Origin of the sequence: Dolichospermum sp. FACHB-1250 (genome assembly GCF_014696335.1) — a bacterium.
Classification (GTDB): Bacteria; Cyanobacteriota; Cyanobacteriia; order Cyanobacteriales; family Nostocaceae; genus Dolichospermum; species Dolichospermum planctonicum.
Map to the genome: position 1 here is coordinate 1 of NZ_JACJPZ010000002.1, position 115,343 is coordinate 115,343.

A 115,343-nucleotide genomic window follows, 5' to 3' on the forward strand; every position below is an offset into this window, starting at 1 on the left:
CTCTCATTTCTTGCTTTCTGAATAATAAATTTTTTAATCATCTTGAATTCGGACTCCTTAGGAAACTTTACTTTCTCACACCACCCCCCTTTTAATGATATGTATTCTCATTAAGCTTATTTCTCTTTAATTGATCGTTAGTTATTATGTACTACTATCTCTGCTTTTTTGATCTGTGACAGTTCAGGGTGCGGAATGTGGGTTTTAGCAGTAAAAGCAGAAGACTCTAGCTAACAACTGGCAACCAAAAATTAGAATTTCACAAAAATTTCACAAAAATTTAACAATGTCTACAAAAATTTGATAAATTAATACATAATTCGCAACAATTAGGGAAACATTACCTTGAGTTATCATCCAGAAGCAAATGCCCCCCACGGTGGAGAGTTAATTAACCGAGTTGCTTCGGCAGCACAAAGAGAAATATTTCTGGCCAAAGCTGACTTTTTACCCCGTGTGGAACTTGATGAACGAGCAGTTTCTGATTTAGAAATGATTGCTATTGGTGGTTTTAGTCCGTTGACTGGTTTTATGAACCAAGCAGACTACAATCGAGTAGTTACAGAAATGCGGTTAGCTAACGATATTGTTTGGTCAATTCCCATTACATTATCTGTAACCCCAGCAGTGGCAGACCGTTTAGAAATAGGTAATTTGGTGCGTCTGGATAACCCCAGCGGGCAGTTTATTGGGGTGTTGGCATTAACCGAAAAATATGCTTACGACAAACAACGGGAAGCTATTAATGTTTATCGCACTGACGACCGTAAACATCCCGGCGTGCAGGTAGTATATAATCAGGGTTCTATTAACTTGGCTGGTGATATCTGGTTATTACAACGGGACTCTCATCCCCATTTTCCTAGCTACCAAATTGATCCTGCTGCTGCACGGGAAATGTTTAGAAACAAAGGATGGAAAACAATTGTCGGTTTCCAAACTCGTAATCCTATCCACCGGGCCCATGAGTATATTCAAAAGTGCGCTTTAGAGACTGTTGATGGTCTATTCCTACACCCACTGGTAGGAGCAACTAAGGAAGATGATATTGCTGCTGATGTGCGGATGCGTTGTTATGAAATTCTGCTAGAACACTATTATCCCCTAGATAGAGTAATTTTAGCAATTAATCCCGCAGCAATGCGTTATGCAGGTCCGAGAGAAGCAATTTTTCATGCCTTAGTTCGCAAGAATTACGGATGTACACATTTTATTGTCGGACGGGATCATGCTGGTGTAGGTGATTATTACGGCACTTATGACGCTCAGTATATATTCGATGAATTCGCGCCAGAAGAGTTGGGAATTGTGCCAATGAAGTTTGAACACGCTTTTTACTGCACACGCACCAAACAAATGGCTACAACTAAAACCAGCCCCAGCAGACCAGAAGAACGGGTTCATCTGTCTGGAACAAAGGTGCGGGAAATGTTACGTCGGGGTGAATTACCACCACCAGAATTTTCTCGTCCAGAAGTAGCTGCTGAATTAACACGGGCTATGCAAATTTCGCCTGTATTAGTTTAGATTAAGACTAGAAACTTGACTCTATGGACTTCAGCCTTTAAGCTATTACTGACGGGCTGGGGTCTGATGGTTAATTATGAAACGGCGTAAGTTTTTACAAGAAATTAGCTGCGCCTTAGCAGCATTAGGACTAGCACAAGAAGAGTGGTTAAGTTTAGGCAATCCTTATTACCAGGCTTTAGCACAATCCAAATCTCGCAAGTTAGCATTCTTGATAGGTATTAATCAATATTCACAAAGTCCTGCCCTGGCTGGTTGTGTCACTGATGTGGAATTGCAAACAGAACTGTTAATTAATCGCTTTGGTTTTGCAGCAGCAGATATTCTGAATTTAACAGACAAACAAGCAACTAAAGACCTAATTACAGCGGCTTTTGTAGATCATTTGGGTAAGCAAGTCAAACCTGAAGATGTGGTGATTTTCCATTTTTCAGGTTATGGTACTCGCGTGAAGACAAATGATCAAATCCCTGACTTCTTCAAGAATTCGGGGATCTACAGCACGGGAATATTACAAAATGCTATACTTCCCGTTGATGAAAATAATTTAGGAGATGGAAAATCTGTAAACTATTTACTAGAAGAAACTCTCTTACTATTATTGCGATCTCTACCTACAAATCAAGTTACAGCAGTATTTGATACTAGTTACTATCATTCCAGTGAATTAAAATCCACAGGTTTGCAAATTCGTACTCGTCCAGAATTATCATCTCTGACTTTGGCAACGGAAGAATTAGAGTTTTTATCACAACTCAAAAATCAAAAATCACCTATTAATAATGCCCTGATTCTTAAAGCCACTTCAGAACCAAATCAACAAGCAGGAGAATTACTTTTTCCTAGTTGGAGTGCGGGATTATTTACTTATGCGTTAACTCAATATTTGTGGGAAACTACTCCCCAAAAAACAATACAAGTTCTTCTCTCTCATCTGGGTAGTTCTATATATAAGCTAGGTGGTAAACAACAACCAAGCCTATTAAGTGCGCGGAAAAATCCTGAAAATGCTGTAATTGCTGATTATTTCCCGATTGATAACTTTAGGGGTGTAGGTATAGTTAAAGCCACAGAAGATGATGGTAAAACAATCAAATTATGGTTAGGAGGATTACCTCCCCTGGTTCTAGCAAATTATGGCGTAAATTCTCGTTTAACTCTGGAGACTGGAGAAGAGTTAATTATTAAATCCCGAACTGGTTTAATAGCTAAAGCCCAAGTAGATAAAGAAATTATCAAATTAGCACTTGGACAAATAGTACAAGAAGCTGTTCGCGTATTACCCAGAAATATTCATGTGAATATTGCCTTAGATCAGGGTTTAGAAAGAATTGAACGGGTAGATGCTACCAGCGCCTTTTCAGGAATTAGCAATGTGGCTAATATTGTCACCAGCACAGAAACCGCTGATTATGTCTTTGGTAAAGTTTCCCAAATACCCAGCCGTTATGGTGTTTTTTCCCTGGGTGGTGAACTAATTACCAATACCGTAGGGGAAATTGATGAAGCTGTAAAAGTAGCAGTGCAACGATTAACACCAAAATTTTCTACCCTGTTAGCATCAAAATTATGGCAACTTACGGAAAATGAGGGTACTTCCCGTTTACCAGTTAGGGCAACTTTAGAGGTTGTTAATAACATTTTACCTCGTATTCTCATGGTTAGGGAAACCGTAGAAACTGCTAATAGCGATAAAACCTATCCCAGACCCAGTTATTCCCCCACCGCTATTCCCACAATTTCTGTAGGTAGTCTGGTGCAATATAAAATTGAAAATTTGAGCGATCGCCCTGTATACTTGATTCTAGTAGCTTTAAATAATAACCAAAGTGCCTTTGCCTTTTATCCTTGGCAAGTTTTTCCACCAAACAACATTTCTCCTCACAAACCCCAATTAACAGAAATCCTCATTCCTCCGGGCAAAACCGTCAAAATTCCAGATAATCAACCTATACCCGGTTGGTTAGTTCCGACACTTTCTACCTTTTGTCAACACCAAATTATTCTCAGCACAAACCCCTTTAAGGAAACTCTCACAGCCTTAGCCACTGCCAAATATCCTACCACAGATCAACAAGCCATTAGTCCTTTAGTTAATCCTTTAAAAGTTGCCCAAGCTCTATTGCAAGACTTACATCACAGCAGTAAAGTTAAAGATGATATTAACCCTACTACCACTGATGCTTATATTTTAGATGTCAATAATTGGGCAAGTTTAAACTTTAGTTTTCAAGTTGTTTAAGTAGCATTTGCTGGTAATTTGGGTGATCAGTGCCATAAAAATTTTTGGTGATGAATTATAGTTAATACTAAGGATAGTAACTTATCAAAATCAAACCTATGGCTTTAACCGCACAAGAAATAGAAGCATTAATGCCAGATTGCACGGAACTACTCAGCGACGAACCAGAAATGGAAAGCTCCTTACATTATACACAACTATTAATATTAGTAACTTGCTTAGAATGGTTATGGCGCGATCAAGAAGATTTCTTCATTGGTGCAAATCTCAGCATCTACTATAGTCGACAACAGTTAAAAAATCGAGACTTTAGAGGTCCAGACTTTTTCCTAGTCAAAAACACGGAAAAACGTCCCCGTGCTTCCTGGGTAATATGGGAAGAGGACGGTAAATATCCGAATTTGATTATTGAATTACTTTCTGATTCTACAGCCAAAGTAGACAGAGGATTAAAAAAAGAATTGTATCAAACTCGATTTAGGACTCCTGAGTATTTTTGGTTTTCCCCGAATACCTTAGAATTGGTAGGCTGGAGATTAGTAGGAAATGAATACGAAAGTATTAGTCCTTCAGAAAATGGTTGGTATTGGAGTCAGGAATTAGGATTATATTTAGGAGTGCTGGAAAATAGGTTAAGGTATTTTACCGTTGAGGGTAGATTAATACTTACGCCAGAAGAAGCAAATTTAGAAGAAATTAGAAAAGCTGAAGCTGAACGTCAAAAAGCTGAAGCTGAACGTCAAAAAGCTGAAGCTGAACGTCAAAAAGCTGAAGCTGAACGTCAAAAAGCTGAAGCTGAACGTCAAAAAGCTGAAGCTGAACGTCAAAAAGCTGAAGCTGAACGTCAAAAAGCTGAAGCTGAACGTCAAAAAGCTGAAGCTGAACGTCAAAAAGCTGAAACTGAACAGCGAAGGGCTGATGAGGCAGAGATTAAAGTAGCAATTTTAACTCAACGGTTGAAGGAATTAGGTATTGAACCCGATGGTTTATAACTAAGAGTATTCCCATGCAAAAATACCCAATTGTCATGGTAAATGAAGCCCAAGACGAATTAAACAATATAAATTTGTTGCGATTACTAGGCTACACTTACATTCGGTTGTAATATCATTGATTGATTTTAAAACTCTAATGAGGATGCTTGGAAAGTCAAAAAGGATAGAGGTTTTGAAACCCCCATCCCAGTAACAAAAGTTTTTCCTTTTCCCTCTCCTAAAAGGAGAGGGTTAGGGGGAGTTAGGGAGGTTAGGTTTTTTAGGTGTATTTGTGTCTTATAAGACTTTCAAACAAAACATCCTCTCAGGCAAAATATTCCTTACAAATACTTCTCTAACAATAACCGCAGTTTTTCCTTAGTTGCTGTCGGTGCTTTGTCCAGATTCGTTAAAATAGCATACTTTAAAGCTGAATGAGCATCACTAATAGGATAAATCTCGCTTAATCTCCTTACAGTTTCTTGAATTACCCTTTGAGCATTTATCGCGTTTTTATGTAAATTACTAATCACCATTTCCACCGTCACACTATCATGATCAGTATGCCAACAATCATAATCTGTCACCAGTGCCAATGTTGCATAAGCAATTTCCGCTTCCCTAGCTAACTTTGCTTCTGGTAAATTTGTCATACCAATCACTGTAGCATTCCAACTGCGATAAAAATGAGATTCCGCTTGAGTGGAAAAAGCTGGTCCCTCCATACATACGTAAGTACCGCCATGATGTAAGGTAACATCTGGTAGATTTAAAGCAGCGATCGCATCCGCTAAAATACCAGATAACTTTTTACAAATTGGCTCACCAAAAGCGATATGAGCAACAATACCTTCACCAAAAAATGTAGAAATTCGATTTCTGGTTCTATCAATAAACTGATCAGGAATTACCATATCTAGGGGTTTAGCTTCAACCTTCAAAGAACCCACAGCGCTCGCAGATATTAAATATTCTACCCCTAATTGCTTCATAGCGTAAATATTAGCCCGAAATGGCAACTCAGAAGGTAATAGAGTATGATCACGACCATGACGTGCTAGAAAAGCTACCCTTGTCTCCTCTAAAGTTCCGAGAATAATCGCGTCAGACGGAGAACCAAAAGGTGTAGAAATTTCTACCTCCTCCACATCTTTAAGCGCGTCCATTTTGTACAAACCGCTACCACCAATAATTCCAATTCTAGCTACTGTCATATTATCAAACCTGTGATTAATTGGTCTAAAAAGTAATTTTACGGGAAATATTACAACTATTTCCCATCATGGTTAGAAACAATTTATGGGAGTTAAGATATGATGCTTTTTTTCAAAATCCAGAATTCAGTCACTCCCCAATTTTCTCACCATATATACCATTTCCTCCTCCACAAAGGTAGAGATTCATCTGCGTTGATCTGTGTTTATATGCGGTGAATTTCCTATTATTGTACCTGGAAAAGAATGGGAATGTTATAAACACAATCATCTCAACAAATTTCCTACTTAATTATCAATTTAATAAAACAACCTTACCTAAAACAGAACCATTTTCAATTAAAGTATGTGCTTGTGCTGCTTGAGATAAAGGAAAAGTTTGACTAACTTTAATCTTTAACTTACCTTCATCTATCCAATTAGCGCACTGTTGTAAAATATCTCCATGATGTTCTAATGCTTCCACAATTCCTGATAACATTGGTGTCAGCATTAATTCCAAACCAATTCGCAGATTTCTATTTCTAGCCACCTTCCAAACAGTATTAGCTTTAGGTTCGAGAATAGTGACAATATCACCATAAATGCGTACTGCGGGAAAAGACTTTTCAAAAATATCACCACCAACAGTATCAAAAACTAAATCCACACCTGCACCATCAGTCCAGTCTAATACAGAATTGACAAAATCAGTTTCTCGATAAAAAATCACTTGATCAGCGCCAATTTCAGTAACTAAACTAGCCTTTTCTAAAGAACTAACCGTAGTTGCTACCCTTGCACCTTTTAGTTTAGCCAATTGAATAGCTACATGACCAACACCACCAGCCCCAGCATGAATTAATACACTTTCTCCCGGTTCAAGTCTTCCCCGTTCATATAAAGCTTCCCAAGCAGTAATTAAAACCAGGGGTGCGGCTGCTGCTTCCGCAAAAGAAACAGACTTGGGTTTAAAAGCGACAAATCTTTCATCAATAGTAGTATATTCAGCGTAATTTCCCTGATGTGATCCCAAACCACCATAACAAAAATATACTTCATCACCAACCCGAAACCTTTGCACATCAGCACCCACAGCTTCCACTATACCAGCGCCATCACATCCTAAAATAGCCGACTTATGCTCAGGATAAAATGTACCTCGTTGACGTAATTTAGTATCAATAGGGTTAACACCAGCCGCTAAGATACGAACTAGAATTTCTGTATTTGTTGGTACGGGTTGAGGTACTTCCTGTAATTGCAAAACATCCGGCTTACCCGCTGCTGTCATTAATATTGCTTTCATGCTTTTCCCCCCAATGTACTTGTTTAACTCAAATTAAAAATTACAAACAAATGACAAAAATGAATAACCACTAATTCAGAAATCTCTTTATTCCGTTATTCCCTATTCCCACTTCCCACCCCCCTAATTTTTGAGAGACCATCTTTATTAATTAAAGAAATAGGCTACACTCATGTTAGGGGCGAACTCATGGAGTGCGTCACAAGACTTCTTGGAAGATATCCCTATCGCAGGAAGTGGGTTGAAGCCCACTTTTTTTTATTGAATTCTCTCATGACTCATCCTTTAATACCACAAATTATTGATTTGGCGACACCAGTAGCAACAGAATTAGGATTGGAAATTGTTAATGTAGTTTTTCATACAAATCAAAGTCCTCCAATCCTACGGGTAGACATATTTAATCCTCTACAGGACATTGGCCTGGATGATTGTGAAAGGATGAGCCGTGCCTTAGAAGCGTCATTAGATGCGACAGAGATCATACCAGACGCTTATATATTGGAAGTATCTAGTCCTGGTATTTCAAGACAACTGGTAACAGACAGGGAATTTATTTCCTTCAAAGGATTTCCTGTAATTATTTCCACTTCCCCACCCTACGAACAAAAGCAAGAGTGGATAGGTCTATTGATTCGCCGGGACGAAACTACAGTTTACCTTAACCAAAAAGGTCGTGTAGTGGAAATTCCCCGTGACCTCATCACCAGAGTACAAATAGATGAGCGTAGGTAATCAATATTAGATTTTAGACATTGGATGGGAGACCGGGAAAAAGGTAATTGGTGCGGAGTAATTGGTCATGGAGAAACAATTACCCATCACCCATTATCTCATTGTGCTGACTTTACATAAAATTTTAGGAGACTGCGTATGTCAATGGTGACTTTATCGGGATTAAAAGAGCTAATTGAAAGTATTAGCCAAGAACGCAACTTACCGCGTTTAGCTGTACAAGCAGCCATTAGAGAAGCATTACTCAAGGGTTACGAACGTTATCGTCGCGCCCAAAATTTAGAACGTAAACAATTTGATGAGGAGTATTTTAAGAATTTTGAAGTAGAATTAGATATAGAGAGCGAAGGATTTCGTGTTCTTTCTACCAAAAACATTGTTGAAACAGTTAGTAACACAGACCATCAAATTTCCCTAGACGAAGTACAGCAAGTAGCCCCAGAAGCCCAACTGGGAGATTCTGTAGTCTTGGATGTCACCCCAGACCAAGGAGAATTTGGGCGCATGGCCGCCATGCAAACTAAACAAGTATTAGCGCAAAAATTGCGAGATCAACAACGCCAAATGGTGCAAGAAGAGTTTCAAGACTTAGAAGGCACAGTTTTACAAGCTAGAGTCTTACGATTTGAACGCCAATCTGTAGTTTTAGCAGTTAGTAGCGGCTTCGGACAATCAGAAGTAGAAGCAGAATTACCAAAGCGAGAACAGCTACCCAACGATAACTATCGAGCTAATGCTACCTTTAAGGTATATCTAAAAAAAGTTTCCCAAGGACAGCAAAGGGGTCCACAATTGATGGTATCCCGTGCTGATGCCGGTTTAGTCGTTTATTTATTCGCCAACGAAGTCCCAGAAATTGAAGATGAAGTAGTGCGAATTGTCGCCGTAGCCCGAGAAGCCAATCCCCCTTCTCGTTACGTTGGACCTCGGACAAAAATTGCCGTTGATACCCTAGATCGAGATGTAGACCCCGTTGGTGCTTGTATTGGTGCCAGGGGATCAAGAATCCAAGTCGTAGTTAATGAATTACGGGGAGAAAAAATTGATGTCATTCGCTGGTCACCAGACCCAGCCACCTATATTGCCAATGCGTTGAGTCCAGCAAAGGTAGATGAAGTCAGGCTCATGGACCCAGAAAGTCGCCAAACCCACGTTTTAGTAGCAGAAGATCAACTGAGTTTAGCCATTGGCAAAGAAGGGCAAAATGTGCGATTAGCAGCCCGTCTCACTGGTTGGAAAATTGATATTAAAGATCAAGCTAAGTATGATTATGAAGCCGAAAATACTAAATTTGCAGCAGTAAGAGCGCAATATCAATCACAAAATTATGAAGATGAGAGGACAGATAGAGAAGATGAAATCGCAGAAGAATTAGAATCAGAAGAAGATTAACATACCAGGAAAGACAATATCCGGGGAAGATGATTTTTTCTACTGACCACTGACCACTGATGAAACCCAACTATCGGCGTTGTATTAGTTGTCGCCAAGTCAACTTGAAGCAAGAGTTTTGGCGGATTGTCCGCGTCTTTCCATCGGGAAAGGTACAATTAGATCAGGGCATGGGGCGTTCTGCCTACATTTGTCCTCAGGAGACTTGCCTCCAAGTAGCTCAGAAAAAAAATAGATTAGGGAAATCGCTGCGAGGGGCAGTGCCAGATGCAGTGTATCAAACATTGTGGCAACGTCTAAATCACAGCAATCCCCAAGATATTATTTAATGGTGACAACAAAAATTGCGATAATCTCTAAAGAGATGATGACAAAAGCTGAACTATTAGTGATCTAATCCTCACCTTTAGTATCGCTCAAGTTGGTGCCAAAATGGTAAATGGGTGTAAACAGCTTTTTCGATCTCTCTTTCCTGGGAGGCCGCAGGGCATTACTCCCAAAAAGTTTTTCTGGATTGTGTTGTAGAAAACGCATAAAGAAAGCAAAACAAAAAAATCAAAAATGGCAACCTGGTAGCGCCAAAGCGCAGTTGGGCATTAACCATCACCTCCGCGATGATCAATCGCGTCAGGAAAATTAAATGGTGGCAAAGCCAGCATGAAACCGAAACATCTCTCTTTCCTAACTGGAGGCACCGGCAATATCACCAAGGGCAACCGAAAAAACAGTGATCAAAGGGTGGAGATGTCACAAACCAGGCAACCATCCGTTAAAACTGTAAATTAAAGGGGAAAGAGTGGATGAACAACGGCAAAGTTAGAATCTATGACTTATCAAAGGAATTGAATTTGGACAATAAAGAGCTATTAGCAATTTGCGACCAGCTCGACATTGCAGTCAAAAGCCATAGCAGCACGATTTCTGAATCAGAAGCTGAACAAATTCGTACCGCAGCCCAAAAGCTCATTGCCGCCAATTTAGCTGCTAAAAAGGCTGCTAAAAAGGAACAAGGTACAAATGGCCATAGACCAAATTCATTCCCAAACCACAAGAGCACCAATCACAAACAGCAAATTCTGGAAATTCGCAAACCGAAAATATTGAGAAACACCACCACCAACACACCAGATGCTTCAGTAGCGACTGCTGCTGCTGACGCTAATCATCCTTCACCTCCACGGACTTTCGCTACACCAGTGTCACCCATGAAGCCGACGGCACCAACTCGACCAGTACCCAGGAATCAATCTGAAACTCCGCACAAGCCTAATATCACCCCACCGGAACAGGTATCTAATCCTCAACCAGCAGGGGAAAAGGTAACGGCGGAAAAACCAGAAAAAATATCTGTTCCCAGACCGAAACCAGAAAAACCCCAAAAACCCCCATTGGTTTCTCCTCCCGCCAGAGTAGATGGGACAAAACCACCAGAAACACAATCTGTAGGAGTTTCCGAAAAACCCGTCCTCAAACGCGATCGCCAACAACGTGCTGAAGAGAATCCCCATCCGATTCGAGGTAAAGCTAATAAACCTTCATCGGATCAAAGTTCATCCCCAGCACCGTCAAAACCCAGTCGTGCTACTTCAGCCCCGACAAAACCAGAACAGCGAATTGGTAAACCATCAGTGGGTGGTGACAGCCAACGCCCTCGACCAGCACGCTCCAGTGAACCAGTGGCCGCCATGCCCATTGCCACTCCACCCCGGCATAATGTGGGAGGGGGGAAGAAGGAAGTATTAGATAATACACTAATAGTTCCCGATATCCTGGATTTAAAACGTCCCACACCTCCACGTCTAAACAAAGGTGGGAAAAAATGGCAAGAAGAAGAAATCATTGACGAAATCAAAGAAAAGGCTAAGATTGGACCAAAGGGCAAACGGGTCAAACCAGTCTTAGAAGATGATTTACTCGATGAAGAGGATTTACTTGATGAAGGTCTGGGTGAAATTTCCGCAGCAGTCCAAGTCAGTCTTTCCATTGCCCGTCCTCCCAAACCTAAAGGGACTCGCCCCGGTGCGCCAACGGTAGCGGTTGTAGCTGCTCCCACCACTAGAGGTAAAAAATCTAGTTATTCCCGCGAGCAACATCGTCGTCAAGAAATTGTAGAACAAAAACCAGACCGTCCAGCCACACTGGCTGTCACCGGTCCATTAACAGTCCAAGAATTGGCGGATGCCTTGGTAATTGCCGATACAGAGATTGTCAAAATCCTGTTTATGAAAGGCATGGCCGTCAGTATCACCCAAAACCTGGATATTCCGACTATTACCCTAGTAGCCAAAGAACTAGAGGTAGAAGTCGAAATCGTGGAACGGGAGGCCGAAGCTCGCAAGATCACAGAAATGATTGACGTGGAAGACTTGGATCACCTGATTCGTCGTCCTCCAGTGGTCACCATTATGGGTCACGTAGACCACGGTAAAACCACCCTCCTCGACTCTATTCGCAAAACTAAAGTTGCGGCTGGAGAAGCTGGCGGTATTACCCAACATATCGGCGCGTATCATGTTGATATAGTACATGAAGGCAAACCACAGCAGATTGTCTTCCTAGATACTCCCGGACACGAAGCCTTCACAGCTATGCGTGCCAGAGGTGCTAGGGTGACAGATATAGCCGTTTTGGTCGTCGCTGCTGATGACGGTGTTCGTCCCCAAACCATCGAAGCTATTAGCCACGCTAAAGCCGCAGATGTTCCCATTGTTGTCGCTATCAACAAGATTGATAAAGAAGGCGCACAACCAGAGCGAGTTAAACAAGAACTGACTAATTACGGTCTCACCGCTGAAGACTGGGGTGGTGAAACTATTATGGTTCCCGTCAGTGCTATCAGGGGCGAAAACCTCGATACTCTCCTAGAAATGATTATGCTGGTATCGGAAGTGGCCGAACTATCCGCTAATCCAGATCGGGCTGCTAAGGGAACAGTCATTGAGGCTCATTTGGATAAAGCTAAGGGTGCTGTTGCTACCTTGCTGATTCAAAATGGTACTCTCCACGTTGGGGATATGCTTGTAGCTGGTTCGGCCTTTGGTAAAGTCCGCGCCATGGTTAATGATCGAGGCCGGCGTGTAGACGTTGCTAGTCCATCCTTTGCTGTCGAAGTATTGGGTTTAAGTGATGTCCCCGCTGCTGGTGATGATTTCGAGGTCTATGAAAACGAGAAAGAAGCTCGTTCTATAGCAAGCGATCGCGCGGACAAACAAAGACAATCCCGCTTGTTGCAAGGTCGTGTCACTCTCACAACCCTGTCAGCACAAGCACAAGAAGGCGAGTTGAAAGAACTCAACTTGATCCTCAAGGGCGACGTGCAAGGTTCTGTGGAAGCCATTATTGGCTCTCTACGCCAAATTCCTCAAAACGAAGTCCAAATTCGGATGCTCCTGGCTACGGCTGGAGAAATCACCGAAACAGACATAGACTTAGCTGCGGCTAGTAACGCTGTCATTATTGGCTTTAATACCACTTACGCCAGTGGTGCTAGACAAGCAGCGGATGAAGCAGGTGTAGATGTTCGAGAATATAACATCATCTATAAACTCTTGGAAGACATCCAAGGGGCTTTAGAAGGTCTCCTCGAACCAGAATTGGTGGAAGAACCCTTGGGACAAACAGAAGTCCGTGCTGTCTTCCCCGTTGGCCGGGGTGCAGTTGCCGGTTGTTATGTTCAATCTGGTAAACTGGTTCGCAACTGTAAAGTGCGCGTCCGTCGTCATAATAAGGTGGTTTATGAAGGTGTTCTCGATTCCCTCAAACGGATGAAAGAAGATGCCCGCGAGGTCAACGCAGGTTATGAATGTGGTATCGGCATTGATAAGTTCCATGACTGGGTGGAAAATGACATCATTGAAGCCTATCAAATGGTAACTAAACGTCGTACCCTAACCATGACGAAATAGTTCCGTGATCAGAACGTTGAGTGCTGAGTTGATGAGTGTTGAATTAAGATTATTTAGAGTTCAACACTCAAATAAGATAAACTCAGCACTCCGTAATTCACGACTAATAACGTTGATCAAAATTCTCTTTTTCATGAAAAACAAGTTTTTTGCAAATTTTTGACAGCAAATTCCGCTTTTAGTGATTAACGAGACAGAATTTATAGGGGTAAAACCATTATTTTAGGAAAAGTTTAAGCAAAATTTGATAATTTTAGGTCTGGGTGACTAGATTTACGTCTTTCCCCTTGAGTTTGCAATAAATAGACATCTAAAATCCCAAATCTCAAATTTTCTGGGAAGTGAAAAATCAGGAATGAGAAATTATGACTCAATTTCCAACTTCTAGCGATTACGCGCATCAACAGGACAACAAAGGCTATGGCAGTAGTGAGCCTAGAGATATCCAATTATCTGCTAACAAACTACTCTGGCAGGAACTAAAATATGTTATATCTGGTAGTTCCGGTTTTAAACGGTGGCAACTAGAATGTAATGCTCAATTACAAAGTTTACGCCTAGATCAACAAGTGCAAATGTATTTACGAGAGACTTTAGACACTTTAGCTTATTAATCATTTGGCCAATACTTACCACCTGCTTTTAGCAGAAGACTTGAGGATAAGAAATCTTATCCTCAATTTTTATGTATATCAGGGAACAAGAAAGAGCAGATCAGAGTCAAAAACCGCAGAAACTGAACTATTCAAATATTTTTACCCCCAAAAATTTTCAGTTTCCGGCTTAAAACCCACCCCAAAATTCAACAACAAATTCAACAACAAATTCAACAACAAATTCAACAACAAATTCAACAACGGAGGTTCTGTCCAATAACGGTAATTGAAAGGTTCAGTTACGTGTTTTTTTTAATCATAATTTTAGTTAAAAAATTGCCAATCATCGGGTATAGTTTGTCTTATGTTGTTACAGAATTCAATCTGTCACCTGAGACTCTTGTGAAAGTACCATCATTAAACACACAATTCAGTAAGAAAATGAAAAATCAGGGTTTCCATATTTCTAGTTTATCCTTGCAAGCCAGCCTTACAGCTTTGTTATTAATTGCTGGTAGTTCTACTCTGGTATCTAATCAGGTTAAGGCTAGTGCTACCCCAATTTTAACAGCCCAAGCCTCAGCCACAGCCACCATAATTTACGTTAACTCAGCTACAGGACAAGATACCGCTGGTGCTGGAACCGTAGCAGCACCTTATAAAACAATTACCTTTGCCCTCTCCAAGGCTCAACCAGGAACAGTAGTTCAAGTCGCCCCTGGTACTTATAGTAAAGATACTGGGGAAACATTTCCCCTAGTCCTTAACTCAGGCGTGACACTTCAAGGTGATGAGGGTAACAAAGGTCAAGGTATCTTAATTAGTGGTGGTGGTGTTTACACCAGTCGCACCTGGGCAAAACAGGATATTACACTGTTAGCTAACGATAATAGTATTATTACAGGTTTAACTTTTACCAATTCTAATTCACGCGGGACTGCTGTATGGGTAGAATCAAGTAACCCTGTGATCAAAAATAGTACCTTTACTAACAGCAATAGAGATGGTATTTATCTTACTGGTACTGCTAATCCCCAAATTGAAAGTAACATCTTTTTGAAAAACGGGGGTCAGGGCATTTCCGTAACTAAATCGGCACAAGGTTCGATTCGTGGCAACTTATTTCAGAATACTGGTTTCGGTGTAGCAATTGGTGGTAGTTCCACACCTTTATTAGAGGCTAATAACATCACTCAAAATAAGAGTGGTTTGTATATTTCGGAAACAGCAAAACCCATACTCCGTAAAAACGCAATTCGCAATAATACACAGGATGGTATAGTCGCTACCATTAATGCTGCCCCTGACCTCGGTACTAGCAGCAATCCTGGTGGTAATCTCATCCGTGATAACGCTCGTTATGATCTGAACAATTCCACTAGGGGCAAGATTACGGCAATTGGCAACGATATTAACCAGAAGAAGATCTCCGGTCCTGTTGATTTTATTGCTGCTACAGTGACTGCACCTCCTGATGGTAATACTGCTTTTAAAGATGTGCAAACAGGTTATTGGGCAAAAGCTTACATTGAAGCTTTAGCTTCTCAAGGTATTATCGCTGGTTTTCCAGATCGCAGTTTCAAACCCAATGAACCCGTAACTCGCGCGCAATTCGCTGCCATTATCAACAAAGCCTTTAAACCCTCAGCAACTCGCAAAGCCATTACCTTTAAAGATGTAAAAAGTAATTATTGGGGTTATGGTGCTATTCAAGCCGCTTCTAGTAGTCCATTCCTGAGCGGCTATCCTGACTTAACCTTTAAACCAGAACAACAAATTCCCAGAGTCCAGGCAATAGTGGCCTTAGCTAACGGTTTGGGTTTAACTGCCAGTGATCAGAATGCAATCAAATTCTACACTGATGCTGGTCAAATTCCCAGTTATGCAGCAGGTCCTGTGGCCGCAGCAACTTCACGGCAATTAGTCATTAACTATCCAAACGTGAAAGAGCTTGCTCCTAAGCGTCAAGCAACTAGAGCCGATATTGCGGCATTTGTCTATCAAGCTTTGGTTAGTGCTGGTCGTGTTCAACCTATTGCTTCTCAATATCTTGTAACTACTAAGTAGTTAGCAACAGGGCAGAGGAGAAATATGATCTTCTCTTCTCCCTCTTGTCTGTTATTTATCCCCTCTATTTTCCCATTTCCACAGAAACACCATTAGCCCAATTACTCCCATCTGGATTGCAAAATTAGGCAATGCTCGTTCAATATCGCGCCCTGCTAGGAGTTGGAAAAAGAAGACAAAGGCACCAATAAAACCCGAAGCACCCACGCTGATATAGATAAATTGCCTTAACCCCCGATAGGGTGCGGCTACTTCCGCTTTTAAACGTTCATATTGTTGCGGTTTGAGATTATTTGGAGAATTTGGTTCTATCATCAATAAATTATGTTATAATGTTTGACTGTGTAGGCCGATGTGGCTCAGGGGTAGAGCAACTGATTCGTAATCAGTAGGTCGTGGGTTCAAATCCCATCATCGGCTTTAAGTGTACATTCGCAGATTATATTATATGTTGCGGTTCGCAAATTAATGTCGCGGTTGCTGTTTTTTGCAGTCAATGTTTATTCCCCATAGTAACCGAAAACTGCTATTGTCAAACAAAGGAAAATATTTTTTTGTGGATGTTACAACTTGACAACACGTTCTCATTATTGGCAACTTTTACCCTATATCCGCACCCAATGGCCAACTATTATTAAGGGTTTTGTGGGCATTTTAGGCTATGTGCTGGCAACATTAACCCTAATTAATGTCGCAGGGAAGTTAGCAGTTCCCTTTGGTAATGGTAATGTATTAGCGATCGCTCAATTAGCCGCAATCAGTGCTGCTATTTTTCTGGTCAGGGGCTTTTTTCAGTCCGTGCAAGACTTATACATGGCCAAGGCCGCTTTAAGGGTAGCTTTTGATCTCCGACAACAGGTTTATACCCATTTACAAAAACTCAATCTCAGCTTTTTTGAAACTGCTAAAGCTGGAGATTTATCTTATCGTCTCACGGAGGATATTGACCGGGTTGGAGAAGTAATTAATAAGCTTTTCCATGATTTTACTCCCTGTGCTTTACAGTTAATTGCTATTCCCATTTACATGATTTATTTAAACTGGCAACTGACTTTAGCCACGGTAATTGTTGCCCCAATTATGGGAATTTTAATTGGTTGGTTTGGGGAACGTTTACGAAAATATTCCCTCAAAAGTCAAAGTCGTATTTCTGATTTATCTGCTATTTTAACAGAGGTTTTTAGCGGTATTCGCTTAATTCAAGCTTTTGCAGCGGAAAAATACGAAATTGATAGGTTTAGTTTTGAAGCAGAACGCAGTTTTAAAGCTAAATATTCTGTAGAAAGATTAAAGGCTATTCAAATTCCCATTGTCGGGTTTTTAGAAGCTGTCAGTGCCTTATCTTTATTAATGGTAGGAACTTGGCAAATATCTCAACGTAATTTAACCGTCGGTGAATTTTTTAGTTATTTAACAGCAGCAGCTTTGTTAATTGACCCAATTGGACATACTACTAATAATTATAATGAATTTAAACAAGGTGAGGCATCAATTGATCGGGTTTTTGAGTTATTAGCAATTCAACCAACGGTATTAGAAAAACCTGATGCTATTAATTTACCTGCTGTTAATGGTAAAGTCGAATATTCCAATATTACTTTTGCCTATCAATCGGGAGAAACGGTTTTAAAAAATATTAGCTTATTAATAATGCCCGGTCAGGCTGTTGCTTTAGTTGGTGCTTCCGGTGCTGGTAAAACTACTTTTGTGAACCTGTTACCTCGATTTTATGATGCGGAATTTGGAGAGATTTTTATAGATGATATCAATATCCGAAATGTGACTTTAAATAGTTTAAGAAAACAAATTGGCATCGTTCCCCAAGAAACAATTATGTTTTCGGGAACTATTGCCCAAAATATCGCCTTTGGACAGAATGATTTTGATATTCAAGCTGTTGAAAAAGCCGCAAAAATCGCCAATGCTCATCAATTTATTCAGCAATTACCGGCAGGTTATCATACTTGGGTGGGAGAGCGAGGTGTGAATTTATCAGGGGGACAAAGACAAAGAATAGCTATTGCTCGCGCAGTCCTGCTTAACCCGCAAATTTTGATACTTGATGAAGCTACGTCTGCTTTAGATTCTGAGTCAGAAGCTTTGGTACAAGAAGCTTTAGAGAGATTGATGAAAAACCGCACTGTATTAATTATTGCTCATAAATTGTCAACTGTCAGAAAATGCGATCGCATTTTAGTATTAGAGAAAGGACAAATTGTCGAATCAGGAAATCATCAGCAATTGTTAGAATTAGCAGGGAAATATGCGCGGTACTATGCTCAACAGTTTTCCTAAAGTTACTCACTGCATGAAATGATAAGGTTACATTATACATTATCAATAATACTTTTAATATTCAAATCTAGCTGCAATTCTATGTAACATTTTCTTAACAATTAATTGAGAATTATTTTTATTTAGCAACGAGCTTGCAATACTTTCCGCGATTTGCTAGAATTATTGAGAATTTCATAATTGGGTTGCTATTATCAATTTTGTACCCTGCTCAAAAGATGATCTTTAAAAGTCTTTATTTACAGTCGTTTCAGAGATCAATTTTCAAAAAAATACAAAACTTTACAAATTAGCAGTAGTTTTCAAGGGTAAATTGGGGAAAAATTATTCAACAAATAATGTACTTTGACTGATAGTACAAATATACTATTGACAAATAGAGTAACTTATGGTATGTAGGGTGTGTTAGCGACAGCGTAACGCACCATGTTATCAAATAAATCGTTTAAATTTTCTAATGTGCGGTTATTAATAATTGAATCGTGATCATATCGCATCAATCATAAGGATGATGTAGAGACATTTCATGAAACATCTCTACAATGTGGTTTCCCTAAAGGATACCAGTATTGTAGGTTGGGTTGAGAAACGAAACCCAACAACCCTGACTATCACACCGCTAATATTGGGTTTGAAACTGTTTCACTTCATGCCCCTCAGGATCTTGCTACAACCCAACCTCCAAAAATTACAGAACTTACGCAACTGGCACATTGGTAGAGTGTGTCAGATATCAACAATCTGTTTATTTGCAGGATTTACAGCAGTTCCCGATATTATGAAGTACAGATATTAATAATCAAACTCTTGTGGTGCGGGCATCTTGCCCGCACAAGGTGTACCTCACTCAAAGCTACTTGCTGTATGCAATAGCAAAGCACCCTACAACACAAGTATCGGGTAGATAAGCCATGATTAAAATTCTATTTCTTTAGCTGGTAATAGTTCATCTCAATAAGATTCAAAGATAATATTTTCTGCTATACCTTAATGCTGTATAATTATTTCTGGACAAGCAGTAGGTTTAGTTTGTAAGAAGGTCTTGGGGTGTTTCAGAAAGTTATATTTTACCGTTTTTATAGATTCCTTGAATGGTTTGCAACATAGATTTTTTTCATGATTACATTGCCAAATAGTCATCGGCATTTCTAACATTTTTCATAAAGCTTGTTTTAATTTATGGATTTTTTGTAAAATATCTTTGCGTAGTTCACATAAGCCGAACCACTCAAAAAAATCCATTTCATCTCCTAAATTTCCTGAGTTAAATTGTTCTAAAAATTGTTCAGAAGCGAGTTGATATTTTTTCTCAAATTTATCTATATCTAAATTATAAATAGCGAGTTTTTGACCATAACGGGTTAAAATTACATTTAAAAGTTGTCCAATAATTCTATCTAATTCTGTGTTGTCGCTACAGTTTTCACTCAACAATTCTAATTTTTCCAATGTATTCATAATTATATATGCCCTTAGTGAATTTTTTCTTGATTATACACTATTTCAGGCAATAAATACCATATAGCGGTTATCGGTCGGATGCAATGGCGGGTTTGTTAGCCTTTCGCTCAAGCCTCTAGCTCAAGCCTCTCGCTCACCATCATGAAATAATATGATAAGCTTGAATTATATACAGCAGTTTTCATCTATTTAAACCAGATTTTGATTACCTTCTCCCTTTGCGCCTTCCTTACTTTGCGCCTACCCTTCGGGATCTCTAAGAGAGATTGCGCGAAACAAAAACCGTGGTTCATTTACCTGAAATTCGCTGTAAAATCAATAATACTTTTGATATTTATAACTTTTAGCAGCCCTTAGATTTTCTTAATAATTAATTAAGAATCTTTTCTATTTACAAACGAGGTTGCTATACTTTCAGCGATTTGCTATTATTCCAGATAATTTCATAATTAGGTGACTATTGTCAATTTTGGATCTTTCAAAAGATGTTAGTCTCAAACCCTTTATTGACAGTAGTTTTAGAAATTAATTTCTCCGGCTGATATAAAACTTTACAAAATTAATAGCTATTCCTTCAACAATTTTAGCCATAAATTTGCTCAAAAATGATCTAAAATGATCTAATTTGAGCGATCGCCAAAATTCCCTATTGACTTGACAAAAAAGTGATATCTAACGTTTCTAGTTCTTTTAGTCATCAAAAGACAACTTCTGCTATGAGACTGGGAATTAATTCCCAGTTGGGTTATGGGTTTTACGTTAAGTTGACACCAATTATCACTGCTAAACCCTTACATATCCCATCAATAACAAGAATAATGTAGAGACGTTTCATGAAACATCTCTACAAAGTGGTTTACCTCAAGAATACCAGAAGCTACACTAAGGTAGTAATAAAGTTACTGATTCCTAAAGTACCAGTTAAACCTGTCACCTCAATGATAGCATCTGTAGTGGCACTAAATCCTGCGGTAGCATCATTAATAGCGACAAAGGTACGAGTACCAAAAGTAAATTGAGCAGCAGAGTTAACTGTAAACACAGCAGGAGTTAACCTAGCTGCAATTCCGGTTGCATCAAGTGTTGTCACAGGTGTGGTAACATTATTGAACCCGCTGCGGGCAGTGGTAACGAGGAATAAATCATTGCCAACACTAGCATTGAGTCCGGTAATGATATCAAAGTTACTGAAAACAGAATCAGTTAAAACGCGGTAGTCAAAACGGTCTACTCCCAACTCTCCAATTAAAGTATCTTTTCCAACTCCTCCGGTGAGGGTGTCATTACCAGCACCACCATTAAGGGTGTCATTACCAGCACCACCATTGAGGGTATTATTAGCAGTGTTACCTGTGATGACGTTATTAGCAGCGTTACCTGTACCGTTAATTGCTGCTGTTCCTGTCAGAGTTAGGTTTTCCACGTTAGCAAGAGCAAGAGTCGCAATCGTGTAAGTAACACTAGATTGAATGGTGTCTGTACCACCGCTGGCATTTTCGGTAATAGTATCAGTGGCGCTATCTACAACGTAAATATCGTTGCCTAAACCACCAATTAAGGTATCTGTACCAGCACCACCATCAAGGATGTTATTAGCACTGTTACCAGTGATGACGTTATTACCTGCGTTACCAGTACCGTTAATGGCTGCTGTTCCCGTTAGGGTCAGATTTTCGACGTTGGTAGCAAGAGTTAAGGTGGCGCTAGATTGAATGGTGTCTGTACCTCCATTAGCAAGTTCCGTAATGATGTCAGTAGTGCTATCTACGACGTAAATATCGTTGCCTAAACCACCAATTAGAGTATCTGTACCAGCACCACCATTAAGGGTGTTATTACCAGCATTACCAGTAATAACGTTATTACCTGCGTTACCTGTACCGTTAATGGCTGCTGTTCCTGTCAGTGTCAGGTTTTCCACGTTAGCAAGAGCAAGAGTCGCAATCGTGTAAGTAACACTAGATTGAATGGTGTCTGTACCACCGCTGGCATTTTCGGTAATGGTGTCAGTGGTGCTATCTACAACGTAAATATCGTTGCCTAAACCACCAATTAGAGTATCTGTACCAGCACCACCATCAAGGGTGTTATTAGCACCGTTACCAGTGATGACGTTATTACCTGCGTTACCTGTACCGTTAATGGCTGCTGTTCCCGTTAGGGTCAGATTTTCGACGTTGGTAGCAAGGGTTAAGGTGACACTAGATTGAATAGTATCTGTACCCTCGTTGGCATTTTCGGTAATCGTGTCAGTGGTGGTATCTACAATGTAGATATCATCACCTGTACCACCAATTAAGGTATCTGTACCAGCACCACCATCAAGGATGTTATTAGCAGCGTTACCTGTAATGACGTTATTGAGTTCGTTACCTGTACCGTTAATTACTGCTGTTCCCGTTAGGGTCAGATTTTCGACGTTGGTAGCAAGGGTTAAGGTGACACTAGATTGAATAGTATCTGTACCCTCGTTGACATTTTCAGTAATCGTGTCAGTGGTGGTATCTACAATGTAGATATCATCACCTGTACCACCAATTAAGGTATCTGTACCAGCACCACCATCAAGGATGTTATTAGCACTGTTACCAGTGATGACGTTATTGAGTTCGTTACCTGTACCGTTAATGGCTGCTGTTCCTGTTATAGTCAGGTTTTCAACGTTGGTAGCAAGAGTTAAGGTGACACTAGATTGAATAGTATCTATACCCTCGTTGACATTTTCAGTAATTGTGTCAGTGGTGGTATCTACAATGTAGATATCATCACCTAAACCACCAATTAGGGTATCTATACCAGCACCACCATCAAGGATGTTATTAGCAGCGTTACCTGTAATGACGTTATTGAGTTCGTTACCTGTACCGTTAATTACTGCTGTTCCTGTCAGGGTCAGGTTTTCCACGTTGGTAGCAAGAGTGAAGGTGACACTAGATTGAATAGTATCTGTACCCTCGTTGACATTTTCAGTAATCGTGTCAGTGGTGGTATCTACAATGTAGATATCATCACCTGTACCACCAATTAAGGTATCTGTACCAGCACCACCATCAAGGATGTTATTAGCACTGTTACCAGTGATGACGTTATTGAGTTCGTTACCTGTACCGTTAATGGCTGCTGTTCCTGTTATAGTCAGGTTTTCAACGTTGGTAGCAAGAGTTAAGGTGACACTAGATTGAATAGTATCTATACCCTCGTTGACATTTTCAGTAATTGTGTCAGTGGTGGTATCTACAATGTAGATATCATCACCTGTACCGCCTATGAGGATGTCACTGGCTACAATAATAGATGCTCCATTAGTCAAAGTACCATTATTGCCTTTGGCTAAGTCGGTAATTGTCGAGCCAGAAACGTTGTCAAAATTCCAGTAACCAGCTAAGTTAGCTTCATTTCCAGCTAGAGTTTGGTTCAGGTTTGCCTGAATTTCTTGCTGAGTCCTGGCTTTATTCCAAATACGAACTTCGTCAATGTCGCCGTTGAAGAATCGTTCTGTTCCATTTCCTCTGGCACCAATTGCCCAGTTTTCATTAACCAATAATGCTCCTACGCTGGCAGCAGTAGAATTAACAAGTATACCATTGCGGTAGAGTTGCCATGCCTGAGCTTGACTATTATACACTCCAGCCAGATGAACCCAATTGCCAATATCTGCGCTGGGTATGGCAAAGGTAGCCATGTAATCTCTACCATTCCAAGAGGCAATTTGATATTGACCATTGTAAACCCTGAGATATACTTCACCATTGGGATTGTTAGTATGCCCGTGAGCGACAATATTCCGCAGTCCATCTGTAGCTTTTACTTTCACCCAAGCTTCTATGGTAATCTCTCCTGTGAAATTCAGGTGAGATGGATTGTTGAGATTCACATAGTCATTGACACCATCTAAAGACAGTAAAGAATCCCTACTACCACCATTAAGAGTGTCGTTACCTGCACCACCATCAAGGGTGTTATTACCAGCATTACCAGTGATGACGTTATTACCTGCGTTACCTGTACCGTTAATTGCTGCTGTTCCCGTTAGGGTCAGATTTTCGACGTTGGTAGCAAGAGTTAAGGTGACACTAGATTGAATGGTATCTATACCCTCGTTGGCATTTTCGGTAATGGTGTCAGTGGTGCTATCTACGATGTAGATATCATCACCAGCACCACCATTGAAGGTATCTGTACCTGAACGTCCCTCAAAAACGTCATCATATTGTGTGCCAGTGATATTGTAGTTTTCTACATTAGAGACATTGACTAAAATCTGACCATTAACACGATTCCAGATATGATTTGTATTTTGGTATCCTAAATGAATACCAGCATTATCTGTTTTGCTGGTATAATCTACTTGCAGTAGGTCATTACCATCGCCACCATCAACCGTATCAGTGGAGTATTGGCTATAACCTGGGTTAAGAATATCATCACCTGCACCACCATTGAGAATATCATTACCAGCACCACCATTGAAGGTATCATTACCTGAACGTCCCTCAAAAACGTCATCATATTGTGTACCAGTGATATCAAAACGTTCAATGTTGGAAAACTTAACTAACTCATAATTATCACCATTAGTTCCAGCACGATGGTAGATGACATTATTGTTTTGAAATCCTAAATGAATACCTACACTAGCACTAGTCTTGTTACTGTAATTTACTTGCAGTAGGTCATTACCATCGCCACCATCAACCGTATCAGTGGAGTATTGGCTATAACCAGGGTTAAGAATATCATCACCTGCACCACCTTTGAGGATATCGCTACCCGCACCACCAATTAAGGTATCATTGCCATCTTCGCCATCAATGACATCCCGATATTGACTGCCTACAAGACTGTCATTTCCTGCCCTACCCTCTAAATTTATGGGTAATCCGTCATCTGGGGCAACTTGTAAGTCACTGTAATTGATAGTATCGTTGTAGACAGTACCTGTAACTGATTCAACGGTTTTGAAGTTGGTACTATTACTACTGGTGATAGAAATTCCTACCGCATTCTGTGAATAATTAACCTGGTCATATCCTGCACCACCATCAATAGTGTCATTCACTCCACCGGGTACAATGAAATCATCCCCATCTCCACCATATATTTCGTTACTGCCATTATTACCACCTCCCGCCAGAATATCATCACCAGCATTACCGTATATTTTGACAGAGCCGACAGTGGGGTTATTTTGAGCAACATAGATATAATCCCCAGCCATAGTTCCAGTGTAGCTTGCACCACTAACTGCTACTTTACTAGAATCATTAAGGGTCTTACCGATAACACTATTGGCTGAATTGTTAACTAACAAGCTTTGGATAAATTGCGCTAAACCAATATTCTGACCATTTACAAGTCCCTGAAGAGTTGAAGCAATGTTAATTTTCAAAAAAGGTATAGACGCATTGGTTCCGTTGTAAAGTGCAACTAATACCGCATTTTGATTACCCGCCGCTAAAGTAAAGGTGTAGTTCTGATTGCCAGTTAGCTTGGGTAAGGTTATGGTGTCTATCCCTGGTTCAAAATCCAGAATCTCCACCAAAGAACGGCTTTGGGTGATGTTAACGGTTCCCCAGCCATTTGCTCCTTGACCATCAAAGAAGTTACCGAGTTGATTTAACTTGGCATTAGTTTCTTTGATGTCTAAAAAGTAGTTTGCTGCTATATTCGCTATAGTATTAGCTCCCTTAGCAGCAGCAGCAGCAGCACTAATAAAACCATTCCCTATGCCTGTAATATTTATTCCTTGTGTCACTCCCGAAGCAATATCTATACCTGCTTGAATTGAGGCATGAGCCATATTCGCAATTCTACGTTCATTCTTAATATCCCAGTTGGGTGTTACTATCGTTGTGGCTAGATCTTTGAGTTTACCTGCATTGAAATCTAGCCCAACTATCCCAGATGAGCCTTCAAGAGAGATATTAAATATATCACCGCCTTGCCCACCGGAAACCTGTTGAGATGTAGTTAAGCCGTCGTAGGATCTGAGTTGGAAAATATCAGGACCAAAACCGCCGATAACACTAATGGTAAATTTTTCGGGTTTAGCTAAACTGAAAAACTGAGATTGAGGATTACCCCCCACTGCACCATACTGATTGATTTCAATGATGCCTCTTTGAGACCAGGTACTGGGGTAATCATTCCATTTACCAGCCCCACCCCAATTCATCCCCGCATAATCTTCATTCCGGAGATTATTTGGTTCACCAGTATTCCAATTCCAGTTAGTATTAGTATAAGTATAGGTTTCACCGCTAGCCCACCTGAACTGGCCTTCTGTCACCTCATCTGTCAACCCAATCCACAGTAATTCACTACCACCAAAGGTACTGACTAACCAATCCTGCTCGGCCTGATTGTTGACGGTGACAAGATTTCCGCCTAAACTCCGTGCCTGATCTTGAGCTTGTTTCCATGTTCCAGGACCTGTTAAGAGATACTTACTGCCGTTATACTCGTAAAACTTGTTTTCAATAATGCCTCTGAGTTGACCTGTACCTAAATCATCCCACCGTCCCGGAGAAAGATAATTAATATACACATAATCTTGAACATGGCCTGCACTATCAGATGGTTCATTTGTAGCCCAGTTACGGTAGGTAGATGTTTCACCACTCGCCCACTTGTATTGGCCTGCTGTCTCCTCATCTGTCAAGCCAATCCATAGCCGTTCCGTAGGACCAAAGGTAGTAACTAACCAATCCTGCTCGGCTTGATTGTTGACGGTGACAAGATTTCCTCCTAAACTCTGTGCCTGAAGTTGAGCTTGTTGCCATGTTCCAGCGGTAGTGAGGCGATAGATAGACCCGTTATACTCATAGGCATTAGTGAGGAAGGAGACAGCATTGATTGTACCGTAGGTATCACTGTAGTTTGTGCCAATGGCTTGGGCTGTAGCTCCATTGACGAAAATATTTGCAGCAACACCTTGACCATTATTTGCACCAGTACCACCTGTGGCTGAGTTGCCAGTAAAAACGCTATTTAGTAGGGTTAAACTCGCGCCAGAGTTAACGAAAATCGCACCACCTAAACCAGCACCACCGCCGCCGCGACTGCCTGATCTGTTATCACCACCGGCTCCACCGTTTCCATTTCCACCGAACTGACCGCCGGCTCCTTCTGCTCCACCGCTTCCATAATCATTACTACTCCAGTAATCATAATCATAGCCGCCGCCGCCGCCGCCGCCGCCGCCACCACCAAAGCCAGCGTTTCCACCGTTTCCACCATTACCACCACCATCGCTAGGATCATACCAAAAACCGCCTTCATAAGCACCGCCGCCGCCGCCGCCACCACCACCACCTGCACCAAAGCTACCTGACCCGCCGTTTCCACCAGGACGGCCAGTATCATAATCGTAAATACCAGCACCACCACCTGATCCGCCACTGGTAGTAGAATTAAATCCCCCACCACTACCTCCACCTGAGCCATTAGACCCAGTACCACCACCAGAACCAGCATTACCATTGGCATTACCGCCAACTGCCCTGTTACCGCTAAAAGTGACATTATTCAGGGTGACATTACCTGCATTAATAAACAGTGCCCCCCCAGCGCCTAAACCACCGCCACCACCATTATTACCATCGCCTCCTCTGGCTAAACCGTTAACAAAGCTAAGTCTAGAGAAGGTAACACTAGCACCATTTACCGCAAGAATTTGATAGGCATTTTGACCACTAATGGTGGTGTTACCATCATCAACAAAATTGATATCGTTACCTGTATTCAGATTGCCGAGAGAACTGTTGAGATTAATTGTGCCGCTGACGCTGGTGAGATCAATAGTATCTACTCCAACCACATTACCCGCATCAATGATGGCTTGACGCAAAGAACCTGCGCCACTGTCGTTATTGTTGGTGACTGTAAATCTTGCCATGAAGATAACCCTCTATCTGATTACATGATGTTTCTGAACTGTGCTAGGAAAAATCTTTTCCACTCAAATATTTTATTCCACTGCTAAGTGACTTCCGTACTGAGAAAAACTGACTTCATCTGACTTCATCTGACTTGAGAGCTAATTTTGACACCAAAAAACAAAACAACCATTGTCATCTATCTTTAGATAGATTTACATGACGCACTGATTATGAGAAGATATCACTCATAACATCTGAAATTTAGTCAAATCTGCCTGAAAAAGTGGATTATTGCTGTCTCTATGTAAATTATTTATAATATGCGAAAGTCAATTAAAGTAAGCAATGACCGTATTCAACAGGTTAATATGGCACTTGGAGTTAATGGCTACCCCAGCCAAAGATCTTTAGCTTATGACACAGGATTATCCCTATCTACAATTAGTAATTTTCTGACTGGTAAACCTGTTAGTTATACAAGCTTTGAAGAACTGTGTCGTAAATTAAATCTAGATTGGCAAGAAATTACTACCAGTGTTCAAGTAATATCTACCACTCCCACATACGCACAAATACGCAAAAAAAAACCAAATGCAAATCAATTTCTAGACTGGGGAACTGCAATTGATATTTCAGAATTTTACGGATATAGCCAAGAACTGACACAATTACAGTCATGGATTTTACAAGATGGTTGTCGTGTACTGGGATTATTCGGTATGGTTGGAGTTGGAAAAACAACCTTAGCTACTCAACTAGCAAAACAAATTCAAAATCAATTTGATTACGTTTTTTGGCGTTATGTGCCTAATGTCCTGTCTTTTGATGAGATGATTACTGATATGCTATCCTTGGTGTCCAATTACAAGGAAAGTAAACCCAATATTCATCGAATTATCCATTATTTGCGTGCTTATCGTTGTCTGATTATCTTGGATGACATCAAAATAGTTGTAGACGAGTTTGATAGCGAATATAATCATATTATCCAAGTAATTGCGAAAACCAATCATCAAAGCTGTCTAATTTTCACCTGTCGAAATCAACCTGACCAAATTAGTTTACTGGAAAACTGGTCATCCTCAGTGCGTTCTTTGAGATTGTTTGGTTCTTTTAAAACAGCGTTTTCCTTAATACAATCAAAACAACTATTGGGGACAGAACAACAAAAATATGAATTATGCGATTTATATGGTAATAATCCTTTAAAAATTCAAATAGCTATTAATGCTATCATCAAATTATTTAATGGTGATATTAGCAAATTTCTAGCACAGAATACCCTATTAGTCAGTTATCATCTTCACAGGTTGCTAGAACAACAGTTAAATTGTCTCTGTGATCTAGAAAAGCAAATCATCTATTATTTGGCAATTAACTGGCAATTAACAACAATTACTGATTTAGAAAATATATTACCTCATATTTCTAGATCCCATTTTTGGCAAGCAATAGAAAGGCTACATTCACGCTCTTTAATTCAGGAAAAAGCAGGTAAATATACTTTGCAACCTGTAGTTATGGAGTACGTTATGGAACAATTTAAACCAAAACCTGTATGAGAATTAGTGAATAAAAATATGGGTTCGTAAACAATAACTTGACCATTGTTTGTAGGTTTGGTTGAACGCAGTCAAACCCAACAAATGGGCCGAAATGTTGTAAATAGGGTAGAATGTCGGGTTTCGTTTCTCAGCATTTTCTGAAATGGCAAACATCTTTTACAGCAGTTCCCGATCTTATGAAGTACAAATATCAATAATAAAACTCTTGTGGTGCGGGCATCTTGCCCGCACAAGGTGTATCTCACTCAAAGCTACTTGCTGTAAAAGCGATCGCTCTGGTAAAATCATAAAGTCAAGTTAGAATAGAGGAAATTCTGGCTACAGATTTTTACAAAGCATAGAATATAAAATATACATGAGCAACAAAACATTTAGATGAGAACTCAAAAATGTTGGGTTTCGTTCCTCAACCCAACCTACGAATATATTTGAGTTTTGAACGGGATTTTTTTACGTTTGCGGAGGGTGTCATTAGCTATATAATTTAATTATATTAATAATATTACCAAATTAACCCACTAAGTAGGAGAACGGAAAAAAAACCGACATAAGTAACGAAAAGTAAAGTTGCCCAAAACCGTTCGGCTGACGCTCACGGCGAAGCCTCTTCCCTGTTCCCTGTTCCCAGTTAAGAGTTCCCTGTTCCCAGTTAAGAGTTCCCTGTTCCCAGTTAAGAGTTCCCTGTTCCCTTGTCATAACGACAATTTTTAACGCCAACCTACTTACCCATGACAAAAAAAATATTAACTGGAATCAGTTCAACAGCTTACGAACACCCTTTTGATCGAAAAGCTTTGGCTTCTTTACAAAATATGCCCGGTATTTCTCCTTTACTGAAAAAAGTCAACGAATATGGTATTGATCGTTTACTGAGATTACAAAGTATTGCTAGTGAAATCAGAGTTACACCCCGGAATTTTCCTCAATTATATCAACCATTGCTAGAAGCTTGCCAAATTCTGGATGTGACAACCATTCCTGAATTGTATTTGTTTCGAGGCACAGGACATATTCAAACCTATATTATTGGCGTAGAAAAACCTATTATTGGGATTAATATTGAAGCAATGGAATGGTTAAACTATGATGAATTACTATTTATTTTTGGATACGAAATTGCTAGAATTAAAAGTCAACATATGATTTATCATCAAATATCAATTGTCATGCCGGCATTGAAAGTATGGTTAAGTAGTACCACATTAGGATTAGGAGGATTGATCGCTAGTGGTGTGGAATTAGCGTTATATAATTGGGTAATGATGGCAAAATTTACAGCAGACCGTGCAGGTTTATTAGCTTGTCAAAATATTCATGTTGCAACTACCGCATTAATGAAACTTGCGGGTTTACCAGAAGAGTATTTAACCCCTAATGTCATCGAAGATTTCCTAATTCAATCCCGCGAATTTACTGCTAATAGTGTTGATAATCTAGATCAAGTTACGAAAATATTAAGTTATTCAGAATCTCATCTTTCTTGGTTAGTCATGCGAACTGGTGAATTATTAAAATGGGTTGATTCGGGAGCATATAATCGTTTAATTCAAGATGAAAATATCAACACACCAGTAACAGAAGAAATACCCGAAACAGGAGAAAAAGAAGGATGGAATTTTTTAAATTCTTGGTAATTTAACTGGGTATTGCTGTTAGAGATTTCCCAATAAAAATATCCCCAAATAAATTCACCAGTCTTCATCTGTGTTAATCTGCGTTAATCTGCGGTTAATTATCCTTCAAATCTTCATCTAACCACAGATACCACTCTAGAACCCACGAAAAAGAACTAAACCAGAATAGATTTAAATTTGCTAACCTGGAAGTAGTACCAATATTGCTGATAGTAGTGTGGTTCTCTATGAAAACGTTTATTTGAGCAAGAATTATGACAGAACTTAATTCTCATACCCTGCGTTCCTATACTCAAGAGGATGTACAGCAAATCCTACAATTAGCAATTTCTCGTCAAGTCAATGACAATAATCAAGAATTTTCCTATCAACAGATATTGGAAATTGCTAAAGAGTTACAAATATCACCTGATAATCTCCAACAAGCGGAACGAGATTGGTTGGTTAAACAAAGCGAAGTCGAGCAACGTCAAGCTTTTAACCTTTATCGTCGCAGTAAATTTAAAAAACGTCTCGGAAATTACGCAATTATTAACATTTTTTTCCTAGCCATGGATTCCCTAAGTGGCGGTATTTCTTGGTCACTTTATATCTTAGTCGCTTCTGCATTAGCCATATCTTTAGATATTTGGAATACTTTTCAAACTAAAGGGGAAGATTACGAAATCGCTTTTCAAAGATGGAATCGCAACCATCAAATTAAACAAACAATTAATACAGTTTTAAATAAGTGGTTTAAGGTATTTAGTCCTTAAACCTGAGAACAGTTAACTATCTATTTTTCCTGTTTCCTGTGATAATTAACTACTAGAACCGGAGGCGGCTAATTCTGCTAACCGTTCTTGTTGGTCTTGAGATATACAAGATTGGATCACCGTTTCTATATCACCCTCCAAGACAGGATTAAGGGTAAAATTTTGACCTAAACGGTGGTCAGTCACCCGACTATCCTTATAGTTGTAGGTGCGAATCTTTTCCGAACGAGAACCCGTACCAACTTGGGATCTCCGCATGGAAGTGACAGCATCCTGTTGTTCTCGCAGTTTTAATTCATACAATTTAGCCCGGAGAATTTGCATCGCCCGTTCTTTATTCTGTAACTGACTACGTTCTTCTGTACAGAAAATCCGAATACCTGTAGGTTTGTGAAATAAGTCAGCGGCTGTTTCCACCTTATTCACGTTTTGTCCACCCGCACCACCAGAACGGGCTGTACTCATTTCAATATCTTTCGGATCAATATGGACTTCCACTTCATCCACTTCCGGCATAATCGCTATAGTAGCGGTAGAAGTGTGAACCCTTCCCCCAGATTCCGTTGCTGGTACGCGCTGTACACGATGTACACCAGATTCAAACTTGAGTTTACTATAAACACTATCACCTTGAACTTCTAGAATTACCTCTTTAAAACCGCCCATTTCCCCAGGGGACTCGCTGACTAACTTCACCTTCCAACCTTGGTTATCAGCATACCGGGAATACATTCGCAGTAAATCTCCTGCCCAGATACTTGCTTCATCACCACCTGTACCAGCGCGGATTTCCAACATAATGTTTTTATCATCGTTGGGGTCACGGGGTAACAGCAATACCTTTAAGCGACTTTCTAAATATTCTAGCTTTTCTTCTAGTTCGCTAACTTCCAATGCGGCCATCTCATGCAACTCTAGGTCGCTATTAGACTCTTTGAGTATTTGACGCGCCCCTACCAATTCATCCTGGGCTGTTTTCCAAGTTTCATAGGTATTAACTACCTCTTCCAAAGAAGAACGAGACTTAGCAATTTTTTGATACTCATCAGGATTACTAGCGGTATCAGGATCAGCTAAACGGCGTGTTAATTCATTAAAGGTTTGTTCAACGGATTTAAGTTTCTCCAGTAAGTATAATTCTGCCATGATGACTATAAATGCTCCTAAAAAATAACAAGTTGGCTCAAGCATAAAATGAGAAGCGACCCAGCGCAGTGCGGGGTCGTCTATGGCTTCCGCCATGCACTCGCTTAAATAGCTATAGCCAACCCGCTACTTTTGATTATCGTCAGCAGTTTGAGCGCTGGACATACCATATTTACGGAGAAAGCGTTCTACACGGCCTTCAGTATCAATCATTTTCTGAGTACCAGTGTAAAAGGGGTGATTTCCAGACCAAACATCTACGTGGAGTTCGGGCTTGGTAGCGCCAATGGTCATCACTACTTGACCATTACAGTAGACCTTAGCGTCTGGATACCATTTAGGGTGAATATCAGGTTTAGCCATTGTTTTTTGTGTTGTGAATGTATATAAATTTTGACACTTTAGATTTTAGATTTTGAGATAAATCTCTATGGCTTAGGCCATGCTTTGCTATTATATATCTCTATCGTCCCTCAGAGACAATACATATTGCTGCGCTGGTGGAGAAAAACCCCAAATCCAAAATCCAAAAGTGATTAACGTTTGGAGTATTGAGGTGCTTTGCGGGCTTTATGTAAACCGTATTTCTTCCGTTCTTTAGCTCGTGGGTCACGAGTTAAATACCCTTCGGTTTTCAAAGGTGAACGGTTATCCGGGTCAAGCTCACATAAAGCGCGGGCTACTCCTAGACGGATAGAATCAGCTTGTCCAGTTAAGCCACCACCTTCAGCTTTCACAACGATGTCGTATTCGTTTTCCAAACCCAATGTTTCTAAAGGTGCTTTAATAGCTCCTAAATAGTTGGGATTGAATTGGAAATACAATTCTCCATCTTTACCGTTAACAGTCATTTTACCCGCACCAGGAACTAGGCGAACTCTGGCCACTGAGCATTTACGACGACCAGTACCCCAGTAAACGGCACGACCGCTATTAATTTCTGCTACCTGCATTAATTTTCTCCAGGAATTGTACTAATGGTGATTTCTTTAGGTTGTTGTGCTGCATGAGGGTGGGTAGGTCCTGCATAGACTTTTAGTTTGGTAAATAGTTGTTTACCCAAACTGTTTTTAGGTAACATACCCTTAATGGCGTGTTCGAGGATTCTTTCTGGTAAGCGCTGTTGCAACTTAGCGAAGGTTTCTGTTTTCATGCCACCGGGACGGCCAGAATGACGACGGTAAAGTTTTTGGGTGCGCTTTTTACCTGTAACTGCTACTTTCTCAGCATTGATAATAATCACAAAATCCCCTGTATCTAAATGGGGAGTATATTCGGCTTTTCTCTTCCCTCTGAGAATCATAGCGACTTCGCTGGCCAGTCTTCCCAGACGCTTATCTGTAGCGTCTACTAAGTACCAATCACGCTCAAGAGATGCTTGAGGGGGAAGGTAGGTTTTACTACTCATTTTTTGTCCTTTGTCCTTTGTCCTTTGTCAGTTGTCAGTTGTCATTATTCATGACTAAGTATGGTTGGGTGTCATACCATATTTTTGGTGGAAAGGGAAAATCGGGATAACCGACTCTCAATAAGCATAGTCCGTGAGCAGGTGCAGAATATTTCACTTCTTCTCGCCGTTCTTGTTGCCAGATTTCGGTGAAATTCTCTACTGTCCGTTGTCTAGAACCCACTTCTACTATCATGCCTATTAACAGCCTTACCATGCCATATAAAAATCCATTAGCTTGAATTTCAATATGGATAAAAGCTCCGCTGCGACGACATTCTACTGCTTGTATTTCTACCCAGGAATGCGATCGCACTGACCCAGCCCGCTCAAAAGCAGATAAATGGTGTTTTCCCAGCAGTGGTTTGAGGGCAGATGTCATTAAGGATTCATCTAAGGCTGCATAATAATAATGCCAACTGAAGGGTTTTACGAATAAATTCGGTAATTCTTCGGTGTATATAGTGTAACGATATCGTCGGTAAACAGCGCTAAAACGAGCGTGCCAACTTTCACTTACACCTGCTGATGCCCTGATCAATACATCTGGGGGCAAATAGCTGTTGAGAACTTTTGCCCACTTATGTGCGGGAATTAAACCTGTAGCCTGAAAATGAGCGACTTGAGCGGCAGCATGGACTCCAGAATCAGTTCTACCTGCGCCGTGGAGTGCTACATGATACCCCAAAACCGTGGCTATAGCTGTTTCTATCTCCTCTTGGACGGTGCGCTGTCCTTTTTGTCTTTGCCAGCCGTGAAAATGAGTACCTAGATACTGAATAACTAAAGCTACTCGCTGAGTGGGATAATGCTGGCCGCTTTCTAACATAGTTGTTTGTCAGTTGTCAGTTGTCAGTTGTCAATTGTCAGTTGTCAGTGGTTTTTCTTGACTACTGACTAATGACCAATGACCCATGACAATAACCAATAACTTTAAACTAGTTCAATAATCGCCATTTCAGCATGATCACCGCGACGGGGTACGGTATGGAGAATCCGAGTATAGCCCCCTTGACGGTTAGCATACCGAGTAGGAGCTTGCTCAAATAGTGCATGAACTAGGGTTTTGTCGTAGATATAACCTAAAGCTTCACGACGGGCTGCTAGAGAGCCATCCTTTGCTAGAGTAATCATTTTATCTACCTTACTGCGAACAACTTTAGCTCTGATTAAAGTTGTAGTAATTCGACCATGACGTACCAACTCTGTTGTCAAAGCTCTGAGGAGAGCGCGACGTTGGTCTGCTGGTTTACTAAGTTGTTTGACTCGGCAACGATGACGCATAACAATGCACTAATGAAGTTTTATTTATTAGGTTTTGCTTTAGCTGCTTTTGGAGCTTCTTTCTGGAGCTAAGGTAATACCCAAGCGCCGCTGTAAAGCTTCCACTACTTCTTCCGCTGACTTTTGACCAAAGTTTTTGATTTCTAAAAGGTCTTCTTGGGTATAATCCAATAAGTCCGCTACAGAGTTGACTTGGGCGCGTTTGAGACAGTTATAAGCTCTTACAGACAACTGTAACTCTTCAATTGGGATTTGGGCTGTGGGGTCATCTGGGTAGTCTGAACCTATATCCGTTAGTTCTAAGGAGATATCTTTCAAAGGGTTGAATAAATCTACCAAAATTCCAGCGGCCGATGATAGTGCCTCTTGGGGAGAGATGCTACCATTAGTCCATACCTCCAACAGGAGTCGGTCTTTCAAAGAACCATCGCCACGAGCTTCTTCCACACTATAGTTGACTTTCCGTACAGGCATAAATACTGAGTCAATTTGCAGAAAATCCAAAGATGTGGCTTCTTCTCTGCCTCGTTCTACAGTGCGGTAACCTTTGCCTCTCTCAATGCGAAATTCCATTTCCAGTTTGCCACCTTCAGCGACGGTGGCGATATACTGAGTTGGGTCAATCACTTCTACTTCGCTGGGTAAGTCAAAATGTGCCACCGTTACCGTAGCAGGTCCATTCACGACTAAGCGACCAATTTGGGGTTGAGCAGAATAACTCTTGAGAATCACATCCTTCATGCGCATGAGGATTTCCAGTACATCTTCCCGCACACCCGGAACCGTTGCAAACTCATGACTAACACCAGCAATTCTCACTGCTGTTACTGATGTTCCTTCTAAATTAGAAAGTAACACCCGCCGCAACGCATTACCAACAGTTGTTCCTTGTCCTCGCTCTAGAGGTTCGAGAACAAACTTGCTGTAATAGCTCCGACTTTCCTCAGCATTAGATTCTACACATTCAATTTGAAACTGCGCCATGGAGTAGCCTCCCTTTTTAAGGTGCTGCTAGAAGGTAAATTAATTGCCTCGTTTTCCAGTTGACAATTGACAGTTGGCAATTATCGCCTAAATTTGATATCTTAATTTAGCCTACAGGTATTGTTTTTTTGGTTTCCACAAAGTTGATCAACCTGGGGGAAAAGCTGATTATCGCTTTGTGACGCGAACTTATTTACCCCATGGGTCTAAATTGGATAGGTACTCCCTTGGGGAAAATAGTTCAAAATTACCAGCCACACAGGGCATTGCTGATTATTTTCCCGAGCTTCAACCTACCGGCTTGGGTGCCAAAATAGTTTTGTTTAAACTCGACGGCGCTTGGGTGGACGGCAACCGTTGTGGGGAATTGGGGTAATATCCCGAATGAGTGTAATTTCCAGTCCTGCACCTTGGAGCGCCCGAATCGCAGTTTCTCTGCCGGCACCAGGGCCACTAACCATGACTTCGATTTGCCGCATTCCTTGGTCTGTGGCTCGTCTAGCCGCGCTTTCAGCAGCGGTTTGTGCCGCAAAGGGAGTTCCTTTTTTTGCCCCTTTAAATCCACTAGAACCAGCACTTGCCCAGGAGATGACATCTCCTTTTTGATCGGTAATCGTGACAATGCTATTGTTGAAAGTAGATTGAATGTAGGCAATGCCGTTGGGAACGTTCCGTTTCTGTTTTTTGCTCCCGGTTTTTTTGGTTGGTTGTCTGGCCATATTTGTTGAGTAAATTTAAGGTACAACTTGCCCATTGCCGCAAGTTTAGAAAAATTATTTACCGGGAGCTTTTTTCTTCCCAGCCACCGTCTGTCTTCTACCACGTCTGGTTCTGGCGTTGGTACGAGTTCTTTGTCCCCGCACAGGTAGGCCCATGCGGTGTCTACGACCTCTGTAACAGCCAATATCAACTAGACGCTTAATATTTAGCCCTTCTAAACGACGTAAATCCCCTTCAACTTGATAGTTGCTTTCGATTTCGCCTCTGAGGGCTGTGACATCAGCATCACTTAGGTCTTTGACGCGGGTATCTGGATTTACACCAGTAGCCGCGAGAATTTGATGTGATCTAGTTAAGCCAATTCCGTAAATGTATGTTAGACCGATTTCAACGCGCTTATCGCGGGGAAGGTCTACTCCGGCAATCCGTGCCACAATGAATTTCTCCCTATTGTTTTCGTAATTGCAGTTAGTAAAACGTGATCTGGCCTCAAGCCTTTAGTCCCGTTCTTAACTTTGATAGATTTGAATCTATCCCTGACGTTGTTTGTGTTTGGGATTTTCACAAATCACCATAACGCGACCACGACGCTTGATCACGCTACATTTCTCACAAATCTTCTTAACCGAGGCTCTGACTTTCATGCCTTTTAAAATTGACTCCAAATAGTAGATTATAGCATTTATAGAAGAAATATTTCAGTTATGTAACTAGAAAAAAACCAATTGATTTATGGTAGAATTCTCTACATAGATTTATTTCTTCCGCAGACGATAGGTGATTCTACCTTTGGTTAAGTCGTAGGGTGTTAATTCAACTTTGACGCGATCGCCAGGTAAGATCTTAATGTAATTACGGCGAATTTTTCCAGAGATGTGTGCTAGGACATTAAAGCCGTTATCTAAGTCAACACGAAACATTGCATTAGGCAAAGATTCGGTGACAGTCCCTTCCATTTCAATTAGATCTTGCTTAGACAAGTTTTTTCCTCAACTCAACAATCTCCTATTATTCTTGTACACTTGTCATGCATAAAGAACACAATTAGAGAAATATCTCAACAGTTTATGAATATATCTTAGCTAAAATTGACTTGTGCCTGGGCGAGAAAGTAGGGTACAGGTAATAGGCCATCATGAAATCAGTTTTTTCCTTCTACCTACATAGAATACTGTCCCTATTTCTTTTAAGCAGCTATGATATTTTGCAAAGCAGTAAAAACTTCTTCTTGGGACTGATTACCGTTGACTGTGAGGAGTTTTTCGCGCTGGCTGTAATAACTAATCAAGGGTGCAGTATCATCACGATAAACCTCCAGGCGGCGACGAATCACCTCCTGAGTATCATCTTTGCGTCCGCGTCCGAGTAAGCGACTAACAACAGTTTCATCTGGCGCATCCAGATTGACTACTTTTTCACCACCCTGTCCTAAATTTTCGAGTAATTTTGCCAAAAACTCTGCCTGTGTAACTTTACGGGGAAAGCCGTCTAAAATCCAACCTGATTTAGCATCTGATTTTTTCAGACGTTCCTCAACCATATCCTCTACTAATTTATCGGGGACTAATTCGCCTTTATCCATATAAGCTTGGGCTTGGATACCCAAATCTGTTTTCTCCTGAATAGCCTGACGTAGAATGTCACCTGTAGAAATATGGGGAATCTGTAAAAATTCAGCCAATATTTTAGCTTGAGTTCCTTTACCTGCTCCCGGTGGTCCCAAGAAGATTAATCGCGTCACTATTGTTTCACCATTCCTTCATATCGCTGAGATATAACATAAGTTTGGATTTGTTTAGCCGTATCAATTGCCACACCAACCAAGATTAACAAAGATGTTGCACCTAGCCCCTTAAAAGTTGGCACTTTCAAAGCACTTTCCACTGCGGTAGGAATAATTGCCACCAAACCCAAAAAGATAGCACCTAAAAAAGTGAGGCGATTTGTCACCCGTTCAATATACTCACTAGTAGCCTTACCGGGACGAATACCCGGAATACTAGAACCCATTTTTTTCAAATTCTGAGCCACATCTACAGGGTTGAGAATCAACGAAGAATAGAAGTAACTAAAGAAAACAATGGAAATTAAGTAAACGAGGGCATATACCCAAGGTGCAGAACCACCAGGACTCAGGTAAGTATTAACAATGTTTGCTAATTCGGGATTTTTAGTAAAATTGGCGACTAAAAGCGGCAAACTCAGGATGGCCGCTGCGAAAATAATCGGCATTACCCCCCCAGAATTAAGACGTAGGGGTAAATAACTCCGCTGTTCTGCTAAAACCTTTCTACCCACTTGACGACGGGCAGAAATAATAGGGATGCGGCGCATTCCCTCTTGTACGAACACAATACCCACAATAGTGAGCATAAAAACTAGTACAAGAACAATGACACGACCGACAATTTCCCGTCCACCCACCTGTACCAAGTCAATGGTATCACCCAGAGCCTTGGGTAAAGAAGCAACAATGTTGACAAAAATCAGCAAAGATGCACCATTACCAATACCCCGTTCCGTAATTAGTTCTGATGCCCACATCACGAACATTGAACCAGCAGTGAGAGCAATTGCGGTTTCTGCCACAAATATCGGACCTGGGTTGAGGGCAAATTGTTGGAGGAATAATGCCGAAAAAGCCACGCTTTGAATAATTGCCCAACCTACAGTCACATAGCGGGTAATTTGTGATATTTTCCGCCGACCTGCTTCCCCTTCATTTTTCTGTAAATTTTCTAAAGAGGGCAGAGCGGCGGTGAGCAATTGGATGATAATGGAAGCATTAATAAAGGGCAAAATCCCCAAAGCAAAGATCCCCAAAGTAGAGAGTCCTCGTCCAGAGAATATATCCAACAAGCCAAAGATGGAATTATTGCCCGATATAGCTTCAGCAAACTTAGGTCTATCAATTCCTGGTACAGGTAAAAAGATGCCCAAACGAACTAAAATTAAAATACCTACGGTAACAAGCAGCCTACCTCTCAGTCCGGCTGCTTGCGCCATTTGCATAAAAGTTTCTTGAGCCGTTGGGGCTTTGTCTCGACTGATCATAGAGTTTTACCTTTTAAGTATGAGGTGTGAAGTATGAGGTGTGAAGTTTCCAGTGCTTGATCTTTTATCCTTCATCCCGCATCCTTCATCTTTTATGCAGCTGTGGCTGTAGGCCGCGCTACGCTATCACAACTCCCACCAGCAGCCTCAATTTTGATACGAGCTTGACCCGTGAAAGCAGCGGCCTTTACCCGGAGAGGAACATTTAATTCCCCATTTCCCAAAATTTTCAATGGCCCCTTAGCAGCGGTTAAAATACCAGCCTCTTTTAAAGATTCCAGAGTTACTTCTGAGTTAGCAGGTAAATCATTTAACTTCTCTACATTAATGATCGTGTAAATTTTCCGATTAACGAGAGGGAATCCCTTGAGTTTAGGTATCCGGCGGTACAATGGCTGTTGACCACCTTCAAAACCTGGTCTTGTCCCACTACCAGAACGGGATTTTTGACCACGCATCCCTAGACCAGCACTAGCGCCTTGTCCAGCAGAAATACCTCTACCTACGCGCTTACGGCGTTTTTTCGAGCCTTTTTGAGGCTTAACATCGTTGAGTCTCATTTTGATTGGGGATTTTAGATTTTAGATTTTGGATTTGAGATTGAGAATCTGATACAAAGGGCGACTAAATATAGAGTTTCTCAATGGCGATACCGCGATCTTCAGCAACTTCACTTAATGTCCGCAGGGTTGATAGAGCGTTAACTGCGGCTCTAGCGTTGTTTAAAGGATTGTTTGAACCTAATTGTTTAGCCAGGATATTACGTATTCCTGCTAACTCTAATACAGTCCGTACAGCACCCCCGGCAATTACGCCTGTACCTGGTGCAGCTGGACGCATCATGACCTTAGCTCCACCACCAATACCATCAATGGGGTGAGGAATAGAATTGGATTTAGTGATAGGGATGTCAATTAGATGTTTTTTACCATCAGCGACACCCTTTTTAACTGCACCAATTACATCTGAGGCCTTGCCAACTCCGACTCCAACTTGTCCACGTTCATTACCGACGACGACAATGGCGCGGAAGCTAAGTTTTTTACCACCTTTGACGACTTTACTCACCCGGCGGATTTGGATAACTCGCTCTTGCCAGTTGGTTTCTTCTTTTTTCGCACGACTTGCTTTACGACGACCGGTTACCATAATCAATGTTCTCTTTTAGTTGTCAGTTGTCAGTTGTCAGTTGTCAGTTGCTACTGACCACTGACGGACTTAGAAATCTAAACCAGCCTCCCGTGCTGCCTCGGCTAGGGCTTTAATGCGACCATGATAGAGGTTGCCACCCCGGTCAAAAACTACCTTGGTGATGCCTTTTTCTAGAGCGCGTACTGCTACCAATTTACCAACTTGCACTGATGCTTCACAGTTAGCACCAGAAGCGATATTGGATTTTAATTCTGGTTCTACGGTTGATGCCGCTACTATAGTTTCCTGTTTGGTATCATCAATCACTTGAGCGTAAATATGCTCATTAGATCGGAATATAGCCAGACGGGGACGTTCGGCCGAACCGTTAACTTTACCACGAACGCGCCGATGACGACGCTGTTTTGATTCTCTACGAGTAAGTTTCATATTTACTTCTTACCACCCTTACCAGTCTTACCAGCTTTACGTCTGACCACTTCACCGGCATAGCGAATACCTTTACCTTTGTAAGGTTCAGGGGGACGAACGGCGCGAATTTTCGCGGCTGTGTTGCCGACAATTTCCTTGTCATAGCCACTGACTATGACATTAGTAGTACCTTCTACCGCAAATTGAATTCCCTCTGGTGGTTCAATTTGCACTTGATGGCTATAACCCATGTTTAAAACTAGGTTACGCCCTTGAATTTGAGCGCGATAACCGACCCCTTGGATTTCCAAGCGACGTTGAAAACCTTGGGATACTCCCTCTACCATGTTGGCCACTAGTGTGCGGCTCAAACCGTGCATTTGTCTAGAGGTCCGGGTTTCATCACGACGGGTAACTAGCAATGTTTCTCCGTCTTGGGAGACGATAACATTGTTAGGTAGTTGTCGGGAAAGTTCACCTTTAGGACCCTTTACCACTACTTTGACACCATCAATCGCCACTTGAACTTTGGCGGGGATGGTAATTGGACGTTTACCAATACGAGACATGATTTTTTGTTCTTTGTCTATTGTCAGTTGTTAGTTGTCACTTGTCAGTTGTTCGTTGTTTTGCCACTGACCAATGACCAATGACCAATGACGATTACCAAACGTGGCAAAGCACTTCACCGCCTAGATTTTGGCGGCGTGCTTCGCGGTCAGTCATAATCCCACTGGATGTAGAAATAATGGCAATACCGATACCGCCTAGCACTCTTGGTAATTCTTTTTTGTTGGAGTAAACTCGTAAACCGGGTTTACTGACTCGCTTGAGGGCAGTAATTAAAGGTTGGCGATTTTTACCTTTGTATTTCAGGGAAATAACTAGGTTACGCTTTACTCCTTCTCCTGCTTCTTCAACTTCCGCAATAAAGCCTTCTTCCCGCAATACCTTGGCAATACTCCGAGTCATCTTTGTAGCTGGTACTTGCGTAGTTTGATGTTTCGCCATATTGGCATTGCGGATGCGCGTCAGCATATCTGCAATTGTGTCGTTAGCCGCCATCGTTCCCTCTTTAGATGAACTTATTGATCACGAAAGGGCATTCCCATTTCCTTTAATAAGGCGCGGCCCTCTTCGTCTGTTTTTGCCGTGGTGATAATAGAAATATCTAAACCTCGGACTTGGTCAATTTTGTCGTATTCCACTTCTGGAAAAATTAGCTGTTCCCGCACACCTAGAGTGTAGTTGCCACGTCCGTCAAAGCTTTTGGGGCTGACACCGCGAAAGTCTCTGATTCTAGGTAGTGTCAGGTTAATCAGACGATCTAAGAAGGCGTACATCCGTTCGCCTCTGAGTGTCACCATAATCCCTACAGGCATACCTTGACGAATTTTAAAACCTGCGATCGCCTTTTTAGCCCGTGTTACTACTGGTTTTTGTCCAGTGATCAGGGCAATTTCGCTCAGGGATGCCTCCAGGGATTTAGCATTTTGAGCAGCTTCTCCCAAACCTCTGTTGACAGATACTTTGATCACCTTCGGCACTTGATGCACGTTGGTGTATTCAAACTGAGTAATCAATTTTGGGACAATTGTCTCTTGATATACAGTTTTTAGTCGTGTTATGGCCATAGTGTTTCTCCTTATATCCCCTGGGCTTGGTCAGGGAATTTTAGATTTTGGATTTTGGATTTTGGATTTGAGATTTTGGTGGAAAATCTAAAATCTCATCCTCATTCACCAGTTTATTTATCTAAAATCTCACCTGTTTTTTTGAGCATTCTCACTTTCTTACCCTCGGCAGTGAAAGTGTAGCAGACGCGACTAGCAACGTTTTGTTTGGTAGAATAGAGCATCACATTAGAGCTATGAATGGGGTACTCAGTCGTGACTATTTGCCCTGATTCCCCTTCTTGCTGGGGTTTCACGTGCTTGGTTTTCATATTGACACCTTTGACCACAACTTTGCTCAGTTGTGGTAGTGCTTTAATCACTTCACCAACTTTACCTTTATCTTTGCCGGCGATGACTTGCACAGTGTCACCGGTTTTGACGTGCATTTTATAAAAAACTTTGGGTTGTGGCTGCTTTGCCATTACAGCACCTCCGGAGCCAGAGAAACAATTTTAGTAAAGTTTTTATCGCGCAGTTCTCGAGCTACCGGACCAAATACCCGTGTACCTCTAGGATTACCTTCCTTGTTGATGATAACTGCCGCGTTATCATCGAAACGGATGGTCATACCGCTATCACGACTAATAGCCTTACGAGTACGCACAATTACTGCTTCTACAACATCAGACTTTTTGACAGCCATGTTGGGTGAAGACTCTTTGACAACGGCGATAATTCTATCACCTACGCCACCATAACGGCGGTTACCTGCACCTAATACGCGGATGCACATTAGTTTTTTAGCACCGCTATTATCTGCGACATTCAGATAAGATTGGGGTTGAATCACAACTGGTCTCTCTTTTGGGTTTGTTGTAGCTTATGTTACAACAGTTTACGCTGTAGCTTTGGTGTTCAGGATTTCTGTAACTTGCCAACGCTTAGTTTTGCTCAGGGGTCTGGTTTCTTGAATCCGCACGCGATCGCCTATTTTGCACGTATTTTCTTCGTCGTGAACTTTATAGCGGCGGGTTTTAACTACGATTTTGCCGTACTTGGGGTGAGGAGCGCGGTTTTCTATGGCTACTACCACAGTTTTTTGCATTTTATCGCTCACTACCAAGCCAACTCGTTCTTTGACTGCCATAATCTTCTACTTTTGCTCTTGGTCTGAAAGACTTGCTGCCCGTTTCCGTTCTCCTTCTACTGTCAGCAATTGGGAGAGTCGGTGGCGTGCGTGTTTGAACTGGTGAGGCTTTTCTAGTTGTCTTGTGGCTTTTTGCAAGCGCAACTGGAATAGTTGTCTTTTAACTGCAACAATTTCCTCAGCCAGACGTTCGTCATTTAATTCTCTAGCTTCCGCAATCTTGGGAAGAGGCATAAGCTACTCCTGCTCCTGTGGTTGAGAGCGCACAATAAATTTGGTCTTAATTGGCAACTTAGCGTCGGCCAATCGCATAGCTTCGCGGGCAATTTCTTCAGCAACGCCGCCAATTTCAAACATAATCCGGCCTGGTTTGACTACGGCTACCCAAAATTCTGGATTACCTTTACCAGAACCCATCCGGGTTTCAGCAGGACGCATGGTGATTGGTTTGTCTGGGAAAATGCGAATCCAGATCTTACCACCCCGGCGAATATAACGAGTCATTGCCCGACGGGAGGCCTCGATTTGCCGTGAAGTAATCCAAGATGGTTCTTGGGCTTGGAGTCCAAAGTCCCCAAAGTTGAGGGTACTGCCACGGCTGGCCAGACCTTCCATACGTCCGCGTTGTTGTTTGCGGAATTTAGTTCTTCTAGGACTTAACATGATTTGTCAGTTGTCGGTTGTCAGTAGGGGCAAACCCCCCGTGGTTGTCCGTTGTCCGTTGTCAGTTTTTTTTGCCACTGACTATTGAGCATTGACTAGGCTTCATTGGAGCGGTCTTCAAACTGTTGACGGCGACGTTGTTGTTGCCGGCGACGGGGTTCGCGTTCACGGTCTCCACGGTCACGGTCACGGTCACGGTCACGTTCTCTGGCTGGTTGGGTGGGAGCCTGTTCTTGACCAGGAATAATTTCTCCTTTAAATACCCAAACTTTAATACCGAGAATCCCGTAAATTGTCTTAGCTGTGCAGCCAGAGTAGTCAATATCAGCACGCAAGGTATGGAGAGGAACTCTGCCTTCACGGGTCCACTCTGTCCGGGCAATTTCTGCACCGTTGAGCCGACCACCGATTTGGATTTTAATTCCTTGTACTCCTGCCCTTTGCGCCCGTTGAATTGCTTGACGGACAACTCGACGGAAGGAAACACGACGTTCTAATTGTTGAGCAATGTATTCAGCAATTAGATAGGCATCAGCATCAACTCGTTGGATTTCGACTACATTAATGCGAATTTGGCGATTACCACCCAATGCCCCTTGCAGTCCCAACCGTAATGATTCAATACCTTGACCACCACGACCTACAACCACACCTGGTCTGGCTGTACGTACTTCTAGGTCAATTTGATCGGCTTTGCGCTCGATTCTCACTTCGGAAATCCCGGCGTTATTTTGCGCGTATCTACCTAGTTTTTGTTCAATGTATTGACGGAGTTTGTAATCTTCTTGTAGAAGTTCTGGATAACGGTCAGGTTCTGCAAACCAACGGGATTGGTGTTCTTGTGTTATACCCAGTCGAAAGCCGACTGGATGAATTTTCTGTCCCACAAATGCTTCCTCTAAAATTTCTGACTGTACGCAATTTTCTTGTGCCTATAAAGCTGTTTACTCAGCAGTAGCGCCGGCGGAAACCGCAACAGTTATATGACACGTTGGCTTGCGAATTTGGTAAGCTCGACCTTGCGCTCTGGGCTGAAACCGTTTTAGCACTGGACCTTGATCAGCGTAGGCTTGACTAATTACCAAGTCACCCCGGTCTAGTCCAGCATTATGCTCGGCATTAGCTGCGGCACTTCTGAGAACCTTTAATATTGGTTCACAAGCACCATAGGGCATAAATTCGAGAATGATTAGTGCTTCTCGGTAGGAACGCCCGCGAATTTGATCAAGTACACGGCGCACTTTATAGGGAGAAATGCGTATATAACGGGCGATCGCTTTTACTTCAGTAGTAGTATCAGTTGCCATAAGTTAATTGTAGATTGCGATTATCTCCCTGATTTTTTGTCACTTTTGCCATGACCTCTGTAGGTACGAGTAGGAGCAAATTCTCCCAATTTATGACCTACCATTTGTTCATTGACAAATACAGGAACGTGCTGCCGTCCATTGTGAACAGCGATAGTATGACCTACCATCAAGGGTAAAATTGTCGAAGCTCTCGACCAGGTTTTAACCACTTGTTTTTCATTTTTTGCATTCAACTTCTCAATTTTCTTGAGGAGATGGTCAGCAATAAACGGACCTTTTTTTAAAGAACGACCCATAGTGCAATTTTCGATTTTGGATTTTGGATTTTCAATTTCTGAATTTTGGATTTTGGATAACTAAGCTGTCCCATATTAGGCCTCAAAAACTTTGAAAGCTTAAAAATAGACCCAATCTAAAATCCAAAATTTAAAATCTCAAATTCTAGGACTGACGGCCACCACGTCCACGTTTAGAGGATTTGCGCCGACGACGGATAATTAATTTAGTGCTTGCTTTCTTGCGCTTACGGGTCTTAGCACCCAATGTAGGTTTACCCCAAGGTGTTACAGGACCGGATCTACCGATAGGCGCTCTTCCCTCACCACCACCATGGGGGTGATCCACAGGGTTCATGACGCTACCTCTAACCTTGGGACGACGGCCTTTCCAGCGATTCCGTCCAGCTTTACCAGCACTCAGGTTTCTCGCGTCTGTATTACCGACTTGGCCAATGGTGGCGTAGCAATCACGGCGAATCAAGCGGACTTCACCTGAAGGTAATTTTAAAGTTACATAGTTGCCTTCTTTAGCGACAACTTGGGCAGTTGCACCAGCAGCACGGACGATTTGACCGCCCTTACCTGGAGTCATTTCCACGTTGTGAACATTACTACCCAGGGGGATATTTGACAGTGGCAAAGCATTACCATCTTCAATGGGAGAATCAGGTCCTGCAATCACCTTTGTGCCTACAGTCATGCCATTGGGTTGCAAAATGTAACGTTTTTCGCCATCTTCGTACAATAACAAAGCGATCCGCGCATTCCGGTTAGGATCGTATTCAATGGCTGTAACTGTTGCCCAGACATTCCGCTTATCTCGCTTAAAGTCAATAATGCGGTAAAGTTGTTTGTGTCCGCCACCCCGACGACGGCTGGTTATCCGCCCTTGATTGTTCCGACCTTTGGGACGATGAACTGATTCAGTTAATGATTTTTCTGGCTCAGTTTTGGTAATTTCAGCAAAGTCGGAGATTGTAACTTGGCGAGTACTGGGGGTATAAGGGCGATAAGAACGAGTACCCATAGTTGAATTTTGAATTTTGGATTAATCAATTTTGGATTTTAGATTTTAGATTTTAGATTGTTTCTGATCTCAAATCTCTCATCTAAAATTTCTAGACTTCTGGGAAGAGAACTTTTCTAATTTTTTCTTCGTCCCCAGGAGCAACGGTGACAATAGCTCGCTTATATTGGGGCTTATAACCAATAAATCTACCTACACGTTTTTGTTTCCGTGGTGGGTTAGCGGTATTGATTTTGACGACCTTAACTGCAAATAGGTCTTCAATGGCGGCTCTGATTTGTGGTTTAGTGGCTTTAGGAGTTACTTCAAATGTATATTTGTTTTGCTCCATGAGCATGGTCGCTTTTTCGGTGAGAATGGGGCGACGCACTAAATCGGGTAGGTCACGGGTGGCAACTAGTTTAGACACTGTAGACCTCCTGAATCTTCTCTATAGTTGATGATGTGACAACAATTTTGTCAGCATGGAGCAGGTCGTAAACGTTTAACTGGTTAGCAGGAATCAGTTTTAAGTTTTCAATGTTCCGGGCTGATAAAAGCACGTTTTCTGCAATTTCCGACAAAATCAACAGTGTTTTTTGTTCCGGTGCAGCACCCCATCTAGCTAATGCGGCCACGAGTTCCTTTGTTTTAGGACGTTGTAACTCGTTGCTAAATTCCTCAACAATTATTAAGTCTTCAGCACGACTAATAAAGGCTGTTCGCAATGCCAAACGGCGTTCTTTGCGGTTCATTTGTAGGTTAAAATCTCTGGGCTTAGGTCCAAAGATCACACCACCACCACGCCATAATGGTGAACGAATAGAACCTGCACGGGCGCGACCTGTGCCTTTTTGCCGCCAAGGTTTACGACCACCACCACGAACTTCGGCACGAGTTTTAGTGCTGGCAGTTCCCTGGCGAGAATTGGTCATTTGTCTGACTAGGGCGCGGTGTACGATATGCGCCGCTGTTGTTTCTTTGGCAACTCGTAAGTCAAAGCTGGTTTCCCCAACTTGCTCTCCTTGCCAATTTTTAATTACACTCTCTACCATCTTTGTGTCCTTTGTCAGTTGTCAGTTGTCTTTTTTTGCCAATGACCAATGACTATTTTTTACCAACTTTCTTTGCCGGGAGAACGTTAACTAAAGCTCCTGGTTTACCAGGAATAGCTCCCTTAATGATGATTAAGTTACGTTCTGTATCTACTCTTACTACTGTCAGTTTGCGAATTGTGACACGAGTACCGCCTAAACGTCCTGCCATCCTTTTCCCGGGATAAACACGACCTGGGGTTGTACCAGCCCCAATAGAACCTGGCGCTCTGTGGTTTTTAGAACCGTGGGACATAGGTCCACGACCGAAGTTGTTACGCTTCTGGTTGCCGGCAAAACCGCGACCGATACTTGTGCCAACTACATCTACAATTTCACCAGCACTAAAAATGTCTGCTTTAATTTCTTGACCTAAAGCATAATCTCCAGCACTATCGGTGCGATATTCATTCAAATGACGGACAGCCGGGGCAGATGATTTAGCCAAATGTCCCAACAATGGTCTGTTTAGTGCCTTGGGTTTAACTTCACCATAACCAACTTGAATGGCTGCATAACCGTCGGTCTGTTTTGTTTTAACTTGTGTAACGGTGCATGGACCTGCTTGGATGACTGTGACAGGAATAGATACTCCTTCTTCATCAAAGATTTGGGTCATGCCCAGCTTGGTGCCGAGAATACCTACAGACACAGTTACTGGTTCTCCTTCCTAATTTGACTAATGGAAATCGAATTGGCAGTTTTGTCACGGTTGCTTGCAGGTAAACTATACCTTCAGAAATTTGGACTGGTGTTAATCAGTACAAAATCTTGGCAACGCAACAATTCTTGCTCTTTCTGTTTTAGTGAATTTGTTTATTTTCACTTACCTAATCTAATCACCATCACAAGAATAGTTTCCTACCCTATTGAGAAGGTGTTACTTCTACTTAATGCGAGGCTTGATTGCTTTGCGCTGTGTGCAGCAATGCTTTCGTCCAAGCAGTTGCTTTGGCACTCTACCGTTGTAGTGGGACTTAAGTGGTTATTAACCCTCAGTATCCGTTTCCTGACCATTAACATAATGCCATAAAACCAACATTATTGATCTGGAACTACTTCTCTTAATTAATAGTTTAAACTATTGTTTGAGGTCTGGCCTAATTTTTTTAGGATTTACGGGAGTGATTTGCTGTGGGAGCCTACATAAGATTTTGGCTCTCGGTTTGTGTCCTAGCTTTTTTAGTTTAGCAGTCTCTTGTCTAGATAAGCTAATTTATTCTTCTGGGGGAACTAACTAGAATATCAGATGCTAGGACTGGCTGATAACTCTAAAATAAGATGGCTATCTAATTTACTATTCGGTCACAATCTAACATTGTAAACCATTCATTAATTTTTGTCTAGTATTTTTTTAGATATTTTTAGATATATTATTGGGATGCTGATAGGGGGGTGATTTTGCCTAGATTTTAGCTTGAGATTCTCAAGGTTGATGAAAATATGCAGCTTCATTTAACTTAATCTACTAGCAGAGAGTGAATAATAGAGATATCTGAGATGGGATAGGAAGAAAATCTATGGCCTTAATTACCACTGGTAACGGTTTCATCCGCAATTTGGAGAAGTTTGGTGCGTTGGGTGTTTATGTTCCTCTGGAAGGGGGCTATGAAGGTCGCTATTTGCGCCGTTTGCGGGCTGCTGGCTATGTTGGCCTCCATATTACTGCTAGAGGATTAGGTGACGTGGCTGCATATCTGACTCAGGTTCATGGTGTGAGACCGCCACATTTGGGTAAAAAAAGCACTGGTAGTGGTGCTGCGGTGGGTGATGTATATTATTTACCACCCATACTCGATTCTCATTTAGCACAATTACCTCCTAAGTCGAAGGGGTTAGTATTGTGGATAATTGAGGGACATATTTTGTCTGATCAGGAAGTTGAGTATTTAATGGATTTACCCAAATTAGAACCAAGGGTTAAAGTAGTAATTGAGAGAGGTGGAGATCGCACTTTCCGCTGGAAACCTCTAGAAAAGACTCTGTTAGCTAGTTAGGGGATTTCCTGCCGTTCGCCCGTACAATGGTCAGTGGTCAGTTGTCGTTTGACTGACTGCTGGCTGTGGTTGTGACATCGAAACAATATCAAAACAATATAGTGAATCAGGGAAAATCAACCAATTCCTTCTAATTTGGCGTGAAGGTAATAAAGCGAAAATGAGACGTAAATCTTCTAACAATAGACCGACTAATACCCCTAAAGCCTCTATTTTCCAATCTCCGATTTTTAACTTCGCCAGCATTGCCATTTTTGGGGGGGTGCTGATTTTGGGAATTGGAATTGGGATTGCATTTAGTTCTACAACTACATTGAGTTCATCAAATGTGGCTTCCCGGGAGTTCATTGACACTAAAGCGCCAAATCCTGAGATTTGCGTCCAGTATGGAGCTAGTGCAATGGTGATGGATGCTAGATTATTTGTCACTCTTAATCCTTTTAATGTTTATGTTGCCCAGCCTAATATCCGTCCTGGATGTGTAATTCGTCAAAATAACTGGGCAATTTTGGAAAATAAAAAACTTGTGACTTCAGATCAGGTCAGGGAATGTAAAAATCGTTTGAATACCTTTGGCTTTACAGGGGACTTAGACAGCGAAAAGCCGGATATTAGATGTATATATCAAAATGAATCGGCTCAAAATTTCTTTTTATCTCAACCTGGGGCTGTGGGAACTCCTCAAGATACGGAAAGATTTTAAATATATAGGACTTACGCGAGTGTCACACAAAATAATATTTTTGTGTTTTTCGTGGAGGCTTTAGCCCTGATTATTTTCCTGTAGCATCTTGAAGAGAGGTCTAAAGTTCTGACTACAATAAGACTTACCCGCAGGTTACGGAATAATCAACCACGAAGGAGCGAAGATCACGAAGGAAAGAGGCTTTGAAAGATATTTTGCGTAAGTCCTGATTATATGTAGGATATTATGCCTGTTGCGTAGGTGCTGATAGTCTGGGTGGCGTAGCCTGTCTAAAATTTTTGTATGGGTAGGGGTTGACCAAATTCGATAATGGGAATTTCTGTAGGGTTGTTTGGGGAATTATTTTTGTTGACTGTAGGCTTAGGAAACATTGCTGAAGGGATGGGTGAATTGGGGACTGATGCGGGATTTTGAGAATTTAGAGGTGGTACAGTGACAAAAGGTTGTTGGGGGTTGGTAATCAAGTTTGTGGATGGTGGTAGGGTGGTGGAGAGATTTTGGGCGGGGGAAAAGGTAATATGGGGACTAAAGACCCAGCGCGTGGGTTTTTGTGGGGAAAGGGGCAAAAGTTGTATTTGATTGGATTGTAACTGAGTTCCTGGCGCTAAATCAAGAACTATGCGGGTGACGTTTTCGTTCATTTGAGAAATGCGAATTTTCTGAATTGCACCTGAGTATTCTTTTTGGGTGGGGACTTGACCGAGTTTGGTGTTAGGCAAATCAAGCACTAAACGTGGTGGTTCGGGAAGGTAAAAATATTGAGGTTTTACGGTAGCTGAGAGGTTAATTTTTAATTGCTGTGCTTTGGGGTTAAATTGCCAATTATCCAATTGTGCGACTGCTTGGGCAAAACTGATACTAGGGCTGAGAATAATTAGGGCAAATAAGCTCACCCTCATCGCTGGCAGAATTTGATTATTGCTAATTTTCATGACTTGATTATTTGGGGTTGGGATGTTTAGCACAGTGTACCGACTATCAAAAGTTAGGAATTGGGAATTGTTTCTTGGGTGTTAATTGCTGGTAACAGGGAGGTCAGGTGTGAGGTAATTTGACTGTAACGACGGGTAATAAGTAGAGAAGAACGACATTGAATGGCGAGTTGATCTGTGTATCTTCCTAGTGTTTGACGTTCAATTCCCCAGAGACGACTAGTACCAACAATAGTTAAATCAACATTTTCTGAAGCAGTAATTACTGTTCGCATTGGGTCTGGAGTGGTGACGGTGTTGATCTGAATCCGATCGCGGACACTCTTAGGTAATTGCCCCATCATGGCATTAAGTTCATAACTTAGTTCGTCTGAGGTGTGATGTCCTTTAAATACCTGTAAAACTTGCAACATACAAGTATCATGGTTAATGAGCATTCTCAAAGCGATGATTAGTGCTAAATCGTCATGAATGTTGGCGGAGTAGGGAACTAATAAACTTTCACTAGCGTCGCCACCTTTATCTACAAATACGGCCACGTCTACTGGTGTAGTGCTAAGAATTTGTCCAACTCTTCCCCCCAAACGATTGTTACTAAAAGCGGGACGATGCCAGCCAACAAGAACTAAATCTGACATGACAATTTTGGCGGCTATTTGTGCTGTTTCTCTGGCGACATTGCTAGATATCCGAACTATGGGATGGATATAGGAGCGTGTTTCTGGTGGTTCTAGGGTAGCGATTAATTCTTCTAGTTTTTGACGACGTTCGGCTATGAGTCTATCGGCTTCGTTGGGGCTACTCTCAAAGCTATAGTCTTCTTCGAGTTCAATGAAACTGAGGGGATAAACTACGGCGGGTTGTCGGTTGTTGATGGCGATCGCTGCTGCTAATTGTAACAAACCTTTTTGGGTGTCGGGATTAGCTACTGGAACTAAAATCCGATATTGTGATGAATAGGGTTCACTAATTTCTGGTGGGGTTTCTGGTGGAATTTCTGCTTCTGGTTCAACAATATCTAATCTAATCAGGCGTTTAGGATATGTCCATTCTAGTAATGGTGAGGTCATGAATGTTGTCACCAAGGCCATAATTACTAACATGGTGAAAAGCAAGGGTGTAATTACTTTTAATTCTAACCCGATATTCAAGACGATTAACTCGGTTAAACCACGAGTATTCATTAACCAACCCAGGGCGGAAGATTCTCGTTTGTCAATGCCGCTGAACCTAGCTGCTACATAAGCACCAATATATTTACCGCCAATTGCCACTAATAAAATCAAGGCAGACAATAGCCATAACTTAGGACTGTTGAGTAAACCAATTTGTGTTTTTAAACCACTGTAGGCGAAGAATATTGGTAATAGAAAGATGAGGACAAAATCTTCAGTTTTGATGGCCAATTCTCTGACTAATTCCTCATCTTTGGGCATGACTGCGCCTAACAGGAATGCGCCAAAAATCAGATGAATACCGATAAATTCCGTAATTAAAGCGGAGGAAACAACCCCCATATAAATTACAGCCAGGAGGAATTGACTCAAGCGCCCAGCCCGACGATGATGTTTACTCAAACGTTTGAGAAACCAACGTCCAACTGTGAACATGAAGCCAATATAAACAATACTTTCAATAATAGTGAGAACGGCCTGTTGATCAATGCTACCATGACGAGCAACGGCGATCGCTACGGCCAAAATACACCAAGCTGTGACATCATCCACTGCGGCGCAAGTCAAAGCTAATGTGCCTAAACGAGTTCCCTGTAAGTTGTTTTCGGTAATAATTCGCGCCAAAACAGGAAAGGCAGTAATTGACATTGCTGCCCCTAAAAATAAAGCAAAAGGAGCAAAATTGACATTACTACTGGAAACTAAAGGATACAGTACGAAAGATAATACAAATGCAGAAGCGAAAGGAACAATAATACTGAGATTGGAAATGAGAATGGCAGTTTTTAAGTTACCACTCAGATATTTGGGATTTAATTCTAACCCAATCAAAAACATGAAAAATATTAGCCCTATTTGCGATAAAACGTTCAAATAAGGCATTGTTTCTGATGGAAAGAGATGATGTGCTAGATCAGGAGCAATTAAACCAAATAATGATGGACCAAGCATAATGCCGGCGAATATCTCACCAATTACCAATGGTTGTTTAATTGCTTTAAATCCCAGTCCTACAAGTCTTGAGAGTCCAATAACAATTAGCACTTGAACTAGAACGAGAACAACTGTGTGCATAGTTTCCCCACTAACGATTACCAGATTTGACGCAGATAATTTTTGATAACTGTGAATATTGTCAATATGATTAGATACATCTGGAGACCATTTTTATTGGTTTGAGATGTTAGTCATGGTTACTTTACCATCTTAATGGTTAATGCTAAAAATAACTAACTATCAATTTGGCGATTAAACTAGAAATAATTTGACAATCAGCAATAATAAAACAAATCAAAGAGAATCTAGGATTTATAACTGTTGATCAAGAAATTATTTAATCCAAAAAGTTAATCATATAGAATTTACGCAAAAAATCAGGAAACCGGGGGTAATTAATGAATTACCCATAAGCAATAATCAGGTTTATGGCTAGGCCACAACTGCTATCAATAATATTTTCGATATTTATCATGTCATAAATGCTGTCAGTTACGTGAGTATTGGTCACCAGAATCAAGTCAAAATATGGACTTTGATAGTGATTTCCCAGTAAATGTACCACATATCTGGGAGGAGCAGCTAGAATTTCGGCGATCAAGCCAGAGAATATAGTTCAAAAATGACGAAAACTGGCATTAGTCGGGGATTCTCAAGGAGAAAATTTATTTTTATAGTCAAAAAACTTGTAAATATTGCGTTAATTTTTGTTAAGATTGAATACGGCGTTAGTTTTGCCCCTTTTCCTACCCAAGAGACACTTCATGCTGCGACTAGAACATATCAGTAAAATTTATCCTACAGGCGAAGTTCTTAAAGATATCAACTGGGAAGTCAAACCAGGAGATCGTATTGGTTTAGTTGGTGTTAATGGTGCGGGAAAATCTACCCAACTGAAAATTATCTCTGGGGAGATTGAACCGACTGCTGGGGAAATTATTCGTCCGGCTAGTTTACATATAGCTTATCTTAACCAAGAGTTTGAGGTTGACCCCACTCGCACAGTCAGAGAGGAGTTTTGGACTGTATTTAAAGAAGCTAACGAGGTACAGTTAGCTTTGTCTCACATACCTCGTGAGATGGAAACTGCCTCTCCAGAAGAGTTAGATGAATTAATTCACAAACTAGACAGGTTGCAGCGGCAATTTGAAGCTTTAGACGGATATAACTTAGACTCCCGCATTGGTAAAATATTACCAGAAATGGGATTTCAATTGGAAGATAGTGATCGCCTAGTGAGTGCTTTTTCTGGCGGTTGGCAAATGCGAATGAGTTTAGGTAAAATCCTCCTCCAAAAACCCGATTTATTACTATTGGACGAGCCGACAAACCACTTAGATTTAGAAACTATTGAGTGGTTAGAAAATTACCTCAGAGGTTTAATTACCCCGATGGTGATAGTTTCCCATGACCGGGAATTTCTGGATCGTCTTTGTAACCAAATTGTAGAAACTGAACGGGGTGTTTCTAGTTCTTACCTGGGTAATTACTCATCATACCTACAACAAAAAGCAGAAAATCAATCGGCACAGTTGAACGCTTATGAACGTCAACAAAAAGAACTAGAAAAACAACAAGCATTTGTAGATAAATTCCGCGCTAGTGCTACCCGCAGTACCCAGGCAAAAAGTAGAGAAAAGCAACTAGACAAAATTGAACGCATCGAAGCACCTGTAGGCGGAGTCAGAACCCTACATTTCCGTTTTCCTGATGCTAGTCGTAGCGGTAGAGAGGTAGTAGAAATTAAGGACTTAACCCATATTTATGGAGATAAAATTCTATTTTTATCCGCAAATCTGTTAGTAGAAAGAGGAGACAGAATTGCGTTTCTAGGTCCTAATGGTGCGGGTAAATCCACACTTTTGAAAATGATTATGGGTGTGGAAAAACCCACAGAAGGGATTGTTAAATTAGGAGATCACAACGTTATTGCTGGTTACTTTGAACAAAACCAAGCGGAAGCGTTAGATCTAAATAAAACTGTCATGGAAACCATTCATGATGAAGTTCCCGAATGGACAAATGAAGAAGTTCGCACACTGTTAGGAAGATTCTTATTTACTGGTGATACCGTATTTAAGAAAGTTGGGGCATTAAGTGGAGGTGAAAAAGCTCGGTTAGCGTTGGCGAAAATGCTATTGCGTCCAGCGAATTTAATCATTTTGGATGAGCCTACCAATCACTTAGATATTCCAGCGAAGGAAATGATGGAAGAGGCCTTACAAAATTATGATGGTACAGCCCTTGTAGTTTCCCATGATCGTTATTTTATTTCCCAAGTAGCTAATAAAATAGTAGAAATTCGTGATGGTGAATTTCGGGTTTACTTAGGAGATTATCACTATTATCTGGATAAGAAAGCCGAAGAAAAAGAATTAGCAGAATTGGCAGCAGCAGAAGCGGAAAAAGCCGCAAAAAAAGCTGCCAAAGCTGCCAAAGCTGGAGCAAAACGAAAGTAGGTAATATCGGCAAATGGGTGACTGATTGTGATTCTGGCTTTCTGTCACCTGTTTTTTAAGCAGCAATTTACATCTCCCGGTTCGCCCATTTTTTAAGGAGTTAGGAAACAGCTTTACGGTACTTATCCTTGTATAACCCGATTTTATTTATTGGCAGGTGCTGAAATCCAAACTTGTAAGCAGCCGAGTCGGACTTTAGTTGCAAGAGATCATCATCTGGGACTACAAAGCTGACATCGTTCTTAATTAAATTTCCCTCGATAGTAATAGTCTTGTCGGTCAGTTTGTTCTTTAACTTTAACCAGCCGTCACCAAAATAGACGTTACGTATAATTTTATTGCCTTTGGGAACGCCATATTCATCTTCTAAAATTTTCACCAATTGAGGGTAGCGGATACTGTAGGGCGGATGTTTATAGTTCATATCTTCCAGCTTTTCCACCATTCTCCAATTACCTCCGCGAGCAGCACTGGCTTTTGCCCAGCCTAAAATACGTGCATCTACAGATATTGAAATCTTATTTTTAACAAAGATGTTGTTCTCTACTGTGTTATCACGTCCGCCACCGATTAACACGCCCTGCTGCACTTTATAGAATAGGTTACCATAGATTGTTGTACCGCTAGTACCGTCGTCAAGGTACACTGCCATAACAAGAGTAGAGTGAGTAGAGTTGTTTTGCTTTTGAAGTCCGTACAGGTGGTGAAAATAGTTATAGCGGATGATGTTCCCTTGCTGGGTGTAGTCTCCACCCATATAAAATGCCCCAGCATCATTAGTTTCTAAGCAAACGTGGTGGATATTGTTGAACTCAATGATGTGATCGTTGCCGCTAAGAAGAATAGCATTGTGGGGCGCGTCATGAATCAAATTATGTGAGATCAGATTACCAACACCTTGAATAGAAATGCCTGCTCGGTACGTCTTCACCCACCTAGCATAATTATGAATGTGATTATTGATAGCATAGTGCTTTGCTGGTGTCAGGGTTTTGCGATCGCCTCCATTCAAGACTATACCCGTTTCACCAATGTTATATACATCGCTGCTAATGACACCGTGGCGGATTCCTCCCTTAATTTCCACCCCATTTGTACCAAGGTTACGAATTTGACAGCCTGCAACCAAGACGTTCTCCCCCTTAACTATCCTAAGGGCTGCACCTCTGGAATCTTCAAATATCAGACCACTCAGGGTAATATAAGATGCAGCATTTAGGGAAACCAGTGGCTCTTTCATCATAGAAACAATAGCCCGGTTGTTTTCCACAGGTGTTGGTGGCCAAAAATAGAGAATGCCAGTTTGACGATGCAAATAATATTCACCGGGGGTGTCCAATTCTTCTAGGAGGTTAAGGACGTAATAACGCTTGCCCTTTGTGTAGCCATAGACCCCGTGGGGCGGCTCAGTAGCAATTTCGTGAGTCTGTGTGTTGATCAGCTTGACTTTTTCATAGGAGTCTGCCCAATCCCAAGTCCAGTAGCCGTGTAACCAAATATCCCGCTTATTATTCCATAGCTGAGGGCGATTGCCGTCATAAGTGAACCTACCACCATTCTTTCCCGCCGGCACATCGGCGATTTTTAGATCACCCTGGTTAGGCCAACGTGCTATGTGCATGGGTTGGTCTGCAAAAAACAGTTCTAAGGGAGAAGGATGATCGGGTCTTCCGAAGCCGCGTGGTGAGAGTTGTCCGTAATCAGTAATCCCCTGTGCTTTCAGATCGACTTGTAGGATCTTGCCACGGGCGACAGGTTGCATCTGCTTGAGGATACTGTGATCATTAACAGGGTAGAAATCCCGGATCTCCTTTCCCCCAGAGAGACGAACTTGCTCATTTAAGTAGGGACGGTAAACAATGGGCGAATCCTTTGTGCCGCTATCTTCTGCATTCAGGATAAATGGTACCTTACGTTCATAAATGCCCCCACGTAGGTAGACAGTAATGCCGCCTTTAGGGAATTTACGCCCCTTTTTCAGAGTACGGATCTGATCACGCACCCGCTCAAGTGTCTGGAATGGTCCATCGGTCTTCTCTGAATTAGGTGCCGCAATCTCACCTGACCAGGTATCGTTTCCTAGAGGAGAAACGTATAGGTTTACTGGTGTCGAACTGGCATTTGCTCCTAATATAGTGCAGCAAATAACAAGTATCAGACCAATACAGAAATACCATAGAGTTTGCAACCTTATACTGATGTACATTTGGTATCTGTTCCTGAAAGCTAATCCAAAATTAATTATACACGTGAGGTGTATATATATAAGGTGGATTGACTCTTTTATTCTTGGAGAGGTTTCCCGTTTCCAATAGATAAGTTATCTACTATTAAAAAAATAAAGTGAAATCCTGATGAGACAAGAATTTTAAAAAGCTGACTGGTAAATGCTGACCGGGGACTGGGATAAGATCAACAGAATTTAACTTCCATAAATGATTAGCAATGGTATCATTCAAGTATTACAAAAAGTAAAGGGCGATTTTACTATGACCAAAGCACCTGTTGCTCCTGTGGTGCTAGTCATTCTAGATGGATGGGGCTACTGTGAGGAAAAGCGAGGAAACGCTATTATTGCTGCCAAAACTCCCGTCATGGACAGTTTATGGGCAGCCTATCCCCACACCCTCATTCGCACATCAGGAAAAGCCGTAGGGTTGCCAGAAGGTCAAATGGGCAACTCGGAAGTTGGTCATTTGAACATTGGCGCTGGTCGGGTCGTACCGCAAGAACTGGTACGGATCTCAGATGCTGTAGAAGACGGTTCTTTAAGGGTAAACCCAGCCCTGGTGAAAATTTGCCAGGAAGTCCGTTCCACTAATGGCAAGTTACATCTAGTGGGGCTTTGTTCTGATGGGGGGGTGCATTCCCATATTACCCATCTATTGGGACTACTTGACTTAGCCAAGGAACAGCAAGTTTCACAAGTTTGTATCCATGGGATTACTGATGGCCGTGACACGAAACCAAAAGATGGAATCAGGTTCATCCAGCAGCTAGAAGAATACATAGAGGATATTGGTATTGGTGAAATTACCACTATTAGTGGTCGCTATTATGCCATGGATCGTGATCACCGCTGGGATCGAGTCCAACGGGCTTACGATGTAATGACAACAGACGGTGCAGGCAATGGACTCTCGGCTGTAGAGATATTGCAAGCATCCTACGCTGAAGGTATTACTGATGAGTTTATTCTCCCCGTCCGTTTGCAACCAGGTGCCGTAGAATCGGGTGATGGGGTAATATTTTTTAATTTCCGTCCTGACCGTGCTAGAGAACTAACTCAAGCTTTTGTCAGTAAAACTTTTAACGGTTTTGAAAGATGGCAAATTGTGCCGCTTTCTTTTGTAACTTTTACCCAATATGATCCAGAATTACCCGTTTCTGTGGCTTTCGAGCCTCAAAACCTGACTAATATTCTGGGTGAAGTTATCGCTAACCGTGGTTTAAAACAGTTTAGAACTGCGGAAACGGAAAAATACGCTCATGTCACCTATTTCTTTAATGGGGGAATGGAAGAGGCTTGTGTGGGAGAAGACCGGGAATTGGTCAGTAGTCCCATGGTAGCGACCTATGATCAAGCCCCAGCGATGTCAGCACAAGCTGTGACGGATGTGGCGATCGCTGCTATTAAAAAAGGCATCTACTCCCTAGTAGTGATGAACTATGCTAACCCTGATATGGTAGGGCATACGGGACAAATACCGGCTACAGTAACAGCTATTGAAACGGTAGATCTTTGTTTGGGTCGTCTGATTGATACAATTGGTAAAGCTGGTGGTACGGCAATTATTACTGCTGATCACGGCAATGCTGAGTATATGCTAGATGATGGCGGTAATCCTTGGACAGCGCATACTACCAACCCAGTTCCCTTAATTTTGGTAGAGGGTGAAAAAGCCAAAATACCAGGATATGGAACAAATGTGGAATTAAGAAATGATGGCAAATTAGCCGACATTGCCCCAACTATTCTGGATATTTTACAAATATCCCAACCCCAGGAAATGACCGGGCGATCATTACTCAAAGCCGCAGAATATGATTTACAATTAACTCGTACTCCTGTACAGGTGGGCTTGTAAAATTGTAAAATGTTAGGGGTTTAGTCCTGGTGACTGGAAGTCGCAGCTACACAATCAAAGTCCGCCGGCGCGGACTCAAGAAAAATCAAGATTTTGAAACCTACGCTGGTGGGTTTTGCCTGTGTAGACGCGGTTTCTAACCGCCAATTTAGCTAAATCCCTTATTGTTTGATGACTTCTTATAACCAACATTTCTAATATGACAATTACTAACATCGTACAAGGTATTTGGGCATTTTCTGCTCTTGGTTTAATTGTTCTGGTTTTGTTACATAGTCCTAAAGGTGACGGAATTGGTGCTATTGGTGGACAAGCACAATTGTTCACAAGTACCAAAAGTGCCGAAAATACTTTAAATAGAGTTACTTGGGCGTTAACGGTGGTTTTTATGGGTTTGACTGTGGTTTTAAGTGCTAATTGGTTGCCCAAGTAGTTGCGAATGAAAATGGGCAAAATGGGGAAAATTACCCAAAATCAACGATTTTGGCGACGGTTAATGGCAGTTCTGATTTTAGCAATAAGTACAGGACTGTTAGTTATTTTTACTAGTTTTCCAGTTAATGCTGTTTTTAGCGAACAGGAGAGAAATTTTCAATTATCTAATTCTCTATCTGTTCTGAAAAAGCACCATTCTTTACCACCAAATCTGGTAAAATGGCACGATAAAACAAATAGTGGTGATTATTTTGATCAAATCAAATCTACTAAAGTTGGTTATTTAATTTGGTCAAACTTTCCGGCAAAGGTGAATATAGAAATACCAAAAGATATTAGTGAAAAACAATCACAAATATGGGTTGGCAATGTTTTAAAAGCAGTTGAAGAATGGAGTATTTATTTACCTTTACAGGTAGTAGAAAAATCCGATATTGCTGATATTAAAATTATTCGTAAAGTTCCACCTTTACAACTTGAACCTAATAGTAAAATACCTCGTGCGCGTTCGGCTTTAACTACTTATGATTTATATACTGCAAATAATATTCTATCTCACAGGTTTACAATTCTGTTGAGTCCCAGTCAAACTGGTGAATATGTACTATCGGCAGCGCGTCATGAACTTGGCCATGCTTTAGGTATTTGGGGTCATAGTTTGTTACCAACTGATACCATGTATTTTTCTCAAGTTCGCAAACCACCGTTTATTTCTGTTAGAGATGTAAATACTTTAAAACGGGTTTATGAACAACCTACAGGTTTGGGGTGGTCTGTTTTAGGGAAGGATTAAATTTTCCCGACGGAAAATATGATATTTTAAGATATTTTAAGATAAACGCAACCAGTTTTTGTCTAAAATCTGACCTAAAGTGTAGGGACAGAGTTCTGGTAAGTTAGTTAATTTTCTTTTGATTTTAACATAATCTAAAGCATTACTGTAAATCAGATTAGTATTTTATACTAAATCGTTGCGTAAGTTAGTGGTTAATTCTTGATGATTTGGTGACTTAGCTTAATATTTTATTAATTACGCTTATACATGGAAGATAGTTCTTCCTCGTCTCTTACATCATAACAAACTTTTCGCCCAGTGTCAATACCTTATACTTTATAATTTGCCAGTTTGGAGGCTGTTAAAACGGTTTGATGCCAACTTTATTGTTAACAGCCTCTTGATTTGATTAAACTCGACGCAGGTTCATGAGTTCTTGAGGAGATGCCAGCATATCAATAGCTACAAAAAATATTTTTCCTTCAGGATTGATCAAAAACCGCCAAGAAATATTCATACCGACAGTAACACCAAACCAAGGAGTTTGGACGATTCCTGTAATTTTCAGTTGCTTAGAACCGTCTGGTTGAACTTCACAGATACCTTGTTGCGGCATCATGTTAAGTCCTTGTGCTTCTTCGCGCATATATTTAGCGATCGCTTCCCGTCCCACAATTGGCTTTTGGAATGGTGGTTGTAGCGCACCGTCAGTAGTGAATAGCGCAATAGCAGCATCAAAATTATCTGCATTCATGGCTTCAATATAGCCTAACACAGCGGGTTCTGTAATGCCGTCAATTTTCACCGAGGAAATCACTGGAGTTGTGCGTTGGAAAGCAGGTTCTGTAGCTGCTTTGGGATAACTACTAGGACCGAGGTCAGAAGTATCAAATCCCATATCTACTACAGTATTTCGCAATACGGTAATTTGCTGACCTGGATCAAGTTTTTGTGTAGTTTCTAATACAAATTTTACACCAGGGGACATTTGATAACCAACGGGGATAGGGGTAATAACTCCCTGTTTCATCAATTCTCCTAACTCGTACCAGAACGCTAGTTTAGTATTTACACTGAAGAAACCATAGGCACGGCTAATAGGAGTATCAGCGCGACTGGCTAAATCCCGCATGACTTTTGTTTGTTCTTCACTGGACATTTGCTTAATTTGATTAAGCAAACCCTCGGCTAATTGTAAGCGTGCCGCTCCTGGTGCAGCAGGAGTAATGGTTTTACCCATTTCAGTATAAGCGTACCAAAGATAAGCTAATTGATCATCAACGTTAAGTTGATCGAACAAGGCTATAGTTGCGGGAATTGGACTAGGAACTTGAGTATTAGAAAAAATAGTTTGAGCAGACTGGATAGTTAATGCCACAATTGGAATCTCCAAGATTATGTGTTTATTAGTCGCTATGAAAACTTAAGTTAAAAATGTTTATGATGAACTTAGGTTTTATGTAAAGTAATGTAACGGAAATCTTAATTTTTGTAAAGCCATGGAAATTACGACTTGACAAAATAGATTAAATGTGGTCATTCATCATAAATGAATAAATAATAAATATCTTCCTCCTCCAGAAGTAGCTAGAGGTAAGTGCATTTTTTTATAACCATTGTAGAGACGTTTCATGAAACGTCTCTGCTAGAGGTGTTTATTGATTGTCAAGAAGAAACGATGAAATTACCTAAACACCCCAACTCAGTGTTAAAGGCCGCTGTACGACGACTTGATGATAAAGCTCTTCTAATTGGGTGATGTTATCATTCAGGGTATAGCGTTCCAATACCCGTTTTCTGGCTTTTTGTCCTAACAATGTTGTTAGTTCTGGATGATCTTGAAATAGTGGTAAGAGGGTTCTTAACTGCGATCGCACGCTTCTAGTATTAATTGCTACACCTGCACCCCGTTCTAAAACTTCTCCGTCAGCACCGACATCAGTAGCTAAACAGGCTAAACCACAGGACATTGCTTCTAATAGGGATAGGGATAGACCTTCTACCAAAGAAGGCAAAATAAATACATCAGACCCACGTAAAATTTCGATGCGGCGATTTTCGTCAGCAATAAATCCTAACCAGATGATCCCATGTTCTCGCCCATAAAAGGATTCTAAAGAAGGTTTTAATGGACCATCACCGACAATAAGTAATTTTGTATTAATTCCCATATCTGATTGTTTCCAAGCACGCAAGAGAGATTCAACGTTTTTCTCCTGAGCGATTCTTCCTTGGTACACAAATAAACGTTCAGCGCCAAATTCTGTTTTGATTTGGGAATATCCGGGAGAATACTTAATAGGATCTACACCATTAGGAATTACAGCAATTTTGTTTTCCCGCACCCCCATATTTGAGAGTAATTCTCTCTGAATTTGGGAAAAAATAATTACGCGGTCATAATGATCTAAAAAAGGGGCATAAAGTTGATAAGCTAAGAGTTGGGTACTAGATAATAATTTTGCTCCTTTACCTGCAAATGGAGTGTGAAAAGTTGCAATTAGAGGTAAATTTAATTCTTCGCAAATTTCTGGTAAAACGAAGTCAAGAGTTGATAAAGTCAGAGAAGCGTGGACTATATCTGGTTTAATTTCTCTGAGGGAATCTTTCAAAACTTTAGTTGCTTTAAAAGAGGGAATAGTGTAAACCTGGGACTTGTAGATAAATGGTAGGGGAACTTCTTGAAAATTCGGCCAGTTGTCCGTGGTGGCTTCTTCCTGAGCGAAGTGTAGAAAACTAACCTCATGTCCTCTATCTAATAAGCCGTTGGTAATTTCTCGACTGTAGGTGACGTTACCACAAAAGGGCGTTTTTTTTCCAATCCAAGCTATACGCATTCTTTGGTTATCTATAAAAAAGGCGGGTGTCAACTATACTGTTTTAATTATGCAGTTGTGATAACAGAATTTTCGTTGATGATAAAAATTCAGTTACAGGTAATTGAAAAACTAAATAATCTTGGTAATTAAAAATTCAATAAATAACTTTATTGATGATAAATATTAAAAAGTTATGAAATATTTACTTAATCACAACTTAATATACTGATTATTTAGTTTGTTTCCAGCCAAGGCTATTTTCCATCTGACTGGATTAAGTTTAGCATGAAATTCATGATTTTGATGCAGTTGTTGATGATTTAGCATCCTCAGATGCACCAGTATTGTACCAGGTAAAGAGACCGCCGCATAAGACGATGACGGCTAGGGTAAAAAATACTGCTTTTAAGCCGATAAAAGTTTCTGCTATACCTGCTAAAGCCAAGGGGAGGGAGAGAGCAATATTAATCACATTATTTTGCAGTCCAAATACCTTACCGCGCATAGCTGGGGGTGTTTCAGTTTGAATTGCGGTTTGCATGGGTATACCGACCAAAGCGCCAAATACGCCCACTAAGGCTATAAATAAGAGTACAGGTAAGAGTTGGGTTGTAAATAATGATAAACCAATTAAAGAGGCTGTCATGCCGATACAACCGCAAAAACTGAGTTGTTTGTAGGAAAAACGTTGACCAAATTGGCCGAGAATTGTCGCCCCCACAGCAACACCGACACCTGCGGAGGCTAGTAAAAAGCCGAATTGAGAGGCTTTCATATTAGGAATAATTTCCGCCATGCGCACAGCCAGAACAGTGAGGGCTGCAAAGACAGAAAATAAGATAATTAGTTGTAATAAAGCATTACGGATGCGATGATTTTCTTGGAGATAACGTAACCCGTCGCGCAGGTCTGAGAAAACATGGGGAAATTCTGTTTCTGGGGGGTGAGGTTTTTCGTTAGTTTGGAGTAAGAATAATATTAACCCAGCGATCGCATAACTACCACCGACCAAAATTTCTTTTCCCAATCCACCACTACCACCTAATTGTATCCACAGTTTATCTGCTAATGCTAAAACTGGTTCTCCGACTGCAAAACCAACAATTACGGAAGCCATCATTGTTGTTGTATAAAGAGAATTAGCGGAAAGCAAATCTTGTTCTTTTACTATTAAAGGAATGGCGGCTTGTTCGGCTGGTGCAAAAAATTGTGTTAGGGTAGAAACCAGAAAAGTCACACCTAAAATAATCAAGAAACCCACTGGTAAAACTCCCACAGGCTGCCAATTATGAGTGAACCATAATAAAGCAGGAATGAGTAAAACCAGAATACCGCGCCAAATATTTGATGCTACCAAAACAACTTTTTTTGACCAACGATCTACAAACACTCCAGCAAGAGAACCAAATAATACTGCGGGAATTGTAAAGGCCATCATTAAAGCGGAAACCCAACCGCTAATACTTTGATCACTAGCTTGAAACTGGCTATTAATCAAAGCGATCATTAATACTAAATAAACTTTATCAGCTAATTGACAAAAAACTTGACCTGCCCAAAGAGCCAGGAAATTCTGATTTTTTAATACAGGTAAAAAACCCGCTCGTTGATGATTTTCTGAATCTTGACCTCCCGAACCACTATCCATTATTGGTGGAGTTTCTGGTATTATTTCCGTTGCTACTGAGTCCTGATCCTGATCACAATTAATTTTGCCATTTATCTGGGTAATTTCTAGTGGTTTAGGGATATTAGTCAAGGGAATTTCTGACGTAAAACTTCCAGATTCAGAAATATTATTGAGTGATATTTCTGAACTATGAATATGACTTAGTTTAGGTGAAGAAGCAACATTATGATCTGATGATCTATGGTTTTTTTTAGCTTCGCTAGGTGAGTGAGTTCGGCTTTTTCTATCTAAATCAGACGATTGCATCATGGTTAGTGGCAAAATAAGAGTCAATCAAAGTGGCAGAGTGAATTGGTCGTTCTAAATGATACTGGACGTACTGGCGTAAAACTTGCTCAACAGCTAACCATCCAGAATAGTCGGCTGCATCTATTTGTATTATCTCTATTTCCGACAGATGTTGAAGCATAAACAGTTCTTTTCCGTTCAACAGGTAAGAAACAACTGGTAACTCCTGCTGATAAAAAACCGTTTTATCACTAGGGTCAGAGGCCAAGGATTGGGTATTGGTAACATTTGTCTTTGTTTTTCCGTTCATTTTCCGATGTTCCCATTTTCCCTGCTGTATTTGCTGTTGCAAATTTTTCCAGGCCTCTAAACAAATTATCCCACCAGAGGGAATACTAAATCCAACTTGCCAATGGGGATTTTTCCAGTCTGGAGTTAAAAACCGCTGTGTTAAGCAACAAAATTCTACTTGTGGTTTTAGACCCGCTAAATTTAAAAGCTGAAATACACCTTGAACTAAACAAGCGACTACAGCTTTTATTTCTGTTCCAGGTATATATTCTATACGCTGAATATGTTTATTAAATAATTCATAAATTTCTATTTGGGGTTGTTCGCTTAAAAATTGACATAAGACTATTTCAGCTAAATATTGACTAGCAGCTAATTTACCCAAATTCCTAGATAAACCCGGATAATTTTTAATAGTTTCAGCCTCAATAATTATATTGAGATTTTTGCCGGGAGAAATTAGTAATTCATTAATCACAAACATCCCCATTTTACCGCCCAGACTGGAATTTTGTTTACGCGCCCCAGTCGCCACTGCCCGAATTAAACCAAATTCCTGGGTAAGAATTGTGACTATTTTATCCGATTCGCCCAGGGGCTGAGTTTTGAGATTGATACCAGTTGCTTTGTAGGTTTTAGTCATTAGTTACTAGTAAAAAATTTTCATATTATCTATTCCCCGACCGGGTTATTACGTTGACGAAGTAAATCTACACCACGGGATGTGCCTAATCGAGTCGCACCAGCTATAATTAGATCTAAGGCTTCATTGTGTGTACGAATACCCCCTGATGCTTTGATTCCTACCCGATCTTTTGCGATTTCCTTTAACAGCTTAATATCTGCTACAGTTGCCCCACCATTCCAACCTGTACTGGTTTTTAAGAATGCTGCACCAGCATCCATAGCCAATTCTGCTGCTATTTTTTTCTCAGTATCAGTAAGAAGACTAGTTTCTAAAACTACCTTAACAGGCTGTCCGGCTTCTTCGCAAATTGTGGCAATTTCCTGGTGAACTTCGTCTGTTTTCCCGGCTTTTAACCAGCCTAAATTAATAACTACATCTAACTCAGTAGCGCCATTATCTACTGCTTCTTTAGCTTCATATAATTTCACGGCTGAGGTATTTGCACCATTGGGAAAGCCAATGACCGTACAAATTCGAGGATTTTTTTTATATAATAGTTCTGCTGCTTGCTTGACATAGCAGGGATTTACACAAACGGAAGCAAAGTTATATCTATATGCTTCATCGCACCATTGACTTATCTGTTCTGGGGTGGCAATTGGTAATAGCAGAGAGTGGTCAATAAATGGTGCAATATCAATGTTTGGATAGTCTAATGCCATCGTTTTTATTTTGGTGTAGAGTTTATTAAACTTGATGAAAATTAAAGTATTTCTTATATATTAAACCACAGATCAGGAGAAGTCAGAAATTAGTAGTATAGAGCGTGCGACTATTCTGGCAAACCACTGTTTAAAAAGTCAAGAATAGTTTGTGCTAATGATTTTGCTGCTAAGTATGGTACACCATTGCCAACAGTTTTAAACATATTCGTAAGTGACATATTTCCTGGGAGTGAAAAATTAGCGGGTAAAGATTGAATTGCTAAAGCTTCTGCTACAGAAATACGCCTAATTTTGTAAGGATGTAAATGGACTTCATTATTACCATTGAATTAAAAAATTAAAAATTATTAGTATTTCCGCTAAAATCAACATCTGAAGACAGTAAAAGACAGCAAAGCAGGAGAAACCAGACGTGCCTACACTCGGTGTAAATATTGATCATATAGCTACTATCCGTCAAGCTCGGCGTACAGTAGAACCAGATCCCATAGCAGCAGCATTACTAGCGGAATTAGCAGGTGCAGATGGCATTACTGCCCATTTACGCGAAGATAGAAGACATATTCAAGATCGAGACGTGCGACTATTGCGGCAAACCGTCAGAACTCATCTAAACTTAGAAATGGCTGCGACCGAGGAAATGTTAGCTATAGCCCTAGACATCAAACCTGATTATGTTACCCTAGTACCAGAAAAGCGGGAAGAAGTGACCACAGAAGGTGGTTTAGATATTGTCGGACAAACTGCTAGAATAGGGGCAATAGTGGATAAACTGCAAAATGCTGGCATTCCCGTAAGTTTGTTCATAGATGCCGAATTACCACAAATCGAGGCATCTGTCAAGGTAAAAGCCAAATTTATTGAACTGCATACAGGACAATATGCAGAAGCCAAAGACGAAACAACTCGTCAGCGGGAACTAGCTTTATTAGCCCAGGGCTGTGAACAAGCCATTAAAGCGGGTTTAAGGGTAAATGCTGGTCACGGACTCACATACTGGAACGTTTACCCTGTGGCCGCGCTTCCAGGTATGGAAGAACTCAATATTGGTCATACTATCATTAGTCGAGCCGCTTTGGTAGGTATAGAAAGAGCAGTTCGAGAAATGAAAGCAGCAATGGGGGGTAATTGGTAATTGGGTAAAATTCTGATCTTTTACCTCTTGCTACTGGGGAGTATTAGTTGCGAAATCCTGTAAATTAAATTAAAGTCAGACTTGAAACTTTTATGAGTTCTACACCAAATAACTTACCCCTATGGGTACAGGACAGAGCTAAGGTAATTGCAGCCAGTACAGACGCTCAATGGCGCTATCAAAAGCCACCTGACTATACCCGTTCTCAGCAGAACCTAGCTAAAGAGAGTATTCACCATCATTTAGAAGGTACACTGGAAGCAATTGTGGAAAACCTAGTCAGAACCTTTGAAATGGAAGTTTCATGGAAAACCAACCCCCAACAGTGGTTATCTGTCGTTAATGACAAATTCCGGGTGAGCAGCAATGGCGGCCAACAATATACCGCTGCTGAATTAGGTGCAAAAGGTACTTATAATTTATTTATGGCTGACTCTGAACATTACAAAGCTTCTGAAGAAAGTTTTGAATCATCCCATGATATCTTTCATAGTACCTTTCCCCAAGGATTTCCCTGGGAAGTATTAGCAGTTTATTCAGGTCCGCCTCATGTTACATTCAAATGGCGACACTGGGGACATTTTCAGGGTAAATACAAAGATTATGCACCAACGGGGGAAACAGTAGAAATGATCGGTATGAGTGTTGCCCATGTTACCGATGATTTAAAAATTGTTTCCTTAGAACACTATTTTGATAATGCCCTGTTCTTGGAAAAGTTGACAGCAGGTGGCAAAATAGAAAATAGTGACAATAATAAAGGTAGTGGTTGTCCCTTTGGTTCTTGGTTTCAGGGATTAAAGAAAAGTTAATTATGCGGGGTACAGCTTCAATACTGTACCATTATTACATTCCTGACTTCTGTTTTCATGATGTCAATGAAATGATGAATCAATACTAGAAGTCGGGGATGTTAACACCTTACCATAGAATTATGGATTAGTCAGTAAACACAGAAAATGGAAAAATATTATTACGTTTTGGCCAGTCAACACTTTCTCATAGAAGAAGAACCAATAGATGAAGTTCTCAAAGAACGGACTCGTCACTATCATGAACAAGAAAAAGAAATTGATTTTTGGTTAGTCAAGCAACCTGCTTTTTTAGAAGCACCAGAAATGAGAGATATTAAAAAGAAATGTCCTCAACCAGCAGCAGCAATTATTTCCACTAATGCCCAATTTATTACCTGGCTAAAATTACGATTAGAGTATGTCATTACTGGAGAATTTTCAGCCCCTTCTCACACTATACCTAATGCAATAGCCTCTCTTAGCACCGTTTCTTAATAGCGAACAGGGAATAGGGAACAAATCATAATTTCACCTTTTCCCCAATTATCAATTATCAATATTATGATATTATGCAAAAATTACCAACTTTATCGGGTGTTTTATTATTAGCATTTGCCCCCTTAATTAGCAATATTCATCCTGTTATTGCTCAACAAAATTTTGCTAATTGTCAACAACCAAATATAGGGGAATATTTATTATTAGTATTGAGTCCGACACCGGAAAATCAAAAGCAGTTGCGTACTGCATTACCGACTGAGCAAAAAACAGTTGTTTGTCAGTATAACAACCAAACAGTAACGCGAGTTGGTGGTTTTACAAATATTGATGATGCCAACCGTTGGGCGAGGTATATTCAAAATATAGTTGGTTTATCTGCCACTATTACCACTCGTGCAACAGAACCAGTGACCCGACAAGCAACTCAAACAATACCAAACACACAAACTACAAAAATCACCTACGACCCCAAAATATTAGGGGAAGGTTATGCAATTCTGGTAGATTATTTTAACCGTCCAGAAATGGTTAGTAGTCTGCGAAACGCTGTAGGAGGTGATGTAGGTTTTGTATCCTATGGACAACGCCCTTACTTACTCGCAGTTTATACTACCAATCAAAAAGAAGCATACAATACATTAAAAAAACTCAGTGAAACCGGATTTGTGGCCATTTTAGCAGATGGTCGGAAAGTGGTTTTACTACGCTCAATTGTGCGTTGATAATTCTTAGTTGTGTTAGTTGTTAGTTGTTTATTAACTAATGACAAACGACTAGTAGGCCGCCCTAGCTAACCAAGAAATAGTTACACCCAGAACCGAACCAGCAATAACTTGAACTGGTGTATGTCCCAATAATTCCTTGAGACGGTCTTGGAAAAAGTCAGGTTTTTCATGAAATAATTCATCAATCATTTGATTAAGTATCCGGGCTTGCCTACCGGCAGCTTGACGGACACCAGCGGCATCATACATAACAATAATCCTTGATCCCGGGGTTTTTGTCGTTCAAATTCTTGTTTAGTCATGATGAATACTTGATAGCTGTGGTTTTCTTCAGGTGGCGATGAAAGTCGCTAACCCGCATTTCTCATAAACAATGCGATTCCTACGGAGCGCCTCGCTTTGGTGAGAAATCCGGGGTATTTCGTATAATATAATCAAAGCTGCGAATAACTCAACAACCGCAGTATCCCAGTTGAAAAACTCTGAAACTGCACATCTTAAAGGTTCAAAATAGTTCCTATTCGTAATTATCTCATTCCCAGTCGGAGACTGGGAATGCTATCACAGAGGCTCTGACTCCAGACTCCACTGTTTTTGAAGGCAGAGCCTTCTAGAATTCATTCCCATATAGAGTATGGGAACGAGAGATGGGAACGAGAAATTATTTTAATGTTTTTGGATTTTTAATTCACATTGTTGGAAAATATAATTCACCGCAGCAAATAATTTATCTAAATCTTGAATCATATACAGATTTTTATTTCGAGTAAATACATCACCAACCAACTTTCCAAATTGCCATATTTTCCCGTTAGAAACAATTCCAAAAATATCACTAACAAAATCATCATTAATTCTCTGAACTGCGATCATTTCAGCTAAACACTGACTCCAACCTTCTTCAAATTTGTCTTGTTTAGCTTCAACTATCAAAAAATAAGGTTTATCAAAAACAATTGTACTTAAAGAGTTTCGCTGTGTCACAGTATAATCAGGAATACCTGATAAATCCTCATCATAAGCTAATGCTTCATGACTCCAAAGAGTTAATTTACTTCGGTAAGGTTTCCATACTTCTTTCAATACTGGATAAATGAGATTTTCACAAATAGCATCTTCCGAGTTATCAATAACTCCATCTGTAAATAGCAAGTCTAATTCCTCCTTAAAAGATTCCTTAGCCGGAAATTCTACTTCCAACATAAAATTAGATTGCACATACTTGATTTGAAATTTTTTAATGACTGAACTAATACTTTTATAATTGCTAAATGCCATAAAATTGTGTCAATCCTTAAATCCTTATGACAAGGGAACAGGGAACAGGTTTTGGGCAACTTTACTTTTCGTTACTTATGTCGGTTTTTTTCCGTTCACCTACTTATAGCTTCCCATTGTGCATCACGAAAATCAGCGTTTGGGTTATTCAAAGCCCGACGCAGAAAGACTAATGCTTTTTCTCTAAGTATGGTTGTCATATATGCTGCGTATCTACTTGCCATACTATTGTATCACAAAGGATAACCAACACCATTTGTAATAGGTTGATCATCTGGGAAATCCGGGCAATTACCAATGACTAGTAGGCCGCCCTAGCTAACCAAGAAATAGTTACACCCAGAACCGAACCAGCAATAACTTGAACTGGTGTATGTCCCAATAACTCCTTGAGACGGTCTTGGAAAAAGTCCGGTTTTTCATGAAATAATTCATCAATCATTTGATTAAGTATCCGGGCTTGCTTACCGGCAGCTTGACGGACACCAGCAGCATCATACATAACAATAATAGCAAAAACCGCAGCTAGAGCAAATTCTGGAGATGCCCAGCCCAAAGTTTGTCCTACACCGTCTGCTAGGGCTGTCACTAGGGCTGAATGGGCGCTAGGCATACCCCCAGTCGTGACTAGGACACGCACATCTAATTTTTGGTGTTTGACTAACTCAACGATCAGCTTTAATCCTTGAGCCAAAAAACAAGCTACAAGCGCAACCAACAGCACCCGGTTGTTAATAATTTCGCCTATGCCTATGTCCTGCATGGTATTTTGGTGAGGTTAGTAAGTGTGAGTAGTGGTTGTGTGGAGGAAAAATGAGGATACAAGCCGCCAAAATCCAAAATAGAGGTTAGTGATTGCGGCTGGTGATAAAATGAGCGAGCGCTTGGAGAGGAATAGCTTTTTCCCCATAAAATTCTAATTCAGCACAAGCCTCAGCAACTAGTTGTTGAGCTTTAGCGCGAGATTCTTCAATTCCCCACAAACTAGGATAGGTGACTTTTTTAGCTGCTAGATCCTTACCAGCGGTTTTACCTAACTGTTCTTGGGTAGCAGTAATATCTAGAATATCATCAATGATTTGGAAAGCGAGACCAATATTTTGAGAATAACGAGTTAGTTTTTGCACATCTTGAGCAGATGCACCGGCAATAATTCCTCCACAAACTACAGAAGCTTCTAACAGGGCTGCGGTTTTGTGATTATGAATAAAATTCAGAGTTTCTAGGGAAATATCTGATTTACCTTCCGATTCTAAATCTACTACCTGGCCACCGACTAAGCCAGCCGCACCCAAAGCCTTGGCCAGACGAATAATTACTTGTAAAACCCTATCCTTGGGTACATTTTCAGGAGTTTGGGCGGCCACATACTCAAAAGCTAAGGCCAATAAACCATCTCCTGCTAAAATAGCCACATCTTCACCATAGACTTTATGATTTGTCAATTTACCACGACGATAATCATCATTATCCATAGCGGGTAAATCATCATGAATCAGTGACATGGTATGGATCATTTCTACCGCGCAAGCTGTGGCCATGGCCATTTCTATTGTGCCACCAATCATGTCGGCGGTAGCTAGACAGAGAATGGGACGAACTCGTTTACCTCCAGCTAAGAGGGAGTAGCGCATGGCTTCATAAATCTTTTCTGGATAAGTCACGGTAATGGAATTATCTAAAGCCTGTTCGCAAAGCTGTTGTCGTTCTTTGAGATAGGTAGCGAGGTTAAAACTAGCCGACTCTGATTTTTTTGGGGTTGTCAATTTTTCATCCGTTGCTACCATGCTTTGTATTCCTCTTAACTGTTCAAAATATGGGGCTGTTGTTTGCGATCTGTATACTAATTTTACGGAGGTTGGGGACGGAAACACTCACGGAATTTTAGATTTTAGATTTTAAATTTTGGATTGGAGATTCAAAGTTTACAATCTCCAGGAGTTTGAAGCCGCATTCATAAAAATTATTTCTCAATTGTCTGTTCTTTGTAAATAGCTAGAAACAGTATTTTGCAGTAACATAGCCACCGTCATTGGACCGATACCACCAGGAACAGGGGTAATATATTCTGCTACATTAGCGATCGCTTCAAACTGAATATCACCAACCAAACGACTTTTGCCACTGTTATCTGTAACTCGATTTATCCCTACATCTACCACAACCGCACCCGATTTTACCATATCAGCGGTAATCATCCCCGGAATACCTGTGGCTGCAATGAGAATATCAGCATTTTGGGTAATGTCCGGTAAATTCTGAGATTTTGAATGAGCAATTGTGACTGTAGCATTAGCCTCTAATAACATCAATGCCATGGGTTTCCCTACTAAAATACTACGTCCTACCACTACGGCTTTTTTCCCCTGTAAAGGAATTTTGTATTCCCTTAATAAGCGCATCACACCCGCAGGAGTACAACTGCGTAGACCTGTTTCACCCCGTACCAGTCGCCCTAAATTCACCGGGTGGAGTCCATCAGCGTCTTTATCCGGTGCAATTCGATGTAGTAGACTGACAGCATCTAAATGATTGGGTAAGGGCAATTGTACCAAAATTCCATCTACCCTTTCATCTTCGTTGAGTTCAGCAATGACTTCCTCCAGTTCAGTTTGACTGGTTTGGGTGGGGAAGTGTTTACCAAAAGAGGTAATTCCCACTTTAGCACAGGATTTTTCTTTATTGCGGACATAAGCGGCTGATGCTGGGTTATCACCAACCATTAATACTGCTAAACCAGGAGGTCGGCCAATTTTACCCTGTAATTTAGTGATTGTCTCGCTGAGTTCTATTTGAATTTTATCGGCTAATGCCTTACCATCTAGTATTTTGGCAGTTTGTATATTCATAAAGAAGGGAATAGGGAAAAGTTTTTGATTTTCATCTTTCGTCTGCATCCTGATCTTTTGTTTATTTATTTATTCATTTTCTCATTTTCCCAGTCCCCTAAAATTAAATTTTTGCAGTAAAATACTAACTTGCTTTATTCACCAATTTCCAGAATAATAAATATTAGGTTATGTGAATATAAGCACAAGTCGCATACCCCAACTACTTATCCATCGTGCAAGATACCGACTCCATGAATGACATTGCTGCTGCACTCCAACAACCAGCGGATTTAGATTTTCAACTACCCGATCCAGAAGATGAACAAATTCCTGAGTCTGATTTTTTACAACAACTTGATGTAGCATGGCAGGTATGTGATCGTTTTGATTTGCAAACCGAAATTTGGCGAGGCCGGATTTTACGTTCTATCCGTGACAGAGAAAAAAAAGGCGGAGATGGGCGCGGTACAGGTTTTCTTAAATGGCTTAAAGAACGGGAAATCAGTAAAACCCAGGCCTACAGTTGGATTCAATTGGCTAATAGTGCTGATACCCTGATTTCTGATGGCAAACTCGACCCAGACACAGTTAATAACTTTAGTAAACGGGCTTTTGTCGAAACTGCCAAAGCTGTACCAGAAGTACAACAGATGGTTAGTGAAGCGGCACAAAAAGGCGATCGCATTACCCGTCGAGAGGTCCGTCAACTCAGTGACGAATGGACAGCCATGTCTTCCGATTTATTACCGGAAGAAGTCAGGGAAAAAGCCGCCGATAACAGCCTCCCACCGCGCTACATTGCCCCTCTAGTCAAGGAAATGGAAAAACTGCCCGAACTGCACCAAAAGGCATTACAAAGGGATATAGCCGCCAATCCTGACGTTGATACTGTTAAACAAGCGACTTCAGAAGCCCGTCAATTAGCTAAATATCTCAAATCTGCTGCTCAGGTACAAGCGTTAATAGCGGAAGATGTAGATATTGAAACCGCATTAGAAGAAGCCCAAAGAGTCGGTTGTTTAAGTATTGCTGCTGACTTGGTAAATCAAGCATCTCAAATCGAACAAAGTATTGCTAAGTTGTATATGACTTGGAAAAAAATTGGTAATTTAGCGGATAGGTTATATGTAGATACGGGTGCAAGTACACCTAACCTGCGATCGCTCCTCACTTGTATAGAACCCCTTGGTGGTGAAATCATGGAACTGCAACTAAGCGGCGCAATAGAACATACTATCCGCTTACAAATCCAGGAAACAAATTAGCTTCGGGTGTTACCAATTCCTCCTTATTTAGGGTAACAGCGGTGCTGCTAATTCATCCATTTTTTTAGCAAGTTCAACATCTAAATTACTGATAGCATTACCAATATCGTGGGTAGTAAGATCAACTATAACAGTGTTGTAAACATTAAACCATTCCGGGTGATGTCCCATTTTTTCCGCATAAATACCGACACTAACCATCCAACCTAAGGCAGTTGCAAAAGAGTTAAATTTATATTCTTTGTACAATTTGCCATCTTTGATTTGCCATCCTGGTAAACTCTTGAGAGCTAGTGTTAGTTCAGTTTCGTTCAATTTTCGTGCTGCCATTTTCCTAACCTACACAGGGATTTTATCAATCGCTATTCTATCTAATTACCATCTTTGGCGATTTTTGTGCTTCCATCTTTTGAGTAATATTCGCAAATAGCGAAAACTGAAATAACGGCTATACTTTTGCACCACTTCTTTTCCCACCAACAGCACCCCTGGCCAAAACAAAACTTCGTCCAAGACTAATAAAGCTGGTACTAATAGGGCTTTTTGAGCCAGGGAAATCGGTAAAAATGGTACAATGACAGCGATGGCTAACCAGGGAGAAAATGAGATAATGATTAAAATTAAACCTAGATTTTGCATATTTTATGTTTTTTTAAATAAAATTATATTTAACTCAGTATAGAGAATAATCTATTTTTTATCAAAACTCCGATCTGGAGATGTCTAATTAGTCAATTCCTATTTGGCTGAAATACAGATTTATCCGCGCATATTTGCGTTTATCTGCGTTTAATTACTTATTTTGACACCGCAGTTGAAATAGTAAAGGCTATAAAATCTGAATTAACTTAAACTGCGATCGCTACTAAGGTAGAATTAGTAAAGGCCAGTCAAAACTTTCTTTCCATAGCGCCCGATAATTGGCTAGAGTCCAATTACTGGGGAAAATCGCTGCTTTTGTTACCTAAACTCCCAGAAATGTGGAGAAAATCACAATTAGCGGCAGGAAAACGATAAATACACCTGTTAGCACCACTAACAGGCTTAAAAAATTGGCATTTTTGAGATTCCAATTTAGCTTGGACATTGGTTATGACTTCATGTATTTGTTTTTCTGGTACTAAAACATCAGTAAAAACTAATCTAATCACTATAGTTCCTTGTTAAGTTAAATTAAATCACAGTGATCATTATCCCCAATTTTATCGGGCAAGTTAAGTTTTTGTATCCAATGAGTAGGGTTAACGGAGTAATACAGAATATGCAGCAGATTTTAGACCAGGTCAAAGAAATTGATGTCCAAAGTGAAGAAATTGATTTCCAAAGTGAAGTATATAAAGATGCTTATAGCCGCATTAATGCTATCGTCATTGAAGGGGAACAAGAAGCCCACGAAAATTACATAACATTATCTCAACTATTACCGGCACAAGCAGAGGAATTAATTCGCCTGTCAAAAATGGAAAGTCGCCACAAAAAGGGATTTGAAGCCTGTGGAAAGAATTTAAAAGTAACTCCAGATCTGGAATTTGCCAAGGAGTTTTTCTCAGGATTGCACAAAAACTTCCAAACCGCAGCAGCAGAAGGTAAAATAGTTACTTGTTTGCTAATTCAATCTTTAATTATTGAATGTTTTGCGATCGCAGCCTATAACATATATATTCCCGTGGCTGACGACTTTGCCAAGAAAATTACAGAAGGAGTTGTCAAAGAAGAATACAGTCATCTTAACTTTGGTGAGGTGTGGCTGCAAAAAAACTTTACAGAATCCAAGGCTGAATTAGAGCAAGCAAACCGTCAAAATCTGCCCATTGTCTGGAAAATGCTGAATGAAGTAGCAGACGATGCCAAAGTTCTAGCAATGGAAAAAGACGCTCTAGTAGAAGACTTCATGATTCAATATGGCGAAGCATTAAGTAACATAGGCTTTACCACCCGTGACATCATGCGTCTTTCTGCTTACGGACTCGCAACTGCTTAAATACTAACCATAGGGGTGACAATTTCGTTACCCCGGAGGATTGCTGAATAATTCCCAAGTTTTGCACGACAGCACACGCCTAATATATCACTCCATGTTTGGTTTAATTGGACATCTGACTAGTTTAGAACACGCTCAATCAGTAGCTCAAGAATTGGGATATCCAGAATATGCCGATCAAGGGCTAGACTTTTGGTGTAGCGCCCCGCCACAAATAGTTGATCATATCACTGTCACCAGTATTACGGGACAGAAAATAGAAGGAAAGTATGTAGAATCTTGTTTTTTACCGGAAATGCTGGCTAATAGGCGGATTAAAGCCGCAACACGCAAAATCCTCAACGCTATGGCTCATGCACAAAAGCATGGCATTGATATTACAGCTTTGGGGGGATTTTCCTCAATTATCTTTGAAAACTTTAATTTAGAACAGTTTAAACAAGTTCGCAATATTAATCTAGAGTTTGAACGCTTTACTACAGGCAATACTCATACAGCTTACATTATTTGCAAGCAAGTAGAAACAGCATCCCAAAAACTAGGAATTGAATTATCCCAAGCAACTGTGGCTGTGTGTGGGGCGACGGGGGATATTGGTAGCGCAGTAACCCGCTGGTTAGATAAAAAAACAGATGTCCAAGAATTGCTATTAATTGCCAGAAATCAAGAACGTTTGCAAGAACTACAAGCAGAACTAGGACGGGGTAAAATAATGGGGTTACAGGAGGCATTACCCGAAGCGGATATTGTCGTCTGGGTGGCTAGTATGCCCAAAGGCGTAGAAATTGATCCAACCACATTAAAGCAACCCTGTCTATTAATTGATGGTGGTTATCCTAAAAACTTAGGCACAAAAATCCAGCATCCGGGGGTATATGTGTTAAATGGTGGCATTGTGGAGCATTCCCTAGATATTGACTGGAAAATTATGAAAATTGTCAATATGGATGTACCAGGCCGTCAATTATTTGCTTGTTTTGCCGAGTCAATGCTACTGGAATTTGAGAAGTTATATACAAACTTTTCTTGGGGTCGTAATCAGATTACCGTAGACAAAATGGAGCAAATTGGTCGAGTGTCTATCAAACACGGTTTTAGACCATTGGTAGTTTAGTCAAAAGGCAAAAGGCAAGAGGCAAGAGGCAAGGGGTAAGAGGCAAGAGGCAAGAGGCAAAGATAAATATTCTCCTGGTTTTCCTATTCCCTGTTAAGAGTTCCCTGTTCCCTATTCCCTATTCCCTGTTAAGAGTTCCCTATTCCCTATTCCCTATTCCCTATTCCCTATTCCCTTAATATGGCAACAACTGAGCGTAAACCGCTACTATTAGATTTTGAAAAGCCTTTAGCAGAATTGGCCACTCGAATTGAGCAAATTCGCCAACTAGCTGAAGAGAATGGTGTTGATGTTTCCGGACAAATTCGCCAACTGGAAGCACGGGCTATGCAGTTGCGGGAGGAGATTTTTAGTAGTCTGACACCATCCCAACGACTACAAGTAGCTCGTCATCCTCGCCGACCTAGCACTTTAGACTATATTCAGTCTATCAGTGATGAGTGGATGGAGTTACACGGCGATCGCTGTGGCGGAGATGATCCCGCTTTAGTGGGTGGTGTCGGCCGTTTGGCTGGACAACCGGTAATGATGTTAGGACATCAAAAAGGTCGGGATACCAAAGATAACGTTGCCCGGAACTTTGGTATGGCTGCGCCTGGAGGCTACCGTAAGGCTCTGCGGCTCATGGAACACGCCAATAAGTTTAATATGCCAATTTTGAGCTTTATTGATACTCCTGGGGCTTGGGCGGGCATAGAAGCGGAACACCAGGGACAAGGAGAAGCGATCGCCTATAACTTGCGGGAAATGTTCTGCTTTGACGTACCCATTATTTGTACAGTTATTGGTGAAGGTGGATCCGGTGGGGCGTTGGGTATTGGTGTTGGCGATCATTTACTGATGTTTGAACACTCAGTTTATACAGTTGCTACCCCGGAAGCTTGTGCTGCAATTTTGTGGAAAGATGCCAGTAAATCTCCCCAAGCAGCGGTAGCCTTAAAAATTATCTCCCATGATCTGAAAAATTTGGGAATTATTGATGAAATTATTCCTGAACCTTTGGGTGGCGCACATTCTGACCCATTAACAGCGGCTACTAATTTGAAACAAGCCTTGGTAGAAAACTTAGATAAACTTAACCGTTTCACCCCCGCTGAACGTCGCCAACTCCGTTATGATAAATTCCGTAATATTGGTGTTTTTACAGAACTTGCTCAGTGAAATACTTACAGCTATCCCAAGGTGATCAGCCGCATAACATAACCAGGACTTAGGCAACTGGGACATTGGTAGGGTGCTGTTGATATTTGACGTACCCTACAACAGATTTTTTAGTGTGACATTTGCGTAAGTCTTAATATTATTTATCTCCCTGATAGGTAAATGAGCGGCTGCTGCTGGTGAAGCTAAAAAAATTCAAGACAATCCCATAGAATTACAGTAATGCTATAATTGCCTATGGCTGCTTCAAGATTTTTAACAATCCTCTCAGCTATAAGCATTTGTATTTACTTGATTTTATAAGTAGCTGTTGGCTCACAGCACTGGCAAAAAGTTGGCAAATATCATGAATTTTGAGCAAAAAAGACGGGCTTTGATGACTGGGGATAGTAGCGGAATTGGGACAGCAACAGCTTTAGCTTATGCCAAAGCTGGGATAGATGTAGCATTAGTCAGCCGTTCTCAAGATAAATTAGAGTCCGTAGCTAAAGCCGCACATTAAAAGTGGAAGGTGAAACCTTCTGTTTTCTAATTGGTGATTTCGTTATTTATCTCTATGAATGATAATTGACAACTGACAACTGACAACTGACAACGGACAACAGACAACTGACAACGGACAACAGACCACTGACCACTGACGACTGACCACTGACCACTGACTAACTACTAAAATTTAATCATGACTATCGCTGGTTCAAACGGTTCTAATCGCTTTCAATCTCCCCTGATTCCTGATTTAGCAGAAACTATCAATGTTCGACCAGACCGCAACACTCACGGTGGTAAAGCAGCAGAAATACATCCACCATCTGAGGAAACAATGGATGAAATGATGGCAGCTGTACGGACAATGCTAGTGGGAGTAGGGGAAGATCCTGAACGAGAAGGACTTCTGAAAACGCCCAAGCGTGTAGCTAAAGCTATGAAGTTTCTCACTAGTGGCTACAATGAATCCCTAGAAGACCTCATCAATGGTGCGATATTTGATGAAGGACATGATGAGATGGTACTGGTTAGAGATATTAACTTCTTTAGCTTGTGTGAACATCATATGTTACCTTTTATGGGTAGGGCGCACGTTGCCTATATTCCTAATCAAAAGGTTGTAGGATTAAGTAAATTAGCGCGGATTGTTGAGATGTATTCTCGTAGATTGCAAGTCCAAGAAAGACTAACTCGACAAATTGCGGAAGCACTGCAAACAGTTCTCGAACCCAAAGGTGTTGCTGTGGTCATGGAAGCTAGTCATATGTGTATGGTGATGCGCGGAGTGCAAAAACCCGGTTCTTGGACAGTGACTAGTTCCATGGTGGGTGTATTCCAAGAAGAACAAAAAACTCGTGAGGAATTTTTCAACTTGATTCGTCACCAAGCGTCCTTCTTTTAGTGAAGAATGGGTAATGGGTAATGGGTAATAGGTAACAAAAATTTTCCCATTACCACTGACTACTGACTACTGACTACTGGCCAATTAGCAAGCCTTTCAAACAATAAAGCCACTTTAGCTAAATTTTTGTGACCTGGTGAGTGTTCGACACCACTGGATAAATCAATACCATTGGGTTTAATCTGCGCTAACGCAGTCAAAATATTATCTGGTGTGAGTCCTCCCGCTAAAAACCAAGGAAGACTGGGGCTAAATTCCTGATTTAACTGATACCAATCTAAAGTTTGTCCTGTTCCTCCTAGTTGTTGTGGATGGTAAGCATCAAGTAGTAGAGTATCTACATAATCGGTGTAATTTCTGGTGGTTTGTAGATGCTCTAAACTGCGGACTCGGAAAGCTTTGATAATTTCTACTTGGGGGAGAAATTGACGTAATTGATGGCAAAATTCTGGTGTTTCTTCTCCATGTAACTGCACACCAGTCAAACCAGACTCCGTAACTACTTGACTAATTTCTGAAATAGTGGTATTGGCAAAAACGCCGATTTTATCAATATTTTGGGAAATGGGAGTAATAGCGGTCTGAATTTGAGCTATAGTAACGTAACGAGGAGAATCAGGAACACAGATAAATCCTAGTGCAGTTGCACCCAGGGACGCTATGGCTATAGACTGCTGTGGTTGAGTAATGCCGCAAATTTTAACACGCATTTAATAGTGAAGCAAAGGCTTAATATCTGAAAAGTTACAAATAATCACAAATGTATATTAATTTAACTTAAAAAGTTTTGCTTTGTCTGATGTAATTTTATAATTCTGTAATATTCATTTTTTCATTGAGGAGAACACACCTTCATGTCATCAATCTTATTAGCCGCAGCATCTGTTCCTGTTACACCGGTGTGGAGTCCTACAGTAGGCATCATTATCAGCGCCAGCAGCGCAGTTGTGCTTTTATTCACTTTTGCACTGAAATCTGCTAAAGTTGGACCTGGGATGCCTATATTACCTGTAAGTGTACCAGGATTCATTGGGGCAATGGCTTTTGGTCATGTAATTGGTATTGGTATTGTGTTAGGACTGACTAACATTGGTCGTTTGTAATTGGATTAATATTCTTTTTTGTCATCAGCAATAGGTAATGAATTTACTTGTTGCTTTTTTGAACAAGATAAGATATTGATCTCCCTGACTTCTCAGAGAAGTCGGGGGTTGAAACGGATATATGGCTTTCTCTATAGTGATCAAAATCGGGAAATTGTCTATCCTAGAGTTAAGTAGGTTGGCGTGAAAAATTGTCGTTATGACAAGGGAACAGGTAACAGGTAACAGGTGACAGGTAACAGGTAACAGGTGCTACGCCACGGGGACAGGGAACAGGGAACTCTTAACTGGGAACTCTTAACTGGGAAGAGGTTTTGGGCAACTTTACTTTTCGTTACTTATGTCGTTTTTTTTCCGTTCACCTACTTATACCTACATTTCTGACTATAAAAAAATTTCTGGAAATATCTAATAATGCAAACAAATTGGCAAATAGGTTCTTTATTTGGCATTCCTTTGTTTTTAGACCCCTTATGGTTTCTAATTTTGGGGTTAACAACTCTCAATTTTGGTTTAACTTACCAACAATGGGGGACTGTCGCGGGTTGGGGTGCTGGTTTAATTATGGCACTGCTGTTATTTGTTTCCGTGTTGCTGCATGAATTAGGACATAGTTTGGTGGCACAATTCCAGGGAATTAAAGTTAATTCTATTACTTTATTTTTGTTTGGGGGAGTTGCGGCCATTGAGGAGGAATCGGAAACTCCAGGACTGGCTTTTCAGGTAGCGATCGCAGGTCCTGCGGTAAGTGTGATTCTATTTTTTCTACTGGGTCTAATAGCGACTGTAATTCCTGATAGTAACCTCCTGAATGAAATGACGGGAGATTTATCGAGAATTAACTTGGTTGTGGCTTTATTTAATTTAATTCCTGGTTTACCTTTGGATGGAGGACAGGTTTTAAAAGCTGCTTTATGGAAAATTACAGGAAACCGTTTTCAAGCAGTACATTGGGCTGCAAGGTCTGGACAAATTTTAGGTTACAGTGCGATCGCTTTAGGGTTTATTATTGATTTTTTGACTGGGGAATTTATCACGGGTTTATGGGTGGTTTTGATTGGCTGGTTTGCGGTTCGCAATGCTAACAGTTATGACCGTTTAACTACATTGCAGGAAACGCTACTAAATCTAGTAGCAGCTGATACTATGACTCGTAATTTTCGGGTTGTTGATGCTAATCAAACTTTGCGACAATTCGCTGATTTATATCTTTTAGAAACGACTGTACCTGAAGTTTATTTTGCTGCTGCTGATGGTCGTTATCGCGGTTTGGTGGGGATTAATGATTTGCGAACTACGGAAAGAAGTGAATGGGAAAATCAAACTTTACAAACTATTGTTCATCCATTAACAGCAATTCCAACTGTTGTGGAATCTACTTCTTTAGCGGAGGTAATTAATAAACTGGAAGCTGAACAGTTACCCCGAATTACCGTTCTTTCTCCTGCTGATACTGTTGCTGGAATTATTGATAGGGGGGACATTGTTCAAGCATTAGCACAAAGGTTAAATTTACCTATTACTTCATCGGAAATCAAAAGAATTAAGGAAGAGGGTAATTTTCCTCCCGGTTTACAATTAGGGATGATAGCGAAATCTGTGGAAAAATGAAATTGTCTGCATCAGGATAACCAGGATTTAAGGATTTTCAGGATGAAATATCAAAAATTAAACGCAGATCAACGCAAATAAACGCAGATAATTTTCTCTTTGTTCTCTTTGTTCTCTTTGTTCTCTTTGTTCTCTGTGTTCTCTGTGTTCTCTGTGGTTCGATAAAAAAAAGAAATTGTCTGCATCAGGATAACCAGGATTTAAGGATTTTTAGGATGAAATATCAAAAATTAAACGCAGATCAACGCAAATAAACGCAGATAATTTTGACATTTTCTCTGTGTTCTCTGTGGTTCGATAAAAAAAAGAAATTGTCTGCATCAGGATAACCAGGATTTGAGGATTTTCAGGATTTTTAGGATCAATTACATCCTGATTCTGACCAGAAAATGCTATGATTAAAATATAAATACTCCATGACTATATCAATATCAATTTTTACTATATCAATTTTTCAACTATGTCCAGACTCCTCGTTACTCAATACCAAGCGGAAGTAGAAAAAATCATTCAATATGGTGGTTCTCGCAAAGAAACATCCATTCGCGTCGCTTTCCAAAACCTCTTAAACGAATATTGTAAACCCCGTGATTTTCTCCTCATTCCCGAACTAGATTACAAACTACCAAACGGGAAAATTGTTTATCCCGACGGGACAATCAAAGATGCTTTGCGTTTAGATTGGGGTTACTGGGAAAGTAAAGACCAATACGACAAATTAGACGAGGAAATAGAAAAAAAATTAAATAAAGGTTATCCCGATAGTAATATACTATTTGAAGACTCTCAAACTGCGGTTTTAATTCAATCTGGACAAGAAACCCAGCGCGTGACTATGGGCGATGCTGACGCGGTAGATAGTATTATTAATAACTTTATTAATTATGTCCGTCCTGAAGTGCGGGACTTTCGGGAAGCAATAGATACATTTAGGCAGGATTTACCCATTATTTTAGATTCTCTCAGAAAGTTGATAAAATGTCAAGAGGGTAATAATATATTATTTGAAAACGCCAGAGATAAGTTTTTTAATATTTGTCAAAAGTCCATAAATCCTGAAATTACTTTGTTAGATATTCAGGAAATGATCATCCAACATATTTTAACAGAAGACATCTTTATCAATATATTTAGTGAGTCACAATTTCATCAAGAAAATAACGTTGCGCGGGAATTACAAGGGGTAATTTCCACCTTTTTTACTGGAAGTTTAAAGAGAAATACTTTAGGAAGTATTGAAAGATATTATGCAGTAATTAGACGCACTGCTGCGAATATTGTTAATCATCAAGAAAAACAGAAGTTTCTCAAAGCATTGTATGAGAACTTTTATAAAGCTTATAATCCCAAAGCTGCGGATAGGTTAGGAATTGTCTATACTCCGAATGAAATTGTCCGGTTTATGATAGAGAGTACAGATTTTTTAGTACATAAACATTTTGGAAAGTTGTTAGCAGATAAAGATGTGGAGATTTTAGATCCTGCGACGGGAACGGGGACTTTTATTACGGAGTTAATTGATTATTTACCAACCCATAGTTTACAGCACAAATATAAACATGAGATTCATTGTAATGAGGTGGCTATTTTACCTTATTATATTGCGAATTTGAATATTGAATTTACCTATAAGCAGAAAATGGGGGTGTATGAGGAGTTTGAAAATATTTGTTTTGTGGATACTTTGGATAATACCTCTTTTGAGGGTAAGCAATTGGATTTGTTTGCTATGACTGTGGAGAATACTGCGAGAATCAAAAGACAGAATGATAGAACTATTTCTGTGATTATTGGTAATCCTCCTTATAATGCAAATCAACAGAATGAAAATGATAATAACAAAAATCGTGCATACTCAGAAATAGATAAGTTAATTAAGGCTACTTATGTTAAGGAAAGTACAGCACAAAAAACTAAAGTTTATGATATGTATTCTCGTTTTTTTAGATGGGCTACTGATAGACTAGGAGATAATGGAATTATTGCTTTTATTACTAATTCATCTTTCATTAATGCAAAAGGCTTTGATGGGTTTAGAAAAAGTTTAATCAACGAATTTGATTATATTTATATAATAGACTTAGGTGGAGATATTAGAGAAGGTGATACAACAGGTAATGTTTTTAACATTATTACTGGCGTTGCTATTACCTTTATGATTAAAATAAAATCCAAAAATAAGCTACCTTGCAAAATTATGTATTGTAATACTGAAAATTTTAATTCAGCACAAGAAAAACTTGATTTTTTAGGAAAAACTAAATTTGATTGTTTTGCTTTTGAACATATTAAACCTGATCATCAAAATAACTGGATTGATTTAACTGATAATGATTTTGATGATCTAATTTCTATAGCTGATAAAAAGAATAAATCTATTTTTGAGGTATGTTCTAATGGAGTCGCTACTAATAGAGATGAATGGGTATATGATACTGATTTAGAGAATTTAGAAAATAAAAGTATATTCTTTATTGATGAATATAATTATGAGGTTCAAAGATGGATTCAATATAAAAAAGATAACAAATATCAAGATATAAAGCAAGAATCTAATCCTGTTTTAGATAAATTTCTTAGTGAAAGAAATTTAATTAAATGGAGTAAAATGATAAAAAGAGATAAATTAAGAAAAGAAAAAACAGATATTTTTAATCAAGAAGATTTAAGAGAATCCCATTATAGACCTTTCGTAAAGAGATATATCTATTTTAGTTATATTCCCATTGATATAAAAGGTTCACAGCATTTATTTTTCCCTAAAAAAAGTTCTAACAATCATGTTATTTGTTTTGCGAATAATGAACAGACTGATATTCTTGTTTTAGCTATTAATACTTTATGTGATTTGAATTTTTGTGCAAGAGGATCTAGTTGTTTTGCATTATATACTTACGACAAAGAAGGAAAACGCATTGATAACATAACCGACTGGGGACTAAAACAAATTCAAACCCATTACCAAGATGAAACAATTACCAAAATAGACATCTTTCATTATACCTACGCAGTCCTACATAACCCAGCTTATCGCACCAAATACGAACTCAACCTAAAACGGGAATTTCCCCGCTTACCCTATTATGAAAACTTCCGAAAATGGGTTAATTGGGGAAAACAACTCATGGAAATTCATATTAACTATGAAACAGTTACACCTTATAACCTAACCCGTCTTGATATTCCCTTAAAAGACACCCCTTCGACTTCGCTCAGGGAACGTCAGAAAACTATTAAAGTTAAATTGAAAGCAGACAAAACCAAAGATAGTATCATCTTAGATGATGTCACCACATTATCAAACATTCCTAAAATCGCGTGGGAATATATGTTAGGTAATCGTAGTGCTTTAGAATGGATATTAGATCAATATAAAGAGAAAAAACCAAAAGATCCCACCATTGCGGAAAAATTCAATACCTATCGTTTCGCAGATTATAAACAACAGGTAATAGATTTATTAATGAGAGTTTGTACCGTGAGTGTGGAAACGATGAAAATAATTAGAGAAATGTCTGAATCAGGATAACCAGGATTAAAAGATGTACAGGATGAAATATCAAAAATTAAACGCAGATGAACGCAAATAAACGCAGATAATAATGAATTGCCTTTTTCTTGGTCGGATTTGGAAAATTGAGGATATCCAAACTGTACCCTGTACCCTGTACCCTGTACCCTGTACCCTGTACCCTGTACCCTGTACCCTGTACCCTGTACCCTGTACCCTGTACCCTGTACCCTGTACCCTGTACCCTGTACCCTGTTACCTGTACCCTGTTACCTGTTACCTGTTACCTGTTACCTGTTCCCTTGTCATAACGACAATTTTTAATGCTAACCTACTTAATATTCATTAATATCTAATTCTCGGATCTACATAAGCATTGAGAATATCAATTAAAATACTCGCAGTGACAACAATTGCACCAAAAAATACTAACACACCTTGAACTGTGGGATAATCACGGTCAGAAATGGCTTGATATAAGCGATTTGCTAAACCTGGCCAGGAAAATGTGACTTCTGTTAAGATTGCTCCACCTAATAAAGAAGCAAATGTTAATCCTAGGACGGTTATTACGGGGATTAAGGCATTCTTTAAGGCGTGGGAGACTAAAATCTTATTTTCAGAGATTCCCCGCGCTCTAGCGGCTTCTACATAATCAGCCTTTAATGTTTGTTTTAAATTAACTCTGACAATGCGCTCAAAAATTCCACTGAGTAAAATTCCTAAAGTTAAACTTGGTAAGGCTAAATGATGTAAAGATATGAAAAATTGACTTAAATTCCCACTTAATAAACTATCAATTGTATATAAGCCAGTGATATTTGTGGGTGCGGGAAGGTTAGGGGGAAAGCGATTAGAATTGGGAAACCAACCGAGTTGAACTGAGAAAATTAATTGTAATAACATACCCGCCCAAAACATGGGTAGTGCATAAGTAATAATCCCAAATAAACGCCCGCTAACATCAAAAATAGTTCCCGGACGGGAAGCGGAAATAGTACCAACTAAAACGCCGACAATTAAGGCTACGGCCATACTAGCAAAGGCTAATTCTAGGGTGGCTGGGAAATATTGACCGATGATTTCGCCAACATTTTGGCCGCGACTGGTTAAGGAAGTTCCTAAATCAAAGTGAAGTAAGTTACCTAAATAATTGAGATATTGTAACCAAATTGGTAAGTCTAAACCAAGTTGTTTTCTTAGTTCTTCTTTCGCGCTTTCTGGCGCTCTTCCTCCTAAAATTGCATCAGCAGGATCTCCTGGTGTGGCTCTTAATAAAAGAAAGACAATGGTAATAATAGTTAATAGTTGCAATGGCGCAAATAGTAACCGAGAAACTATGTAATATTGTAATGCTTTGGAACGCGACATATTTATTAATTAAAAATTCATTAATTAAAATTTCAAAATTCATAAAAACCTCGTTCCTGGTCTCTGACAAGGAATGCAGTTTTGAGGCTCTGCATCATATTATACATATTACAGCAAGTTCAGCTTGAGTGAGATACACTTTATGCGGGCAAGACTTGTACTGAGTTTGGTCGAAGTATGCCCGCACCACAAGAGTTTTATCATTAATATCTGTACTTCATAATACTGGGAACTGCTGTATCATATAATTAACAAGAGACAGAGCTTTAAAATGGCTTTTAAATGGCTTTCCCAGCCGGAGTCGGGGAACGAGAACAACTACTTTTTAATTGTTTGATAAATCAGGTTTTGGGTGGGATCAAGTTTAACGTTATTTACGCCTTTTTGAGCAAATACATAATCTTTATTTTGCCATAAGGGTATATAAGGAAGATCAGTTAAAACTTGGGTTTGAATGTCAGTAAATATTTTTTTCCGGGCTTGGGGATTTTGTTCTTTGCGTTGTTGATCTATGAGTTTATTCATGGTTTCACTATAATAGAATGAACCCTGAGATTGACTACCACCGATTTCACAACCTTTAGTAACTGAACCTTTTTCACAGGCTAAAAATGGCTGTACATAGTTATCTGGATCTAAAAAGTCTGGATACCAATCAAGTAAAGCGACTGGATATGAACCTTTGGAAATTTCTTTAAAGAAGGTAGCGCCTTCTACATTTTGAATTTCTAATTGTAATATACCATCCATTTTAGTATCGGCCAGGGATTTTAGGGTTTGTGCAGTTAAACCGCGAGTGGGTGAACTTGCGGGATACCAAACTTGGACTTTAGCAGGATTTTCTTTGGAAAAACCCGCCGCAATTAAGGATTTTTTGGCTTGTTCAAAGTTACCATCACCATATTTGTCTTTAAATAATGGTTGGGAAACGTTGAAGGTTGTGGGAATCATGCTATAAAGGGGATCAGCTTGGGAAAATAATACCCGATTATTTAATAATGGTCGATCAATTAATGATGCGATCGCTTTTCTCACTTCTATTTTATCTAAAGGTTTTTGATTACGATTTAACACCATATAACTAACTACACTACCTTGAGCGGTAATTGCTTGCCAATCTCCTTTTTTAGCACTTGCTTCTAAGCTCTGAATTTGGTCTGGTTGTAAGGATAGGTAAGCCACGTCTACCGCACCAGTTTTAAAAGCATTAAATAGGTTAACTGGACTGGTTTGAATTTGGACATTTACACCTTTATTTTCGGGTTTTGTTCCCCAATATTTATCAAAGACATCAAATCTTAAAGAATCAGTTCCATAGTTAGCTAATTTATAAGCACCAGTCCCTACAAAGGTATTGGGTTGAAATTTCCCAGGCCCAATTTCATAGGATTTTGGTGAAACTGCACAAACTCCAGAAAATGCTAACAAGGAAGGAAAAGCTGCAAAGGGTTTTTTGAGTTTAATTGTTAATTCATATTCTCCTGTGGCTTTCACTGAAGCTATGGTATCAGATAATAAAAAGGACGGTTTACCTTTATTTTCAATGAAACGTTGAATACTAAACTCCATTGCTTTGGCATTGAATGGAGTATCATCATGAAATACTACCTCTTTGCGAATAGGAATAGTATAAGTTAAACCATCAGCGCTAACTTTAGGTAATGCTGTGGCTAATTCTGGTTTAATCTCTGTACTACCTGGTTCATACTTATATAAGCGATCGCTCATATTAAATATTAAACTCAAGGATGATAATTCATACGCATCAGCGGGATCAAGAGTTCTTGGTTTTGCCGTTGTTCCTATAGTGATCCGACCATCACCTACAGGAGTATTAACAATACTAGATGATGGTGTATTTATTTGTTGTTTAGGAGTACAACTAACAACCAAGAATAGACATAAACAGAATAAGGATAGGAATTTTGTCATCCTACCCCACCGTTGTATTAACAGAGAACACCAAGTTATCATGGTCAAAATCTTTTCAATTAGCAGTCAGTCATTGTACCATATAAAGTAATTTTGCCTTCTGCAATGAGAGAGAAAAATTCAAGGAGTACAAACAGCCAGATAATTTGTACCCAAGTCTGGACAAAACTAGCGTAAAGTCTATATATTGGGAGTAGTCCTAATTATAGACAAATTATGGAAGACTCTCATAAGATAATTTCTATAGGAGATGCCGCTAAAAAACTTGGCGTTTCAGTTAAAACAGTGCGAAGATGGGCTGACGCTGGCAAATTGAGATTTGAGCGTAGCCCAAGTGGACATAGACGTTTTTATTTAGCAGACATAACAAGAATTACACCAAGGGATTTTAATCAACTAGAAGACCGCATAACTATTAATTATGCACGAGTTTCTAGTAATGACCAGAAAGAAGATTTAACGAGACAAAGACAGGTACTAGAGGCTTTTAGCAGTGCTAACGGGTGGCAATTTGAAACCATATCTGATTTAGGATCGGGACTTAATTACAATAAAAAAGGACTTCAGAAACTACTAAAACGCATTATGCAAGGTGATGTTGGTCGGTTGGTATTGACTCACAAAGATAGATTGCTTAGATTCGGATCTGAGATTGTCTTTACAATGTGCGAAGAATTTGAAACTCAAGTTGTAATTATCAATAAATCAATCGAAGAGACTACTTGTGAGCAAGAATTGGTAACAGATATGATTGAACTAATTACTGTTTTTTCTGCAAGACTGTACGGTTCGCAAAGTGATAAGAACAAGAAACTACTGGACAAAGTTTCTCAAGCTGTCCAAGAATATAAGTAGGTGAACGGAAAAAAACCGACATAAGTAACGAAAAGTAAAGTTGTCCAAAACATCTTTCCAGTTAAGAGTTCCCTGTCCCCGTGGCGTAGCACCTGTCACCTGTTCCCTTGCCCCAACGACAATTTTTAACGCCCACCTACTTAATTCACATAGTTCAATTATGCAACGCCGGCAATAGTTACCAAAAGACGGTAAAATCCTAAATTGAAAGCCTATAGTGACAATTAATCAAGTTGCTCTTGAGCTTTTATATCTATTTTAAAGCCATTATATCCTGATGTCGGCTGTTGTGATTACTTTAGAAACTCAAGCAAACTCTTCTGATCACTTAATTATTCAGCCACCCCTAGCTGGCCTATCTCTCCAGGGAATTATCCGTGTACCTGGAGATAAATCTATTTCCCATCGAGCTTTAATGTTAGGTGCGATCGCTTACGGTGAAACTCAAATTCAAGGGCTACTTTTAGGGGAAGATCCCCGCAGTACAGCCGCCTGTTTTCGGGCTTTAGGTGCGGAAATTTCGGAATTAAATACAGAATTAGTCACAGTTAAAGGCATCGGTTTGGGCAATTTCCAAGAACCTATAGATGTCTTAGATGCTGGTAACTCTGGAACAACCATGAGGTTGATGTTGGGGTTATTAGCATCCCATCCAGGACGATTTTTTACAGTCACAGGCGACAGTTCTTTGCGATCGCGTCCCATGTCCCGTGTCGTCAAACCGCTACAACAAATGGGGGCGCAAATCTGGGGACGTAAAGGAAATACTTTAGCACCCCTAGCCATTCAAGGACAAGCCTTACAACCGATTCATTATCATTCTCCCATTGCTTCGGCTCAAGTGAAATCCTGTATCCTCCTGGCTGGTTTAAACACTGAGGGAAAAACCACTGTCACAGAGCCGGCTTTATCACGAGATCACAGTGAACGGATGTTAAGAGCTTATGGAGCGGAATTAAGTATAGATCCAGACAGCAATAGCGTTACTATCACTGGTGGAGCGAAACTTTATGGACAAAAGGTAATTGTACCTGGTGATATCAGTTCAGCGGCTTTTTGGTTAGTTGCGGGTGCGATAGTTCCTGGTTCAAATCTGGTAGTGGAAAATGTCGGTGTTAATCCCACCCGCACCGGTATTTTAGAAGCCTTGGAACTCATGGGAGCAGATATTCAACTAGAAAATCAGCGGGAAGTCGCAGGAGAACCGGTAGCTGATATCCGCGTCCGTTCCGGTGGTTTAAAAAGCTGTACCATTGCTGGTGATATTATTCCCAGATTAATTGATGAAATTCCGATTTTAGCAGTGGCAGCAGTTTTTGCCCAAGGCACAACAATTATTAGAGATGCGGAGGAGTTACGAGTTAAAGAGAGCGATCGCATTACCGTGATGGCACAACAACTCAATAAAATGGGTGCAAAAGTTACTGAGTTACCTGATGGTATGGAAATTATTGGTGGTACTCCCTTAATAGGTGCTGAAGTAGATAGTCATACAGATCATCGTATTGCCATGAGTTTGAGTATAGCTGCTCTCAATGCTACTGGTAAAACTACTATTTACCGCGCTGAAGCAGCGGCTATATCTTATCCCAATTTCACCAGCACACTTAGGGAAATTTGTCAATAATTTTTTAGGGACAGGGTAAAGGGTACAGGTAACAGGTTACAGGGAACAGGTAACAGGGAACAGGTTACAGGTTACAGGGAACAGGTAACAGGTAACAGGTAACAGGTAACAGGTAACAGGGAACAGGTAACAGGTAACAGGTAACAGGTAACAGGTAACAGGTAACAGGTAACAGGTAACAGGTAACAGGTAACAGGTAACAGGTAACAGGTAACTTTACTTTTCGTTACTTTTCGTTACTTATGTCGGTTTTTTTCCGTTCACTTACTTACAGCAAGTAGCTTTGAGTGAGGTACACCTTGTGCGGGCAAGATGCCCGCACCACAAGAGTTTTATTATTAATATCTGTACTTCATAATATCGGGAACTGCTGTAAATAACCAAATTGTTGATATCTGACGCACCTGACAACAGATTTTTTAGTGTCACAATTGCGTAATTCCTAATTATCCATTACCTAACTAACTGCATTGCTGAATTAAAAAATTGCCGACATAGGCCTTTAGTAATTAAAATGGTTGTGAATAAGTTTGTGACAGCTACCATAAAAATAATTAAAATTTCGTAGGATACAGCCTCTAGAGGTGTGACACCGGCTAATAATTGTCCGTTGGTGAAGGTTGGTATTGTCACCATACCAATTAACATCATTTGGTTTAAAGTCGGCATAAATGCGGCGCGAATAGCTTCTTTGCGGTAGGGTTTAATAGCCTGTTCGGGAGTTGCACCTAAGCTTAAATGGGTTTCTATTTCCGTAGGAAATTGATTGATGGTAGTAACCAAACGCTCCCCCGCTACTACGGCAGCATTCATAGCATTACCCAACAATATCCCAGCTAAAGGAATCAAATAGCGGGGTTCATACCATTTATCTGGTTGAATAATTAAAAAGTTAGTGTAAAGCAATGTTAACGCCGTACTCACAAAAATTGCTATCCCAACCAAAGGTAACACCTGGGGGATTTTTCGGCTGATGCGATTACGAGTAATAATTGCAGTAATGGTGAGAATTATTGCTAAAATCCCTACTACGGCCCAAACATTATTCAGGGCAAAAATAAAGTCAAAAATGTAACCCAGTACAAGGAGTTGGAGGATAGTTCTACCAGTAGCCACACTTAAATTTAATTCTAGCCCTAATTGTTCCCAGGCCGATATACCAATGGCAATGGCCATTAAGCCCATAGCTAAAGCCAAATCTACCATATCCAGTTTAATTAGCTCTGGCATAGTTTCTGTACCTCTTAACCAATGAAAACTTGACAAACTTATAGCTGTAACCAGTTCTGACGATTAAAAATCGCATACACAAACAAAGTCCGCAAATAAAATAAAAACTCATGATTAAAAGTGTAAATTCCATTCCCGCCTTTGATATTAAACAACAATATGCCACCATTAAAACTGAGGTAAGTGCTGCTGTCTTAGGGGTTCTGGCTTCTGGCCGTTATATTGGTGGTCCAGCGGTTACAGATTTTGAACAACAGTTTGCAGCTTATCATGGTGTCAGTGAATGCGTAGCTTGTAACTCTGGTACTGATGCTCTATTTTTAGCATTACGGGCTTTAGGCATTGGTGCAGGTGATGAAGTTATTACTACACCGTTTACTTTTTTTGCTACCACAGAAGTTATCAGTGCTGTAGGAGCAATACCAGTATTTGTAGATATTGATGCCACTACGTTTAATTTAGATGTAGAGAAACTAAAAGCAGCAATTACACCAAAAACTAAAGGGATTATACCAGTACATTTGTTTGGACTGCCTGTAGAAATGACAGGATTAATGGCAATTGCCCAATCCTATAATTTAGCAGTAATTGAAGATTGCGCTCAAGCTACTGGTGCAAGTTGGGAAAATCAAAAAGTTGGTAGTATTGGCCATATTGGTTGCTTCAGTTTCTACCCTACTAAAAATCTGGGCGGTTGTGGCGATGGTGGGGCAATAATCACAAATGATCCAGCGATCGCTACTCAATTACGAGTTTTGCGAGAACATGGTAGTAAAGTGAGATATATTCATGAAGAAATCGGTGTCAATAGTCGTTTAGATGCTATTCAAGCGGTAATTCTGCAAATCAAACTGCGCTATCTCGATATTTGGAATCACAGACGCAAGGAAATTGCTGATTATTATTATCAACACCTGAGTCTAGTTCCTGGTATCACAGCCCCCCAAGAATCTCCTGGAGGGGTTAGTGTCTGGAATCAATATACAATTCGGGTATCTGGAGTAGAACGCAATGGTGGAAGTGGTAAATATCGAGATTGGGTGAAAAATCAAATGCAGGAACAGGGTGTTAATTCTATGATTTACTATCCCTTACCCATACATTTGCAGCCAGTGTATAAAAATTTAGGTTATCAACCCGGACAATTGCCAGTATCAGAACAAGTTTGTCATGAAGTTTTATCTTTACCCATGTTCCCCGAATTAGACCAAGAACAACAAGATAAAGTCATTGATACCTTAAAATCTTGTTTGTCTTGAATTATCGGGGAACATGGGAGTAGGGGAGAAATTTCCTTATTCTCCTGACTCCTGACTCCTAGTTATTACGCAAATATTCGGGTATTGACAGTAGCTAAGGATTCTACTAAACTACGGACAGCGGCAATCATGGCTATTTCGCTATTGAGTTGGTTAATAGCCGAACCGACACCAACACCAGCTGCACCAGAAGCGATCGCCATTGGTGCGGTAACATTAGAAATACCCGAAGCACATAGTACAGGCACAGAAACCGCACGGGAAATTTCATAAGCTGCGGCCAAGGTGGGAGCAGCCTTTTCTATTAATCCCAAAGTACCGGGGTGAATAGGGTTACTGCTAGTACCTCCCTCAGTTTGAATGATATCAGCACCGGCTTTTACCAAATCTTCCGCTAGTTGTACTTGTTGATCTAGGGTAAGGATATGGGGAACGGTTACAGACAGGGTAATTTCAGGCAGCAAGGCACGGGTTTGGTAAGTTAGATCTAAAACTTCCTCTGATTCAAATTTGCGCCCTTGAGCGTAGAAAGAATCGAAATTACCAATTTCAATCAAATCAGCGCCAGCAGCCACAGCCGTTACAAATTTTTCCGGTTCAACAGCAGATACACAAATAGGTAATTTAGTCAAACTTTTAGCCAACTTTACCAAATCTACATCAGCAGCAATATCTACAAAAGTAGCACCACCCAAATCAGCGGCTTTAACAGTCGCAGCGACACTAGCAGCATTGAAGTTATTCAAACCGCTAATTACTTTTAGCACAGGATGGGCGAATGCACGTTGGAAATCAGGATACATAGTCATAATTTTTATGAGAGCAGTTTCTTTCAGTAGGAATATTTTTACATCAAATCTGGCCAGATTTGATTTTGAAAAAAAATTGATGGCGATTAATGTTGCATACTAGAGTATTTATGTTCACTTTATCACTTGCCAACTTTCTATCTATAGTTACTTCTCCCGCCTGTATAATTTTCCCTGGGAGTAATCTAATGCAGTCCATCCTAAGTTTTAGATCATAACTTATATCATAACCTGGTTTTTTCCATTGCTTCTAATTGCATTTTTTTGGGGTTAATAATTCTAATTTATCCTCTAAAATCGTCCCTTTTAGATTTGCTCCCTGAAAATTTGCTCCCCTAATAGTTGCACCTTGCAAATTTGCACCTGCTAAATTCGCACCTTTTAAATTAGCCCAACTTAAATCGGTTTCTGTTAAATTAGCCTCCGTTAAATTAGCTTTAGATAAAAATGCGTTTCCTAAATGAGCTTTAGTTAAATTAGCTTGATGTAGGTTAGCTTGATAAAGTTGAGCATTGATTAATTCTGCTTCATATAAATTAGCTTGACTTAAATTAGCCGTAATTAAATTAACTGCCATTAAATTAGCAAAACTGAGATGACTACGAATAAGTTTTGACCCTGATAAATCCGCATTTTTTAAATTAGCATTTTGAAAATTTGTACCAATTAAATTAGCATCATTAATCATAGCATTTTCTAGATTTGCTCCGCTTAAATCAGCACCAATTAAATTTACATAACTTAAATTTGCTGCGGTCAAAATTGCTCCACTCAAATTAGCAATACTCAAATTAGCTTGACTCAAATTAGCTGCAATTAATTTAGCTTCATAAAAAATAGCATTACTCAGATTTGCCTGACTAAAATTAGTTCGCACTAACAAAGCATGAGCTAAATTGACCTGATTGAAATTTACCCCTGCGAGATTTGCCCCTCGCAGGTTTTCTCCTAATAAATTTGCACCACTAAGATCAATTTCAACTTGAGGATGTTGATTTCTCCATTCTATCCAAATAACTGCCCCAGATCGTAATAAATTAAGATGTTGTTGATTCGCCATTTTTTCCTCCTTGCTCAAAAATTAACAAAAATTAAAGAGTTTCATACCTCATTTGTATGATCAGAAAAAATCTTTAACTTTTAATTTTTAACTTTTAACTGTTTATTCGTTCCGCTTACCTTGAGGATTTTCCCTACCAGGTGAATTTTCAATTGCTGCTAACGCTCCTGCTGCTCCTGCTAAAATATCCTGTTCCGTTCCCCCTAAATAAAGTCGGCCAAAACTACCCACAGCTTGAACTTCCAGAATATTAATTTGTGCTGCCTTTTCCGCTTCATTAGCTGCTAGTGCCGCATAAGCTGCTGGCTCAACTTCTAATACGTACAGAGTTTGTCCTGCTAATAACAGTTGTCCTCGACGAGTACGGTTAATCAATTGAGTTTGATACGCGTCAATATTGCGGATAATCTGACTAGAAACCACACGGGGTTTGAGACATTCCTGCTTTTTCACGCCCAAAAACGCCAAAATCGCATCCCCAGCGGCTCGTGTTTCCCCCTGAGAGCCAGAATGTACCTCTAAAAGTCCGTATAAACGTTCTACTACTTGCACTCCGGGACGGACAGAAGCAGATTTGAGGGCTACGTCCGTAATCTTATTGATTTCGATACCAGGGGAAATCTCAATCCATAAGGATGTATCCCCTGGTAATGGTAAGAAACCCTGGGCTACTGTTCCCATATATGCAGCGTGTTGAGGTTGCAGGTTGTCTAGAAATACGAAACTGCGTAGTTCTATGCCCAAAGTCTTAATTCTCCAGTCATGACGGTAAATGTCTTTTATTGCAACATAAAGAGTTTACCGTGAAAGTGGACTGATTGGGTAATTTCAGCCCCCAACTCCTTGCTTGATAACTCACAAGATGTCTAATAACTCAAGTTGCTAGTTATCTAGTTGAGACTGGTAATAGGTAATGGGTAATTGGTAATTGGTGATAAAATCCCTGTTTTCATCCTGTTTATCCTTTAATCTTGGACATTCTGAAATACTAGAAGTCGGGAATCTAGTTGACTGTAAACTTGATAACTTCCTTACCATCGCGGTTTTTAATTACTCGTGCCGGTACCCCCACCGCTACTGAGAATGGAGGAATATCTTTAGTAACAATAGCACCAGCACCAATAACACTACCTTTGCCGATAGTGACACCATCCAAGACCTTTACACCATCTCCTAACCAGCAATCATCCTCAATTACGATTCCCAGACGAGTAACACCTTGGCTTTTGATTGACTTACTTGGATCTGCAAAATTGTGATTATTAGCGTATATCCCAGTATGGGCTGCAATTAAACATTGCTTGCCAATTTTAATATTTCCAGGTCCAGCAATACAAACACCAGGTCCAATAAAAGTATCTTGACCGATTTCGATATAAGTATGATCAAGTGACCCTATGACAACATTATGCTCAACAATAACTCCATTTTCTAGATGAATTCTATTATTTTCGTGTCCTCTTCCATCTATACGAACTCCTTTAAAAATATAAACTCTATTACCGATTTCAATAGAATCAGTGCCAATAAATTCAATGCCATCTTGAAGATAAACTGAGCTACCTAGCCGATAAAAAATAAATTTATAAAGTAAATTACGTAACTTTACACCACCAAAAATTGTTGGTATATCGCCAATAAAAGTAGTTAGAAAAAGTTCTTGAAGCCGCTTAAACTTGGAAAATATTTGTACTTTGTTCATAACCTTATTGCTGCTAACTAATGTGATATTGGAGATGGGCAGAATTATGAAATGCCTAAAAAATCTCGCTACTATATAACCATATATATTTCTATATCTGCATTTTTATCAAACAGATTTATAGAAAAATAATATGACCAATATGAAAACCCAAGGCAATTTTCAATCTGATATTTACTAACTGGAAATTAGAGAAAATACTTTTTGATGTTTAGAACTGATATACTGAGATTTAATGCTTTAACATCACATCAAATTGCTAACTATTGCTGCACATAATTTAGCAGTTTAACAAGCTATTATAATTCAGATATTCAGTTACAAAATACCAAAATATTTATTTCAATCGAATTACATTTTTTTACGCAATTGCAAAATAGAGGTGAAATTTTATCACTACCATCAAAATGTAATTATTGAATTATTCATCAAATTTCCTGATAAGTACAATCACCTCAAATCAGGGGGGAGTATCTCCAACTTCTGCCATCACATTAAAATTAACCATCGGAGCAAATAAATAAATACTTCCCCGATTACTATAACGGCTTCTTTGCAGCCAATTTTTAGAATCTGCCGCTGTTGTAATCATAGTATGTCAAAAAATTTACTTATGCACTTTTAATTTTCGTATAAAACGCCTTTATAGTGACATAAATAATGTCCTTCTATTATCTTAAAAGACATTTATGAAATAAATATGAAGTAATAGTAAAGTTTAAGGATAAATTATGAAGATTTAAAAATCAACAGAGATTTATCATTAATACAAGTGTAGCGGGAATGCTCTCTAAAAATGTATTTATGATCACAATTTTAATTTCCCAAAATATACTTTTCATTACAGCTTTAAAAAAAAATAATAGGGAGAATGGGGGGCAGAAGAAATAATTGTTTATTTGCTGTTGTGAAATCATGGTAGCTATCTCAGAGAACATTCAGAACCGATTAACTATACAAACTGTAGAAATTGCTCCCAACACCACCGCAATTCGCTCTCTTGATTGGGATAGAGATCGTTTTGATATTGAATTTGGGTTACAAAATGGTACAACCTATAATTCATATTTAATTAGGGGTGAACAAACAGTTTTAATTGATACTTCTCATCAGAAGTTTCGTCAACTTTATTTAGACACTCTCAAAGGTTTAGTTAATCCTAAAAGTATTGATTATATCATTGTTAGTCATACTGAACCTGATCACAGTGGCTTAGTAGAAGATGTTTTACAATTAGCTCCCAGAGCAACTGTTTTAGCATCGAAAGTGGCTTTACAATTTCTAGAAGGTTTGGTACATGAACCTTTTTCTAAACGCATTGTTAAAAGTGGAGATCGAATCAAAATTGGTCAAGATCATGAAATAGAATTTGTTAGTGCGCCAAATTTACACTGGCCAGATACTATCTTTAGTTTTGATCGCAAAACTCAAATTCTCTACACCTGTGATGCTTTTGGGATGCACTTCTGTGATGATCGCACTTTCGACGAAGATTTAGAGGCAATTGAAGCTGATTTTCGCTTTTATTATGATTGTTTAATGGGTCCAAATGCTCGTTCTTTACTAAATGCTATGAAGAGAATGGGTGAACTTGGTAAAATTAAAATTATTGCCAATGGCCATGGTCCATTGCTTTATCATAATCTTGATATTCTGACTGAATTTTATCAGAATTGGAGTCAGAAACAAACGAAAACAGAAACTACTGTTGGTTTATTTTATGTTTCTGGTTATGGATATAGTGATCTTTTAGGACATAGTATTTCTGAGGGTTTACAAAAATCCGGTATCGGTGTGGAAATATTGGATCTTAGCACCGCAGAAAGCCAAGAAATTCAAGAGTTAGCAGGAAGATCATCCGGTTTAATTATTGGTATGCCTCCTACTAGTGCAATTAAAGCACAAGCCGCAATTAGTTCTTTATTAGCAGTTGCTAAAAATAAACAAGTAGTTGGTTTATTTGAATCTTATGGTGGAGATGATGAACCAATTGATACCCTGAGACGCAAATTTATTGACTTAGGTATTAAAGAAGCTTTCCCAGCTATTCGTATCAAAGAAACACCTAATGAATCTATCTATCAACTGTGCCAAGAAGCAGGAACTAGTTTAGGACAATTGTTAGTACGAGAACGCAATATTAAACAAATCAAAGCTCTTGACGTGAATATGGAAAAAGCGTTGGGAAGAATTAGCAATGGTTTATATATTGTCACTGCTAAAAAAGGTGATGTTAGTGGTGCAATGATTGCTTCTTGGGTAACACAAGCTAGTTTACAACCTTTAGGTTTTACTATTGCTGTTGCTAAAGATCGCGCTCTTGATAGTTTACTACAAATCAATGATCATTTTGTTCTTAATGTTCTTGAAGAAGGGAATTATCAAGACCTAAAAAAACATTTTCTTAAACGTTTACTTCCCGGTATTGATAGATTTACAGATGTAAAAATCCAAACTGCTAAAAACGGTTCACCTATTCTTAGCGACGCACTCGCATATATGGAATGTGAAGTTATTAATAGTATGGAATGTAGTGATCATTGGATTTTATATTGCATTGTTAATGATGGCAAAGTTTCTAAACCCGATGGTATTACAGCAGTTCGTCATCGCAAAGTAGGAAATTACTACTAATTACAATAAATAATGGATAATAAACAATAAATAAATTTTTATTATCCATTTTTAATTGCATTTAATCCATTACTTATTTTTAATTGGTAATAATCTATTATCAATTAAAAATTGTTCATTATCTAGATAATTATTTACTCGTTGCAGATAATTAATATGTCAATTCCAGATTCTTTTTCTAACGCTGTTGAATCAGCTAAAAATTGGGTTTCTCAAGTTTTTTCACCTCAACAGGTATCTATGAATGATTCCCGACCCAGAGATGTACAAATTTTACCTATTGGTACTAATACAAAAGTTCTAAGGGCGCGTAGTAAATCACGGCTCAGATTTGAAATTGAATATGCACTAGAACGCGGTACTACTTCTAACTGTTATTTAATAGAAGCAGATAAAACTGCTATTACAGACCCACCAGCAGAAGGATTTACAGAAATTTATTTAGAAGCGTTACAAAAAACAATTAATGTTCAGAAATTAGATTACATAATCTTAGGACATTTTAACCCTAATCGTGTTCCAACGTTAAAAGCAATTTTAGCAATTGCGCCACAAATTACTTTTGTTTGTTCTCTTCCTGCTGCTAATAATTTACGTGCGGCTTTCACTGACCAAGATATTAAAGTTTTAGTTATGCGAGGAAAAGAAACACTAGATTTAGGTAAAGATCATGTTTTAAAATTTTTACCTACTCCTAGTCCTCGTTGGCCAGAAGCACTTTGTACCTATGATCAAAAAACGCAAATTCTGTTTACAGATAAGTTATTTGGCGCTCATATTTGTGGTGAAGAAGTATTCGATGATCACTGGGAAAGTTTTAAAGAAGATCAACGCTATTACTTTAATTGTCTTATGGCTCCCCATGCGACATATATAGAATCAGCTTTGGAAAAAATTTCTGATTTACAAGTGAGAATGTATGCTGTAGGTCATGGACCTATAGTCCGTACTAGTTTAATTGAATTAACAAAATCTTATCATGAGTGGAGTCGCGCCCAAAAAGATAGAGAAATATCTGTAGCACTTCTTTATGCTTCTGCTTACGGTAATACTGCAACTTTAGCACAAGCAATGGCACTAGGATTAACAAAAGGTGGAGTTGCGGTTAAATCTGTTAATTGTGAATTTGCTTCTGCTGATGAAATTCGTACTACTGTAGAACAAGCAGATGGTTTTATTATTGGAACTCCCACTATTGGAGGACACGCACCTACACCTATTCATACTGCTTTAGGTATTGTTCTTTCTACGGGTGATAATAGTAAACCTGCGGGAGTATTTGGATCTTATGGTTGGAGTGGTGAAGCTTTAGATTTAGTAGAAGGTAAACTTAGAGACGCTGGATATCGTTTTGGTTTTGATACTTTGAAGGTAAAATTTAAACCTGATGAGGTTACTCTTAAATATTGTGAAGAAGTCGGTACAGATTTTGCTCAAAGCTTGCGAAAGGCCAAGAAAGTCCGTGTTCCCCAACAAGCAGCAACCCCTACGGAACAAGCCGTAGGTCGGATTATCGGTTCTGTATGCGTTATTACAGCTAAACAAGGGGATTTTTCTACGGGAATGATGGGGGCGTGGGTGTCTCAAGCTACGTTTAATCCACCAGGAATTACGGTAGCGATCGCCAAGGATAGAGCGATCGAATCTTTATTATATCCCGGTGGTAAATTCGCGCTGAATATCCTCCCTGAAGGTATTCACTTGGAATATATGAAACATTTCCGCAAAAATTTCCAACCCGGAGAAAACCGCTTTACTAACTTCCCTACAGCGGAAGCAGACAATGGTTGTACAGTATTAACCGATGCTTGTGCATATCTAGAGTGTTCAGTACAGCAGCGGCTAGAATGCGGTGATCATTGGGTAATATATGCAACTGTAGATAATGGTAAATTACTCAAACCTGATGCGATAACTGCTATTAACCACCGGAAAACAGGCTCATATTATTAATTAGGAGAAGAAGGAAAAAAGTGTTTTCTGGGTGGTTTTAGAAACCCTAATTCTTTGTCTTTAACTCTTGTGGGGTGGGCTTCTAGCCCGCCCAAAAATACATAAACTAGGTGCTTTCTAGGTTAATTAAAGAATAAAAATCCGGTTTGTAATAAACCGACAAAAAACCCTAAAATACCACCTAAGGTTACAATGGCTTGTAATTCATTTCTGACAATTCCTTCAATAGCATCTTCTAGTTCAGCCGGTGATGTAGCTTTTACTCGTTCTACAATTACTTGATCTATAGATAAAATGGGAATTGTTTGCGCTACAATCATTTCTAAATCTTTCTCTAGGTACTTTTCTAAAATTAAGGTCAAATCCCCAGCAACTATTTCTAAAGAAGTATTGACAGCTGGTGAACTACTCAAGCGATTTAGTAATACAATAGAGATCCTTTCCCAGTCAGCGGATTCTGTTAATTCTTTGAGTAAATTGCTACCACTATTTTGCAGGTATTGACGCACATTATCCCTAATAGTTTTTCGCAGTTGACGTACAGTACCGACGGGGAGATTTTGTAAAGATAAATTCTGTAATAATCCCTTAATGCGATCGCGCATTTTTAAATCTTTAATTAATTCTTGTAATCGTTCATTGGTTGCTTCTTTTTCATCTAAGCAAAATGTCCGTAACCGAGTTAGAGTATTCTTTAAACCAAACAAATTTGCAACTACCCAATAAGTACCACTGGTTTTTTCTCGAAAGCTTTCATCAATAGTTTGAATTGTCCGATCTGTTAAGAAATCAATGATAATTTGTCGTAATCTATCAGGAGGTAAAACTATCTCTAATAACCAATCAGCTAACCGGATAGATTGTTCTTCAGTGAGTTGAAATTCTAGTAGTACCTTATCAAATATTTGGTTAATTTGAGTTTCTAAAAATGTTTCTTGTCGTGCTAATACCCTCAAAAGACGGGGTAAAGATTCACCCAATAAATCCCGTAAAATTCCCGCTACAATTTTAGTAGTGCGGGGGTTTTTATCATCTTTAATTTGCTCAAATAGCAAACGTAATAACCAAAGAACTCCTCCTTGTAACCGTTCAGGTTGTAAAAGTTTCCGCGCTAGATTTTGCAGTTCTTCTGGAGTCAGTAACGACTTCATAATCGCATTAGCAATATTTTGTCCTAACCGCTCTTGATTACTAGGAATTAACCCAGGAGTAAATGGTACTTTTTTCCCAAAAATATAAACTGGTTTGTAGGGACGAAACAACATTTTTATGGCTATGTCGTTAGTATAATAGCCAATTAATCCACCTAGAATTGGGGGTGATACATATAATAAGATTTGAGACAAATCCACGGCTTTTGGATTACCTAATTACTACTAATACTCCCATCATACCGTTCGCAATGGGATAGTGTGTAACTTCCTGAAAACCAACTTGACGCGCTAACTCTATCTGCTCCCTACCCGTGGGAAAACGGTCTAAACTAGGGCTAATATAAGCATATTCTTCCTTTAAACCAAGATTAGTGGCTATAGGAACTACACAATTATCTAAATACCACTGTTGCACAGCGCGTAACTGTTGATGACTGGGACGATGAAAGTCTAAAATCGCAGCTTTAGCTCCTGGTTTGAGAACACGGTATATTTCCTGAAGACTTTTGACAATGTTTTTAACATTTCTTAATCCATATCCCATAGTAGCTGCATCAAAATAATTAGTCTCAAAAGGTAAATTTAATACATCGCCCTCTAACCAATTAATCGGAGGTTGAGGATAATAATTTTTGCAGCGTTCTTGAGCATTATTCAGTAAATTAGGGGAAAAATCAACTCCATAAACCTTTCCTGTCATTCCCACACGACGTGCTAAACGAAAGGTTAAATCACCAGTACCGCAACATAGATCTAAGCTAGTATCACCAGGTTTAGCGGCGCTCCATTTGACTGTCATTTCTTTCCAAATTCGGTGTTGTCCTAAACTTAATTGATCATTGAGTTGATCATATACGGGAGCAATGCGGTTAAATATAGTACGAATTTCGTTAGTCATTTTTCAGGAAAAAGCATAATTTTAATTTAAACCTGATCATACCAACTGACGGTTTCAACTGGGGGATTTTTACCTTGTAGGGTGCGTTAGCGACTAGTAACGCATCGTTAATAGATTTAATTTATGAATATTGGTGCGTTATCAACACAGTCCAGGAAAATTAGTAATTTATTTTTTGTCAGTCCCTAATTCTCCATAGTGACCAGCTTTAGTGATATACTCGTATAAGTGACTCAATAATGGCCTATAACGAGTTGTTTAAAACTTATTATACGCAGATTTTTAATTGCTTTTTAATTGAATTATGACAGAAATACAGCCCAATTCTCAAAATCTTGAGGATACAGCTACAGAATTATTAGTGAAGCTGAGACAAAAACAGGGTTCTTGGGTAGAATGGGGACAAGCTATCGCTTACTTGCAAAAAAACGGTTATAATCCTCAGACTATCTTTGAAGCAACAGGATTTGAACCAATTCAACAGAATCAGGTAATTGTTGGCTCTCAAGTTTATGCTTCTATGGAAAAATGTGGAGCATCAGCAGAAACATTAGCATATTACAAGCAAAAAAGCAGTGATGTGTTATATGAATTGCGTGGACTAAATCAAGAAGACCGTGCTAATACCGCTGATTTAACCTTTGAATACAAGCTTGATGCGGATGTAGTCAGGGATATAGCCAAAGCAGTTAAAGATTTTTCTTGGTTTCCTAATTTACCAGAAGGCTTCAGTAAACATCCGGGGGATGCAGTCGCTTATCAATCTTGGAAATTCGCTAAACAAAAATCTGACTTGTCCGAGCGATCGCGCTTAATAGCTAAGGGATTACGTTTTGTCCATTCGGAGAGTGCTAGAAAGCAATTAGAACAATTATTAATGGATTTTAGCGTTGCTCCCAAAGTTGCTCCACCTATCCTCCCCTTTTACCGTCTTGAATCTGATGAAGACTTACCCCGGATTTTACCCGTCATAGGTGAGTTACCATTAACACCAGAAGTCTTAAAAGCTGTACCATTGATTACGGAGATTCAACCATTTCGGATTGTCAAATTTGCCGGGGAACAAGCTTGGGTATCTTTACCTGGGTGGAAAGTGCTATTAAATGCAGAAGATCCCGTTGTAGTCATTGGTAATAGTGATATTTTCCCTAACCCCCATCAAAGCAAAGTTGAAGCGATTATGATTGTCATAGATCGCGCTCAAAGAGAATGGGATATTTCCAACTACTTTGTTTTTGATAATGGGGAGAGTATTGACTTCCAATGGTTTGAAACTGCACCAAAAATTCCCTTATTGGGAAAAATGATTGTTTTAGTTCGGCCAAAGAAAGTTCTAGATGAAGAATTTACCAAAGATGCTTGGCAAATTGATGAATAATTGATCAAGAAAGGTAATAGCTAGGCTAACAAGAATCTACTAAGAAGGATTTAATGTATATACTTGGGCGGGCTAGAAGCCCACCCCACAAGAGAATGACTAATGACCAATCATCTATTATGAAACTAAAAGAAAATATTGCCGAAATTAGGGCTAAATTGCGTCCAGGACAAACGCAAATGGCTGATTGGCAATCGGGTCCATTGGCGGTGGCTGCCGTTCCTGGAGCGGGAAAATCAACGGGAATGGCTGCGGCTGCGGCCATTGCTATTGCTCGTCAATATCAATATTATTTAAATACAGGTAATAAAGAATATAAACAGTTAGTAGTTGTTACTTTTACCCGTTCTGCGACTGCGAATATTAAATCTAAAATTCGGGAAAATTTAAAAAAATTATCTTTACCACAAACAGGATTTGCAGTTTATACTTTGCACGCTTTAGCTTTAATTATTGCTAGTCGTTATCCTGATTTATCGGGTTTACAGTTAGAAAATGCGACCCTAATTACACCAAATCAAAGTCACAGATTTATTCATATAGCGGTAGAAAGATGGATTTTTAATCATCCCCAACTTTATCTTAAATTACTTGCAGGACAACAATTTGATGGAGAAGAAACGGAAAGATTACGTCGTCAGTCAGTGCTGAGAACCGAAGTATTACCAGATTTGGCTTATACTGTTATTCATGAGGCCAAAAGTTCAGGAATATTACCACAAGATTTATTAAAATGGAGTCAAATAAATCCAGATAAATATGATATTTTAACAGTAGCAGCAGGATTGTATACAGAATATCGAGAATTTATGAAATTACAGGATTTTATTGATTACGATGATATGATTTTAGCCGCTTTGAAAGTATTAGAAAATCCTAGCGCTCGTCGGATTGAACAAAATAAAGTTTTAGCTGTTTTTGAAGATGAAGCTCAAGATTCCAGTCCATTGCAAACCAGGTTATTAGAAATACTAGCTAGTCAAGAAACATTAAATTTAATCAGAGTTGGTGATACTAATCAAGCCGTTAATTCTACATTTACCCCTGCTGATCCAATTTATTTTCGGGAATTTTGTCAAGATTGTGAAAGTAAAAATAGACTAGCTAAAATGTCTCAAGCTGGTCGCAGTACACAAATAATTATTGATGCTGCTAACTTTGTTTTAGAATGGGTAAATCATCAGAACTTTGCTAAAAATAACAGCAGACAAACACCATTTATCAATCAGAAAATTTACCCTTTAGATATCAGTGACGGTAAACAAAACCCTGAACCAGTAGGGAGAGGATTAGAACTTTATACCCCCAAAGACATACATCATACAGTTGAACTAATTTCCCAAAGAGTAATTGAGTTATTTACAGAAAATCGTGAATCTTCCGCAGCGATATTAGTGCGAGAAAATCGTCAAGGAAGATGGTTAGCTACTGCTTTAGAACCAATATGTCAAGAGCATAAAATCAAACTTTATGATGTGGGAGAAAAAGAACGACGTTCTCATGTTCCTCAAGAGATTTTATCATTATTACAATTTTGCGATCGCCCTCATTCCGCTGATTATCTGAAAGCCACTTTAGATGTGCTTGTAGAACGTCAATTAATTCCTACCCAAGATATTAACACCCTAGCTATTGTTCCCGAAGAATTTTTATATCCAGGACCTTTAACCCCACCTCAAACAGAAATAGTTCAAAAAGCGGCTCATATTTGTCGGAGTTTACTTCGCGCTTATTTAGAATTACCTTTTTATCAAATAATTTCTTTTTTCGCTTTAACATTAAAATATAACCAAGGAGAATTAGCTACTGCTGACAAACTTGCAGAACGGGTAAATCAGCAAATTTTTAGTAATAGTTCCACGGGAAAGATGATATCAACTTTAATTGAAATTGTCAGTTCCGAAAAATTTGAACCAGTAGAAACAGAAAATATTGAAGAACAATATACCCAAAAAGGACAATTAACAATTATCACCATGCACAAGGCCAAAGGGTTAGACTGGGATTATGTATTTTTGCCATTTCTCCATGAAAACTTAATTCCGGGAAGATTTTGGATTCCCCCCCAGTCCCAATTTTTAGGGGATTTTAGTTTATCAGAAGTCGCACGCGCTCAAATTCGCGCTTTCCTTCATCAAAAACCCATACCTGATATTCAGCAAGCTGGAGAAGAATCAAAATATCTGAAAATTGCAGAGGAATATCGTTTACTTTATGTTGCTATGACGAGAGCAAAAAAACTGTTATGGATGTCTGCGGCTGAAAAAGCCCCTTTTACTTGGAATAAACCGGAGAATTTACAACCAACAACCCCTTGTCCAGTTTTTGCAGCTTTAAAACGTCAATTTATTCAAAATATCTGCAACAATTGACAATTGATAATTATTAATTAATAATTGATTATTAGCAATGAATAACTAACAACGAAATTTTATGGTCGCAACTCCAAGTTATAACTACATATCCCCCACAGAATATCTCCAAGGGGAAGAAAACAGTCCTATTAAGTATGAATACAGGGACGGAGAAGTCTACGCAATGGCAGGTGCTAGTAATACTCATGTAATTATTACACTTAATATTGCTTCAATGTTAAGAAACCATCTGCGTGGAAGTGGTTGTCAAGCTTATATTTCCGATACAAAGGCACATATTGAGTCAATTAATACCTATTACTATCCTGATGTCATAGTTAGTTGTCACCAAAAAGACAAGGCTTTTCATAACTTTCTGCGTTATCCCTGTTTAATTATCGAAGTCTTATCCCCTACCACAGAAGCCTTTGATAGAGGTGATAAATTTGCTGACTACCGAAAATTACCATCACTTCAGGAATATGTACTAGTGAGTCAAAACCGCATCAGTGTAGAAGTTTTTCGTCGTAACTCAGAAGGACAATGGGTACTTTATAGTTATGAACCTGGGGAAAATATTCATTTAGAAAGTATAAACTTTAACTGTTCTATAGCAGATGTGTATGAAGATGTAAATTTTGGAACTGCTGCTGGAGAAGATCTAATTGTTTAAACTTACGTCACTCTTGTGGATTAAAAAGATAAAAATTCATCACTTTAATTGTTGACCACACCTTTTACAAAATTTAGCATCTGTATCATGAAAAGCTAAACCGCAACCTTCACAAATAGTTTCCACCTGATTTGCTGTTTTTACTAATCGTTTAATTAGATCTCCAATTTGCCAAGGAATCAGCGCCACTCCTGTTAAAATCATTAATACTGTCAATAAACGACCTAATTCAGAAATGGGAATCACGTCACCAAATCCCACGGTTGTCATTGTCACAATTGAGAAATAAAAGGCATCTAAAAAAGTGTTAAAATTATGGGGATTAAGTGGATGTTCGACTTGATAAATTAACCCAGAGAAAACAAAAATTATGGCAAATAAAGTAAATAATATTCTGGCAAAAATTACACTATCTTCATTACTAATACTACCAATTAAAAATTTTTTGTCAATAAATCTCAGTAATCGTAAGATACGAAACCAGCGTAATAAACGGATAAAACTAATATCTGCTAATCCGATCAAAGATGGTAGAATTGCCATTAAGTCAATAATTGCATAAAAACTCAGAATATACTTAACTCTATCTTTCGTACTCCATAAGCGCAATAAATATTCCGCAGCAAATATCATTAATATACAAGTATCTAATATTCTTAACTCTAAGTGAGCATCTTCAGGAATACTATAGGTTTCTGCGACAAAAATCCCTGAAGATACTAACACTAATAAAGCGATAGTTAAACTAATTACTTTACCTATAGATGTTTCTATATCTGTTAGGTAAAACTCTACTTTTTCTCGATTTATCACCATTTTTCATCCAAAAAATTATGGGGAATAATTACAATTTTAAATTTAAACAAAACTCTTAGTTAAGTTATTTAGTTATTTGTTATTTTTCCCCAATTACCCATTAACTATTAACCATTACCATTAAAACCTTAAACCCACTCCACCTTGTAAAGATAAAGCCGTACTACCACTATTACGATCAGCATCAAAGGCAATAATAGCATTACCAAAAATCACAGTATTACTATTAGGAACAACGTAATCAATTCCTGGTTGCAAAGCAAAGCTAATTTTATTACCTACAGGAGAAACTGCATCACTACTATTGATGACTAATCCAGCACCTAAATAAGCATCAGTTTGCCAGTTGAGAGGGATATCATAGGAAACAGTAGGTACTATTGCTGTTCCTTTGCCAATTAAGGCTTGAGTGCGGAAAGAAATAGGGGTTTCCAGTAACTTATAACGAAAAGCCAGGACTGCACCTAATTGACTATCCTCCGTCAATCCAACAGTAGGACCAATGCCAACATAACTACCATAGGCTACTTGAGCTTGTGCGGGTTGAGAGTTGACAGCTAAACCCAAAACTGTGACTACAGACATCAGTCCAAACCAATGCTGAATTTTTTTCATCACACCACTCCTAGCAGAATCTAAATACTAAGTTAATTTGTGATTATTTGTATTTATGGACAACGAGAATGTAGTCCACCTTTAGTACAAATTAGGGCTAATTGTTGAGGATCTAAATTTTTAGCTTTACTAAAATCTACTCCTTGAACTGAAGCATTTTGTGAACCAAGATCAGGAGTTTCTACAAATTTGTCTGACTCTTGTTTACCTGTAAACAGAATTGCACCTTGAAAATCCGCTCCGGCTACATTTGCTCCCCGTAAATCGGTACGACTTAAATCAGCATTTCGTAAATTGGCGTTTTCTAAGTTAGCTGATTGCAAACTAGCGCCAGTAAGTCGAGTAGTACTGAGGTTCGCATCACTAAGATTAGCATAATCTAAATAGGCTTCGGATAAATCTGCACCTTGCCAATCAGTTTTAGTTAAATTTGCATAAGCTAATTGTGTACCGACGGCAGAAACACGAACTAAATGAGCCGCATATAAATTTGCTTCTGTTAAATTTGCATCGCTTATATCTGCATTAGTTAAGCTGGCATTTTCTAAGAGTGCATTGCGTAAATCTGCACCTACTAACTGGGCGCTACTTAAATTAGCACCAAATAACCGGGTATAGGATAAGTTGGCTTTGTTAAGAGTAGCGCGACTTAAATCACTTTGATTCATCAAAATACGACTTAGATTGGCATCAGTAAAATTAGTTTGCTTTAACTGAGCGTTACTTAAATCTGCCATGGTATCATCGTAAGTATCCCAACGTCCATCTTCGCCTACACTACGGAAACGACTACCTTGGAAATTGCCTTGGTTGAGATTTGCAGATTTCAAGACAATTCCTGATAAATCAACGTTGTTTAGTACCAATTTGAATGACGAATTTCCCCCAGATCCTTGAGAACCTAATTGAGCATTGCTCAAGTCAATATTGTTAATTTTGCCACCATAGATAGCTAGAATTTTGTTGATTACCTGCTGGGTGAGAATTAACTGATTTTGTCTAAATTCCCAGTTTGAACTTTTCCCCATAGATTCTATTTCCCCAGCTAAAAACTGATTCACGCGCTTTAATTCTGGCATGGCTTTTAGCCCTGTATTAGTTAAAGCTTGTTGAATCGTATCCAGGGTTTGGGGGTCTGTTTCTTTTACCAGTAAATCAACTAGTAATTTTATGGATTGTGTGTCATTCATGCTACCCAATGCTAAAACGGTTTTTTGACGCTCTTCATTGGTAACACCGTTGTTGGGATTAAGTGCTTTAATGAGTTCAACAAACTTTTGGCTATTAGTTTGTTCGCTTCTGCGTTGGCTTTCTTGGGTTTGGATATAGATTTGTGTACCTATTAAAGTTGATAATACAGCAATCATACTAGTCAGCCCCACCAAAAACAGGCTGAAATTAGAATTGCTTCTCTGGGAAAGGCTGGAAATAGATTGTTGACTGGAGAAACTATCTACATTATCTTCATGTATTTTTGATTCTTCACCAGACTGACTGAAAGTGCTTTTAGCGTCTATTGTATAAGTCCGAGCTAATTGGTCATGAAAGGATCGGTGATGCTTTTGTCCAGGCCAACCCTTTGCCTCTGCCAGGATAATTAACATAGTTAAAGATGTAAACAGAGATAAGTTGGGAAAAATAAAGCTGTAGCGCCAGAGCAGATAAGCTGCGGAAACTGGTACAGTCCAGCGCCCTAATCCTTCTCTGACTACTATTGCACTTAATCCGGGGGCTGCTCCTTCTGCATTAACCACCCGCACACCAAACCAACGCTTGGGAATGGTACTACCGGTTTGAGCTAATAAATACAATTGCCACCAGGAAAAGGTGGTGGGTA

At 39.7% G+C, this 115,343-nt stretch carries 106 protein-coding genes, 1 tRNA gene and 3 pseudogenes (1 of these 110 running past the window's edge); 41 read left to right on the top strand and 69 right to left on the bottom strand.

Annotated features, from left to right (window positions below):
• The first annotated feature begins 345 nt into the window (after positions 1 to 345).
• The 3 genes from sat to H6F39_RS21030 all read left to right on the top strand — a co-directional run bounded on the left by sat (position 346) and on the right by H6F39_RS21030 (position 4,761).
• Complete coding sequence (sat, locus tag H6F39_RS00710; RefSeq protein ID WP_137906629.1) at positions 346 to 1,527, top strand: sulfate adenylyltransferase; 1,182 nt, start codon at positions 346 to 348, stop codon at positions 1,525 to 1,527.
• A gap of 76 nt (positions 1,528 to 1,603) precedes the next feature.
• A complete protein-coding gene (locus H6F39_RS00715; protein WP_137906630.1) occupies positions 1,604 to 3,769 on the top strand; it encodes a caspase family protein in 2,166 nt (721 codons plus the stop codon).
• 98 nt (positions 3,770 to 3,867) lie between these two features.
• Complete coding sequence (locus H6F39_RS21030) at positions 3,868 to 4,761, top strand: Uma2 family endonuclease (RefSeq protein WP_190396044.1); 894 nt, start codon at positions 3,868 to 3,870, stop codon at positions 4,759 to 4,761.
• A 323-nt stretch (positions 4,762 to 5,084) separates the two neighbouring features.
• On the opposite strand, the gene H6F39_RS00725 is transcribed toward H6F39_RS21030, so the two are convergent.
• Positions 5,085 to 5,957, bottom strand: a complete 873-nt coding sequence (locus H6F39_RS00725) for an S-methyl-5'-thioadenosine phosphorylase (protein ID WP_190396045.1) — start codon at positions 5,955 to 5,957, stop codon at positions 5,085 to 5,087.
• A 295-nt stretch (positions 5,958 to 6,252) separates the two neighbouring features.
• A complete protein-coding gene (locus H6F39_RS00730; protein ID WP_137906633.1) occupies positions 6,253 to 7,245 on the bottom strand; it encodes a zinc-dependent alcohol dehydrogenase family protein in 993 nt (330 codons plus the stop codon).
• 273 nt (positions 7,246 to 7,518) lie between these two features.
• Here H6F39_RS00730 and rimP point away from each other — a divergent pair, with 273 nt between their 5' ends.
• The 6 genes from rimP to H6F39_RS00760 all read left to right on the top strand — a co-directional run bounded on the left by rimP (position 7,519) and on the right by H6F39_RS00760 (position 15,940).
• A complete protein-coding gene (rimP, locus tag H6F39_RS00735) occupies positions 7,519 to 7,980 on the top strand; it encodes a ribosome maturation factor RimP (RefSeq protein ID WP_137906634.1) in 462 nt (153 codons plus the stop codon).
• A gap of 138 nt (positions 7,981 to 8,118) precedes the next feature.
• Entirely contained in the window at positions 8,119 to 9,372 is a 1,254-nt protein-coding gene (gene nusA / locus H6F39_RS00740) for a transcription termination factor NusA (protein ID WP_190372765.1), read from the top strand.
• A 59-nt stretch (positions 9,373 to 9,431) separates the two neighbouring features.
• Complete coding sequence (locus H6F39_RS00745) at positions 9,432 to 9,701, top strand: YlxR family protein (RefSeq protein ID WP_137906635.1); 270 nt, start codon at positions 9,432 to 9,434, stop codon at positions 9,699 to 9,701.
• A gap of 471 nt (positions 9,702 to 10,172) precedes the next feature.
• Positions 10,173 to 13,277, top strand: a complete 3,105-nt coding sequence (gene infB, locus H6F39_RS00750; RefSeq protein ID WP_137906636.1) for a translation initiation factor IF-2 — start codon at positions 10,173 to 10,175, stop codon at positions 13,275 to 13,277.
• Positions 13,278 to 13,642: 365 nt separating this feature from the next.
• The gene (locus tag H6F39_RS00755) at positions 13,643 to 13,891 is read left to right on the top strand and encodes a hypothetical protein (RefSeq protein WP_137906637.1); all 249 of its coding nucleotides are present in this window, start codon (positions 13,643 to 13,645) and stop codon (positions 13,889 to 13,891) included.
• 423 nt (positions 13,892 to 14,314) lie between these two features.
• On the top strand, positions 14,315 to 15,940 hold the full coding sequence (locus tag H6F39_RS00760; protein WP_190396046.1) for a DUF1565 domain-containing protein: 1,626 nt from the start codon (positions 14,315 to 14,317) through the stop codon (positions 15,938 to 15,940).
• Positions 15,941 to 15,991: 51 nt separating this feature from the next.
• Here the strand turns inward: H6F39_RS00760 and H6F39_RS00765 are convergent, their stop codons facing one another.
• Positions 15,992 to 16,255 carry a DUF3493 domain-containing protein gene (locus H6F39_RS00765; RefSeq protein ID WP_137906639.1) on the bottom strand — a complete coding sequence of 88 codons (264 nt, stop codon included), beginning with the start codon at positions 16,253 to 16,255 and terminating at the stop codon, positions 15,992 to 15,994.
• Between the two features lie 33 nt (positions 16,256 to 16,288).
• Here H6F39_RS00765 and H6F39_RS00770 point away from each other — a divergent pair.
• A tRNA-Thr gene (locus H6F39_RS00770) sits at positions 16,289 to 16,360 on the top strand.
• Between the two features lie 150 nt (positions 16,361 to 16,510).
• Positions 16,511 to 18,235 carry an ABC transporter ATP-binding protein gene (locus H6F39_RS00775; protein WP_137906640.1) on the top strand — a complete coding sequence of 575 codons (1,725 nt, stop codon included), beginning with the start codon at positions 16,511 to 16,513 and terminating at the stop codon, positions 18,233 to 18,235.
• A gap of 1,158 nt (positions 18,236 to 19,393) precedes the next feature.
• On the opposite strand, the gene H6F39_RS00780 is transcribed toward H6F39_RS00775, so the two are convergent.
• Both H6F39_RS00780 and H6F39_RS20530 read right to left on the bottom strand, forming a co-directional pair.
• A complete protein-coding gene (locus H6F39_RS00780; protein WP_190396047.1) occupies positions 19,394 to 19,693 on the bottom strand; it encodes a hypothetical protein in 300 nt (99 codons plus the stop codon).
• 880 nt (positions 19,694 to 20,573) lie between these two features.
• Entirely contained in the window at positions 20,574 to 27,593 is a 7,020-nt protein-coding gene (locus H6F39_RS20530; protein ID WP_190396048.1) for a LamG-like jellyroll fold domain-containing protein, read from the bottom strand.
• Positions 27,594 to 27,944: 351 nt separating this feature from the next.
• On the opposite strand from H6F39_RS20530, the gene H6F39_RS00790 reads away from it, so the two are divergent.
• Positions 27,945 to 29,138: a helix-turn-helix domain-containing protein gene (locus H6F39_RS00790; RefSeq protein WP_190396049.1), complete on the top strand. Its 1,194-nt coding sequence runs from the start codon at positions 27,945 to 27,947 to the stop codon at positions 29,136 to 29,138.
• A gap of 513 nt (positions 29,139 to 29,651) precedes the next feature.
• On the opposite strand, the gene H6F39_RS00795 is transcribed toward H6F39_RS00790, so the two are convergent.
• Positions 29,652 to 29,837: a hypothetical protein gene (locus H6F39_RS00795; protein WP_190396069.1), complete on the bottom strand. Its 186-nt coding sequence runs from the start codon at positions 29,835 to 29,837 to the stop codon at positions 29,652 to 29,654.
• A gap of 32 nt (positions 29,838 to 29,869) precedes the next feature.
• Between H6F39_RS00795 and H6F39_RS00800 the strand changes: the two genes are divergently transcribed.
• Positions 29,870 to 30,775: a M48 family metallopeptidase gene (locus H6F39_RS00800; RefSeq protein WP_137906385.1), complete on the top strand. Its 906-nt coding sequence runs from the start codon at positions 29,870 to 29,872 to the stop codon at positions 30,773 to 30,775.
• Between the two features lie 254 nt (positions 30,776 to 31,029).
• Positions 31,030 to 31,530 (top strand): 2TM domain-containing protein, encoded by a 501-nt coding sequence (locus H6F39_RS00805; protein WP_190396050.1) that lies wholly within the window; start codon positions 31,030 to 31,032, stop codon positions 31,528 to 31,530.
• Between the two features lie 45 nt (positions 31,531 to 31,575).
• Here the strand turns inward: H6F39_RS00805 and prfA are convergent, their stop codons facing one another.
• The 31 genes from prfA to rplC form a co-directional block, all read right to left on the bottom strand.
• On the bottom strand, positions 31,576 to 32,676 hold the full coding sequence (prfA, locus tag H6F39_RS00810; RefSeq protein WP_137906529.1) for a peptide chain release factor 1: 1,101 nt from the start codon (positions 32,674 to 32,676) through the stop codon (positions 31,576 to 31,578).
• A gap of 126 nt (positions 32,677 to 32,802) precedes the next feature.
• Positions 32,803 to 33,039 (bottom strand): 50S ribosomal protein L31, encoded by a 237-nt coding sequence (gene rpmE / locus H6F39_RS00815; RefSeq protein ID WP_137906387.1) that lies wholly within the window; start codon positions 33,037 to 33,039, stop codon positions 32,803 to 32,805.
• A 173-nt stretch (positions 33,040 to 33,212) separates the two neighbouring features.
• A complete protein-coding gene (rpsI, locus tag H6F39_RS00820) occupies positions 33,213 to 33,629 on the bottom strand; it encodes a 30S ribosomal protein S9 (protein ID WP_028085236.1) in 417 nt (138 codons plus the stop codon).
• Positions 33,629 to 34,084: a 50S ribosomal protein L13 gene (rplM, locus tag H6F39_RS00825; protein WP_027402083.1), complete on the bottom strand. Its 456-nt coding sequence runs from the start codon at positions 34,082 to 34,084 to the stop codon at positions 33,629 to 33,631. Before rplM ends, rpsI begins: the two co-directional genes overlap by 1 nt.
• 34 nt (positions 34,085 to 34,118) lie before the next feature.
• Entirely contained in the window at positions 34,119 to 34,952 is an 834-nt protein-coding gene (gene truA / locus H6F39_RS00830) for a tRNA pseudouridine(38-40) synthase TruA (RefSeq protein WP_137906388.1), read from the bottom strand.
• A gap of 104 nt (positions 34,953 to 35,056) precedes the next feature.
• On the bottom strand, positions 35,057 to 35,407 hold the full coding sequence (gene rplQ / locus H6F39_RS00835) for a 50S ribosomal protein L17 (protein ID WP_190396051.1): 351 nt from the start codon (positions 35,405 to 35,407) through the stop codon (positions 35,057 to 35,059).
• 39 nt (positions 35,408 to 35,446) lie between these two features.
• Entirely contained in the window at positions 35,447 to 36,391 is a 945-nt protein-coding gene (locus tag H6F39_RS00840) for a DNA-directed RNA polymerase subunit alpha (protein ID WP_137906389.1), read from the bottom strand.
• 323 nt (positions 36,392 to 36,714) lie between these two features.
• Positions 36,715 to 37,110 carry a 30S ribosomal protein S11 gene (gene rpsK, locus H6F39_RS00845; RefSeq protein WP_028089019.1) on the bottom strand — a complete coding sequence of 132 codons (396 nt, stop codon included), beginning with the start codon at positions 37,108 to 37,110 and terminating at the stop codon, positions 36,715 to 36,717.
• A gap of 54 nt (positions 37,111 to 37,164) precedes the next feature.
• Entirely contained in the window at positions 37,165 to 37,545 is a 381-nt protein-coding gene (gene rpsM, locus H6F39_RS00850; RefSeq protein ID WP_028089020.1) for a 30S ribosomal protein S13, read from the bottom strand.
• Positions 37,546 to 37,641: 96 nt separating this feature from the next.
• Positions 37,642 to 37,755 (bottom strand): 50S ribosomal protein L36, encoded by a 114-nt coding sequence (rpmJ, locus tag H6F39_RS00855; protein WP_015079193.1) that lies wholly within the window; start codon positions 37,753 to 37,755, stop codon positions 37,642 to 37,644.
• Between the two features lie 111 nt (positions 37,756 to 37,866).
• Positions 37,867 to 38,091: a translation initiation factor IF-1 gene (gene infA / locus H6F39_RS00860; protein ID WP_006276978.1), complete on the bottom strand. Its 225-nt coding sequence runs from the start codon at positions 38,089 to 38,091 to the stop codon at positions 37,867 to 37,869.
• Between the two features lie 206 nt (positions 38,092 to 38,297).
• Complete coding sequence (locus H6F39_RS00865; protein ID WP_137906390.1) at positions 38,298 to 38,852, bottom strand: adenylate kinase; 555 nt, start codon at positions 38,850 to 38,852, stop codon at positions 38,298 to 38,300.
• The gene (gene secY / locus H6F39_RS00870) at positions 38,852 to 40,165 is read right to left on the bottom strand and encodes a preprotein translocase subunit SecY (RefSeq protein ID WP_137906391.1); all 1,314 of its coding nucleotides are present in this window, start codon (positions 40,163 to 40,165) and stop codon (positions 38,852 to 38,854) included. The genes H6F39_RS00865 and secY overlap by 1 nt, the downstream gene beginning before the upstream one ends.
• A 92-nt stretch (positions 40,166 to 40,257) precedes the next feature.
• On the bottom strand, positions 40,258 to 40,725 hold the full coding sequence (gene rplO, locus H6F39_RS00875) for a 50S ribosomal protein L15 (protein ID WP_137906392.1): 468 nt from the start codon (positions 40,723 to 40,725) through the stop codon (positions 40,258 to 40,260).
• A gap of 64 nt (positions 40,726 to 40,789) precedes the next feature.
• On the bottom strand, positions 40,790 to 41,314 hold the full coding sequence (gene rpsE / locus H6F39_RS00880) for a 30S ribosomal protein S5 (RefSeq protein ID WP_028089024.1): 525 nt from the start codon (positions 41,312 to 41,314) through the stop codon (positions 40,790 to 40,792).
• A gap of 69 nt (positions 41,315 to 41,383) precedes the next feature.
• Positions 41,384 to 41,746: a 50S ribosomal protein L18 gene (rplR, locus tag H6F39_RS00885; RefSeq protein ID WP_028089025.1), complete on the bottom strand. Its 363-nt coding sequence runs from the start codon at positions 41,744 to 41,746 to the stop codon at positions 41,384 to 41,386.
• A gap of 2 nt (positions 41,747 to 41,748) precedes the next feature.
• Positions 41,749 to 42,297, bottom strand: coding sequence for a 50S ribosomal protein L6 (rplF, locus tag H6F39_RS00890; RefSeq protein ID WP_137906393.1), 549 nt, complete (start codon positions 42,295 to 42,297; stop codon positions 41,749 to 41,751).
• A 94-nt stretch (positions 42,298 to 42,391) separates the two neighbouring features.
• On the bottom strand, positions 42,392 to 42,793 hold the full coding sequence (gene rpsH / locus H6F39_RS00895; protein ID WP_028085248.1) for a 30S ribosomal protein S8: 402 nt from the start codon (positions 42,791 to 42,793) through the stop codon (positions 42,392 to 42,394).
• A 20-nt stretch (positions 42,794 to 42,813) separates the two neighbouring features.
• Positions 42,814 to 43,362, bottom strand: a complete 549-nt coding sequence (rplE, locus tag H6F39_RS00900) for a 50S ribosomal protein L5 (RefSeq protein ID WP_137906394.1) — start codon at positions 43,360 to 43,362, stop codon at positions 42,814 to 42,816.
• Positions 43,363 to 43,475: 113 nt separating this feature from the next.
• Positions 43,476 to 43,826, bottom strand: a complete 351-nt coding sequence (gene rplX / locus H6F39_RS00905; protein WP_137906395.1) for a 50S ribosomal protein L24 — start codon at positions 43,824 to 43,826, stop codon at positions 43,476 to 43,478.
• Entirely contained in the window at positions 43,826 to 44,194 is a 369-nt protein-coding gene (gene rplN, locus H6F39_RS00910; protein ID WP_137906396.1) for a 50S ribosomal protein L14, read from the bottom strand. The genes rplX and rplN overlap by 1 nt, the downstream gene beginning before the upstream one ends.
• A gap of 45 nt (positions 44,195 to 44,239) precedes the next feature.
• Positions 44,240 to 44,491, bottom strand: coding sequence for a 30S ribosomal protein S17 (gene rpsQ, locus H6F39_RS00915; protein ID WP_137906397.1), 252 nt, complete (start codon positions 44,489 to 44,491; stop codon positions 44,240 to 44,242).
• Between the two features lie 6 nt (positions 44,492 to 44,497).
• Positions 44,498 to 44,725, bottom strand: coding sequence for a 50S ribosomal protein L29 (rpmC, locus tag H6F39_RS00920; RefSeq protein ID WP_027402099.1), 228 nt, complete (start codon positions 44,723 to 44,725; stop codon positions 44,498 to 44,500).
• A gap of 3 nt (positions 44,726 to 44,728) precedes the next feature.
• Positions 44,729 to 45,154, bottom strand: coding sequence for a 50S ribosomal protein L16 (gene rplP, locus H6F39_RS00925; RefSeq protein WP_137906398.1), 426 nt, complete (start codon positions 45,152 to 45,154; stop codon positions 44,729 to 44,731).
• A 95-nt stretch (positions 45,155 to 45,249) separates the two neighbouring features.
• Positions 45,250 to 46,041, bottom strand: coding sequence for a 30S ribosomal protein S3 (rpsC, locus tag H6F39_RS00930; protein ID WP_137906399.1), 792 nt, complete (start codon positions 46,039 to 46,041; stop codon positions 45,250 to 45,252).
• Between the two features lie 57 nt (positions 46,042 to 46,098).
• Positions 46,099 to 46,461 (bottom strand): 50S ribosomal protein L22, encoded by a 363-nt coding sequence (rplV, locus tag H6F39_RS00935; protein ID WP_137906400.1) that lies wholly within the window; start codon positions 46,459 to 46,461, stop codon positions 46,099 to 46,101.
• A gap of 20 nt (positions 46,462 to 46,481) precedes the next feature.
• The gene (rpsS, locus tag H6F39_RS00940) at positions 46,482 to 46,760 is read right to left on the bottom strand and encodes a 30S ribosomal protein S19 (protein ID WP_028085257.1); all 279 of its coding nucleotides are present in this window, start codon (positions 46,758 to 46,760) and stop codon (positions 46,482 to 46,484) included.
• A 145-nt stretch (positions 46,761 to 46,905) separates the two neighbouring features.
• Positions 46,906 to 47,769 (bottom strand): 50S ribosomal protein L2, encoded by an 864-nt coding sequence (rplB, locus tag H6F39_RS00945; protein WP_137906401.1) that lies wholly within the window; start codon positions 47,767 to 47,769, stop codon positions 46,906 to 46,908.
• A 91-nt stretch (positions 47,770 to 47,860) separates the two neighbouring features.
• Positions 47,861 to 48,178, bottom strand: a complete 318-nt coding sequence (locus H6F39_RS00950) for a 50S ribosomal protein L23 (protein WP_137906402.1) — start codon at positions 48,176 to 48,178, stop codon at positions 47,861 to 47,863.
• The gene (gene rplD, locus H6F39_RS00955; RefSeq protein ID WP_137906403.1) at positions 48,171 to 48,803 is read right to left on the bottom strand and encodes a 50S ribosomal protein L4; all 633 of its coding nucleotides are present in this window, start codon (positions 48,801 to 48,803) and stop codon (positions 48,171 to 48,173) included. Before rplD ends, H6F39_RS00950 begins: the two co-directional genes overlap by 8 nt.
• A 52-nt stretch (positions 48,804 to 48,855) precedes the next feature.
• Positions 48,856 to 49,494, bottom strand: a complete 639-nt coding sequence (rplC, locus tag H6F39_RS00960; protein ID WP_028085261.1) for a 50S ribosomal protein L3 — start codon at positions 49,492 to 49,494, stop codon at positions 48,856 to 48,858.
• A gap of 868 nt (positions 49,495 to 50,362) precedes the next feature.
• On the opposite strand from rplC, the gene H6F39_RS00965 reads away from it, so the two are divergent.
• Both H6F39_RS00965 and H6F39_RS00970 read left to right on the top strand, forming a co-directional pair.
• Entirely contained in the window at positions 50,363 to 50,839 is a 477-nt protein-coding gene (locus tag H6F39_RS00965) for an NAD(P)H-quinone oxidoreductase subunit N (RefSeq protein WP_028085262.1), read from the top strand.
• Positions 50,840 to 50,999: 160 nt separating this feature from the next.
• Positions 51,000 to 51,542, top strand: coding sequence for a DUF3172 domain-containing protein (locus H6F39_RS00970; protein WP_028085263.1), 543 nt, complete (start codon positions 51,000 to 51,002; stop codon positions 51,540 to 51,542).
• A gap of 272 nt (positions 51,543 to 51,814) precedes the next feature.
• Here the strand turns inward: H6F39_RS00970 and H6F39_RS00975 are convergent, their stop codons facing one another.
• Both H6F39_RS00975 and H6F39_RS00980 read right to left on the bottom strand, forming a co-directional pair.
• The gene (locus H6F39_RS00975) at positions 51,815 to 52,510 is read right to left on the bottom strand and encodes an AMIN domain-containing protein (RefSeq protein WP_370539355.1); all 696 of its coding nucleotides are present in this window, start codon (positions 52,508 to 52,510) and stop codon (positions 51,815 to 51,817) included.
• Between the two features lie 20 nt (positions 52,511 to 52,530).
• Positions 52,531 to 54,726 carry a cation:proton antiporter gene (locus H6F39_RS00980; protein ID WP_190396052.1) on the bottom strand — a complete coding sequence of 732 codons (2,196 nt, stop codon included), beginning with the start codon at positions 54,724 to 54,726 and terminating at the stop codon, positions 52,531 to 52,533.
• A 686-nt stretch (positions 54,727 to 55,412) separates the two neighbouring features.
• On the opposite strand from H6F39_RS00980, the gene H6F39_RS00985 reads away from it, so the two are divergent.
• The gene (locus tag H6F39_RS00985) at positions 55,413 to 57,107 is read left to right on the top strand and encodes an ABC-F family ATP-binding cassette domain-containing protein (protein ID WP_137906406.1); all 1,695 of its coding nucleotides are present in this window, start codon (positions 55,413 to 55,415) and stop codon (positions 57,105 to 57,107) included.
• Between the two features lie 100 nt (positions 57,108 to 57,207).
• Here H6F39_RS00985 and H6F39_RS00990 read toward each other — a convergent pair whose 3' ends face one another.
• On the bottom strand, positions 57,208 to 59,313 hold the full coding sequence (locus H6F39_RS00990; RefSeq protein ID WP_190396053.1) for a right-handed parallel beta-helix repeat-containing protein: 2,106 nt from the start codon (positions 59,311 to 59,313) through the stop codon (positions 57,208 to 57,210).
• A 283-nt stretch (positions 59,314 to 59,596) separates the two neighbouring features.
• Here H6F39_RS00990 and gpmI point away from each other — a divergent pair, with 283 nt between their 5' ends.
• The 3 genes from gpmI (at position 59,597) to H6F39_RS01005 (ending at position 62,423) form a co-directional block, all read left to right on the top strand.
• The gene (gene gpmI, locus H6F39_RS00995) at positions 59,597 to 61,195 is read left to right on the top strand and encodes a 2,3-bisphosphoglycerate-independent phosphoglycerate mutase (RefSeq protein WP_190396054.1); all 1,599 of its coding nucleotides are present in this window, start codon (positions 59,597 to 59,599) and stop codon (positions 61,193 to 61,195) included.
• A gap of 199 nt (positions 61,196 to 61,394) precedes the next feature.
• The gene (gene secG, locus H6F39_RS01000; protein WP_137906409.1) at positions 61,395 to 61,628 is read left to right on the top strand and encodes a preprotein translocase subunit SecG; all 234 of its coding nucleotides are present in this window, start codon (positions 61,395 to 61,397) and stop codon (positions 61,626 to 61,628) included.
• A gap of 21 nt (positions 61,629 to 61,649) precedes the next feature.
• The gene (locus tag H6F39_RS01005) at positions 61,650 to 62,423 is read left to right on the top strand and encodes a peptidase (RefSeq protein ID WP_190396066.1); all 774 of its coding nucleotides are present in this window, start codon (positions 61,650 to 61,652) and stop codon (positions 62,421 to 62,423) included.
• A 36-nt stretch (positions 62,424 to 62,459) separates the two neighbouring features.
• Here H6F39_RS01005 and H6F39_RS01010 read toward each other — a convergent pair whose 3' ends face one another.
• The 7 genes and pseudogenes from H6F39_RS01010 to H6F39_RS01040 all read right to left on the bottom strand — a co-directional run.
• A complete protein-coding gene (locus tag H6F39_RS01010; protein WP_137906530.1) occupies positions 62,460 to 62,579 on the bottom strand; it encodes a DUF29 family protein in 120 nt (39 codons plus the stop codon).
• 235 nt (positions 62,580 to 62,814) lie between these two features.
• Positions 62,815 to 63,783, bottom strand: a complete 969-nt coding sequence (locus tag H6F39_RS01015) for an orange carotenoid protein N-terminal domain-containing protein (RefSeq protein ID WP_137906411.1) — start codon at positions 63,781 to 63,783, stop codon at positions 62,815 to 62,817.
• 310 nt (positions 63,784 to 64,093) lie between these two features.
• Complete coding sequence (locus H6F39_RS01020; protein WP_137906412.1) at positions 64,094 to 65,242, bottom strand: glycosyltransferase family 4 protein; 1,149 nt, start codon at positions 65,240 to 65,242, stop codon at positions 64,094 to 64,096.
• Positions 65,243 to 65,516: 274 nt separating this feature from the next.
• Complete coding sequence (locus H6F39_RS01025; protein ID WP_137906413.1) at positions 65,517 to 67,163, bottom strand: MFS transporter; 1,647 nt, start codon at positions 67,161 to 67,163, stop codon at positions 65,517 to 65,519.
• Complete coding sequence (recO, locus tag H6F39_RS01030; protein ID WP_137906414.1) at positions 67,147 to 68,076, bottom strand: DNA repair protein RecO; 930 nt, start codon at positions 68,074 to 68,076, stop codon at positions 67,147 to 67,149. Before recO ends, H6F39_RS01025 begins: the two co-directional genes overlap by 17 nt.
• Positions 68,077 to 68,105: 29 nt before the next feature.
• On the bottom strand, positions 68,106 to 68,783 hold the full coding sequence (deoC, locus tag H6F39_RS01035) for a deoxyribose-phosphate aldolase (protein ID WP_137906415.1): 678 nt from the start codon (positions 68,781 to 68,783) through the stop codon (positions 68,106 to 68,108).
• Between the two features lie 110 nt (positions 68,784 to 68,893).
• A pseudogene (locus H6F39_RS01040) lies at positions 68,894 to 69,109 on the bottom strand (DNA cytosine methyltransferase); the annotation flags it as partial.
• Positions 69,110 to 69,198: 89 nt separating this feature from the next.
• Between H6F39_RS01040 and H6F39_RS01045 the strand changes: the two are divergent.
• The 4 genes from H6F39_RS01045 (at position 69,199) to H6F39_RS01060 (ending at position 71,938) form a co-directional block, all read left to right on the top strand.
• The gene (locus H6F39_RS01045) at positions 69,199 to 69,921 is read left to right on the top strand and encodes a pyridoxine 5'-phosphate synthase (protein WP_028089047.1); all 723 of its coding nucleotides are present in this window, start codon (positions 69,199 to 69,201) and stop codon (positions 69,919 to 69,921) included.
• Positions 69,922 to 70,013: 92 nt separating this feature from the next.
• Entirely contained in the window at positions 70,014 to 70,733 is a 720-nt protein-coding gene (locus H6F39_RS01050; RefSeq protein WP_137906416.1) for an ester cyclase, read from the top strand.
• A 147-nt stretch (positions 70,734 to 70,880) separates the two neighbouring features.
• A complete protein-coding gene (locus H6F39_RS01055) occupies positions 70,881 to 71,210 on the top strand; it encodes an MgPME-cyclase complex family protein (protein ID WP_137906417.1) in 330 nt (109 codons plus the stop codon).
• Between the two features lie 74 nt (positions 71,211 to 71,284).
• Positions 71,285 to 71,938, top strand: coding sequence for a hypothetical protein (locus tag H6F39_RS01060; RefSeq protein ID WP_137906418.1), 654 nt, complete (start codon positions 71,285 to 71,287; stop codon positions 71,936 to 71,938).
• 51 nt (positions 71,939 to 71,989) lie between these two features.
• On the opposite strand, the pseudogene H6F39_RS01065 reads toward H6F39_RS01060, so the two are convergent.
• The 5 genes and pseudogenes from H6F39_RS01065 to folD all read right to left on the bottom strand — a co-directional run.
• Positions 71,990 to 72,199: pseudogene (locus H6F39_RS01065) on the bottom strand (divergent PAP2 family protein); the annotation flags it as partial.
• Positions 72,200 to 72,607: 408 nt separating this feature from the next.
• On the bottom strand, positions 72,608 to 73,219 hold the full coding sequence (locus tag H6F39_RS01070) for a hypothetical protein (RefSeq protein ID WP_137906419.1): 612 nt from the start codon (positions 73,217 to 73,219) through the stop codon (positions 72,608 to 72,610).
• A 301-nt stretch (positions 73,220 to 73,520) separates the two neighbouring features.
• Positions 73,521 to 73,982 carry a divergent PAP2 family protein gene (locus H6F39_RS01075; protein ID WP_137906420.1) on the bottom strand — a complete coding sequence of 154 codons (462 nt, stop codon included), beginning with the start codon at positions 73,980 to 73,982 and terminating at the stop codon, positions 73,521 to 73,523.
• An 85-nt stretch (positions 73,983 to 74,067) separates the two neighbouring features.
• Positions 74,068 to 75,006, bottom strand: a complete 939-nt coding sequence (gene crtE / locus H6F39_RS01080; RefSeq protein WP_137906421.1) for a geranylgeranyl diphosphate synthase CrtE — start codon at positions 75,004 to 75,006, stop codon at positions 74,068 to 74,070.
• A gap of 183 nt (positions 75,007 to 75,189) precedes the next feature.
• Positions 75,190 to 76,068 (bottom strand): bifunctional methylenetetrahydrofolate dehydrogenase/methenyltetrahydrofolate cyclohydrolase FolD, encoded by an 879-nt coding sequence (gene folD, locus H6F39_RS01085; protein ID WP_137906531.1) that lies wholly within the window; start codon positions 76,066 to 76,068, stop codon positions 75,190 to 75,192.
• Between the two features lie 215 nt (positions 76,069 to 76,283).
• On the opposite strand from folD, the gene H6F39_RS01090 reads away from it, so the two are divergent.
• Positions 76,284 to 77,315 carry a hypothetical protein gene (locus tag H6F39_RS01090; protein ID WP_137906422.1) on the top strand — a complete coding sequence of 344 codons (1,032 nt, stop codon included), beginning with the start codon at positions 76,284 to 76,286 and terminating at the stop codon, positions 77,313 to 77,315.
• A gap of 27 nt (positions 77,316 to 77,342) precedes the next feature.
• On the opposite strand, the gene H6F39_RS01095 is transcribed toward H6F39_RS01090, so the two are convergent.
• The 3 genes from H6F39_RS01095 to H6F39_RS01105 form a co-directional block, all read right to left on the bottom strand.
• Positions 77,343 to 77,645, bottom strand: coding sequence for a 4a-hydroxytetrahydrobiopterin dehydratase (locus H6F39_RS01095; RefSeq protein WP_028089056.1), 303 nt, complete (start codon positions 77,643 to 77,645; stop codon positions 77,343 to 77,345).
• 45 nt (positions 77,646 to 77,690) lie between these two features.
• Complete coding sequence (locus H6F39_RS01100; RefSeq protein WP_190396055.1) at positions 77,691 to 77,954, bottom strand: transporter suffix domain-containing protein; 264 nt, start codon at positions 77,952 to 77,954, stop codon at positions 77,691 to 77,693.
• Positions 77,955 to 78,250: 296 nt separating this feature from the next.
• Complete coding sequence (locus tag H6F39_RS01105) at positions 78,251 to 78,466, bottom strand: hypothetical protein (protein ID WP_137906424.1); 216 nt, start codon at positions 78,464 to 78,466, stop codon at positions 78,251 to 78,253.
• Between the two features lie 110 nt (positions 78,467 to 78,576).
• Here H6F39_RS01105 and H6F39_RS01110 point away from each other — a divergent pair, with 110 nt between their 5' ends.
• The 5 genes and pseudogenes from H6F39_RS01110 to folE all read left to right on the top strand — a co-directional run bounded on the left by H6F39_RS01110 (position 78,577) and on the right by folE (position 82,961).
• Positions 78,577 to 79,296 carry an aldehyde oxygenase (deformylating) gene (locus H6F39_RS01110; protein ID WP_190371060.1) on the top strand — a complete coding sequence of 240 codons (720 nt, stop codon included), beginning with the start codon at positions 78,577 to 78,579 and terminating at the stop codon, positions 79,294 to 79,296.
• A 94-nt stretch (positions 79,297 to 79,390) separates the two neighbouring features.
• A complete protein-coding gene (locus H6F39_RS01115; protein WP_137906532.1) occupies positions 79,391 to 80,410 on the top strand; it encodes a long-chain acyl-[acyl-carrier-protein] reductase in 1,020 nt (339 codons plus the stop codon).
• 180 nt (positions 80,411 to 80,590) lie between these two features.
• Positions 80,591 to 81,571 (top strand): acetyl-CoA carboxylase carboxyltransferase subunit alpha, encoded by a 981-nt coding sequence (locus tag H6F39_RS01120; protein ID WP_137906426.1) that lies wholly within the window; start codon positions 80,591 to 80,593, stop codon positions 81,569 to 81,571.
• Positions 81,572 to 81,917: 346 nt separating this feature from the next.
• A pseudogene (locus tag H6F39_RS01125) lies at positions 81,918 to 82,067 on the top strand (SDR family NAD(P)-dependent oxidoreductase); the annotation flags it as partial.
• A 186-nt stretch (positions 82,068 to 82,253) separates the two neighbouring features.
• Positions 82,254 to 82,961, top strand: coding sequence for a GTP cyclohydrolase I FolE (folE, locus tag H6F39_RS01130; protein ID WP_137906427.1), 708 nt, complete (start codon positions 82,254 to 82,256; stop codon positions 82,959 to 82,961).
• A gap of 59 nt (positions 82,962 to 83,020) precedes the next feature.
• Here folE and H6F39_RS01135 read toward each other — a convergent pair whose 3' ends face one another.
• Positions 83,021 to 83,671, bottom strand: a complete 651-nt coding sequence (locus H6F39_RS01135) for a phosphoribosylanthranilate isomerase (protein WP_190371061.1) — start codon at positions 83,669 to 83,671, stop codon at positions 83,021 to 83,023.
• Between the two features lie 144 nt (positions 83,672 to 83,815).
• On the opposite strand from H6F39_RS01135, the gene H6F39_RS01140 reads away from it, so the two are divergent.
• From H6F39_RS01140 to H6F39_RS01150, 3 genes are all read left to right on the top strand, one after another.
• Positions 83,816 to 84,064, top strand: coding sequence for a photosystem I reaction center subunit PsaK (locus tag H6F39_RS01140; protein ID WP_137906429.1), 249 nt, complete (start codon positions 83,816 to 83,818; stop codon positions 84,062 to 84,064).
• Between the two features lie 414 nt (positions 84,065 to 84,478).
• Positions 84,479 to 85,675: a site-2 protease family protein gene (locus H6F39_RS01145; RefSeq protein WP_190396056.1), complete on the top strand. Its 1,197-nt coding sequence runs from the start codon at positions 84,479 to 84,481 to the stop codon at positions 85,673 to 85,675.
• Between the two features lie 460 nt (positions 85,676 to 86,135).
• On the top strand, positions 86,136 to 89,204 hold the full coding sequence (locus tag H6F39_RS01150) for a type ISP restriction/modification enzyme (RefSeq protein WP_190396057.1): 3,069 nt from the start codon (positions 86,136 to 86,138) through the stop codon (positions 89,202 to 89,204).
• Between the two features lie 327 nt (positions 89,205 to 89,531).
• On the opposite strand, the gene H6F39_RS01155 is transcribed toward H6F39_RS01150, so the two are convergent.
• Together H6F39_RS01155 and H6F39_RS01160 are read right to left on the bottom strand one after the other, a co-directional pair.
• The gene (locus H6F39_RS01155) at positions 89,532 to 90,557 is read right to left on the bottom strand and encodes an ABC transporter permease (protein WP_137906432.1); all 1,026 of its coding nucleotides are present in this window, start codon (positions 90,555 to 90,557) and stop codon (positions 89,532 to 89,534) included.
• 318 nt (positions 90,558 to 90,875) lie between these two features.
• The gene (locus H6F39_RS01160) at positions 90,876 to 92,489 is read right to left on the bottom strand and encodes an ABC transporter substrate-binding protein (RefSeq protein WP_190396058.1); all 1,614 of its coding nucleotides are present in this window, start codon (positions 92,487 to 92,489) and stop codon (positions 90,876 to 90,878) included.
• A gap of 216 nt (positions 92,490 to 92,705) precedes the next feature.
• Between H6F39_RS01160 and H6F39_RS01165 the strand changes: the two genes are divergently transcribed.
• Positions 92,706 to 93,344, top strand: coding sequence for an IS607 family transposase (locus H6F39_RS01165; RefSeq protein WP_137906434.1), 639 nt, complete (start codon positions 92,706 to 92,708; stop codon positions 93,342 to 93,344).
• Between the two features lie 277 nt (positions 93,345 to 93,621).
• The gene (gene aroA / locus H6F39_RS01170; protein WP_190371065.1) at positions 93,622 to 94,971 is read left to right on the top strand and encodes a 3-phosphoshikimate 1-carboxyvinyltransferase; all 1,350 of its coding nucleotides are present in this window, start codon (positions 93,622 to 93,624) and stop codon (positions 94,969 to 94,971) included.
• A 453-nt stretch (positions 94,972 to 95,424) separates the two neighbouring features.
• Here the strand turns inward: aroA and fetB are convergent, their stop codons facing one another.
• The gene (gene fetB, locus H6F39_RS01175; RefSeq protein ID WP_190396067.1) at positions 95,425 to 96,201 is read right to left on the bottom strand and encodes an iron export ABC transporter permease subunit FetB; all 777 of its coding nucleotides are present in this window, start codon (positions 96,199 to 96,201) and stop codon (positions 95,425 to 95,427) included.
• A gap of 110 nt (positions 96,202 to 96,311) precedes the next feature.
• Here fetB and H6F39_RS01180 point away from each other — a divergent pair, with 110 nt between their 5' ends.
• Positions 96,312 to 97,460, top strand: coding sequence for a DegT/DnrJ/EryC1/StrS aminotransferase family protein (locus H6F39_RS01180; RefSeq protein WP_190371067.1), 1,149 nt, complete (start codon positions 96,312 to 96,314; stop codon positions 97,458 to 97,460).
• Between the two features lie 65 nt (positions 97,461 to 97,525).
• Here H6F39_RS01180 and H6F39_RS01185 read toward each other — a convergent pair whose 3' ends face one another.
• The 5 genes from H6F39_RS01185 to H6F39_RS20930 all read right to left on the bottom strand — a co-directional run bounded on the left by H6F39_RS01185 (position 97,526) and on the right by H6F39_RS20930 (position 101,623).
• The gene (locus H6F39_RS01185; RefSeq protein WP_137906438.1) at positions 97,526 to 98,269 is read right to left on the bottom strand and encodes a DUF561 domain-containing protein; all 744 of its coding nucleotides are present in this window, start codon (positions 98,267 to 98,269) and stop codon (positions 97,526 to 97,528) included.
• 250 nt (positions 98,270 to 98,519) lie between these two features.
• Positions 98,520 to 99,329: a pentapeptide repeat-containing protein gene (locus H6F39_RS01190; RefSeq protein ID WP_137906439.1), complete on the bottom strand. Its 810-nt coding sequence runs from the start codon at positions 99,327 to 99,329 to the stop codon at positions 98,520 to 98,522.
• 102 nt (positions 99,330 to 99,431) lie between these two features.
• Positions 99,432 to 100,073 carry a hypothetical protein gene (locus H6F39_RS01195; protein ID WP_028083111.1) on the bottom strand — a complete coding sequence of 214 codons (642 nt, stop codon included), beginning with the start codon at positions 100,071 to 100,073 and terminating at the stop codon, positions 99,432 to 99,434.
• 259 nt (positions 100,074 to 100,332) lie between these two features.
• Positions 100,333 to 101,031, bottom strand: coding sequence for a DapH/DapD/GlmU-related protein (locus tag H6F39_RS01200; RefSeq protein ID WP_137906440.1), 699 nt, complete (start codon positions 101,029 to 101,031; stop codon positions 100,333 to 100,335).
• Positions 101,032 to 101,491: 460 nt separating this feature from the next.
• Entirely contained in the window at positions 101,492 to 101,623 is a 132-nt protein-coding gene (locus H6F39_RS20930; RefSeq protein WP_255501491.1) for a hypothetical protein, read from the bottom strand.
• A 323-nt stretch (positions 101,624 to 101,946) separates the two neighbouring features.
• On the opposite strand from H6F39_RS20930, the gene H6F39_RS01205 reads away from it, so the two are divergent.
• Together H6F39_RS01205 and H6F39_RS01210 are read left to right on the top strand one after the other, a co-directional pair.
• On the top strand, positions 101,947 to 103,665 hold the full coding sequence (locus H6F39_RS01205) for a diflavin flavoprotein (protein WP_137906441.1): 1,719 nt from the start codon (positions 101,947 to 101,949) through the stop codon (positions 103,663 to 103,665).
• Positions 103,666 to 103,905: 240 nt separating this feature from the next.
• Positions 103,906 to 105,618, top strand: a complete 1,713-nt coding sequence (locus tag H6F39_RS01210; RefSeq protein ID WP_137906534.1) for a diflavin flavoprotein — start codon at positions 103,906 to 103,908, stop codon at positions 105,616 to 105,618.
• 122 nt (positions 105,619 to 105,740) lie between these two features.
• Here H6F39_RS01210 and H6F39_RS01215 read toward each other — a convergent pair whose 3' ends face one another.
• A complete protein-coding gene (locus tag H6F39_RS01215; RefSeq protein WP_137906442.1) occupies positions 105,741 to 106,970 on the bottom strand; it encodes a DUF445 domain-containing protein in 1,230 nt (409 codons plus the stop codon).
• A 10-nt stretch (positions 106,971 to 106,980) separates the two neighbouring features.
• A complete protein-coding gene (gene ubiE / locus H6F39_RS01220; RefSeq protein WP_137906443.1) occupies positions 106,981 to 107,670 on the bottom strand; it encodes a bifunctional demethylmenaquinone methyltransferase/2-methoxy-6-polyprenyl-1,4-benzoquinol methylase UbiE in 690 nt (229 codons plus the stop codon).
• A 304-nt stretch (positions 107,671 to 107,974) separates the two neighbouring features.
• On the opposite strand from ubiE, the gene H6F39_RS01225 reads away from it, so the two are divergent.
• From H6F39_RS01225 to H6F39_RS01235, 3 genes are all read left to right on the top strand, one after another.
• Complete coding sequence (locus H6F39_RS01225) at positions 107,975 to 109,048, top strand: RuBisCO accumulation factor 1 (protein ID WP_137906444.1); 1,074 nt, start codon at positions 107,975 to 107,977, stop codon at positions 109,046 to 109,048.
• A 119-nt stretch (positions 109,049 to 109,167) separates the two neighbouring features.
• On the top strand, positions 109,168 to 111,420 hold the full coding sequence (locus tag H6F39_RS01230) for an ATP-dependent helicase (RefSeq protein ID WP_242025881.1): 2,253 nt from the start codon (positions 109,168 to 109,170) through the stop codon (positions 111,418 to 111,420).
• A gap of 61 nt (positions 111,421 to 111,481) precedes the next feature.
• Entirely contained in the window at positions 111,482 to 112,075 is a 594-nt protein-coding gene (locus H6F39_RS01235) for a Uma2 family endonuclease (RefSeq protein ID WP_137906446.1), read from the top strand.
• A gap of 39 nt (positions 112,076 to 112,114) precedes the next feature.
• On the opposite strand, the gene H6F39_RS01240 is transcribed toward H6F39_RS01235, so the two are convergent.
• The 3 genes from H6F39_RS01240 to H6F39_RS01250 form a co-directional block, all read right to left on the bottom strand.
• Complete coding sequence (locus H6F39_RS01240) at positions 112,115 to 112,891, bottom strand: ion transporter (RefSeq protein ID WP_137906447.1); 777 nt, start codon at positions 112,889 to 112,891, stop codon at positions 112,115 to 112,117.
• A 120-nt stretch (positions 112,892 to 113,011) separates the two neighbouring features.
• A complete protein-coding gene (locus H6F39_RS01245) occupies positions 113,012 to 113,506 on the bottom strand; it encodes a hypothetical protein (protein ID WP_137906448.1) in 495 nt (164 codons plus the stop codon).
• A gap of 53 nt (positions 113,507 to 113,559) precedes the next feature.
• Positions 113,560 to 115,343, bottom strand: partial view of a pentapeptide repeat-containing protein gene (locus tag H6F39_RS01250; RefSeq protein WP_137906449.1) — the 3' portion only. It continues 319 nt past the right edge of the window; the window shows 1,784 of its 2,103 coding nt (coding positions 320-2,103); the start codon falls outside the window, past its right edge; it ends in the stop codon at positions 113,560 to 113,562.

What these genes read in the sequence shown, in the direction of transcription:
- H6F39_RS00780 (WP_190396047.1), bottom strand. Translation starts at nt 19,693, where the DNA reads ATGAATACATTGGAAAAATTAGAATTGTTGAGTGAAAACTGTAGCGAC.
- rpsQ (WP_137906397.1), bottom strand. Translation starts at nt 44,491, where the DNA reads ATGGCAGTCAAAGAACGAGTTGGCTTGGTAGTGAGCGATAAAATGCAA.
- H6F39_RS01210 (WP_137906534.1), top strand. Translation starts at nt 103,906, where the DNA reads ATGAATGATTCCCGACCCAGAGATGTACAAATTTTACCTATTGGTACT.
- fetB (WP_190396067.1), bottom strand. Translation starts at nt 96,201, where the DNA reads ATGCCAGAGCTAATTAAACTGGATATGGTAGATTTGGCTTTAGCTATG.
- rplD (WP_137906403.1), bottom strand. Translation starts at nt 48,803, where the DNA reads ATGGTAGAGAGTGTAATTAAAAATTGGCAAGGAGAGCAAGTTGGGGAA.
- H6F39_RS00970 (WP_028085263.1), top strand. Translation starts at nt 51,000, where the DNA reads ATGAGACGTAAATCTTCTAACAATAGACCGACTAATACCCCTAAAGCC.
- H6F39_RS01135 (WP_190371061.1), bottom strand. Translation starts at nt 83,671, where the DNA reads ATGCGTGTTAAAATTTGCGGCATTACTCAACCACAGCAGTCTATAGCC.
- H6F39_RS01110 (WP_190371060.1), top strand. Translation starts at nt 78,577, where the DNA reads ATGCAGCAGATTTTAGACCAGGTCAAAGAAATTGATGTCCAAAGTGAA.
- crtE (WP_137906421.1), bottom strand. Translation starts at nt 75,006, where the DNA reads ATGGTAGCAACGGATGAAAAATTGACAACCCCAAAAAAATCAGAGTCG.
- H6F39_RS00985 (WP_137906406.1), top strand. Translation starts at nt 55,413, where the DNA reads ATGCTGCGACTAGAACATATCAGTAAAATTTATCCTACAGGCGAAGTT.
- H6F39_RS01115 (WP_137906532.1), top strand. Translation starts at nt 79,391, where the DNA reads ATGTTTGGTTTAATTGGACATCTGACTAGTTTAGAACACGCTCAATCA.
- H6F39_RS00805 (WP_190396050.1), top strand. Translation starts at nt 31,030, where the DNA reads ATGACAGAACTTAATTCTCATACCCTGCGTTCCTATACTCAAGAGGAT.
- H6F39_RS00725 (WP_190396045.1), bottom strand. Translation starts at nt 5,957, where the DNA reads ATGACAGTAGCTAGAATTGGAATTATTGGTGGTAGCGGTTTGTACAAA.
- deoC (WP_137906415.1), bottom strand. Translation starts at nt 68,783, where the DNA reads ATGGCATTAGACTATCCAAACATTGATATTGCACCATTTATTGACCAC.
- folD (WP_137906531.1), bottom strand. Translation starts at nt 76,068, where the DNA reads ATGAATATACAAACTGCCAAAATACTAGATGGTAAGGCATTAGCCGAT.
- H6F39_RS01155 (WP_137906432.1), bottom strand. Translation starts at nt 90,557, where the DNA reads ATGTCGCGTTCCAAAGCATTACAATATTACATAGTTTCTCGGTTACTA.
- prfA (WP_137906529.1), bottom strand. Translation starts at nt 32,676, where the DNA reads ATGGCAGAATTATACTTACTGGAGAAACTTAAATCCGTTGAACAAACC.
- H6F39_RS01190 (WP_137906439.1), bottom strand. Translation starts at nt 99,329, where the DNA reads ATGGCGAATCAACAACATCTTAATTTATTACGATCTGGGGCAGTTATT.
- H6F39_RS01185 (WP_137906438.1), bottom strand. Translation starts at nt 98,269, where the DNA reads ATGACTATGTATCCTGATTTCCAACGTGCATTCGCCCATCCTGTGCTA.
- H6F39_RS00840 (WP_137906389.1), bottom strand. Translation starts at nt 36,391, where the DNA reads ATGGCGCAGTTTCAAATTGAATGTGTAGAATCTAATGCTGAGGAAAGT.
- rplB (WP_137906401.1), bottom strand. Translation starts at nt 47,769, where the DNA reads ATGGGTACTCGTTCTTATCGCCCTTATACCCCCAGTACTCGCCAAGTT.
- H6F39_RS01075 (WP_137906420.1), bottom strand. Translation starts at nt 73,982, where the DNA reads ATGCAGGACATAGGCATAGGCGAAATTATTAACAACCGGGTGCTGTTG.
- H6F39_RS01070 (WP_137906419.1), bottom strand. Translation starts at nt 73,219, where the DNA reads ATGGCATTTAGCAATTATAAAAGTATTAGTTCAGTCATTAAAAAATTT.
- rplP (WP_137906398.1), bottom strand. Translation starts at nt 45,154, where the DNA reads ATGTTAAGTCCTAGAAGAACTAAATTCCGCAAACAACAACGCGGACGT.
- H6F39_RS01240 (WP_137906447.1), bottom strand. Translation starts at nt 112,891, where the DNA reads ATGGTGATAAATCGAGAAAAAGTAGAGTTTTACCTAACAGATATAGAA.
- rplQ (WP_190396051.1), bottom strand. Translation starts at nt 35,407, where the DNA reads ATGCGTCATCGTTGCCGAGTCAAACAACTTAGTAAACCAGCAGACCAA.
- H6F39_RS01060 (WP_137906418.1), top strand. Translation starts at nt 71,285, where the DNA reads ATGCAAAAATTACCAACTTTATCGGGTGTTTTATTATTAGCATTTGCC.
- H6F39_RS01150 (WP_190396057.1), top strand. Translation starts at nt 86,136, where the DNA reads ATGTCCAGACTCCTCGTTACTCAATACCAAGCGGAAGTAGAAAAAATC.
- H6F39_RS01225 (WP_137906444.1), top strand. Translation starts at nt 107,975, where the DNA reads ATGACAGAAATACAGCCCAATTCTCAAAATCTTGAGGATACAGCTACA.
- rpmE (WP_137906387.1), bottom strand. Translation starts at nt 33,039, where the DNA reads ATGGCTAAACCTGATATTCACCCTAAATGGTATCCAGACGCTAAGGTC.
- H6F39_RS00760 (WP_190396046.1), top strand. Translation starts at nt 14,315, where the DNA reads ATGAAAAATCAGGGTTTCCATATTTCTAGTTTATCCTTGCAAGCCAGC.
- H6F39_RS00715 (WP_137906630.1), top strand. Translation starts at nt 1,604, where the DNA reads ATGAAACGGCGTAAGTTTTTACAAGAAATTAGCTGCGCCTTAGCAGCA.
- H6F39_RS00990 (WP_190396053.1), bottom strand. Translation starts at nt 59,313, where the DNA reads ATGTACATCAGTATAAGGTTGCAAACTCTATGGTATTTCTGTATTGGT.
- rplX (WP_137906395.1), bottom strand. Translation starts at nt 43,826, where the DNA reads ATGGCAAAGCAGCCACAACCCAAAGTTTTTTATAAAATGCACGTCAAA.
- ubiE (WP_137906443.1), bottom strand. Translation starts at nt 107,670, where the DNA reads ATGACTAACGAAATTCGTACTATATTTAACCGCATTGCTCCCGTATAT.
- rpsS (WP_028085257.1), bottom strand. Translation starts at nt 46,760, where the DNA reads ATGGGTCGTTCTTTAAAAAAAGGTCCGTTTATTGCTGACCATCTCCTC.
- H6F39_RS01025 (WP_137906413.1), bottom strand. Translation starts at nt 67,163, where the DNA reads ATGATGCAATCGTCTGATTTAGATAGAAAAAGCCGAACTCACTCACCT.
- H6F39_RS00765 (WP_137906639.1), bottom strand. Translation starts at nt 16,255, where the DNA reads ATGATAGAACCAAATTCTCCAAATAATCTCAAACCGCAACAATATGAA.
- H6F39_RS01050 (WP_137906416.1), top strand. Translation starts at nt 70,014, where the DNA reads ATGAGTTCTACACCAAATAACTTACCCCTATGGGTACAGGACAGAGCT.
- H6F39_RS01055 (WP_137906417.1), top strand. Translation starts at nt 70,881, where the DNA reads ATGGAAAAATATTATTACGTTTTGGCCAGTCAACACTTTCTCATAGAA.
- H6F39_RS20930 (WP_255501491.1), bottom strand. Translation starts at nt 101,623, where the DNA reads ATGATTACAACAGCGGCAGATTCTAAAAATTGGCTGCAAAGAAGCCGT.
- H6F39_RS01145 (WP_190396056.1), top strand. Translation starts at nt 84,479, where the DNA reads ATGCAAACAAATTGGCAAATAGGTTCTTTATTTGGCATTCCTTTGTTT.
- rpmC (WP_027402099.1), bottom strand. Translation starts at nt 44,725, where the DNA reads ATGCCTCTTCCCAAGATTGCGGAAGCTAGAGAATTAAATGACGAACGT.
- H6F39_RS00965 (WP_028085262.1), top strand. Translation starts at nt 50,363, where the DNA reads ATGGCCTTAATTACCACTGGTAACGGTTTCATCCGCAATTTGGAGAAG.
- gpmI (WP_190396054.1), top strand. Translation starts at nt 59,597, where the DNA reads ATGACCAAAGCACCTGTTGCTCCTGTGGTGCTAGTCATTCTAGATGGA.
- H6F39_RS00800 (WP_137906385.1), top strand. Translation starts at nt 29,870, where the DNA reads ATGACAAAAAAAATATTAACTGGAATCAGTTCAACAGCTTACGAACAC.
- H6F39_RS01160 (WP_190396058.1), bottom strand. Translation starts at nt 92,489, where the DNA reads ATGACAAAATTCCTATCCTTATTCTGTTTATGTCTATTCTTGGTTGTT.
- rplE (WP_137906394.1), bottom strand. Translation starts at nt 43,362, where the DNA reads ATGGCCATAACACGACTAAAAACTGTATATCAAGAGACAATTGTCCCA.
- H6F39_RS01230 (WP_242025881.1), top strand. Translation starts at nt 109,168, where the DNA reads ATGAAACTAAAAGAAAATATTGCCGAAATTAGGGCTAAATTGCGTCCA.
- H6F39_RS00790 (WP_190396049.1), top strand. Translation starts at nt 27,945, where the DNA reads ATGGCACTTGGAGTTAATGGCTACCCCAGCCAAAGATCTTTAGCTTAT.
- H6F39_RS01095 (WP_028089056.1), bottom strand. Translation starts at nt 77,645, where the DNA reads ATGGCAGCACGAAAATTGAACGAAACTGAACTAACACTAGCTCTCAAG.
- rplF (WP_137906393.1), bottom strand. Translation starts at nt 42,297, where the DNA reads ATGTCTCGTATTGGTAAACGTCCAATTACCATCCCCGCCAAAGTTCAA.
- H6F39_RS01005 (WP_190396066.1), top strand. Translation starts at nt 61,650, where the DNA reads ATGGGGAAAATTACCCAAAATCAACGATTTTGGCGACGGTTAATGGCA.
- H6F39_RS01235 (WP_137906446.1), top strand. Translation starts at nt 111,482, where the DNA reads ATGGTCGCAACTCCAAGTTATAACTACATATCCCCCACAGAATATCTC.
- secG (WP_137906409.1), top strand. Translation starts at nt 61,395, where the DNA reads ATGACAATTACTAACATCGTACAAGGTATTTGGGCATTTTCTGCTCTT.
- rpsE (WP_028089024.1), bottom strand. Translation starts at nt 41,314, where the DNA reads ATGGTAACCGGTCGTCGTAAAGCAAGTCGTGCGAAAAAAGAAGAAACC.
- rpsI (WP_028085236.1), bottom strand. Translation starts at nt 33,629, where the DNA reads ATGCAGGTAGCAGAAATTAATAGCGGTCGTGCCGTTTACTGGGGTACT.
- H6F39_RS01200 (WP_137906440.1), bottom strand. Translation starts at nt 101,031, where the DNA reads ATGAACAAAGTACAAATATTTTCCAAGTTTAAGCGGCTTCAAGAACTT.
- H6F39_RS01245 (WP_137906448.1), bottom strand. Translation starts at nt 113,506, where the DNA reads ATGAAAAAAATTCAGCATTGGTTTGGACTGATGTCTGTAGTCACAGTT.
- aroA (WP_190371065.1), top strand. Translation starts at nt 93,622, where the DNA reads ATGTCGGCTGTTGTGATTACTTTAGAAACTCAAGCAAACTCTTCTGAT.
- folE (WP_137906427.1), top strand. Translation starts at nt 82,254, where the DNA reads ATGACTATCGCTGGTTCAAACGGTTCTAATCGCTTTCAATCTCCCCTG.
- H6F39_RS01020 (WP_137906412.1), bottom strand. Translation starts at nt 65,242, where the DNA reads ATGCGTATAGCTTGGATTGGAAAAAAAACGCCCTTTTGTGGTAACGTC.
- rimP (WP_137906634.1), top strand. Translation starts at nt 7,519, where the DNA reads ATGACTCATCCTTTAATACCACAAATTATTGATTTGGCGACACCAGTA.
- recO (WP_137906414.1), bottom strand. Translation starts at nt 68,076, where the DNA reads ATGACTAAAACCTACAAAGCAACTGGTATCAATCTCAAAACTCAGCCC.
- rpsH (WP_028085248.1), bottom strand. Translation starts at nt 42,793, where the DNA reads ATGGCGGCTAACGACACAATTGCAGATATGCTGACGCGCATCCGCAAT.
- H6F39_RS00730 (WP_137906633.1), bottom strand. Translation starts at nt 7,245, where the DNA reads ATGAAAGCAATATTAATGACAGCAGCGGGTAAGCCGGATGTTTTGCAA.
- nusA (WP_190372765.1), top strand. Translation starts at nt 8,119, where the DNA reads ATGTCAATGGTGACTTTATCGGGATTAAAAGAGCTAATTGAAAGTATT.
- H6F39_RS00980 (WP_190396052.1), bottom strand. Translation starts at nt 54,726, where the DNA reads ATGCACACAGTTGTTCTCGTTCTAGTTCAAGTGCTAATTGTTATTGGA.
- H6F39_RS00755 (WP_137906637.1), top strand. Translation starts at nt 13,643, where the DNA reads ATGACTCAATTTCCAACTTCTAGCGATTACGCGCATCAACAGGACAAC.
- H6F39_RS01120 (WP_137906426.1), top strand. Translation starts at nt 80,591, where the DNA reads ATGGCAACAACTGAGCGTAAACCGCTACTATTAGATTTTGAAAAGCCT.
- H6F39_RS01100 (WP_190396055.1), bottom strand. Translation starts at nt 77,954, where the DNA reads ATGCAAAATCTAGGTTTAATTTTAATCATTATCTCATTTTCTCCCTGG.
- rplO (WP_137906392.1), bottom strand. Translation starts at nt 40,725, where the DNA reads ATGAGACTCAACGATGTTAAGCCTCAAAAAGGCTCGAAAAAACGCCGT.
- H6F39_RS01165 (WP_137906434.1), top strand. Translation starts at nt 92,706, where the DNA reads ATGGAAGACTCTCATAAGATAATTTCTATAGGAGATGCCGCTAAAAAA.
- H6F39_RS01140 (WP_137906429.1), top strand. Translation starts at nt 83,816, where the DNA reads ATGTCATCAATCTTATTAGCCGCAGCATCTGTTCCTGTTACACCGGTG.
- rplV (WP_137906400.1), bottom strand. Translation starts at nt 46,461, where the DNA reads ATGGCAACTGATACTACTACTGAAGTAAAAGCGATCGCCCGTTATATA.
- H6F39_RS20530 (WP_190396048.1), bottom strand. Translation starts at nt 27,593, where the DNA reads ATGGCAAGATTTACAGTCACCAACAATAACGACAGTGGCGCAGGTTCT.
- rplM (WP_027402083.1), bottom strand. Translation starts at nt 34,084, where the DNA reads ATGAGTAGTAAAACCTACCTTCCCCCTCAAGCATCTCTTGAGCGTGAT.
- rpsK (WP_028089019.1), bottom strand. Translation starts at nt 37,110, where the DNA reads ATGGCCAGACAACCAACCAAAAAAACCGGGAGCAAAAAACAGAAACGG.
- rplR (WP_028089025.1), bottom strand. Translation starts at nt 41,746, where the DNA reads ATGAAACTTACTCGTAGAGAATCAAAACAGCGTCGTCATCGGCGCGTT.
- infB (WP_137906636.1), top strand. Translation starts at nt 10,173, where the DNA reads ATGAACAACGGCAAAGTTAGAATCTATGACTTATCAAAGGAATTGAAT.
- H6F39_RS00795 (WP_190396069.1), bottom strand. Translation starts at nt 29,837, where the DNA reads ATGACAAGGGAACAGGGAACTCTTAACTGGGAACAGGGAACTCTTAAC.
- H6F39_RS01205 (WP_137906441.1), top strand. Translation starts at nt 101,947, where the DNA reads ATGGTAGCTATCTCAGAGAACATTCAGAACCGATTAACTATACAAACT.
- H6F39_RS21030 (WP_190396044.1), top strand. Translation starts at nt 3,868, where the DNA reads ATGGCTTTAACCGCACAAGAAATAGAAGCATTAATGCCAGATTGCACG.
- truA (WP_137906388.1), bottom strand. Translation starts at nt 34,952, where the DNA reads ATGTTAGAAAGCGGCCAGCATTATCCCACTCAGCGAGTAGCTTTAGTT.
- secY (WP_137906391.1), bottom strand. Translation starts at nt 40,165, where the DNA reads ATGATCAGTCGAGACAAAGCCCCAACGGCTCAAGAAACTTTTATGCAA.
- rpmJ (WP_015079193.1), bottom strand. Translation starts at nt 37,755, where the DNA reads ATGAAAGTCAGAGCCTCGGTTAAGAAGATTTGTGAGAAATGTAGCGTG.
- H6F39_RS00745 (WP_137906635.1), top strand. Translation starts at nt 9,432, where the DNA reads ATGAAACCCAACTATCGGCGTTGTATTAGTTGTCGCCAAGTCAACTTG.
- H6F39_RS01180 (WP_190371067.1), top strand. Translation starts at nt 96,312, where the DNA reads ATGATTAAAAGTGTAAATTCCATTCCCGCCTTTGATATTAAACAACAA.